The organism is Myxococcus sp. AB036A (assembly GCF_006547355.1).
GTDB lineage: Bacteria > Myxococcota > Myxococcia > Myxococcales > Myxococcaceae > Myxococcus > Myxococcus virescens.
The window spans coordinates 57672-173014 of record NZ_VHLC01000003.1; the positions used below are offsets into that span (position 1 = coordinate 57672).

85 protein-coding genes and 1 pseudogene (2 of these 86 cut by a window edge) are annotated in these 115343 nt (G+C 67.6%); 48 read left to right on the plus strand and 38 right to left on the minus strand.

What is annotated here, in order from left to right; all coding sequences use genetic code 11:
• Nucleotides 1–1906, plus strand: partial view of a xanthine dehydrogenase family protein molybdopterin-binding subunit gene (locus FL344_RS02020; RefSeq protein WP_141617300.1) — the 3' portion only. It extends 251 nt beyond the left edge of the window; the window shows 1906 of its 2157 coding nt (coding positions 252–2157); its start codon lies off the left edge, out of view; it ends in the stop codon at nt 1904–1906.
• Between the two features lie 2 nt (nt 1907–1908).
• Complete coding sequence (locus FL344_RS02025) at nt 1909–2388, plus strand: (2Fe-2S)-binding protein (protein WP_141617301.1); 480 nt, start codon at nt 1909–1911, stop codon at nt 2386–2388.
• Between the two features lie 140 nt (nt 2389–2528).
• Here FL344_RS02025 and FL344_RS02030 read toward each other — a convergent pair whose 3' ends face one another.
• Nucleotides 2529–4598: a lipoxygenase family protein gene (locus FL344_RS02030; RefSeq protein WP_228564691.1), complete on the minus strand. Its 2070-nt coding sequence runs from the start codon at nt 4596–4598 to the stop codon at nt 2529–2531.
• Between the two features lie 203 nt (nt 4599–4801).
• Between FL344_RS02030 and FL344_RS02035 the strand changes: the two genes are divergently transcribed.
• From FL344_RS02035 to FL344_RS02075, 8 genes are all read left to right on the plus strand, one after another.
• The gene (locus FL344_RS02035; RefSeq protein ID WP_141617303.1) at nt 4802–6829 is read left to right on the plus strand and encodes a lipoxygenase family protein; all 2028 of its coding nucleotides are present in this window, start codon (nt 4802–4804) and stop codon (nt 6827–6829) included.
• Nucleotides 6830–6849: 20 nt separating this feature from the next.
• Entirely contained in the window at nt 6850–8286 is a 1437-nt protein-coding gene (locus FL344_RS02040) for a cytochrome P450 (protein ID WP_141617304.1), read from the plus strand.
• Complete coding sequence (locus tag FL344_RS02045; RefSeq protein WP_141617305.1) at nt 8283–9128, plus strand: fatty acid desaturase; 846 nt, start codon at nt 8283–8285, stop codon at nt 9126–9128. The genes FL344_RS02040 and FL344_RS02045 overlap by 4 nt, the downstream gene beginning before the upstream one ends.
• A gap of 189 nt (nt 9129–9317) precedes the next feature.
• On the plus strand, nt 9318–10013 hold the full coding sequence (locus FL344_RS02050; protein ID WP_194858227.1) for a hypothetical protein: 696 nt from the start codon (nt 9318–9320) through the stop codon (nt 10011–10013).
• A gap of 632 nt (nt 10014–10645) precedes the next feature.
• A complete protein-coding gene (locus FL344_RS02055; protein ID WP_141588656.1) occupies nt 10646–12004 on the plus strand; it encodes a M23 family metallopeptidase in 1359 nt (452 codons plus the stop codon).
• A 309-nt stretch (nt 12005–12313) separates the two neighbouring features.
• Nucleotides 12314–12952, plus strand: coding sequence for a hypothetical protein (locus FL344_RS02060; RefSeq protein WP_228564692.1), 639 nt, complete (start codon nt 12314–12316; stop codon nt 12950–12952).
• Between the two features lie 250 nt (nt 12953–13202).
• Nucleotides 13203–13967: a hypothetical protein gene (locus FL344_RS02070; RefSeq protein WP_141617306.1), complete on the plus strand. Its 765-nt coding sequence runs from the start codon at nt 13203–13205 to the stop codon at nt 13965–13967.
• 407 nt (nt 13968–14374) lie between these two features.
• Nucleotides 14375–15802: a hypothetical protein gene (locus tag FL344_RS02075; RefSeq protein ID WP_141617307.1), complete on the plus strand. Its 1428-nt coding sequence runs from the start codon at nt 14375–14377 to the stop codon at nt 15800–15802.
• 81 nt (nt 15803–15883) lie between these two features.
• Here FL344_RS02075 and FL344_RS02080 read toward each other — a convergent pair whose 3' ends face one another.
• Complete coding sequence (locus FL344_RS02080) at nt 15884–16942, minus strand: acyltransferase (protein WP_255508162.1); 1059 nt, start codon at nt 16940–16942, stop codon at nt 15884–15886.
• Between the two features lie 1354 nt (nt 16943–18296).
• Here FL344_RS02080 and FL344_RS02090 point away from each other — a divergent pair.
• On the plus strand, nt 18297–20717 hold the full coding sequence (locus FL344_RS02090; protein ID WP_141617308.1) for an Ig-like domain-containing protein: 2421 nt from the start codon (nt 18297–18299) through the stop codon (nt 20715–20717).
• Nucleotides 20718–20821: 104 nt separating this feature from the next.
• Here FL344_RS02090 and FL344_RS02095 read toward each other — a convergent pair whose 3' ends face one another.
• From FL344_RS02095 to FL344_RS39990, 10 genes and pseudogenes are all read right to left on the minus strand, one after another.
• Nucleotides 20822–23179, minus strand: coding sequence for a hypothetical protein (locus FL344_RS02095; protein ID WP_141617309.1), 2358 nt, complete (start codon nt 23177–23179; stop codon nt 20822–20824).
• Nucleotides 23180–23455: 276 nt separating this feature from the next.
• Nucleotides 23456–25276: a kelch repeat-containing protein gene (locus FL344_RS02100; protein ID WP_194862958.1), complete on the minus strand. Its 1821-nt coding sequence runs from the start codon at nt 25274–25276 to the stop codon at nt 23456–23458.
• 191 nt (nt 25277–25467) lie between these two features.
• Nucleotides 25468–26082: a response regulator transcription factor gene (locus tag FL344_RS02105; protein WP_141617311.1), complete on the minus strand. Its 615-nt coding sequence runs from the start codon at nt 26080–26082 to the stop codon at nt 25468–25470.
• A complete protein-coding gene (locus FL344_RS02110) occupies nt 26079–27989 on the minus strand; it encodes an ATP-binding protein (protein ID WP_141617312.1) in 1911 nt (636 codons plus the stop codon). Before FL344_RS02110 ends, FL344_RS02105 begins: the two co-directional genes overlap by 4 nt.
• Nucleotides 27990–28698: 709 nt before the next feature.
• Nucleotides 28699–28956 carry a YjhX family toxin gene (locus FL344_RS02115; RefSeq protein ID WP_141588665.1) on the minus strand — a complete coding sequence of 86 codons (258 nt, stop codon included), beginning with the start codon at nt 28954–28956 and terminating at the stop codon, nt 28699–28701.
• A gap of 489 nt (nt 28957–29445) precedes the next feature.
• A complete protein-coding gene (locus tag FL344_RS02120) occupies nt 29446–30615 on the minus strand; it encodes a DUF418 domain-containing protein (protein ID WP_141588666.1) in 1170 nt (389 codons plus the stop codon).
• Nucleotides 30612–31193 carry a TetR/AcrR family transcriptional regulator gene (locus FL344_RS02125; RefSeq protein WP_194862959.1) on the minus strand — a complete coding sequence of 194 codons (582 nt, stop codon included), beginning with the start codon at nt 31191–31193 and terminating at the stop codon, nt 30612–30614. The genes FL344_RS02120 and FL344_RS02125 overlap by 4 nt, the downstream gene beginning before the upstream one ends.
• Before the next feature lie 373 nt (nt 31194–31566).
• Entirely contained in the window at nt 31567–32028 is a 462-nt protein-coding gene (locus FL344_RS02130; RefSeq protein WP_141617314.1) for a nucleoside deaminase, read from the minus strand.
• Complete coding sequence (locus tag FL344_RS02135) at nt 32028–32441, minus strand: ankyrin repeat domain-containing protein (protein WP_228564693.1); 414 nt, start codon at nt 32439–32441, stop codon at nt 32028–32030. Before FL344_RS02135 ends, FL344_RS02130 begins: the two co-directional genes overlap by 1 nt.
• Before the next feature lie 27 nt (nt 32442–32468).
• Nucleotides 32469–32582 (minus strand): annotated as a pseudogene (locus tag FL344_RS39990) (hypothetical protein); the annotation flags it as partial.
• A gap of 246 nt (nt 32583–32828) precedes the next feature.
• On the opposite strand from FL344_RS39990, the gene FL344_RS02140 reads away from it, so the two are divergent.
• Complete coding sequence (locus FL344_RS02140) at nt 32829–33725, plus strand: LysR family transcriptional regulator (protein ID WP_141617315.1); 897 nt, start codon at nt 32829–32831, stop codon at nt 33723–33725.
• An 86-nt stretch (nt 33726–33811) separates the two neighbouring features.
• On the opposite strand, the gene FL344_RS02145 is transcribed toward FL344_RS02140, so the two are convergent.
• Complete coding sequence (locus FL344_RS02145) at nt 33812–34150, minus strand: hypothetical protein (RefSeq protein ID WP_228564694.1); 339 nt, start codon at nt 34148–34150, stop codon at nt 33812–33814.
• Nucleotides 34151–34706: 556 nt separating this feature from the next.
• On the opposite strand from FL344_RS02145, the gene FL344_RS02150 reads away from it, so the two are divergent.
• Nucleotides 34707–36218: a S28 family serine protease gene (locus FL344_RS02150; RefSeq protein ID WP_228564695.1), complete on the plus strand. Its 1512-nt coding sequence runs from the start codon at nt 34707–34709 to the stop codon at nt 36216–36218.
• Between the two features lie 133 nt (nt 36219–36351).
• Here the strand turns inward: FL344_RS02150 and FL344_RS02155 are convergent, their stop codons facing one another.
• On the minus strand, nt 36352–36951 hold the full coding sequence (locus FL344_RS02155) for a hypothetical protein (RefSeq protein ID WP_141588671.1): 600 nt from the start codon (nt 36949–36951) through the stop codon (nt 36352–36354).
• Between the two features lie 310 nt (nt 36952–37261).
• On the opposite strand from FL344_RS02155, the gene FL344_RS02160 reads away from it, so the two are divergent.
• The 10 genes from FL344_RS02160 to FL344_RS02210 all read left to right on the plus strand — a co-directional run bounded on the left by FL344_RS02160 (nt 37262) and on the right by FL344_RS02210 (nt 50530).
• Entirely contained in the window at nt 37262–38086 is an 825-nt protein-coding gene (locus FL344_RS02160; protein WP_228564696.1) for an AraC family transcriptional regulator, read from the plus strand.
• A 169-nt stretch (nt 38087–38255) separates the two neighbouring features.
• On the plus strand, nt 38256–38609 hold the full coding sequence (locus FL344_RS02165; protein WP_141588673.1) for a VOC family protein: 354 nt from the start codon (nt 38256–38258) through the stop codon (nt 38607–38609).
• A 659-nt stretch (nt 38610–39268) separates the two neighbouring features.
• The gene (locus FL344_RS02175) at nt 39269–40117 is read left to right on the plus strand and encodes a cell wall anchor protein (RefSeq protein WP_228564697.1); all 849 of its coding nucleotides are present in this window, start codon (nt 39269–39271) and stop codon (nt 40115–40117) included.
• A 9-nt stretch (nt 40118–40126) separates the two neighbouring features.
• A complete protein-coding gene (locus FL344_RS02180) occupies nt 40127–41221 on the plus strand; it encodes a peptidylprolyl isomerase (protein WP_141617317.1) in 1095 nt (364 codons plus the stop codon).
• A 522-nt stretch (nt 41222–41743) separates the two neighbouring features.
• Nucleotides 41744–44890 (plus strand): tetratricopeptide repeat protein, encoded by a 3147-nt coding sequence (locus tag FL344_RS02185; protein WP_141617318.1) that lies wholly within the window; start codon nt 41744–41746, stop codon nt 44888–44890.
• Nucleotides 44887–45780: an RNA polymerase subunit sigma-70 gene (locus tag FL344_RS02190; RefSeq protein WP_141588676.1), complete on the plus strand. Its 894-nt coding sequence runs from the start codon at nt 44887–44889 to the stop codon at nt 45778–45780. Before FL344_RS02185 ends, FL344_RS02190 begins: the two co-directional genes overlap by 4 nt.
• Nucleotides 45781–46042: 262 nt before the next feature.
• Nucleotides 46043–46543 (plus strand): hypothetical protein, encoded by a 501-nt coding sequence (locus FL344_RS02195; protein WP_228564698.1) that lies wholly within the window; start codon nt 46043–46045, stop codon nt 46541–46543.
• Nucleotides 46544–46797: 254 nt separating this feature from the next.
• Nucleotides 46798–47475 carry a hypothetical protein gene (locus FL344_RS02200; protein ID WP_228564699.1) on the plus strand — a complete coding sequence of 226 codons (678 nt, stop codon included), beginning with the start codon at nt 46798–46800 and terminating at the stop codon, nt 47473–47475.
• A gap of 302 nt (nt 47476–47777) precedes the next feature.
• Nucleotides 47778–48788 (plus strand): kelch repeat-containing protein, encoded by a 1011-nt coding sequence (locus FL344_RS02205; protein ID WP_228564718.1) that lies wholly within the window; start codon nt 47778–47780, stop codon nt 48786–48788.
• Between the two features lie 71 nt (nt 48789–48859).
• Nucleotides 48860–50530, plus strand: coding sequence for a transposase (locus FL344_RS02210; RefSeq protein ID WP_228564700.1), 1671 nt, complete (start codon nt 48860–48862; stop codon nt 50528–50530).
• Nucleotides 50531–50657: 127 nt separating this feature from the next.
• Here the strand turns inward: FL344_RS02210 and FL344_RS02215 are convergent, their stop codons facing one another.
• The 3 genes from FL344_RS02215 to FL344_RS02225 all read right to left on the minus strand — a co-directional run bounded on the left by FL344_RS02215 (nt 50658) and on the right by FL344_RS02225 (nt 55632).
• Entirely contained in the window at nt 50658–51314 is a 657-nt protein-coding gene (locus FL344_RS02215; RefSeq protein ID WP_141617322.1) for a metallophosphatase domain-containing protein, read from the minus strand.
• Between the two features lie 60 nt (nt 51315–51374).
• Nucleotides 51375–53534, minus strand: a complete 2160-nt coding sequence (locus FL344_RS02220; RefSeq protein WP_194862960.1) for an Ig-like domain-containing protein — start codon at nt 53532–53534, stop codon at nt 51375–51377.
• A gap of 673 nt (nt 53535–54207) precedes the next feature.
• Nucleotides 54208–55632 (minus strand): hypothetical protein, encoded by a 1425-nt coding sequence (locus FL344_RS02225; RefSeq protein ID WP_228564701.1) that lies wholly within the window; start codon nt 55630–55632, stop codon nt 54208–54210.
• Between the two features lie 198 nt (nt 55633–55830).
• Here FL344_RS02225 and FL344_RS02230 point away from each other — a divergent pair, with 198 nt between their 5' ends.
• The 5 genes from FL344_RS02230 (at nt 55831) to FL344_RS02250 (ending at nt 64031) form a co-directional block, all read left to right on the plus strand.
• Entirely contained in the window at nt 55831–56364 is a 534-nt protein-coding gene (locus FL344_RS02230; protein ID WP_228564702.1) for an alpha/beta hydrolase, read from the plus strand.
• Between the two features lie 194 nt (nt 56365–56558).
• Nucleotides 56559–57377 carry an AadA family aminoglycoside 3''-O-nucleotidyltransferase gene (locus FL344_RS02235; RefSeq protein ID WP_141617325.1) on the plus strand — a complete coding sequence of 273 codons (819 nt, stop codon included), beginning with the start codon at nt 56559–56561 and terminating at the stop codon, nt 57375–57377.
• A 232-nt stretch (nt 57378–57609) separates the two neighbouring features.
• Nucleotides 57610–58617, plus strand: a complete 1008-nt coding sequence (locus FL344_RS02240) for a ferritin-like domain-containing protein (RefSeq protein WP_141617326.1) — start codon at nt 57610–57612, stop codon at nt 58615–58617.
• Nucleotides 58618–58830: 213 nt separating this feature from the next.
• Nucleotides 58831–61278 carry an Ig-like domain-containing protein gene (locus tag FL344_RS02245; RefSeq protein ID WP_228564703.1) on the plus strand — a complete coding sequence of 816 codons (2448 nt, stop codon included), beginning with the start codon at nt 58831–58833 and terminating at the stop codon, nt 61276–61278.
• Nucleotides 61279–61571: 293 nt separating this feature from the next.
• Nucleotides 61572–64031: an ADOP family duplicated permease gene (locus tag FL344_RS02250; RefSeq protein ID WP_141617327.1), complete on the plus strand. Its 2460-nt coding sequence runs from the start codon at nt 61572–61574 to the stop codon at nt 64029–64031.
• Nucleotides 64032–64163: 132 nt separating this feature from the next.
• On the opposite strand, the gene FL344_RS38385 is transcribed toward FL344_RS02250, so the two are convergent.
• Nucleotides 64164–64511 carry a hypothetical protein gene (locus tag FL344_RS38385; protein WP_228564704.1) on the minus strand — a complete coding sequence of 116 codons (348 nt, stop codon included), beginning with the start codon at nt 64509–64511 and terminating at the stop codon, nt 64164–64166.
• Between the two features lie 313 nt (nt 64512–64824).
• Between FL344_RS38385 and FL344_RS02260 the strand changes: the two genes are divergently transcribed.
• Both FL344_RS02260 and FL344_RS02265 read left to right on the plus strand, forming a co-directional pair.
• A complete protein-coding gene (locus tag FL344_RS02260) occupies nt 64825–65877 on the plus strand; it encodes a hypothetical protein (RefSeq protein ID WP_141617328.1) in 1053 nt (350 codons plus the stop codon).
• A 100-nt stretch (nt 65878–65977) separates the two neighbouring features.
• The gene (locus FL344_RS02265) at nt 65978–66412 is read left to right on the plus strand and encodes a RidA family protein (protein WP_141617329.1); all 435 of its coding nucleotides are present in this window, start codon (nt 65978–65980) and stop codon (nt 66410–66412) included.
• Between the two features lie 122 nt (nt 66413–66534).
• Here the strand turns inward: FL344_RS02265 and FL344_RS02270 are convergent, their stop codons facing one another.
• The 4 genes from FL344_RS02270 to FL344_RS02285 all read right to left on the minus strand — a co-directional run bounded on the left by FL344_RS02270 (nt 66535) and on the right by FL344_RS02285 (nt 73323).
• Nucleotides 66535–67560: an alpha/beta hydrolase gene (locus FL344_RS02270; RefSeq protein WP_228564705.1), complete on the minus strand. Its 1026-nt coding sequence runs from the start codon at nt 67558–67560 to the stop codon at nt 66535–66537.
• A gap of 78 nt (nt 67561–67638) precedes the next feature.
• Complete coding sequence (locus tag FL344_RS02275) at nt 67639–68907, minus strand: hypothetical protein (RefSeq protein ID WP_141617331.1); 1269 nt, start codon at nt 68905–68907, stop codon at nt 67639–67641.
• 58 nt (nt 68908–68965) lie between these two features.
• A complete protein-coding gene (mxcH, locus tag FL344_RS02280) occupies nt 68966–71575 on the minus strand; it encodes a TonB-dependent siderophore myxochelin receptor MxcH (RefSeq protein ID WP_141617332.1) in 2610 nt (869 codons plus the stop codon).
• Between the two features lie 1151 nt (nt 71576–72726).
• Complete coding sequence (locus FL344_RS02285) at nt 72727–73323, minus strand: PQQ-binding-like beta-propeller repeat protein (RefSeq protein WP_194862961.1); 597 nt, start codon at nt 73321–73323, stop codon at nt 72727–72729.
• 838 nt (nt 73324–74161) lie between these two features.
• Here FL344_RS02285 and FL344_RS02290 point away from each other — a divergent pair.
• From FL344_RS02290 to FL344_RS02300, 3 genes are all read left to right on the plus strand, one after another.
• The gene (locus tag FL344_RS02290; RefSeq protein ID WP_228564706.1) at nt 74162–75013 is read left to right on the plus strand and encodes a GNAT family N-acetyltransferase; all 852 of its coding nucleotides are present in this window, start codon (nt 74162–74164) and stop codon (nt 75011–75013) included.
• Nucleotides 75014–75564: 551 nt separating this feature from the next.
• Nucleotides 75565–75981: a DUF1801 domain-containing protein gene (locus FL344_RS02295; RefSeq protein WP_141617335.1), complete on the plus strand. Its 417-nt coding sequence runs from the start codon at nt 75565–75567 to the stop codon at nt 75979–75981.
• 102 nt (nt 75982–76083) lie between these two features.
• The gene (locus FL344_RS02300; RefSeq protein WP_141617336.1) at nt 76084–76671 is read left to right on the plus strand and encodes a DUF1801 domain-containing protein; all 588 of its coding nucleotides are present in this window, start codon (nt 76084–76086) and stop codon (nt 76669–76671) included.
• A gap of 56 nt (nt 76672–76727) precedes the next feature.
• Here the strand turns inward: FL344_RS02300 and FL344_RS02305 are convergent, their stop codons facing one another.
• Nucleotides 76728–77633, minus strand: coding sequence for a LysR family transcriptional regulator (locus FL344_RS02305; RefSeq protein WP_141617337.1), 906 nt, complete (start codon nt 77631–77633; stop codon nt 76728–76730).
• A gap of 76 nt (nt 77634–77709) precedes the next feature.
• Between FL344_RS02305 and FL344_RS02310 the strand changes: the two genes are divergently transcribed.
• Nucleotides 77710–79953, plus strand: coding sequence for a DPP IV N-terminal domain-containing protein (locus FL344_RS02310; RefSeq protein WP_141617338.1), 2244 nt, complete (start codon nt 77710–77712; stop codon nt 79951–79953).
• Between the two features lie 7 nt (nt 79954–79960).
• Here FL344_RS02310 and FL344_RS02315 read toward each other — a convergent pair whose 3' ends face one another.
• A complete protein-coding gene (locus FL344_RS02315; RefSeq protein ID WP_141617339.1) occupies nt 79961–80758 on the minus strand; it encodes an alpha/beta hydrolase in 798 nt (265 codons plus the stop codon).
• A 112-nt stretch (nt 80759–80870) separates the two neighbouring features.
• Here FL344_RS02315 and FL344_RS02320 point away from each other — a divergent pair, with 112 nt between their 5' ends.
• Both FL344_RS02320 and FL344_RS02325 read left to right on the plus strand, forming a co-directional pair.
• The gene (locus tag FL344_RS02320; RefSeq protein ID WP_141617340.1) at nt 80871–81545 is read left to right on the plus strand and encodes a response regulator transcription factor; all 675 of its coding nucleotides are present in this window, start codon (nt 80871–80873) and stop codon (nt 81543–81545) included.
• Nucleotides 81529–82740, plus strand: coding sequence for a HAMP domain-containing sensor histidine kinase (locus tag FL344_RS02325; protein WP_228564707.1), 1212 nt, complete (start codon nt 81529–81531; stop codon nt 82738–82740). The genes FL344_RS02320 and FL344_RS02325 overlap by 17 nt, the downstream gene beginning before the upstream one ends.
• Before the next feature lie 96 nt (nt 82741–82836).
• Here FL344_RS02325 and FL344_RS02330 read toward each other — a convergent pair whose 3' ends face one another.
• Together FL344_RS02330 and FL344_RS02335 are read right to left on the minus strand one after the other, a co-directional pair.
• Nucleotides 82837–83859, minus strand: coding sequence for a deoxyhypusine synthase family protein (locus FL344_RS02330; protein WP_141617341.1), 1023 nt, complete (start codon nt 83857–83859; stop codon nt 82837–82839).
• 200 nt (nt 83860–84059) lie between these two features.
• Nucleotides 84060–84554: a TetR/AcrR family transcriptional regulator gene (locus FL344_RS02335; RefSeq protein ID WP_228557646.1), complete on the minus strand. Its 495-nt coding sequence runs from the start codon at nt 84552–84554 to the stop codon at nt 84060–84062.
• A gap of 172 nt (nt 84555–84726) precedes the next feature.
• Between FL344_RS02335 and FL344_RS02340 the strand changes: the two genes are divergently transcribed.
• The 5 genes from FL344_RS02340 to FL344_RS02360 all read left to right on the plus strand — a co-directional run bounded on the left by FL344_RS02340 (nt 84727) and on the right by FL344_RS02360 (nt 92891).
• The gene (locus FL344_RS02340) at nt 84727–86622 is read left to right on the plus strand and encodes an FAD-binding oxidoreductase (protein WP_141617342.1); all 1896 of its coding nucleotides are present in this window, start codon (nt 84727–84729) and stop codon (nt 86620–86622) included.
• Nucleotides 86622–89228 (plus strand): SDR family oxidoreductase, encoded by a 2607-nt coding sequence (locus FL344_RS02345; RefSeq protein ID WP_141617343.1) that lies wholly within the window; start codon nt 86622–86624, stop codon nt 89226–89228. The genes FL344_RS02340 and FL344_RS02345 overlap by 1 nt, the downstream gene beginning before the upstream one ends.
• Complete coding sequence (locus tag FL344_RS02350; protein WP_228564708.1) at nt 89225–90190, plus strand: NAD-dependent epimerase/dehydratase family protein; 966 nt, start codon at nt 89225–89227, stop codon at nt 90188–90190. The genes FL344_RS02345 and FL344_RS02350 overlap by 4 nt, the downstream gene beginning before the upstream one ends.
• Before the next feature lie 112 nt (nt 90191–90302).
• Entirely contained in the window at nt 90303–91844 is a 1542-nt protein-coding gene (locus FL344_RS02355; protein ID WP_141617345.1) for a gliding motility protein, read from the plus strand.
• Nucleotides 91845–92129: 285 nt separating this feature from the next.
• Entirely contained in the window at nt 92130–92891 is a 762-nt protein-coding gene (locus FL344_RS02360) for a hypothetical protein (protein WP_228564709.1), read from the plus strand.
• Between the two features lie 202 nt (nt 92892–93093).
• Here the strand turns inward: FL344_RS02360 and FL344_RS02365 are convergent, their stop codons facing one another.
• A complete protein-coding gene (locus FL344_RS02365) occupies nt 93094–94467 on the minus strand; it encodes a carotenoid oxygenase family protein (protein WP_141617347.1) in 1374 nt (457 codons plus the stop codon).
• A 99-nt stretch (nt 94468–94566) separates the two neighbouring features.
• Between FL344_RS02365 and FL344_RS02370 the strand changes: the two genes are divergently transcribed.
• From FL344_RS02370 to FL344_RS02380, 3 genes are all read left to right on the plus strand, one after another.
• Nucleotides 94567–95238, plus strand: coding sequence for a TetR/AcrR family transcriptional regulator (locus tag FL344_RS02370; protein ID WP_141617348.1), 672 nt, complete (start codon nt 94567–94569; stop codon nt 95236–95238).
• A 536-nt stretch (nt 95239–95774) separates the two neighbouring features.
• Complete coding sequence (locus FL344_RS02375; RefSeq protein WP_141588707.1) at nt 95775–97853, plus strand: sodium-translocating pyrophosphatase; 2079 nt, start codon at nt 95775–95777, stop codon at nt 97851–97853.
• Between the two features lie 373 nt (nt 97854–98226).
• Complete coding sequence (locus FL344_RS02380; RefSeq protein WP_141588708.1) at nt 98227–98430, plus strand: hypothetical protein; 204 nt, start codon at nt 98227–98229, stop codon at nt 98428–98430.
• A 152-nt stretch (nt 98431–98582) separates the two neighbouring features.
• Here the strand turns inward: FL344_RS02380 and FL344_RS02385 are convergent, their stop codons facing one another.
• Both FL344_RS02385 and FL344_RS02390 read right to left on the minus strand, forming a co-directional pair.
• Nucleotides 98583–101975: an Ig-like domain-containing protein gene (locus FL344_RS02385; protein WP_228564710.1), complete on the minus strand. Its 3393-nt coding sequence runs from the start codon at nt 101973–101975 to the stop codon at nt 98583–98585.
• A gap of 236 nt (nt 101976–102211) precedes the next feature.
• A complete protein-coding gene (locus tag FL344_RS02390; RefSeq protein WP_228564711.1) occupies nt 102212–103243 on the minus strand; it encodes a GlxA family transcriptional regulator in 1032 nt (343 codons plus the stop codon).
• A 155-nt stretch (nt 103244–103398) separates the two neighbouring features.
• Here FL344_RS02390 and FL344_RS02395 point away from each other — a divergent pair, with 155 nt between their 5' ends.
• Entirely contained in the window at nt 103399–104163 is a 765-nt protein-coding gene (locus FL344_RS02395) for a dienelactone hydrolase family protein (protein ID WP_228564712.1), read from the plus strand.
• On the opposite strand, the gene FL344_RS02400 is transcribed toward FL344_RS02395, so the two are convergent.
• The 7 genes from FL344_RS02400 to FL344_RS02430 all read right to left on the minus strand — a co-directional run bounded on the left by FL344_RS02400 (nt 104124) and on the right by FL344_RS02430 (nt 109968).
• Nucleotides 104124–105101: a hypothetical protein gene (locus FL344_RS02400; protein WP_228564713.1), complete on the minus strand. Its 978-nt coding sequence runs from the start codon at nt 105099–105101 to the stop codon at nt 104124–104126. The genes FL344_RS02395 and FL344_RS02400 overlap by 40 nt on opposite strands.
• A gap of 114 nt (nt 105102–105215) precedes the next feature.
• The gene (locus FL344_RS02405; RefSeq protein ID WP_141617351.1) at nt 105216–106712 is read right to left on the minus strand and encodes a DHA2 family efflux MFS transporter permease subunit; all 1497 of its coding nucleotides are present in this window, start codon (nt 106710–106712) and stop codon (nt 105216–105218) included.
• Between the two features lie 128 nt (nt 106713–106840).
• Nucleotides 106841–107047: a carboxypeptidase regulatory-like domain-containing protein gene (locus tag FL344_RS38905; protein ID WP_228564714.1), complete on the minus strand. Its 207-nt coding sequence runs from the start codon at nt 107045–107047 to the stop codon at nt 106841–106843.
• Between the two features lie 215 nt (nt 107048–107262).
• Nucleotides 107263–108174, minus strand: coding sequence for a CPBP family intramembrane glutamic endopeptidase (locus tag FL344_RS02415; protein ID WP_141617353.1), 912 nt, complete (start codon nt 108172–108174; stop codon nt 107263–107265).
• Nucleotides 108175–108240: 66 nt separating this feature from the next.
• Nucleotides 108241–108804, minus strand: coding sequence for an RNA polymerase sigma factor (locus FL344_RS02420; RefSeq protein ID WP_141617354.1), 564 nt, complete (start codon nt 108802–108804; stop codon nt 108241–108243).
• On the minus strand, nt 108801–109475 hold the full coding sequence (locus FL344_RS02425) for a hypothetical protein (protein ID WP_141588716.1): 675 nt from the start codon (nt 109473–109475) through the stop codon (nt 108801–108803). Before FL344_RS02425 ends, FL344_RS02420 begins: the two co-directional genes overlap by 4 nt.
• Before the next feature lie 124 nt (nt 109476–109599).
• Entirely contained in the window at nt 109600–109968 is a 369-nt protein-coding gene (locus FL344_RS02430; protein ID WP_141617355.1) for a type II toxin-antitoxin system PemK/MazF family toxin, read from the minus strand.
• A gap of 234 nt (nt 109969–110202) precedes the next feature.
• Here FL344_RS02430 and FL344_RS02435 point away from each other — a divergent pair, with 234 nt between their 5' ends.
• Entirely contained in the window at nt 110203–112668 is a 2466-nt protein-coding gene (locus FL344_RS02435) for a WD40 repeat domain-containing protein (RefSeq protein WP_141617356.1), read from the plus strand.
• 69 nt (nt 112669–112737) lie between these two features.
• On the opposite strand, the gene FL344_RS02440 is transcribed toward FL344_RS02435, so the two are convergent.
• Both FL344_RS02440 and FL344_RS02445 read right to left on the minus strand, forming a co-directional pair.
• A complete protein-coding gene (locus FL344_RS02440; RefSeq protein WP_228564715.1) occupies nt 112738–113046 on the minus strand; it encodes a hypothetical protein in 309 nt (102 codons plus the stop codon).
• Nucleotides 113047–113096: 50 nt separating this feature from the next.
• Complete coding sequence (locus tag FL344_RS02445; protein WP_141617358.1) at nt 113097–113411, minus strand: hypothetical protein; 315 nt, start codon at nt 113409–113411, stop codon at nt 113097–113099.
• Nucleotides 113412–114009: 598 nt separating this feature from the next.
• On the opposite strand from FL344_RS02445, the gene FL344_RS02450 reads away from it, so the two are divergent.
• Both FL344_RS02450 and FL344_RS02455 read left to right on the plus strand, forming a co-directional pair.
• On the plus strand, nt 114010–114759 hold the full coding sequence (locus FL344_RS02450; protein WP_141617359.1) for a TetR/AcrR family transcriptional regulator: 750 nt from the start codon (nt 114010–114012) through the stop codon (nt 114757–114759).
• Nucleotides 114756–115343, plus strand: the 5' portion of a protein-coding gene (locus FL344_RS02455; RefSeq protein ID WP_141617360.1) for an acyl-CoA desaturase. The gene runs 324 nt beyond the window's last position; the window shows 588 of its 912 coding nt (coding positions 1–588); it begins with the start codon at nt 114756–114758; the stop codon falls past the right edge of the window. Before FL344_RS02450 ends, FL344_RS02455 begins: the two co-directional genes overlap by 4 nt.

Consider the following 115343-nt stretch of genomic DNA (forward strand, 5'->3'; position numbering starts at 1 on the left):
CGTGGCCATGCTCGTCGCCGAGGAACTCGACATGGCGCTCGACCGGGTCGACGTGCGCAGCGCCGACGCGGCCCCCCGCTGGGTCATCCAGCTCACCGGCCTGTCGTCGACGATGCGCTTCCTCACGGGCCCCCTTCGCGCCGCAGCGGCGGAGGCCCGGGCACGGCTGGTCACTGCCGCGGCGCTGCGCTGGCGCGTCCTGGCCCACACCCTCGCCACCTCGCACGGCGTGGTGAGCGCACCCGACGGGCGGCGGGCCGGCTATGGTGAGCTGGCGGAGGACGCCGCTCGCGTGCTGCTCCCCGCGGTCTCCAGCCAGCCCAGGCCCGTGAGCCGGTTCAAGCTGGTGGGCCAGCCCACCGGACGCATCGACGCGAGGGACATCGTCACGGGCGCCACGCGCTATGCCCTGGACCTGGACATCCCCGAGGCGCTGCCGACGGTGGTGGCCCGGCCCCCAACGCTGCGCGGCACCGTCCAGTCCGTCGACGATGCCTCGGCGCGGACGATGCCCGGCGTGGTGGCGGTGGTGCCCCTGGGCACCGGCGTGGCGGTGGTGGCCCGGACCTTCGGACAGGCGCTCGCGGCGCGCGCGGCGCTGCGCATCACCTGGACGCCCGGCCCCGCCAGCGCGCTGTCGGACGCGGACATCCGGACCCGCCTGCGCGACAGCATCGGCCCAAGACCCCTGCCGCCGCTGTTCACCGCACGGACGATTGAGGGACGCTTCGACTTCCCCTACCTGGCGCACGCGACCATGGAGACGCAGAGCTGCCTGGCCCGCGTGCAAGGTGAGCAGGCGGAGGTCTGGCTGGGGGCGCAGGACCCCAAATACGCGCAGCGCGAGGTGGCCCGGGCGCTCGGCTGGGAGCTCACGCCGTGGCGAGTGACGGTGCACATCGTTCGGGCCGGTGGCGGCTTCGGCCGCAGGTTCTTCACCGAGGCCGCGGTGGAGGCCGCGCTCGTCTCACGGGCCATCGGCAGACCGGTGAAGTTGATGTGGAGCCGCGACGATGACATGCGCCACGGCCACTTCCGCCCCGCCAGCCACCACCGCATCCTCGCCTACCTGGGCCCGGGCGGGCGCGTCCTGGGCTGGCATCACCGCGCCGCCATTCCCACCGTGGAGTTCCCCCACGGCTTCGGTGACGCCCTCACCGCGCTGGCCGGCGAGGTCCTGCCCGAGGTGACCAGCGCGGTCTTCTTCGCGCTCTCCCAGAAGCTCCCATACGGATTCGGATGGGTGACTCAGGAGCTGCGCGACGTGGCGATTCCGATTCCCACCGCGTCGTTCCGCTCGGTGTTCACCAGCCAGGTGGGCGTGTCCAACGAGGTCTTCGTCGACGAACTGGCCCGCGAGCTCCAGGTGGACCCCGTCACGCTGCGACGCGAGCGGCTCACTTCGACTCGCCTCAAGGCGGTGCTGGACAAGGTCGCCACGGAGGGACAGTGGGGCCGAAGCCTGCCACCCGGTGTCGCCCAGGGTGTCGCCGTCCTCGAGGAGTGGGACAGCGCCATCGCCCACCTCATCGAAGTCGACGTCACCGGAGGGACGCCTCGAGTCCTGCGCATCGTCATCGCCGCGGATGTCGGCCTGCCCATCAACCCCAAGGGCATCGAGGCCCAACTCCAGGGCGCGGCGGTGGACGCGATGTCCACCACGCTGAGCGCGGGAATCCACATCGACGCGGGCACCGTGCGCGAGGGCAGCTTCGCGGACTATCGCTGGATGCGCATGAAGCACGTCCCGTCCGACATCCAGGTGCACCTGGTCCGCTCGGATGACCGGGTGGGCGGCGTGGGCGAGCTCGGCTATCCCAGCGCAGCGGCGGCCCTGACCAACGCCATTGCCCGGGCGCGAGGCTCGATGCCCACCCGCTTTCCCATCCTCGATGAGGGAGTCTGAGCATGGCGGCACATCAGTTCATCCTCAATGGCCAGACGGTGTCAGTGGAGGCGCCCGAGGACCTGTCGCTGCTGTGGGTGCTGCGCGACGTGCTGGGCGTGACGGGCCCGAAGTACGGCTGCGGCGTGGGCGTGTGCGGCGCGTGCACCAGCCACCTGGACGGCGAGGCCTTCCGCCCCTGCATCCACCCGGTGGGTGGGCTGTCTGGCCGCGAGGTGGTCACCATCGAGGGGCTGGGCGCCCAGGGACTGCATCCCGTGCAACAGGCGTGGATGGACGAGGACGTGGCCCAGTGCGGCTTCTGCCAGCCGGGGCAGATCATGGCCGCCGTGGCGCTGCTCAAGAAGAACGCCCAGCCCTCTGACGCGGACATCGACGCGGCGATGAGCGACAACGTCTGCCGCTGTGGAACCTATGTCCGCATCCGGGCCGCCATCAAGCGCGCCGCCCTGCTGCTGCGAAGCGGCGCGGGCGGCAGGTGATACCGAGAAGGCCCGGGCGCCCACACGGATGTGCCCCTCCGAAAAGCCATGCGAGAGGCGCTCTCGACCCTGCGGCCGCAGGGCGCAGCGGCTGGGTTCGCGCGCTGCGGCGCCCCGCCTCAATCGCGATGCACGCCGTGTCAGATATTGATGCGGGAGCTGACGGTTCGGATGTCCATCCCCAACGCGGAGAACTCGGCGGCGTGGGCGCGCAGGCATTCCACGAAGCGGGGATGCACGTCCGCCTCCTCGTTTGCCAGCAGGAAGCCGTAGCTCGTCTTCGAGAGCATCCACGAAATCCAGAGCATCTCCGTGGCCTCCTCCGGAGGTGGCGCGACGTCATGATCCGCCTCCGTCGACAGCGCGCCCGCCTTGCCCCAGCGCAGGCCCAGGCACGCATAGAGCACCTCGCCCGCGTCGTCCCATTGGAGGTTGTTGGCCCAGGCATGGCGGAACGTCGCGAAGTAGATGACGTACCGGCACAACTGCTTGAGCGCCTCCATCTCTCCGGGCTGGGGCGTGTCCGTCCGGGTCACCGCGCTGACGGCCTTGGCGTGGGTCGCGGCGACCTTCGCGTCCAGGTCCATGCGCTCGGAGCGCACGAACCACGGCGCCGCCTTTCCCGGCACCGTCGCGCGCAGGTAGCGGCATACGAAGGCGGGCGCCGAGTGCGCCACCAGGTCGTCCGAGAAGCGCCGCACCTCGCTCCACTGCGCCTCCAACGCCGCGCCGTGCTCCGCGAAGAAGGCATCCACGTGCTCCCCGACCAGCCGCCAGAACAGGCCCGCCGCGCGGGCGTAGCGGTGCGACTCACAGATGGGCGGCGCGGGCGCGAAGCCCTTCCAGTCGTAGCTGCCCATCAGGTGCAACAGCCGCGTCTCCACGCTGCGCTCGGTGAGCGCGCTGGCGCGGGTGATGTAGCCAGTCGGTCCCACCAGGAAGCCGTTGGCGGAGTGGTTGATGAGGACGACCTCCCGCAGGTGCGGCATGAGCAGCCAGCGCAGCGGACTGCGGCGCAGATTGCGGTGCGCGGCGATGGCGTACTGCTCCACGTTGAAGTGGCACTGCCCCAGGTGGTTGCCCAGCTCCGTCTCCAGCGTCGCGCTCACCCGCGCCATCCGCTTGGCGGCCTCCCAGGCCTCGCCGTCCGCGGGCGTGTAGCTCCGCCGCGTCACGGGAGAGCCCGGCGCCGTCGCGCCCGGCTCGCGCATGCCCAGGATGATGCGCACCGGCAACAGCCGCCCCTCCACCAGCCGCAGCCGCACGTCCACGTCCGGCAGGCAGTGGACGCCGTCCTGCTCGTAGGCGTTCCACGGGAAGTAGAGCCGGAACGCCTCCGGGTCGCCGGGGGCCTCCGGGTCTCCATCCATGAGGGTGGAGAACATGCCGTTGAGCAGCCGCTCTCCAAAGAAGGCGTCGGTGCGCGTGGAGCCCGGCGACTCGCGCTCCATCCGCACCGTCATCGCCTCCGGATAGTCCGCCTGAATCCTGTCCAGGCTCGGCGCCTGCCCCAGCCGTCCCTGGAGCAGGTGGCGGCGCTTGACGAGCTCGATGGGCGCCACCGACTTCAGCATCGCCAGCGCGCGTCCCGGCGCGTAGGCCGTGGGCGGAGTCCCCTCCTCCGTGACAAGCAACCGGGCCAGCGGCGTCGTGGGGTCGTACTCCCAGTAAGGCAGCCGCAGCGTGCCGAAGTCGTAGTGGAGCCCACCATGGTCATCCGGCCCCTTCTCAGAGCCAATGCGGCGCCATGCCTCCACCACCCGCCCATCCGGGCGGAAGCTGTGCTGGGGCTCGAAGAAGCGCACCTCCAGGTCGGGCAGGTCATTCACGCCCGCGTCGGCCGGGTCATAGCGAATGGAAAAACATCCATCCGCGTCCGTGAACCCCTCCCCCAGGAAGTCATCCGGCGTGCCGAAGTCCCGGTCCCACAGCTCCACCTTGATGTGATGCAGGGGAATGGGGCCCTGGGGCCCGTCCTGCTCGAAGACCAGCCGCCCGACCGCGACGGCTGGCAGCGTGCTGGGCTCCCTCGCGGGACGGACAGCCCGGACACGCGGTGCGAGCTCGCGGCTGATGGCCAGACGCTCCTCGAGCGCGAGCCCCGAGTACCACCGGGACAGCTCCTCCGCGTCGAGCACCTCGTTGCTTCCGCTCTCGCGTCCTTTGCCCCCGAGAGCGCCCATCCATCGGCGCAGCCCTGCGAACATCATCCCCGTCCCCATGCCGCGGGCGCGCCCGTCCCAACGTCTGTCATCAGCTCCACCTCTCCGGGTCACACTCGCGCTCACGTCAGACGCTAGTTCAATGCGTTCCTGCGCTGAGCGACGCCGGCGTCATTCCCTGGGGAGGATACCATGGCTTGAGGTCCTACTTTTCTCGTTCTACGGTCTGCGCCCGCTACACAGAGGGTTCCATGACTGTCGAGTACAAACTCACGATTCGAACGGGCACGAAGCTCGGCGCGGGGACGGATGCGAACATCTCCATCGTCCTCGTGGGCACGCGAGGACAGAGCGCCCCCTGCGTGCTGGACAAGCACTTCCACAACGACTTCGAGGCGGGCGCGGAGGACGAATACGCCCTCTCCTCCGAGGACCTCGGTGACCTGGTCCTGTTGCGCTTCAGCAACGCGGGCGGCGTGGCTTCCGACTGGCTGCTCGACTGGGCAACCGTCACGGCCGGAGAGAAGCAGTGGCGCTTCCCTCTCTACCGGTGGGTGCTGGGTGGCGCCACGGTCGACGTGCTGGAGGGGAGCGCGAAGCTCGCTTGCCAGGCAGGCAGCGAGCGCGAGTCCACTGCGCGGCGCGAGCTGCTCGAAGCCCGCCAGCGGATGTACCCGTGGCGCGCGCCTGAGATGACCGAGGGGCTTCCCGGCGCGCTCGACCTCAGCGAGGGGAGGCCCCTGCCAAAGGACGAGCTCTACCGGGGCCTGACGGAGGGCAGCTACGAAGTGGTCATCGCCAAGACGCTGGCGGCCATCAAGCTGAACCTGCCCATGCTGACCCGCGCCTGGAACGGGCTGGTGGACATCTTCGACTTCTTCAAACACCTGGAGGTGCCCCAGCTCGCCCAGCGCTGGAAGGACGACCTCGAGTTCGCGCGACAGGCCATCCAGGGCATCGCCCCCCTCCACATCACGCTCATCCCCAGTCTGCCGGAGGGCATGCCGCTCACCGACGACGACGTCCGGGGCCTCTTGTCGCCCGGCACCACGCTGGCCAGGGCGCTCGACGCCAAGCGCATCTTCCTGCTCGACTTCGAAATCCTCGACGACATCAGGATGTACCGGAAGGTCGGCGAGGACGGCGTCGAGGAGCGGCGCTGGGCCCCTGCGGCGCGCTGCCTGCTGTACCTGGATGACCAGCGTCAGCTGCGGCCCCTGGCCATCCAGCTCGGACGCGACGCCCAGAAGGACCCCGTCTTCACGCCGAACGACGACGCGTACGACTGGCTCGCCGCGAAAATCTACCTCCGGTGCAGCGAGGGCAACGCGCACCAGATGGTGACGCACGCGCTGCGCACACACTTCGTGGCGGAGCCGTTCGTCGTGGCGACGATGCGCAACCTGCCGGACCCGCACCCCGTCTACAAGCTGCTGCGGCGGCACTTCCGCTACACGCTCGCCATCAACGAGGGCGCACGCAAGGGCCTGCTCGACGCGGGCGGGGTGTTCGACGACTTCATCGCAACGGGCGGCCCCGACAAGGGCCACCTCCAACTGGGCAAGAAGGGCTTCCAGCGCTGGACGCTGGCGGACAACAAGCCCCGTCAGGACCTCGAGCGCCGAGGGGTGCTGGACCCGGCCGTGCTCCCCAACTACCCGTACCGCGACGACGCCCTGCCCTTGTGGGACGCGCTCGAGGAGTACGTCGGCGGCGTCCTCAGGCACTTCTACCGGACCGATGCCGACCTCGAGGCCGACACCGAGATGCAGCAATGGTGGAAGGACCTCACCGAGCGCGGGCTGCCCGTGGACAAGCTGCCCTGCCGGGAGCTGCGCCGCGTCGACGACCTGGTCGACATCCTCACCACCGTCGTCTTCACGGTCAGCGTGCAGCACGCGGCGGTGAACTACCTGCAATACGAGCACTACGCCTTCGTACCGAATGCGCCCCTGAGCATGCGCCGGGAGCCCCCCCGGCAGAAGGGGACGCTGCGTGCCGAGGACATCCCCGAGATGATTCCCACCAAGTCCCAGATGCTCTGGCAGGTCGCCATCGGCCGGGCGCTCTCCAGCTTCGGAGACGACGAGGAGTACCTGCTGCACGAGGGCGGCTGGCGCGAGGAGTACTTCCACGAGCCGGAGCTGGTGGCCATCCGCCAGCGGTTCCAGGAGCGCCTGCGTGCCCAGCGCGAGGCGGTGGAGGCGCGCAACGCGGGCGCCGAGGTGCCCTACACCGTCCTGCGTCCCGACCGGATTCCCTGCGGCATCACCGTCTGAGCCCCTGGAGACACACGCTCATGCCCAACCTGCTCTCTCGAGGTCTCTTCAGCCTGTTCTTCGGTGGCCGGCGCAAGCCCCTGGCCAGCCTGCCGGGCCCCCCGCCGGGGATTCTGGGCAACATCGGAGACTTCCTCGGCGCCCAGCCGTGGGACGTCTGCGCCCGCTACGCGCGCACCTACGGCCCCGTCGCCGTCACCTGGCTGGGGCCCAGCCCGGCGCTGGTGCTCAATGACCCCAACCTCATCCACGAGGTGCTGGAGATGCGCCGACTGGAGTTCGAGAAGGGCAACATCGGCGACCAGATTCGCCACTCCGTCACGGACGACACGCCCTTCATCGCCCAGCAGGGCGAGGACTGGGCTCGCAAGCACGCCATGGATCCGCTGGCCCAGCCGTGGACTCCCGCCTGGCAAGCGGCCCAGGTGGAGCCCCTGCGCGCGGCCATCCTCGAGTCGGTGGAGGCGCTGCTCCAGCAGCCCTCCATCGACCTGACGCCCACGCTGCGCCAGCTGACGTTCGACGCGTTCTGCGTGGCCACGGTGGGCGAGAAGCTGCCCACGTCCGTGTACGACGACTTCATGCTCCTGGCGGCGGCGGCCGACGCGCGCATCCAGGCGAAGCTGCCGTTGAAGTTCGTCTCACCGCCCAAGGGTTTCGCAGATGCGAAGGAGCGCTTCTACGGCCTGTTCCTGGAGAAGGTTCGCGCGGCGCGGAAGGACCCGGCGCCGCACCGCGTGGACCTGATGTCGTGGACGCTGCGCGAGATGCCCCAGCTCGATGACGTGGTGCACGCGAACCTGCTCGGCGGGTTCTTCTTCGGCGGCGTGTTCTCCTCGAGCACCACCCTGGTGGGCGCCTTCCATCAGCTGAACAAGTACCCCGCCACCGAGGAGCGGCTGGCGCTGGAGTCCGCCGCGCTGGCGCAGGGGCCGCTCACCCTGGAGCGCCTGAAGGACGCGCCCTGGGGTGAGGCCGTGGCCTACGAGGCGCTGAGAATCCTGCCCGCAGTGCGCATCTTCCTGCGCCGCACGCCGCCCACGCCGACGCGGCTGGCGGAAGTCACGCTGCCGCCGGGCACGACGCTCATGATTTCCAACCAGCACCTGCACCGGGACCCGAGCCACTGGACGGACCCGGAGACGTTCGCCCCGGAGCGCTGGCTCGACGGGGGCGCGGCCCGGAATCCGCACGGCAGCGGCCACTTCTTCCCCTTCGGCCGGGGTCCTCGCGCCTGCGTGGCCGGGGACTTCGCCCTGGTGTACCTGCGCACGGCCCTGGCCACCGTCTCCGCCCGCGCGCGCATCCACGTCGACTCGACGGAGCCCTTCGAGGAGGGCTTCTTCTTCGGCGTGGTGCGGCCCCAGGGTGTCACGGGCAAGCTCGTCCCGCGCCAGGGGCAGACCCTTCACCCTCCCACGGGAGCCCCTCCTCCCCCCGCAGTGGAATCCGCATGACCTTGTTCCGACATCCCCGAGACCGCATCCCTGTCCTGCTGTTCACCCTGGTGTTCGCCCTGGACCTGACGGTCTTCTTCACGGCGCGAAGCTGGTGGTTCCCCATCCTCTGGCTCGCCCTGGGAGTGATTCCCAAGGGGTGGATCAGCGCGTGGAACCACCACCACCAGCATGTGCCCATGTTCCGTCATGCGCTGCCCAACCGACTCCTGGAGGTCATCTTCGGCTTCCAGACGGGCGTGACGTCCCATGCGTGGTTCCTGCACCACGTGCTGGGCCACCACCGCAACTACCTGGACCAGACCCAGGACGAATCGGCATGGAAGCGCCGCGACGGGTCCACCATGGGCGAGGTGGAGTACTCCGTCTTCAACGCGCTCGTCGCCTATCCCCGCGCCTTCCGCGTGGGCCGCTCATATCCCAAGGTGATGCGCGTCTTCCTGGCCATGGGCGCGCTCCAGGTGGCACTGCTCGGCGTGCTGTTCTGGCACGACTGGTACAACGCCCTCTGGGTGTTCCTGCTGCCCATGGTGACGTCACTCTACGTCACCGTCTGGGCCACCTACTTCCACCACGTGGGGCTGGAGGCGACGGAGCACACCCACGCCTCGTACAACATCCTGCACAAGGGCTACAACCTGATGACCGGCAACCTGGGCTACCACACCGCGCACCACGCGAAGCACGGGCTGCACTGGTCTCAACTGCCCGAGCTTCACGCGCAGCTCGCCCAGGACATTCCGGCCACGCACTACCGGCAGCCGGGCATCCCCTTCGTGTGGACCAACCCGGAGGCGAAAATCGAACCGGCCGAGGCGGAGTTCGGCGCCATCACCCCGTAATAGGCGGACGCAGGACGTCGTGTACGGGGTGCGAGCGAGCGACAAACTGTCGCAGCTCCCACTGGAAAGGCACCGCGCCAGCAAAGAAATCCAAGGGCTTCTCCACGGCACGACACTTGCCATGGGCTTTCACACCAAAGGAGCCCTGCCATGTCCATGAGGCAATCTGGGATTCGTGCCGCCACTCTGTTGACTGTCTTTCTTTCCGGGGGGACTGCCTGGAGCGAGGAAGTCCGACTCACGATCAACGACTCGCCCCAGCCGCTCGCCACCGCCGCGAAGCGGCTGGAGACGCGAGAGGGTTGGGGCATCACCTACGAAGAACCGCTGGAGGCGCTTCCGGCAGCGAGCCCCCTCGACCTGACCTACACCGTGACGGAGGCGACCCGAGCGGACTTGAAGCTTCAGGAGGAGGTGCTGACGCGACTCCTTGCCCAACAGGCGGGAAAGAATGCCCCACGCTTCCGCCTGGTGCGTGCCGGGGGGCTCTGGCACATCACGCCCGTGCAGGGCTCTCCCCTGGACACTCCCATCACAATGTCTCGTCAGGAGCGTTCCCTGGGAGAGGTCCTCCGGGCCCTCTGCGCCGAGGTCACCCGACAGAGCGGGACACGCGTCGAACTGGGGAGCACGCCCGGACTCCAGTTGGAGACCCCCATTGCCGTGGATGCTGTCACCCAGGAGCCCGCGCGCACCGTCCTGGCACGGGTGCTCAACAGCACCAACCGGCGCACCGTGTGGACCCTGAGTGGGCAGGGGGCGAAAGCCGGATACCTGCTCTCACTCCACCGGGTCTTTCGCATCGCTGGCGGCACGCTACCGCCCCCTACACCTGCGCCCAGCGAGAATGTCCCCGCTCCGAAACGAAGCGCTTCGGGCGGGTGACCGCGTCCGTCTCTCAGCACGCATCGTCAGGCTGAGGGGGCACAGACCTGGTCCACCCCCACAACTCCAGGCCAACCGCTGTGCCTATTCCACGTTCGGTCGCTGCGTCAGCTCAGGGTTGAGATTTCGCAGTGCGGAACTCGCGAAGTGACGTCATCGTGAGCCCTCGGTGCGGATGGAGGCGCCTTGGCGGTGCCCGGACCGAAGCGAGCCTCGAGCGTCTCGGCCATTGGAGCCGGGTGATACCCAACTCCCGGTAATGGGGGCTGATTCGGACACTCGTCCCAGTCCGCCTGAATTATTCAACCAGCCCGGTCAGTCGCCCCCTCGACGCGTGCTTGCACGTCAGCAGTAAAACGCCAACAAGCATGCTGGGCGGAAACAAAACGATATCGGCTCAGATAATTCCTTCCGGATGCGCGCGGGCCCCTTGCCGGTCACCGGGTGCTTGAGCGACGCCAGCACAGACACTCGCTTTTTCTCGTATATCTGAACCACCTCGATTCGACAAAGCGATTGTCGCGCCCTGAGGCCAATCGCTCGCGGCGGTTCCACTGCCTGGGCGGGCCACAGACCGTGACAAAGCGAGCCGCAGTCTCAACGACCTCTCCCCATCCCCACTGGAGGTTTTGATGTCTCCCGAGTCCCGCAACCCTCGCCAACTCTCCCGGCGCTCCCTTCTGCGTGCCGGCAGTGCCGCGGCCGGCTTCGCCGCCTTTGGCGGGTCTGGCCTGCTGATTGGCACCGCCCACGCCGCAGAGACAATCATCAACCCATTCGCTGGCTACTCCATCTCGGATGGGTGGTGGGACCACGTCAACCGCGGCTCCCTGGGCGGCATCGACTACGTGATGGGCGTTGGTACGCCGCTCCCGGCCTGCGCGTCGGGTCAGCTCCTGATCGACTGGAACAACGGCACGGGCGGATACACCGCGACCGTCGTGATGGCCAACGGCATGAGGAGCCAGTACCTCCACCTGTCCGGCTTCAACGGCGGCGAGCGCTACGTCCAACAGGGAGAAATCGTCGGGTACTCCGGTGGCGCTGCGGGTGCACCCGGCTCCGGGTCCTCGACGGGTCCGCATCTGCACTGGCATCTGGTGACCGCCGGCGGCACCCGGGTGAACCCGCTCGACTACGTCGGCGCCGGCAGCGGCGGCACCGGGGGCGGTCTGCCGCTGGAGGACCGGCGCCTCGGGCATCTCGGCACCGCGGGGGGCTGGGCCCACATGCTCAGCAACCTCGTGCTGCCGGGCAACACGACCTACGGGGCGTTCTCGCCGGGCCCTGGACAGTCGCCGCGTGCCATGGCGAACATCGACGGCGTGATGAGGCTGGTCTACGCCGGCAGCAACGGCTGGACCACGATGAGCAGTGGCCTGGCGATGGACCCGGGGGCGCCGCTCAACGTGCTGCGGACCCCGGCCAATGCCTCGGCCCAGATCTTTACGCTCGAGGACGGACGGCTCTGGCACACCTTCGACGGCAATGGCTGGAAGAAGTTCCCGTCGTCCGTGACGGTGTCTGGCAACTGCACCTTCTCGATGACGGCCAATGGAACGGACCTTCATGGCCTGTTCAACGACAACGGCCGGCTGTTCCATGTCTGGGCTGACGGTTCCGGCTGGCACAAGGGTGACACCCAGGTGGACCTGCAGCCCGGCGCCGACCTGGTCGCCGTGATTCAGCCGGATGGAAGCCTGCAAGGCCTGTCACTGGAGTTCAGCCGGGTGCACCACCTCTTCGGGGCAAACGGGAGGTGGCACCGGATACCGACCACGGCGTCACTGCCAACTGGGACGCCCATCGCCGGCCGCGCCGCCTATGGCTGGCCGCAATTGGTCGCCAACCACAACGGGGCCATCACCCACGTCTGGGGCACCTCGTCGGGCTGGATGTGCGTGCCGACTGGACAGACGACGAACCCGGGACGGCGGCTCAGCCTCGTCCCGGATGTCGCCTCAGCCCCGTTGGTCGGCCTGACGCTCTGAGACGCAACGCGCGTCACAGGTGGTGTCTCTTCGGCCGGTGCGTCCACCGCGAGCAGCGCGGCGGAGGCAGCCCGTCGCGCCGCCGAGGAGGCCCGCCACAGGGCCCAGGAGGCGGCGCAGCGGGCGCTCGCGCAGGCCCAGCTCTCCAAGGGCCTCCAGGACGCCAAGGAGAGCCTCGAGGCGGCAACGTCGCTCGGGGAGTCCTCGCAGGCCAAGGGCGCACTCGAGTGGGCTGCCAAGGCGTTGGACCCGAATGACCCGGCGGGAACCGCCTTCGAGAGCCTCAAGTAGCAGATTGACGACGACGTCGTGGCGACGGCGCTCAACACCACTTCCGGCCAGCTCCTGGCCGAGAACAACGGCGATGTCGAGGCGGCGCTGCAGCAGCTCACGGCAATCACCGAGCCGCTCGCCCAGCTCTCCGAGGGAGGCTCGTCCGTCAAGTCTGGCATTGAGACAATCAAGGCGGCGCTCGCGTCGGGCACTCCGGAACCACTGCTGGAGCTCTCGAAGTCAGACGGAAAGCTGGGCGCGGCGCTGGCGGGCGTGGGCGCCGCCTACGGCCTAGCGAGCGCGACGAACGACGCGATACGGGGCGAGTGGGGCGACTTCATCAAGGCCCTGGCCAGTTCGGGCCGCAGCGGCGCGGAGGCCGCGGCCTTCGCGATGCGCACCCTCGGTGAGTCGGGCCGCATCGCCGCGCAGACGGGCGAGGCGGCGGCGGCGTTCCTCTCGCGCCTGGCGCCCGCGTTCGGAGTGGTGGCCAACTCGGTGGTGGTCGCGGACCACTTCATCGAGGCGCTCCGTGCACGACTTCCTTGCGGAGAAGGCCTTCACCAGCAGGGCTTCGACGAAGGTGCAGCAGTTGTTCAGCCGGGAGGCGTCAACGGGACACGGCCCCCCGGTAGCGCGCATGGGAAGGATGCCCGGCTCACGTCGCACCTGTAGTCGAGGAACGCTCCAAGAGAAGTGGTGAGCCCCTCCTCCAAGACGGCCAGCGGCTCGCTGTCGAATGACGTACGGGCCAAGGCAGGCGCGCGCTCCCCTGGGAGACGAACGTCGCGTAGCCGGATGGCTCCGTGGGGCCCCCCCCACGCACGGAGCCGTCGAGCAGGCCATGGGAGGGGCGAGTGGCTTGTGCGACGGAACGATGGATTCGCCACGGGTGTCTCGTGTAAGCACCCGCTGGAGGTCTGCTGTGCTGACTGTCGTGTTGCTGAGCCTGTTGGCCGTGCCTCCGGTGGAGGTCGAGGTCTTCGTCCCGCTGTGTGACAACGCGTTGATCGAGTGCGGCCGTCCTCCCGCGGGGGCTCCGCGCGCACTGGAGACAAACCTCTACTGGGGGGCGATGTACGGTGCGGAGCGGTTCCTCTCACGGGCTCCTGGATTCAAGTTGGTGAGCCGGGAGCCGGGCCCCGAAGGGGTCGCGGTACTACGCGAGCTCGTCCTGGAGCGGACCGCGGCGAAGGGAGAGCGGCCCGTGCGGCTGCGGCTTCGCGCCTACGCGGGCGACGCCATAGACACGGCGCTGGAGGACTTCCTGCGTGCGGCGGCGGGCGCGAGTCGCGCCGACCTGTTGGTGTGGGCCGGACATGACCGGCTCATGGACCGCAAGCCTCCCCAAGTGGTTGCACCGCCGGGAGCCACGCCCAGGCCCGTGGTCGTCCTGGCATGCATGAGCGAGCAGTACTTCGGTCCGGTGCTGAAGACGCTGGGCGCGAGCCCCATCGCGCTCACGCGAACGCTGATGGCGCCCGAGGCCTATCTGCTGGAAGCGCTGGCCAGCACCGTGGCGCGCCATGGGCCCACGGAGCCCAAGGCCATGCGCACGGCACTCGTGGAGGCCTATGCGCGCTATCAGCGCATCTCCCTCCGCTCCGCGGGCTCCGTCTTCTCGAAGCTGCCCCCGTCGGAGGTCGCGCTGCCTGGCGCGGTAGCTCCCGCGTCGAGGTCGAAACCGTGAGGCGAGCGACAGCGCAGAGAGCAGGCAGGCCTCTGCCGTGACCGCGCCCGAAAGGTGCATCAGACCGATGCATCGAACCCCGGTCTAGGAGGCGCAACGACAGACGCTTCGTGCGCCAGCAGGGGCCCCACCTGGGCGGGATGACCTGTCGCAGGCCTGATTCCCAACTGCAGCAACTCCTCGTGGCCTACGCGGACTTCCGCGCCAATTCCTAACGCTACCGGATTCATCTGACCGGAGAGTGGCAAGCCTCCGTCAACAACGAAGCGTCCACGGCGACCTGCATGCGGGCGGTCGAGTCCCACTCTGAAGAGGCTCGCGCTCCGCCAATGAATCAACGTGGGCAACTCCACTGGGTCGCGGACTTCACGCGAAGGCCGCGCCAGGCGTACATTCACAGACCGCTCATGCTCCCACTCCTCCTGCCACTCCTGGTCGCCGTCGCGCCCGCGCCCTCCCTGGAGATTTCGTCGGCGAACCTCAAGAAGACCCCCGCCTTCCAGGACTGGCGCGGCGGACGATTCCTCTTCGAGGAGCGCTGGGTCGACCTCCCGGAGGTCGGACTTCACGTGGGCTACTTCCTCGTCCCCAGCCGATGGACCCGCCAGTACGCGGACAAGCTCCCTTTCCATGATGCCTTCTTCGTGGTGGACCCACGCACGGGGCAGCTCGTTGCCCCGGCCCTGGCACGAACGAGACTGCCGCTCAATGGCTGTCCGCCGATGGGCCAGGTGGCGCGGCTCATCCCCGAGCCCCAGAGCGAGACCTCCGCCGCGATCCGCTTCGGCAATGCTCCTCAGCGGTGTCTGGTCCAGCTCCAGCGCATGAAGGATGCATGGGCCGTTTCCCTCTTTCCGGATGAGGCACACTCCCCCGCGGAGGCCTTTCCAGAGGCAGCTGCCGCCCTGGAGAAGGCACTCGGTCCCAGGGACGGAGGGGCTCGCGAGCTCAATTGGTCCTACCAGCCCAACTCCCGCTGGCTCCTCGCTGCGTCCCAGGATGAGTGCGCCCTGTGGGTCATCGACAGCATCAACCCTGAAGTGAACGCCACGGCCAGCAAGGCCATGACACGGGAGATCTGCGAATGTCTCGAGGGGACCGTCTCCGCCGACGACCCGCATATCCGGCTGCCCCAGACGGCGTACACCATGAGCAGGATGGGTGGGGGCACCGCGCTTCCTTCTTGTGATTGCACGTTCGCGCAGACGGGTGAGGCAGGCGTCACGTGCGAGGCTTACATGGGTCGCCCATACTCCCTTCCGGAGTTCGAGGAGATGCAAAAGGACGGACGGCTGACGGAGAAGAACAGGGTCGAAAACCTGAAGGAGTTGGAGGAGCTCCGCCGCACCCATCAAGGCCTGCTCGCCGCGAACGAGGATGCGCTCACTCAGTGGAGAACGGAGAACCAGAAGGCGGCGCTCAGCGCATGGACCACGCTGTACCGGACATGGCTTGAGAACGGCCGGCCGATGGCTGGGGGAACCCTGGACGAGTTCGCTGTGGAGGACGCAACCCTGCGGGAACAACTGAACCAGCAATTGGAGGCAACCATCGACCTCCGGGCGGAGCTCCTCAACAATCTCGGCTTCGCGCTGTGGTCCCACAAGGAGTGGTCCCAGGCCGAGGCCGTGTTCGACGAATGCCTGGCGATGCTCACCGCTACGGGCCACGAGCGCAACGTGCTCAACCTGAATCGAGGAGACCTGTTTCGGGACATGGGGAAGGGGCCTGAGGCCATCAAGGCCTATCGGTCCTTCCTGCAGCACAAGGTCACCGCGGCTCAACGCAAGTACGCGGAGCGAGAATTACGGAAGCTCGAGCAGCGCTCGAAATGACTGTCTGAATGACCTGCCGGGACGCACGCGCTCGGCCTTCGAATGACGCGAGGAGGAGGCGCCGTCTGTACTGCCGAGCCGTTAGCGTCCGGGTGCCACCACCCCGCCACGCGCCTCCGCCCGCGAGTCCTGCCACGCAAGCAGCCTATCCCGCAGCCGCAGGGCAGGTCTCTCCACCGCGACGTAGGTCACCCATGCGACCCCATGCGTCACCGTGATGAAGGCGAGCAGATCCAATCCCCACACGCCCAAGGTCAGGCTTCGCCGCTCGAACACGCGCGCCACGACCCAGAACCAGAGATAGGTGCCATAGGAGAGGACCGCGGCCTGGTACACGAGACCTCTCAGCGGTGCGGGCAGCGCAACCGCTTCCGTGGCCACGAGCAGCCCGCCAAATCCCACCGCGAGCCCTGCGAAGATCCACACGCCTCCCCAGTCCGGCAGTTGAGGCACGCACACCGCCAAGGTCACCCCGAGCAACAGGACGCCCATCGCGCCGCAGGCCCCTCGCCAAGCCTGGGGCCACCGTTGCCAGCGCGGCGCGGTCTTCGCGAGAAAGACACCCACCGCGAGTCCATCCAGGTGGAGGTGGGTGGGCCACTGCAATCGCACCCACTGCTCCGCGTGCAACAGGCCCGGCGTGGCGGTGTGTACCTCCCAGGCCCGGGCCCCCAAGCTCAGGAGCAAGGGCATCAGCCATGCCCAGGCGGGGGCGGAGCGGGCGCGCAGGCCGAAGGCGAGCAGCGGCAGGGCCACGTAGAAGTGTTCTTCGACACAGAGCGACCAACTCTGCACGAAGTCGCGCACGCCGACGTAGTTCTGGAAGAAGACGAGGTAGTGCCAACCTCCTCCCACGAAGGGTGTCCCGAACAACCATGGTTTCAGTGAATAGAAGGCGAGGACGACCAAGTAGAGCGGAAGTGTTCGCATCCACCGCTTGAGCCAGAACGTGCGGAGCCGAAGTCCCAGAGGCGCTGAGTCCTCCATCGCGAACACCTGCCGACCAATGAGGTAGCCGGAGAGGACGAAGAACAGGTCCACGCCCACCCAGCCCACTTCGAAGCTGGCACGGAGTACCTCCGGCAGGGCCCGCCGCACGGACTCCGGGGCGTGGAAACAGAGCACCGAAACGATGGCCAAAGCCCGGAGCGCGTCCAGGCCGTCCTTGCGTGAGGGCCCTGAGTCCAGGACTCCCGCGTCCGAGGTCTGCGAGTGAGAGGGGGATGAATGGCGCCTCGCATTGTCTTTCACGCGGGGTCGACTATGAGTGATTCGCGGATGAAGGCGTGGCTACGCATTCCCAGACAGTGAGGTCCTGCTTCACTGCCATCGAGTAAGGCGCCATGTCATCTTGGCGAAGCAAGCCTGGACAGTCCTCGGCGCCACAGCCGCACAAGGAAGCGACGAGCGCCTGCGCCATGCCAATTGACCGCATCATTCCGTGTCGATTCATCACGGTTCCCCCGGAACCAGGCAGCACATGGTGGACGGAGTCCATCACGGCACGAGCATGAGCGACGCGCCGCAAGGCATCCAGGTGCGGAGAGAAACCACCATCGTGTATGTGACAGAACAAGCGCGGTGCCGGTCCGAGCCCACCACGTCAGTACGTTGGCCTCGTGCGTCACCGCTCACCGGGCACACCTCTAACGACTGCGCTGGACGCGCCTTCGTTACCGCAGAGGAATTCCGGCGACCCCTGATGGAGTGGCCCCCGGTACAACGAGCACTGGCTGCTAGAGAATCACGAGTTCCGCTCACCGAGGTAAGCCCGGCGAGCGTTGATGCAGAGGCAGGCGGCCGAACGGCCACCTACCCAGTGTCTCAACAATCCGGTGCGGTACACCAGCGGTGTGCTCGCCGGACTGTGGTCGCGCGCAGGGCTGAAGTCCGGGCGCTACGACTTGCGCATCCACGCCCAGGCGCGAAGCCTCTCCCTGCCGCCGTCTTCCTGCCGGATTCACCCGGCAGGAGAAGACAGAGGCGCTGGCACGTTGGCGACAATCGCACCTCAAGGAGAGCGAGTCCGCTCCGGGAGAGCAGCGCTCCGCCTGACGCGCAGCGCTTCGTTGCCTCGCGCCAGGCTTTGCGCCTCGGGCAACGCACGAGGCCGATGTCGAGCCTCATCATCTGTCGAGCCCCCAGCGGCGCCACGCCGCCGAACTCGGAGGCCAGCAGCCGGATGCCCCGGCGCGGCACCTGGCCCTGTCTCATCGAGGCCCAGAATCATGAACCGGGCGCGCTCCACTCACCTGGAGAGGTGAGTGATACCGCTGCCCTTCCCCCTCACGGCCCCGTCGATTCGCGGAGGCGGGCGGATGCATGCCAGGAACTGTGTCCATGGCACTCAAGTGCCTGACGGTGGATGTCGGGACGACGTTGGCCATCCGCGTCTTGCGCGCCGAGCGGTGGAGAGCGTGGAGTGGCGTCGTGCATTCCATGAGGAGGGCGGCCCATTCCGGGCTTCATCGTGCTCCTCGGGGGGAGACACTCGATGCGAAGCCGTTCTGGTGTGCTGCGGTCTTGGGGGCTGGGCGTGACGCTGGCCTTGTCGCTGGGAGCATGTGGTGTGGAGTCCCTGGAGGAGACGGTACGTCCTCTGGAGAATGAGGTGTCGCAAGAGGACAGCGGGGCGTTGACGCGTGAGCGTCCGGAAGCCTCGTTGACGTGGGACCCGTATGCGGACGCGGTGGCATCAGGCACCACGGCGACGGTGCTCAACGCGAGCGCAGCGCTGGGCGCTCCGGACGGGCAGGCCGCGACACTGCTGGGCTTGCTCAACACGGCGCTGGTGCTGGACCTGGGCCAGGGAGAGGAAGGCACCGGCGACCTGCGCGTGTATTACCAAGGTCTGTCGTTGGCGCTGGTGGCGCAGGTGGACTTCCTGAAGGCGGACGGGACCTTCATCGGCTCCAGCTCGTTGCACCTGGTGGAGTTGGGCCTGGGGACGCATGTGGCGGTGGCGACGTACCCGGGGAACGTGCCCTATCGATACGTGCGACTGAGGGGCGCAGTGCTCGCGCTCTACCTGGTGGACGCGGTGGAGACGTCGCTACGGGCCTTCTGCGGTGATGGGGTGCTGGGCGGGTTCGAAAAGTGTGACGACGGCAATCTGCTCTCGGGAGATGGCTGTAACAGTGTCTGTGAGGTGGAGCCGGGCTACACCTGCACGGGGCAGCCAAGCGTTTGCGACAACAACTCAGCGCCCACGGTCGAGGACGTCCACGCGACCACCTCCGAGGACATCCCGGTGGACATCACCATCCCCGCGGTGGACCCGGATGGCGACGTGCTCGACTTCTCCTTCACCCTGCCCGGCCATGGAATGCTCACCGGCACGGGGGCGTCGGTGACGTACACCCCGAACGCGAACTTCGCCGGAGAGGACACCTTCCAGGTCACGGTCTCCGACGGCAAGAAGCAGGCAACGGCCACCGTCTCGGTCACGGTGACTCCGGTCAACGACGCGCCCGTGGCTGCGTCTGCCGCTGTGACGGTGGGCCACAACACGCCGACGCCCATCACGCTGGCAGCCACGGACGTGGATGGGGATGCGCTCGCGTTCACCGTGACGGCTCCCGCTCACGGCACCCTGTCCGGGACGGGCGCCCAATTGCTCTACACGCCGGCCGCGGACTTCCAGGGGGAGGACTTGTTCACCTTCACGGCCAACGATGGCGCGCTGACCTCCCATACCGCGACCGTCACCATCACCGTCAGGGGGCCGCCTGTCTGCGGCGACGGCTACATCGATTTGGATGAGGTGTGTGACGACGGCAACCGCGTCGCGGGAGATGGCTGCCGAGCGGACTGCCATGGCGTGGAGGTATGCGGCGACGGACTGGTCGACAGCGTGACGGGTGAGCAGTGCGATGATGGCGGTACGACTCCCGGGGATGGCTGCGACGCCGCGTGCCAACTGGATGCCTTTTCGAATGTGCCCCCCACGCTCATCAGCGGGGCAATGAACTGCACCACGGCCAACTCGAACCCAGGCCGCAAGGCGGCGGTGGATGCACTGGGGCGCTTCTACGTCGTCATGAGCTGCGGTGGCGCGGTCCATGTCAGCGTGAGCGTGGACCGTGGCCACACCTGGGTGGGCCCCACGCCCCTGGGCATCACCAACGCAGCGGAAGTCGCGATTGAAGGCGGCCCCACCGGAATTGCCTACGTCGCGGCCACCAGCGCGGGCACGCTGATGTTCACCCGGACCGTCGACGCGGGAGCAAGCTGGGAGGCGCCGCGAGTCCTCAGCCCGGCGGCCAACCCTACCGTCAGTCTGGATTCCAAGGGCGACGCCCTCTACATCTCCGTCTCGCGAGGCTCCACCGGGGTGAGCGTCCTCCAGAACTTCGCGCGAGGCGCGAATGACTTCAGCGTGACGGAGGTAGACCAGAACAATGCCTACTTCGACGTCGTCGTGGACAAGATCAGCGGAGATGTCTTCTCGGTGAGCGACGACCCCTCGTTCCGCATCCGCCGCAGCAGCGACCAGGGGACCACCTTCGGTCCGCAGAGCTCCCCACCGGGGCAGGCGTTCTTCTCGGACTGGACGGGCTCCAACGGTTTCATCTACGTCACCGGCTCCTTCGGGGACGACAACGTGGACGTCATCCCGATGTCCGCGCCGGGGACAAGCACCCAGGTGCCGGGCCTCCCCACGGACATCGGTCCCGCTCCCCTCCGAGCGATTGACGCGGACGCGCTCGGCAACGGCTACATCGTGTCCCAGCGGGGGACGGGCGACGTCCAGTTGGACCGGATGCTCGTGGGAGCCACCATGATTCTGGCCACGGATGCCAGGACAGTAGGGCCGGGCGCCGCGCCAGCAGTCGCGGCGCTCCCTTCGAACGGCGGCGCCCTGGTGGCCTACACGAACGGCACCAGTGTCTACGCCTCAGTGGTGGTGTACTGAATCCACGGGGTCCCTGATGCGCGCCTTCCAGGTCGTAGGGAAGGCGCGCATCCAGGTGGCCCATGCGGCCTTCAACGCTGAACAAAGGCCCGTGGAGCGGTGGCTCAAGGGGAAGGCTGCAGCGCCTTGCGCTCCTTCGCGCAGACCTGGACCAGCTCCAGCATGCTCATGCTGGCGCCGCCGATGTCGAACTTCTGCGCCTTGAAGTCGGGGTATCGGTTCTCGAGGATGCGCCCCTCCGCGATGCAATCGTTGAGCTGCGAGAGCGCCTCCTTCTTGCGCCCCTTGGAGAGGTGGGCCTTCGCCGCGTCGTAGGCCTTCCGCTGGCCCTCCTGGAACCGGAGCTCCACGTCGACGCGCTTCAGGGGCGCCTGCAGGGCCTCTGCCTTCTGGGCACACTGGGCCATCACGTCCTGGGGCTGGGTGGGGACCCCGTCCACGAGCACGTCGACCGCCGCGAGGCCGGCGTTCTCCTTCACCATCCGGGCGCCCTCGTCCTGGCAGGCCTTGAGCTTCTCCGCCGCGCTCGTGTACAGGGCCCTGCGCTTGCGCAGGTCCGCGGAGGACGCGGCGGATGCCGCTGCCTTGCCGGCGACGTCCAACGCCTCACCGGTCAGCCGGCGCAGCGCCCTCGCCTGCTTCGCGAACTCGAGCGCCTCGACCATCTTCAGCCAGTCGGCGCGCGACCGCTCGGCGGACGCCGCGTAGCTCGCGTCCTGCCGCTCCAGCGCCGCGTGCGTCTCGAACATCTGCATGATCTCGTCGACGCTCTTCGAGGCCGCCTCGACCTCGGCGTCGGTCGCCGAGATGGCCTTGGCGACCTCGAGCTTCTCCTTCGTGGCGGCCAGCCGGGACGCGAGCTGAACCCGGGCATCCGCCGCGGCCAGGACAATCTTCCGCCGGGTGATGCGGTCGTTCAGCTCCGCCATCCGCTCCTTCGACTCCTTGGCGTACAGGGCGTAGTCACGGTCCTTCTTGACGAGGGCGGCACCCGCCTCCAGCACCACGCCAATCTGCTTGACCGCGTTCTCCGCCGCCTGGAGCTGCGCCTCCGAGGGCGTCTCCTTCTGGACCTGGGTGACCAGCGCCACCGCGTTCTTCCGGGCCTCGTCCACCTTCGCGCGCTGCTGCTGCAGGTCGACCTCGTACCGGCGCCGCTCCATCGTCGCCCGCCCGTCCCTGAGGAGCTGACGCGCGTCGGCGGCGACCGGGCTGATGGCGGGGTTCTTCACGTGGACCGTCTCGAGCGTCTTCTCCAGGACGACCATCGCCGTCTTCGCCTCCTCGAACTGCTCGGCCGTCACGGACCGCTTCTCGACGTTCCGCAGCGCCTGGACGACCTCGGCGCGCGCCGCGTCGAGGGTGCGGACCTGGAGCGCCACCTCCACCTCGACGAGCGTGTTCTTCACCTCGGCGAGGTACTGGCCAATGGCCTGGCTCCTCGCCGCCTGCGGCTCGTACTTGTCCACCAGCTTCCGGACGACGAACGCCGCGGTCTTGGCCTCGGAGAGCTGCTCGGGCGCGGGCCGCTTCACTCGGAGCGCCTTGGCGGACGCACGGAGCTCCTCATGGGCAGGCTCCAGCTCCACCTTGACCCGCGAGACACCCGCCTGCGCCACGAGCTCATCCATCCGACGCCTGGCCTGGGTGACCTCGGCGCGGGCCTTCTCCGCCTCCGCGCGATAGGCCTTGTCCTGCGCCTCGAGCGGCCTGCCCTCCTCGAGCTGCTTCTGCAGCGCGGCCACCGCCTTGTCGGTGGCGGCGAACTTCTCATCCGACCAGGCCTTGCCCACCTCGGTGAGCGAGCTCGCCAGGGTCTTGCGGCTCTCATCCAGAAGGCCCCGCTGCTTCTGCGCCGACAGCTGCAGCCACCGCTCGTCGAGCGTCTTCCGGTGACGGGCGAGGGTCGCCTCGACCTCGGTGAGGTACGTGGAGAACTTCGGGTCCTGGCTCTTGAGAGGCCGGCCCTCCTCCGCCAGCTTCACGAGCGCGTCCACCGCGGCGCGGGCGTCATCCATCGCCTTGGAGCCCGGGTCACCCTGGCCGAGCTTCGCCATGCGCTCGTTCAGGGGCGCGAGCGCGCCGTCGATGCGTCGGCGGTACTCGTGGATGTGGACCTTGGCCCGGCGCTCGTCGACGTACTCCCGCTGCGTCCGGAGCTGCTTGCGCGCAGCCAGGACCAGCTTCGCGTACTCGAGGTCCTCCGTCTCGAAGCTCGCTCCGGCGTCGAGCGCGACCTTCAGCGCCTCCACCGCCGCGAGGGCGGCGTCGAGGTCGGCGTTGCGCGGCGGCTCCACTTCGATCCGCTGCACTGCCGTCGCGAGGTCGGCGCGCGCACGCTCCACTCGCTTCGATGCCTCCCCGATGGACCTCGCGGCGCCAGCCTGGGCGGACGCGGCGGAGGCCCCGGCGGAGGCGAGGATGAAGAATCCGAGCAACACCAGCCTTGAAGTGCGTACCATTCACGCAAACCTACTACAGCGAGGCGGAAGAACCCGGCATTGTGTCCGCTCCGCGCCACACATCGGACAGGAGGGTCCCCGAGGTGGGAGCGCGCGACAGAGCCTTGGTGTGGTGGCGCCACACAGCCGCGACATCACCGGCCACGCCGGCGGCATTCACCTCCAGCGGATGATGACCGATACACAGGACGCCCCCATGCGCCTCGTTCCAGGCGCCACGGCTTGCCGTAAGCGGCCAGCCGTGGGTTCAACGCAACCTTCAGAGCGGCTGTGCGCTCAGGGCAGGTACACCTCCGCCGTACCAAGTTGGTGGAGGCCATCTTCGCCACCGACGACGAGCACCCTGCCCGAGGTCAGCAGCGTCGCGGTGTGAGCGCCACGGGGCTCGGCCATGGAGGCGGTTGCGGACCAGGAAGAGGTGGCTGGGTCGTACAACTCCGCGGTGCTGAAATAGCTGCTTCCGTCGCCCCCCGTGACGAGCACCTGGCCCGAATCGAGCAGCGTGGCGGTGTGGCGGGAGCGGCCTTCGACCATGGAGCCAGTCGCGGACCAGGTGTTGGTGCCTGGGTCATACAGCTCGGAGGAAGTGGGCTCGGTGAGCGAATGCCCCCCGGAGATGAGCACCTCGCCAGAGGGGAGCAGCGTGGCCGTGTGAAGGCGATGGCTCGTCACCATGGTGGCGGCTGGGGCCCACGAATCGGTGTCCGGGTCGTATACCTCGGCGCTGCTCAAGTTCCCGGAGCCACTGGCCCCCCCTGAGACGAGGACCTTGCCCGACGGGAGCAAAGTGGCCGTGTGGTCGAAGCGGGCAGTGCTCATGGGGCTGGCATTGACCCAGAAGTTGACGAGCGGATCGTACACTTCCGCGGTGGCGAGAGCGTTGGTGCCATCGGTGCCGCCAGTCACGAGCACCTTGCCCGAGGGAAGCAGCGTCATGGTGTGGCCGTAGCGGCCACCTCTCAGGCGACCGGCAAAAAACCAGGAGTTGCTCGCCGGCTCATACACCTCCGCAAGGTCAAGGGCGCCGACACCTCCCGTGACGAGCACGTAACCATAGTCGAGCAACAGGGCGGTGTGAGCGAAGCGGCCATTGGCCATGGCTCTGACTGGAGACCAGGTGTTGGTCGCTGGGTCGTACAACTCCGCACTGCTCCGGGAATTCGTCCCATCGCGCCCCCCCGCGATAAGCACCTGGCCTGAGTCGAGCACCGTGGCGGTGTGATGGTCGCGGCTCGTGGACATGGCCCCCGCGGACGTCCACCCAGTAACGCGGAGTTGAGCCGTGCCGCTCACGCCATCCAGAGTGGCGGTGATGGTGATGGGCCCGCCCCCAGCCACGCCGCTGACCAGGCCCGTGCCGCTCACGGTGGCAATGGCCGTGTCACTCGTCGTCCACGTCGCGCTGCTCGTCACGTCGCCCGTGGTGCCGTCGCTGTAGCTGCCCTGGGCGGTGAACTGCTGTGACGCTCCCGCAATCACCGAAGCCGTCGCGGGCGTGAGATGGATGGACGTGAGTACGGTCGGAGGAGGAAGGATGGTGAATTGAGCCGTGCCGCTCACGCCCCCCAGGGTGGCGGTGATGGCGACGGGCCCACCCGCGGCCACACCGGTGCCCAGGCCCGTGCTGCTCACGGTGGCAATGGCGGCGTCGCTCGTCGTCCACGTCGCGTTGTTCGTCACATCGACCGTGGTGCCGTCGCTGTAGCTGCCCTGGGCGGTGAACTGCTGCGTGACGCCAACGGGCACAGAGGCATTGGCGGGTGAGACTTGCAGCGAGAGAAGGCGGGCGTCGGTGACATTGAGGGTTGCCTCGCCCGAGGCTTCGTCCGCGTTGACCGTGATGATGGCGCTACCGGGCTTGAGCGCCGTCACTTTGACGGTGCCATCCTGTCGCGGTTCGACGGAGGCCACTTGAGGAGCGGACGATGTCCATTGCGATGAAGTGGAGGCGTCGAGGTCGACGACGCGGCCATCGTCATAGACCCGCTGGGCCTTCGCGATGGTCGTCATTCCCGCGGAGAGGGTGGCCTCCGCGAGGACGACACGGATGGAGAAGTCGTCTGAGGGGGATGGAGACGGACGCTCATCGCACCCCATGACTGCCAACATCCAACAGAAGGCAAGAAGCAAGAACGGTCGGTTTTTCATGCGAAGTGGCTCTGGGTTCATGGTCGGGAAAAGCCCAGACGGCCAGCAGCCAGAGGAGGTGCCGGAGCACGTCAGCTCGGCCACCTCTACTCACAGTGCTATCGCATGGATATTGGACCAAGTGCTTATACTGCGCCGGCTCAGCCCTGGCCCAACCGGTCCACGAACCGCACCAACTCCGCCACCGAGTCCACGTCCAGCTTCTGGATGACGCGGGAGCGGTGCACCTTGATGGTCTTTTCGGTGGTGCCCAGCCGCTGGGCGACCTCCTTGTTGGTCATCCCCTGGGCCACCAGCGCGCAGACCTCGCGCTCGCGGGGAGTGAGGACGGCATGACGCGCATGCAGCGCGGCCGTCTCGGCCCGGCCGGCGCGGGCCGCCGCGTCCTTCGCCAAGGCCTGGGAGATGGCGCCCAGCAGTTGTTGCTCGTCAAAGGGCTTGAGGAGGAAGTCCACGGCGCCGGCCTTCATGGCCCTGACGCTGGCCGGCACATCCCCGTGGCCGGAGATGAAGATGACAGGGAGGTGGCAGCCCTTGGACTCCATGGCCTGCTGCAACTCCAGCCCGTTCAGCCCCGGCATCCGCAGGTCCAGTACGGCGCAGCCCGGCGTGTCTCCGGACAGCTGTGCGAGAAACTCGGAGGGCGAGGCGAAGGGCTTCGTGGCATGGCCGGCAGCCCGCAGCAGCCGCCCCACCCCCCGCAGCACGGACGCATCGTCGTCCACGAGGAAGATGGTGGCGGGGGCTAGTGTCATGAGGAGGACTCCGTGTGAGCCGCTGGAAGCACACACCGTAACAGAGCCCCCTGCCCGGGAGGGCTCTCGGCTTGCAGGCATCCGCCGTGCGCCTCGACGATGGAGCGGCTGATGGACAGCCCCATGCCCAGCCCGTGTTCCTTGGTGGAGTAGAAGGGTTCAAAGATGAGGGCCAGCCGCGACGGCTCGATGCCTCCTCCCGAGTCCTGCACGCTCAGCTCCACCTGCCCCGGGACTGGCGAGGCGGTGCGAACCTGCACCTGGCGCTGGCCCGCGGGGACATCGGCCATGGCATCCATGGCGTTGATGAGCAGGTTGAGCACCACCTGTTGGAGCTGGATTCCGTCCCCCTGAACGGCGGGTAGCGACGGGGCCAGCGCCAGGTGCAGATCCGCGCCGCGCAGGTGCATGTCGTTGACCAGCAGGCGTGCCACCTCGCACACCAGGTCATTGAGTGAGTGGAGCTCCTGCCTTGGCTCCCCCCGCTTGAGCAGCATGCGCATGCGGTGAATGACTTCGCCCGCGCGCTTGCCGTCGGAGATGATGTCCCCGAGGGCCTCGCGCATCTCATCCCGCTCCGCGGGGCTGGCGTTCAGCAGGCGGCGCGCGGCCTGGGCGTTGCTGAGAATCGCGGCCAGGGGCTGGTTGAGCTCATGCGCCAGTGAGGCGGCCAGCTCGCCCAGGGCGGCCACCCGGCTCACGTGGGCCAACTGGTCCAAGGTTCGACGTGCCTCCATCTCCGCGAGCTTCTCCAGGCGTTGACGCTCGAGGAGTTCGGCCTGGGCCCGCATGCGGCGGCGGCGCTCCACCACGAGCCCCCCGGCCACCAGCGCCTGCAGGCCGCTGAACATCAGTGCCCCCAGGACCCACCAGCGGTAGCGCTCCCAGAGCGTGGGCTCGTCGAAGGCGAGCCGCACCCCGTGAGGCACCCGAGCACGGGGGATGGCCCAGCGCCGCAGCGCGCGGGCATCGACCGTCAGCGTGTCCACGGATGCCGGCTTCAGGGGCGCGAGGAATTCCTCCTGCGCTCCCCGCAACACGCGGGAGGTGAGCATGCCCAGCTGTTGGCCCACGGCCTCGTAGCTGACGAGCGCTCCGCCGACAAACCCCAGCCCCAGGACGCTCTCGTGGAGGGCGAAGCAGGGCCGGTTGCTGGCGGAGAGAAACATGCGTGCGATCTCGCGCCCCACGAAGGGTCTCCCGCTGGTATCGGTCATGAAGCTGAAGGTGAGGACCGTGGTGTCGTCCGGCAGGGTCCTCGCGCGCTGGAGCAACTCGGACAGCGGCAGGTTGCTCAGGTCGATGAACTCCAGCCCCCGCTGCGCCAGCAACGGTTTCAGCTCCCGCACCATCTGCTCCTGCTGCGCGCGTTCCCAGGGACTGGAGCCGTTGACGAGCGCCAGCCTCCGTGTGCCGGGCAGCAGTTGCAGGGCGAGCTCCGCGGTGGCCCGCATGTCATAACGCAGCCAGAGGCCCGCCACCCGCTCCGGGCGAGGCTGCTGCTCCCAGAGCCGCTCGTCCTCGGAGAGGACAATCATCGGGATATCCGGCCACAGCTCCCGGCGCAGCTGCAGGGCCAACTGGATAGTGTCTGAGCGGAAGGCAATGAGGGCATCCGGCCGACGCTCCTGGTATTTGGCCAGATACCAGGTGTGCAGGGCGTGTGTGTAGGCAGCCCCCCGAGCCCAACCCATATCCAGGCTCTCGACGTCCAGCGTGATTGGGCCGCCCTGGGCCTGCCACAAGGAGGAGCGGAGACTGGCGACGAGCGTCGCCATGGCCGGCAGCGCCGTATCCTCGGGAATGAACAGGAGCACGGACTTTTCAGCCGGACGCGCCTCCTGGGCCACCGCCAGGGGGGACAGCAACGATAGGAGGCAGAAGACAAAGACGATGCGCCAGGACATGGTGGACACTTTGACCGTAAGAACCCGCCGTTGTGCCTACCCAAAATTCGGTCGCTGCATCATGAGTGCGCCACGACGCGCGTCATGACGGGCGGGCGATGCGCACGACGAGTCGCTGGGTCCTCACGCCGTAACAATCTCCTTGCCTGCGTGTGGGCACACCCAGCCCTTCCTGCGAACGCAGCCAGGATGACGCAGCACGCGCGGGTCTACGAGGGCGCTGTTGAAAGGAATGTCAGGGGCCGGGTCAACGGACCGCATCCGGGTCGGCAGAACGGATCGCGACTCCTGAGCGCTCAGGACTGGCCGCTTGCGGCCGATTGCTCTTTGCCGGCGTGCGGAGGGAGGGGCCAGGGCGCAGAACCGTTCAGGTTTCGGCGCAGCCGACCCTTGACGCTCCCGAGCACGCAGGCTGGTCGGACTGCTCGGAACTGGGATCCGAGGAGATTGCCGCCGGACTCCCCTCCTTCGCCGCTGCCTCGCCATGTCTGGCGAGGCAGTCAGCGATGAGAAGGCGCACTCCACCGCCGCCTTCACCCAGAACTGCTGCGCCAGCAGATGTTCGCGAACCCGTCTTTCAATCTTCGCATCCAGCGTCGCGGGGTTTTCGTGCGCATCCGTCACGGGTTGCACACCGCAACGAGGGCCTTCCCCTTGAACGGTTACTCGGGTGCATCCTCATCCTCTTGAGGCAATTCTGAGTTCATCGCTAGCGTGTCTTTGAACTTCCGCAGAGCGCTTGAAGCCCCAGTCTGGTGATGAGGTACGGGCCGCCCTTCACCGAGGAGACGAGCTTTCGCCGCTTCAACTGCTGGAAGACCTCCAGCGTGCAGAGCGACAACTGCCAGCCCTCTGGCGTGACACACGCCACATGGGTCAACTTCCCGTTCTCATCCTTGTGCTTCAGAATACGCCCGCCCTGAGCCAGCACGTTCAGGACGCGCAGCTCCTTGCGTGAGACGTTCACGGAGGAATCCTACCAATTTGATGCGGGAGAGGGGCACACGACGCCCCCTTCGGCTGTTTCAGCAGCCGATGTCCGCCCAGTGTGTGGGCGGGGCCTCAGGGTGATCTAGGCCTCCTGCGCATCAACCTCGAACGTCAGCGGTTTGCCTCGTGGTAACGAGGGGACCGTGGGTTGTCAAGTGACAGGGCCCGCATCCCTGGCGAATACTTCGGAGGTAAGCGTTCAGGGGGGCGGTTACAGAAGGAACATGCCAGTAGCCGGCGGGAGGCTTGTCGCTCGCTGATGCGGCGTGGCGCCCCCCTCCTTCGTATGCGGTGCAGGCTCTATGGGCCCACCCACCGCAACATCACTGCGATGTCGCGGCATCCATCCAAGACCGAAGGAGTACAACGTGAGCAGGCCGATTACTCCAGACATGAGAGTGACTGGCCAATTCTGTGGCCAGGTCCGCTCCCCAGCCCATTGGCCACACCACGAACAGCGCGTCAGCTAATCATGGTTTGCAATCTCGCCGTCTCTCCGCCGATCAGCAGCAGGAGTGACGCCTTCGGGCAGCACGACTGCCGCCTTGTCAGGACCGGGGCCTGGGCTCGGTGTGGAGAAGCGCCGGAGCATTCGCTCCAGCAACATGGGTGCTCCGCCTCGCAAGTACGACACCGCGATGACACCCGCGAACCCAGCGAACGCCACCCCCATGGCGGCTAGCGCGGAGAGGCGGTTGCCGTAGCCCGCGACGGAGAGCCCCACCAACAACAGCACATGGCCCAGATACCAGGTCAACGCCAGACGTCCCGTGGACACCAGCGCCTCCCGAATGCATCGCGGGACGTGGTTCCCCAGGACGAAACTGCCACCCAGGACCAAGCTGGCGATACCCAGCGCGGAGAGCATGAACAGCGGCATGGAAGGAAGGGAGTGCGTGCCGAGGAGCGCCGCTACGACGGTTGCTCCCAGGCGCTCGCCCATCGCGCTTTGAATCGCGACCTTCACCAGCCCCGCAGAGACGAACTCCGACAGAACGAACAGACAGATGCCCGCCCACAGCATTCGCCACTGCGTGGCCCTGTCGCGCCAGTCGAGACGGGCCAGCCGCAGGCCCAGCACGAAGAACGCCAACCAGGGGAGCAAGGGACGAAAGCCATCAACCACCAGGTTGAGGGCAAAGCCGGATGGAGTCCAAAGGCCCCGGTACGTGAGCGTTGCCCAATCCCAACGGGCATCCCAGTCCACGAAGACGGCCGCGAGCGGAGAGATGAGGATGAGAGCGGCCACAAGCCCCGAGAGAGCCTTGGATGACCAGCGGTGCAACCACGGCGAGGCCAGGAGCGCGACGCCGTAGAGCCGCAAGATGTCGCCGGGCCACACGATGAGGTTGAGAACTCCCAGCACCCACAGGAAGAGGGCTCGACGCCACAGCACGCGGCGTGAGTCGGTGGTTTCCCTCCGCGAGAGAAGCTGCCCCACTCCCAGGCCCGCCAGGAGGACGAAGGTGGCGGCGGCGCGCCCTTCGGTCAGGTTGAACACGATGCGCTCCCAGCCCGAAAGACCCGAACTGGGAGGCCCCAGGACGAGGAACGCGTGCACCACGAACATCCCGCAGATGGCGCAGGTTCGAGCGATATCAATGCCCTGAAGCCGCTCCGAGGGATTCGGGGTCATCGTGGGCGCGCCTTCCTGGCGCCAGCGAGGTGCCCCGTGCCATGGCCGTGAAGCAGCGTCTCGTGAAGCGTTCGAGCGGCATCGTTCGCGGCGAGGTCACCTTGGGCGACCGCCGTCCAGGCCGCGTACAGAAGCGCCTCGAAGGTGGCGAACAGCCACGCGCTCGGGAGGTCCTGGCGCAGCACGCCTGCGTCCCTGGCGCGCAGCAAGATGCGCATGATCTGTTCGTCCACCCGGGCTTCGGCGGCCTTGAGCGAGGGCTCCTGGCTCAGCTCGGAGACGACCAGGAGGAACCGGAGCCTGTCGCCCCATGGGGCCAGTGCGCCCACCAAGGACTCCAGAGCCACATCGGGAGCCTGCCGCTCGAACCGGTGCGCCTTCAATGCCTGTTCGAGCTGCACCAGCGAGTCCAACCCCGCCTCGCGGAGGAGTTCCTCGCGAGAGCCGAAGTACCGGTGAAGTGTCGCCCGTCCGACCCCCGCGGACCGGGCCACATCGACGAGTGGCGCGGAGGGGTCCACCGCGAACGCACGAGCCGCCGCGCTCAAGATGCTCGCTCGAGTATCCGAGCCAGACACGACAGGCGGAGTTGCACTGATTCTTTTTCGTCCCACATGAGACACTTTAGTCTCACCCAAGATGTAAAGCAAACCTCGGGCCCGCGCACGCTCCTGTGCCTACCCAAAATTCGGTCGCTGCTTCATGGGGCATCAAGTCTGCATCCCGCGTTGCGACCAGGCGGGCGAAGCCACCGGCGCGGAGCGTTGAGCGCCGCCCCCACCACGCTGGAACCAGGGGTCTCCGCCTCCGCAGAGTGCGGACCATCTGCTCCTCGGTAAGCCTGTGCTTCCCCTCGACCGACCTGCCTCCTGGCCGCGAGGACGCTCTTACTCTTCGACGGGTCCGAAAATTGGGGAGCAGCTCAGTGCGCTTGGTGGGGTTCCCTATCAGTCATTCCTGATGGCGCTTCCACTCGTCGTACAGTCCGTGCTCGTCCGCCGGGCGCAGAGGCCGCAAGGCGAGGGACTGGGCTTGGGGCTCGCGGGTCAACTGCGCGTAGATCGGCGCTGTGGAGAGGCCGAAGGCTTCGCCCTCCTCGTTGGAGTAAGCGAAATAAGCGCCCTGGATTCCGCACAGGTACATGGCGGCCAGACACATCGGGCAGGGATGACCACTGGCATAGACGACGCAGCCGCTCAGGCTGGCGCTACCGAGGCTCTGGCTCGCTCTGCGAATGGCCAGAAGCTCGGCGTGGGCGGTGGGATCCTTCGTCTGATTGACCTCGTTGACCGCACGCGCGATCACCCGACCGTCGCGCACGAGCAAGGCCCCGAACGGACGGCCACCGGACTTGACGTTGGTGCGAGCCAGGGCGATGGCCTCGCGCATGAATTCTTCGGCGGACGGCTCCATCAGCGACCTCCAGCGGCTACGAGCATCTTGGCAATCGCGTCTTGTTTGCGCTCGCGGGCGTGTTGGAGCGGCGTGACGCCGTTTCCGTCCGCCAGGTTGACGTCGGAACCGCCGTCAATCAGGAGGCGTACGATCGCCTGGTGACGTGGCCCGCCGTCGCTGAGGAGGATTGCCTCGAGCAGTCCAGTCCAGCCCAGGCGATTGACGTGGTTCGGATCGACGCCGGCTTGCAGCAACGTCTTCACGACCTCCACGTGGCCGCGTTCACAGGCCGGAATGAGCGCGGTGCCGCCGTAGCGGTTGGTGCTCTTCAAGTCGGCGCCGTTCTTCAAGGTCAGGTGCAGGAGCTCCAAGTACCCCCGTGCTCCGGCCAGGAGGTAGGCGCTGTCGAGCTGGTGGTTCTGGAGGTTCACGTTCGCTCCTGCCTCGATGAGGGTGCGGGCGGCAGCCACGTGGTTCCCGGCGGTCGCCAGCAAGAGCGACGTGTTGCCCGCGGAGTCCCGGGCGTCAACGGCCGCGCCCTGGGCGCAGCAGCTCGGAGACCGCCGCCGCATCGCCCTTTTCCGCGGCCTGAAAGAGCGCCTCGGGAGAGCCGCCGTCCCCCCGCTCCCGCAGAAGCTGCGCAGGCCATCGTGAACAGCGTCATGAGCATCACCCTCCAAATGTTCGCCAGGGGCACGACTTCACCTCCTGGCGAGGTGCTCTAATCCCCGGCCATTTCATATGAAAACGAAATACTAGAATGCCCCATAGTGGAGTTCTGAATAGTTCAACCGAGAGCTCTTCGTGGAGACCCCCGCATGCTCGATCTCTTCTTGCTGCGAAGCTTCGTCGCGGTCGCCGAAACGGGAAATTTCACCCGGGCCGGCGAGCGCCTGCACCTGACCCAATCGACCGTCAGCCAGCAGCTCATCCGCCTTGAGCAGAGCCTGGGTTGCCGGCTGCTGAACCGCAGCCAGCGTCACGTAGTGCCCACGGAAGAGGGGGAGCGCCTGCTTGGCTATGCGCAGCGGATCCTTCGCCTGGCCGAGGAAGCGGCCGTCGAGTTGAACCCCAGCGGCAGCGGCGGTGTGTTGCGATTAGGCCTGCCCGAGGATCTCGGGGGCGAAGCGCTGATGCCGCTGCTGACGCGCTTCGCAGCCGAGCGACCGCGCTTGCGTCTGGAGGTCGAGTGTGGGTTGAGCCACCACCTCTTGCGCCTCTACCGCAACGGCGAGCTCGATCTGCTGCTGGTCAAGCAATGGGGCGCCGACAGCGACTCCCAGGGGCGCTGGGCGGAGTCCCTGTGCTGGATCGACAGCGCGACGCAGCCGGTGACGGCAAGGCACCAGGGTGGAACGGATGCTCTGCCGCTGGTGGCGTTCCCCGTGGGGGCACTCTATCGGCAGGACATGATCCACGCGTTGGAGAGCCGCGGGCGTGCGTGGCGGATTGGCTACTCGAGTGCCAGCCTCGCGAGCCTCTGCGCGGCGGTGAGCGCTGGGCTCGGCGTCAGTCTGTTACCTGCGAGTAGCGTGCAGTCCGGCCATCGCGTGCTGGGCGAGAAGGATGGCTTTCCTGCCGTAGACGGGCTCGAGCTTGCCCTCTACGCCCGTTCGAATCTCGGCGCCGTCGGCCGTACCCTGCGCGACGAGCTGTCCGACCTTTGCACCCAGCGTGCAGAAGCTGCGGCTCGTGTTTGCCTAGGGACAGAGTGAAGGCCGCCGTCGTGCACGTGGATTCTGATAGGGACCGAGGCCCGCGCAAGGCAAAGCGCCACACGCGGGCCTCGGGACGACCGGTCTCAGCAGAACCAGCCGTTCTGCACCTGGCCGTCCACGCCACAGTTGCCCCAGGCGTGGCCGGAAACCCACTCACTGCCACCGCTATACACGGTGAAGGTCTGCCCGCGAGTCAGCGTACAGGTCGAGCCATTGGAGCGGTGCACCGTCAGGTCGTTGGCACAGACCGTGAGCCGCTTCCCGTTGTCCCACGTCTGCGCGTAGTAGTACGGGCCCGCCATCGCGGTCACCGAGCCCTCGCCATCCTTCTGCGGCGCGGTCGCCACTGGCACCTCCTGCAGGGTCTCCGGAGCGTGCTCCTCGCCTCCACAGCCAACGAGAAGGGCAGTCGCAGCGAGCATGGATGCAATCAAACGCATGGGTGTACTCCAATGAGGGGGCGCACATACCAAGCCGGCTAATCCGGCTATGCCAGTTTACGACAGGATTTGATTCCTGCCAATGCATCCGCAGTCTTGGTGGTTCCTGGAGCGACCTTTTTCTGACAATTCAATAGGCGCTAACTCCTAACGCCTTGCGTTGGAGATTTTCGGACACTGCGTCATATCCCAGCTTTCTCGGCGAAGGCGTCTCCACGCATGCGCTTCCACTGAGGCGTGGGCTCATCTCCAGTCGGGAGTGTTGCCAATAACGTGCTGTCTTCCGACGAAGTTCACCGTTGAGGCGTCTCCATACGAGCGCGTTCGTCAGGAACATGCGCACGCTGGCTGAGTTCGTCACGCGCACGACGACCGACTGCACCGCGTGGAACTACTGATGCTTCATTGACGCCACCTTCCCGGGTTGGGGGCGCGGCGGGCTTCGTGCTCGGGACTCCGCCGCTGGTGTCCGGCATGTCCGATATGGCGGTGCTCGGCATGCGTTTGACCGGCACCTCGAAGGCCCCAGGTGTATCCCATGACAAAGACACACAGGCCCACCTTGCTGCTGGCCATGGTGCTGCTGGCGTGTGGGGACCCATCCCTCACAGAGCCTGCCTCCTCGGAGCAGTCTGTGGTCGCCCTCGAGACCGCGGCGGAGCCAGAGGACATCCTCGCCCGGCTCCAATCCATTCCCGGGCTCAGCGTTGTCCTCGAGCAGCCCTCGCCCTTTCCGGGCACGCGCTTCTTCCTGCTACAGCTCGAGCAGCCCGCAGACCACGAGCGTCCTCACGGGGAGCGCTTCCAGCTCCGGATGACGCTCCTTCACCGCTCGGTGGACGCGCCCATGGTGCTCTCCACCGAGGGCTACATGCTGGCGCCCAGGCCCTGGCAGGCCGAGCCCACCGCATTGCTCGGTGCCAACCAGCTCTCCGTGGAGCACCGCTTCATGGGGACATCCGTGCCGGCATCCCGGGATACGCGGCTGCTCACCATCTACCAGGCCGCGAGCGACAGCCACCGCGCCGTCCAGGCCTTCAAACCCCTGTACCCCGCGCGCTGGCTCTCCACCGGAGGCAGCAAGGGCGGCGTGACGGCCGTGTATCACCGCTATTTCTACCCGGATGACGTGGACGCCACCCTGCCGTATGTCGCGCCCAGCAACCATGGGCTGCGCGACGTGCGCTACGTCCACTTCCTCGCGAAACTGGGGGATGCGGACTGCCGCGCGAAGCTGGAGGCCTTCCAGCAGGACGTGCTGCTACGCCGCGGGGAGCTGCTGCCCTTCGTGGACGCGCTAGGTACGAACTGGAACACCGGCTTCACCGTCGTGGGCGGTCCGGACCGCGCGCTGGAGTTCTCCGCCGTCGAGGCATCCTTCTACTTCTGGCAGTACGGCACCGCGTCCGCTTGCGCGAGCATTCCCGCACCCGGCGCGCCGGCGGCGGAGACATTCGCCTTCCTGGACGATGTCGTCGGCGTTGCCTTCACTTACTCGGACCGATTCATCGCCCCCTTCGAGTACGCCTACTACCAAGCCGCGACACAGTTGGGCTGGTCGCGCTACCCCGCGAATCATCTGCGAGGGCTTCTGCGCTACCCAGGGGAGAACACGCCCGACGTGTACGTGAGCTTCCCTGTGACGGAGCCGTTCGACATGAGAGCCATGCTGCGGGTGGAGCACTGGGTCCGCAACCACGGCAAGCGGATGCTCTTCATCTACGGGGAGAATGACCCGTATTCCGCCACGGCATTTTCCGTGCGCGAGGGCAACGACTCGTTCCGCTTCTTCGCTCCGGAGGGCAACCACGGTGCGAGCATCGGAGGCCTTGCCGAGCCCGAGCGGGCCCTCGTCCTGGAGCGCCTCTTCACGTGGATGGGGATGAGCGTTCCCTCCGCGGAGGTTCGCGCGCAGGCACTCGAGCACGCGACCGAGGCGGCGACTCTTCGAAGCCCGCTGCGACATGGGTACCACGAGGCCACCTTCAGCAACGCGTCCAACCGCAGGACGATGGCGGAGTCACTCCAAGCCCCAAGGGCCCGCCGGTGATGCCCACCCCCTCACGGCGGGCGCCAGGGAACTGAACCTCACGACAGCGGACCCCGTGCTTCAGGAGGCCCCATGGCGGAGCCCCTCCGTGATGAGGGGCTCTCCCCTCACTCCAGGCCCGTGATGTCCGCGCTCAGAAGCAACTCTTCTGCCCCAGGAGGGACGTGTTCGTCTTGAACTCACAGGCGCAGTTGCTCACCATGCACTTGAACGAGGCGGACTCCTCACACAGCGACTCGACCTTGCGCCAGGCGACGACGGGCCTCTCCCAGGTCAAATCCTTCGTATAGAGAACGCCGTTCTTGACCGCGAAGGCGTGCTCCCAGGTCCAGGATTCGTTCGCGGTTTCATTCTCGGTGTTTGAGCAGCGGCTCGTGATGGTCATGACCAGACGGTCGTTCTCCACCTTCCAAGTCCCCAGATCGTTCCTCAAGTCCGCCTCAATCAGGAGGACGGACTTCCCCTTGATGAGCATGGCAAACGGATAGCTGGAACCGCTCTCCCTGCGATAGAGGCCGTCGCTCAGCTTCCCCCCGTTCAGCGGGGGAGCATCCGTCACCTCCGCGCCGTCCGCATCCCACGTGCTGCACCAACTCACGGTGTCACACTTGAGCGCGGAGTCCGAGCCGCCTCCGCCTCCGCCTCCACCTCCGTCCCCCTCCCCTTCGCTTGAGTCGCCACACCCCACCACCAGCATGGACAGAAGCACCAGGTACCGTGTCGCCGCCTTCATGTCGTCCTCCCAGGAGTCCTCAGGGAGCCCCCATGCCCCCCCTACTGACTGGAAGAGACAGGCCGTGCGACACCGTTGCGTGAAATCGACCAACATTGTTGCAGCCCCCCCGGGACGGCGGCGCCGTTGATGGGCCGCGGAGAAGCTGCGGAAGCTCTCCGACACAGAGGTGCCCGGCGACAGCGTGTCGGGGCTGGCTCAGCACCAGGTGGACTCCGCATCCGTCGCAGTAGGTGCATCCCGGCTCTGTTACCGTCGCGCTGCCATGATTCTCGCGCGCCAGCCTCGGAGCCCCACTCTGGCTCCTCTCGTGGAATCCCTCTGGACATACGACGGGCAGCTCGCCCACGGCTTTGAGCGCATGCTGCCGTCGGGCCGGATGCAGCTCCTCGTCAATCTTCATGAGGACGCGTTCCGGGACTACAGGCTCGACGGCCGCCTTGCACACAAGACTCGTGGTGTAGCGATTCAGGGCGCCCACAGCGCACCGAGAGTCGTCGACACGGCCTCCCAGCGCTCCATCTGCGGGGTGAGCTTCGCCCCCGCGAGTGCGTCGCCATTTCTGGGCGTGCCGGCCTCCGAGCTTACCGGGAAGCTCATCGACCTCTACGAAATCTGGGGGCGTGACAGCCCCCTCCTTCGTGAGCGCCTGCTGCAAGCCCCCACTCCCGCGGCCCGGCTCGACGTGATCGAGGCGGCGCTGCTCGCACGGGCACGCTCGTCGACGCCTCGCGACGAAGCAGTGGCGGTCGCGTGCTCGCTGTTGATGGGCGGCGCGAGCGTCCGGGCTGTAGGAGTTCGACTCGGCCTTTCGCCGCGCCGGCTCATTGAGCGGTTTCAAGTACATGTCGGCATCAAGCCCAAGCTCTTCGCGCGCATCGCCAGGTTCCAGCGCGTGCTCGAATCGACCGGAGGGGAGCTGACCTGGGCTACCTTGGCCGGTGAGCACGGGTTTTCGGACCAGGCCCATCTGGTCCGCGAGTTCAGGGCATTCTCGGGAGCCACTCCCGTCGCGTATCGCCCTCGGTCGGATGAGGCCCGGAACCACGTACCTCTCGACGAGCGGCAATTTCCTTCAATACGAGGCGGGCCGCCCCGGGGCACATTGCGCCAATGTCCCCAAACGAAACCCTGACCGAAGTCCAACCGCGTCCCCTTGAGGACCGATCGTACGGCAAGCACGAGGGTCGCGTGCGCGACCTGTTCAGCCACATGTGGCATCTCGGCAGCCAGACGGAAGCGCTCACGGGAGAAGCGCCTCGCAAGCAGAGGGTCCCATCGAAGCACGACAAGGAGGGGCAGTCGTGAAGGTCCTACGTATCGTCACCAATGTGGGCGCGACGACGCCAGCCGCCGCCAAGCGATTCTACCGGGACGTCCTCGGGCTCGACGTCCTGATGGACATGGGGTGGATTGAAACCTACGGCTCAAGCGAAACGATGACTGTGCAGATTAGCTTCATGTCGCAAGGGGGCTCAGGCGCACCAGTGCCAGACATTTCCATCGAGGTCGACGACCTCGATGCGGCCCTCACTCGGGTGAAGAAGGCGGGAATCCCGATAGAGTATGGACCGGCTGACGAGCCCTGGGGCGTGCGCAGATTCTTCGTGCGCGACCCGTTCGGAAGGCTGGTGAACCTGCTCATTCATCAACGTTGAGCCATGCGGGGCTTCGAGCCGCACGCGGTGCTGGCTACGAGCACGGCGGAACCTGCCGCCACGGCTCACGCACAACCGACTCGTGCTGGAGAGCCTCCTGAGCCGAGATTTTTGGGACGCCGGTAGGCACCTCCCCTCTTTCTCCTCGAACACATGGGCAGCCATCCGCCGGCTGGCGGATGGCTCGACGCCGTCCACGCCCATCGCGAAGCGAAGAGAGGAATCTCCACATGCCGCCGCCCCCTGTCCGCCGAGACCCGCCGAAGCCGCCGCCCGTCAAGCCTCCGCCCGCGCCCCTACAGCCGCCCAAGTCGAAGCGCGCGCCGGCCACACAGAAGCCCATCCCGGCGGCGACACAGCCGCCCAAGGACTCCTTCAAGCCCACGAGCCCCGGGACGACGCCCCCTCGGGTGCAAATGGGGCCCTACGTCCCCGGGCATGAGCCCAAGAACGACAAGCCCCAGACGCAGCCAGCTCCCGCGGCCCCAAAGAAAGAGGAGCAGGAGTCGAAGGGGCTCGAGAACTGGGAGACGTATCCCAAACCGCTGGACGCGACGGTAACAGCCCGCCAGCAGCTCCAGGATGGCAAGGACCGAGTCCAAACCTGGAAGGACAACCGAAGCGCGGGGCACGGTCTCGCGAAGACCATGAAGGAGGGCGTGAAGGACAACTTCGCCAAGTCCATCGAGGGCGGCAAGAACCCAAAGGACCTGGACAATGGCCTAGGAAGGCTGGGCAAGGCCAACACGGCCATCAAAGGCGGCGTCGGCGCCTACACCCTCGTCGATGAAAAGGTGAGTGATGCCTACAAGGCCCTCGCCACCGGGGGGCTGTCGAGCAGCAATCCCCAGGAGCGCAGCGAAGCCCTGGATGCGCTCGCCAGTGCGGGCAAGACCTCCACCGAAACTCTGAAGGCGGGGCTCGAGACAGCACGAGACCTCGAGAAGTACGGGAGCGCGACCCGGGCTGCCAACTTGTCCCTCAAGGCCGCCGCCCCGGACCTGAGCATCAAGGGGCGGCTCAAGATTGCTCACAACCTCTCCATGAAGGCGTTCAACCATGCGGACACCGGGGATGTGGGCACCGCTGAGAAGTTCGAAGCGCTCAAGAAGGCCAGTCGGTCCTCCACGACGGACATCGCCGCCGAGGCGCACGGCGAAAGCAACAACAAGGCACAGAAGCGGCTCAACCAGGGAATCAAGACAGGCGCCGAGAAGACCGCGGACAGCGCGTTCGACGCGGCCATCGAGAAAGGCGCCAAGGCCGCAGGCGGAAAGCTGGCCAAGGTAGCGGGACGATTCGTGCCCGGCGCGAACGTCGCCGTCGCCACCTTCGACATCGCCACAGCCATCGCGACGTCCAACTCCAAGGACGCCAGCCCAGGCAAGAAGATAACAGCGTGGACAACCGCCGCAGGCTCCGTGCTCGCGGCCACGAACATCCCGGTGGTGAGTCAGGTCGGCGCGGCCTTCTCTACTGTCTCCGACCTCGTCGGAAGCTTCTTCTAGGAGCCCTCCATGCACTCGCCTCCTGACAAGTCCAACCCAGGCCAGCCGCTCTCGATTGGGGAGTTGCAGGGCATGGGGCTGTTGAACCAAGCGCCGGGAGCGATCGCCTTCCGCAATGCGACGAGCCCTCGACTTCCGCTCCCCCGCGAGACCCCTTCGCTGGAGGAGCTCCGGGTGAAGATGCCGGAGCTCGGGGGAATTTCGCCCGAGGCCATCCTCGATCGCTTCGCCACGCTGTGCCGCGCGGTGGCGCCACGCAGGGAGCGCGAGCCGGGCGAAGCCGTTGACTCCGGAGACGACGTGCTCCTGGACGTCGTCGGCTTCGCCAACGGAAGGCTCATCCCGTTCTCCGCCCGCGCGGGATGGCGGACGGAAGCCACACCCGACCCGCTGCTCCCCGGCTTCTTCGAAGCCCTGGTGCAGGCCCGGGTTGGCGAGTCCGTCGCGGTGGACCTCGTCCTGCCCGATGACTACGCGGTGGAGTCCCTCCGTGGCGTCCCTGCTCGCTTCGACGTGAAGGTGAAGGCGGCCTACCAGGTGACGCTCCTGGGGGAGTCCTCTCCAGAACTCTTCGCCGCGCTGGGACGCGGAGGCACGCTCGACGAGGTCATGGAGTACATCGCCGGGGAACTCATCGCCCAGCGGGACGCGCGGTACCTGTGGGACTTCCAGGACCACGTGATGAGGGAGGTGGCTCGGCGCACGCATGTCGAGGTGCCACGGAGCCTCATCGACGAAGAAATCCGCCAGCGGTGGGCCGAGGCCGAGTATCCAATCCTGGTGGGCCTGGGCCTACCGAACGAGCGGGTCCGGGAAGGACTTGATGGCTGGCTGCTCGACGACTCCACCCGGAGCGAAGTGGAGTACCGGCTGCGGCTGGCGCTTGGGCTTCGGGCCATCGCCGAAAGAGACCACATCCAGTCCGATCGGGAGTCCGCGGAGGAGCTGTTCAGCAGCCTCGCGGAGAGAACCCAACTGAGCCGTGGTGAGCTGGGGCGCCTGCTCCAGTCCGACAAGAACCTCGGCCGGAGGTTCGACACGCTGACGATGCACACGGCGGTCGTCAGCCACATCCTGTCCAAGGCCGACGTTTCGCGGGAGTAACGGCAAGGCCATCGGCCTGGGGGCGGAGGGAGAAGGCGCTCGGCTCGAAGAATGGGGGGAAGAGCACGTCCGGGGAAGACGGCCTCGACGGCGGTGCAAGGCCCCCCACACCTTCGCTCCCAGTGTCACCGCTTGCATTGGAGCATGAGCCATCCATGCTGAGAGACGAACCGTAAAGGCAGACTTGGGCTTGCCCTGATTCCGTGGCGCTCCCGCACGTGATGTGATTCGCGAGCGAGGGTTCAGGCGGTATCGGGCTCCTCCTTCACCACGGCCTTGATTGTCCTTTGCCGAACACAGTGAACCGCACAGCGACAAGGCAGGAATTCGCCCACGCTGGACTCACGGAACGTCGGAAGCCTCTCTCGGGAATCAAGAATTGAGTGAGGTCCATCTCCGCTCCGTCGCGAGTCAACGCAGTCCTGCCCGTGCCATCGAGGGCAAAGAGGGAATGGGGCAACCTGCGTCCCAAAATTCCCTGGTGACCTGCCTGCACGCACATTCAAGGTCCCGAGCTCTGCTATGTTCGGAAAGCCGGAATGCGTTGCGGAGTCCTCACCCATGCAGTCGTGCCCCCAGGAAACGACGCTGACGGACTTGATTGCCGGGCTGCTTTCCGAAGCGCACCGGGCCCAAGTCCTGGCACACGTCGAGACCTGTGCCGACTGCCGGTGGACTCTGGCAGCGGGAGTGGGCACTCAAGCGCCCTCCAGCGCTCCATCTGCCCCTGGGGAGGCGAATTCCCAGCCACTGCTGCTTGGCGCCAGGCTCTCCCGGTATGTGGTGCGAGAGTGCCTTGGCGCCGGCGCCATGGGCATCGTGTACGCGGCGGATGACCTAGAGCTCGGTCGCCGGGTGGCCCTCAAGGTGTTGCGCCCCAAGGGAAGCCAGCGCGAGGAGCTGCAGCAGCGGCTGCTGCGCGAAGCCCAGGCACTGGCCCGGCTCTCACACCCCAATGTCGTCACCCTCTATGACGTGGGCGCCTACGGAGACGGTGTCTTCCTGACCATGGAGCTGGTGGAGGGCACCACCCTGGCGGAGTGGATGAAGGAGCCGCGTCCCTGGAAGGAGGTGCTCCGGGTCTTCCTTGAAGCCGGCAAAGGACTGGCCGCCGCGCACGCCGCGGGACTGGTGCACCGCGACTTCAAGCCCGCCAACGCCCTCATTGGGAAGGACGGGCGGGTCTTCGTGACGGACTTCGGCATCGCCCGGCTCCTCCAGCAGGAAGAGGGCGCGTCGCACCAGGAGCACATTGAGGCCCCTGTCACTCCCACTGGTCGGCTCACCCGGACGGGCCAGGTGCTGGGCACGCCCGCCTACATCGCCCCGGAGCTGGTGCGAGGTCAGCGCGCGGATGCCCGCTCCGACGAGTTCAGCTTCTGCGTGGCACTCCACGAGGCCCTCTTTGGGGCGCGCCCTTTCCAAGGGGAGACGATGCAGGAGCTGGTCCTGGCCGCGCAGCAAGGGAGGATGAGCCCTCCGAAGCGCGAGGTGAAGGTCCCGACCCGGGTTCGACGCGCCATCTTCCGGGGGCTCAGCCCGAAGCCCGAGGATCGCTTCCCCAACATGCAGGCGCTGCTGGCGGCCCTCGCGCCACCGCCGCACCGGAGACTTGTGCCGCTGCTCGTCACGACGACCGTGGCCGGAACGATGGGCATCCTCGCGGCCTACGGGACGACGGCGCAGCGGCGCGATGACAGCTGTGCACGGGAAGCGGAGAAGCTCGCGGTGGCATGGAGCCCCGCGCGGCGCGAACGGATCCGTACAGCCTTCCTCGCCACCGGCATGACCTACGCAGCCCAGGCCTGGAAGCAGTTCTCGACGGTGATGGACGCCCACACCGCTCAATGGCAGGCGCTTCGCACGGAGGCCTGCCTGGCCGCAACGGGCGACACCGCGGACCAAGCCAGGCAGACCGCCGCGTGCCTCGATGCGCGGCTCTGGCAAATCGCCGCCGTCACGGAGGTGCTGGAAAAGGCGGACGCGCAGACGGTGCAGAACGCGCGCCAACTGACGGCCTCCCTCGAGGGTCTCGTCGGATGCCGCGATACGCCCGAACTCACCAGCCGTCCCCAGCCGCCCGACAACCTCCGCTCCCGCGTGCATGCGGCGCGGCACAAGCTGGCGCAGGTCCGGGCCCACATCGTGTCACACCGGTTCACCGAGGGCCTCGCGGTGACGTCAGCCCTGCTCGAAGAGCAGAAGGGGCTCGGCTACAAGCCGCTGGAGGCGGAGGTATTCCTGGCCCACGGCACCGTCCTCGGGGGCCTCAACAAGCCGAAGGAAGCGGAGGCATTCTTCTACCAGGCCCTGTGGGCAGCCGAGGCCGCGCGTGACGACGAGACGGTGGCATGGGCCTGGCTGGAGCTCATCTGGGCGGTGGGCGAGGAGCAGTCCCGCCCCGACGAAGCGGAGAAGCTCATCCAGCACGCTCGGGCCGCCGTCGAGCGGCTGGGGCGGGAGCGCTTCCCGGACATCACGACGGAACTGCACACGCGCCTGTCGTCGCTGCGAGAGGCGTACGGCCAGCTCGCCGAGGCGGAGCAGGAGGCGCTCCAGGGACTGGAGTTCTCGCGGAGGAGGAATCACCCGGACAGCCTCCGCACGCCCAACCTCATCCATCAGTTGGGACGCATCCGCTTCGGCCAAGGCCGCCATGAAGACGCGCTGAAGCTCCACCGCGAGGCCCTGGAACTGCGCGAGCGCATCCTGGGCGCTGACAATCCGGCCCTCGTGACGTCCTACAACCGGGTCGCCACTGCCTCGCTGGAGGTGGGCCGGTACGCCGATGCCGTCAGCGCCTGGCGCAAGGCCCTGGCCCTTCAGGAGGCATCCTCCAACCCGGAGACCACCCCCATGGGGACGGTTCTGCTGAACCTCGCCGTGGTCTCGCGCGTCGCGGGTCGACTGGAGGAGGCACGCTCCATGGCTGAGCGGGCGCGCGCCATCTTCGAGCGGGCCCGGGGCCCCAACCACGTCACCGTCATCTTCGCGCTCTCAGCGCTGGCAGACATCTCCAGTGATGGGGGCCAGGGCGACGAGGCGCTGGGCCTTGCCACCGAGGCCCTGGAGCGCATCCAGCGTTCACTGGGCCCGGACACGCCACGCGCCGCCCTGCCCCTGACAGTCCGAGGACAGGTGTACCTGAAGGCGGGCCGCCATGCCGAGGCACGACGCGACCTGCTGGACGCGCTCCAGCGGCTCGAGAAGGAACATGGCCCGGAGGGCGGGAAGACGGTGAGCGTGCTGCTCCCCCTCGCCGAGCTTGCCCTGGCGACCCGGGCTTCGAAGGAGGCGCTCGCGTACTGCGAGCGGGCGAGGAAGGTCACCGAGAAGGCGGGTGGCGCGGAGTCCCCGGACGGCGCCAGCGCCCTTGCCTGCGCTGGGGAGGCGCATCTGGCGTTGGGCACCTCGGCGGAGGCGGTCCCCCTGCTCGAGCGCGCCCGGCGCATCCAAACCCAATGGGGCGAAGTCAAAGACCCGCGGGTCGCCGGCAAGACCGCCTTCCTCTTGGCCCGGGCGCTCATGGAAACGCGCGCTTCCCCGGAGCGGGCGCGGGCGCTGGCGCTGGCCGAGGAGGCCCGGATGCGGCTGGAGTCCGTGGGGGTCCGGGGCCAGTCGGAGCTCCAGACGGTGCTGGCCTGGCAACGGCGTGAGGCGAAACGATGAGCGACGAACAGCGAACAGGCTCCCTGGCGGCGCTGCTGCGGGCGTCCGTGTCTCGGGAGCAGCGGGCCGAGCTGGAGGCCGAGGAGGGATTCGAGGCGCTGCTGGACACACACGTCGAGGCAGCGCGGACCCAGTGGCCCACGTTCTCACTCCCGGCAGAGACCTTCGTGCGGCACCTGGCCCGGCACCTGCCTGTGGGAAAGGCCGCGGAGGTGATGCGCATCCTCCAAAGTGCCGACCTGTATCTCGCGTGCGCCTGCGCCTCCGGGGACGAGGCGGCCCTCAAGGCCTTCGAACAACACGTCCTCCGGCACGTCCCTGCCCGGCTCGGGAAGGTGTCGCCGCCCCTGGTGGAGGAAGTGCTGCAGATGCTGCGCGAACGGCTGCTGGTGGGCAGCAGCAACACGCCACCGAGGATTGCGAGCTATGGCGGGCGAGGACCCCTGCGGACCTGGGTGAGCATCATCGCCGCGCGCATCGCCTCGGAGTTGATGGGCCACGACGAGCGCCATCAGCTCGTCGCGGAGCCTCCCGAGGAACTCGCGCGGATGCTGGCCCCGAGCGACCCCGAGTACGCGCTGCTGCGCGAAGATGCGCGCCAGCTCCTCGTCGAGTCGCTCCGAAAAGCGGTGGCGGTGCTCTCCGAGCAGGAGCGGACCCTGCTGCGCTTGCATCATTTCCATGGGTTCACGATGGACCGGCTGACGCTCATGTACGGCGGTTCGCGCTCCGGCGTCGCGCGCAAGGTCGCCGATGCCCGCGAGCAACTGCTCGAGCGCGTTCGCATGGAGCTCGCGCCAAGGATGAAGCAGGACCAACTCGCCCTGGAGAGCCTCCTGGGACTGGTCAGCAGCCGACTGGACATCAGCCTCCTGGGCTTGCTGGCCTGAACCCCCTGGCGCTCATCTGCCGTCGGGCGCCCGACTGCCGGCGCTCCTGACGCACCGGCGCCCTGCCGGCTTGCCAGGGCAACGCCGCCGCCAGCGTCGTCTCCGGAGATTTTTGGGACGTCGGTGGGCCACCTCCCTCTTTCTCTTCGATTGCAGGGGCAGACACGCATCGACTCGCGCAGGACGTACGCACGTCGGGCATGCCTCATGCCCGGCCCTCCAATCACGTGCGCGGCGAAGCCCCATCAAGAGGAGATGTCCCATGGGTTCAGTGACAGCGGTCGGTGGTTCGGGTGCTCCGAAAGTCGACCCCGCCGAGGCACAGCGCCGCGCGGAGGAGGCCATGCACAAGGCGAACGCGGCAGCCGTCGAGGAATCCAAGACGCCCCCCTCCAGTCAGAAGGACATCGACAAGGTCAAGCCGACGAAGAACGAACTCGACTCGGCCTTCGAGGGCACGAGCCGAAAGGCGGAGTTGGAGAAGTTGCTGGGATTGACGCCCCCGCCCCCGCAGGAAGTCATCCAGACTGTCGGGAGCGGCGCAGCGCCCGGGGCTCCGTTCGACGCAATGAAAACGCTGGACGCGCAGGACGTCGCCCATGGCCCCTTTGGGCAGACATCCACGGGCTCGTCCACCGAGCCCTGGTTCCACCAGCGACAGGGCTCCAACACTGGGGTGGTGCCTTCCGACGCGGCCCGCGGAAACACCGTCCCCACCATGCCGGATGGCAGCGCCCCGTCCCCGGTGACGTCGAAGCAGTAAACGACGTCGGACGCCATGAGCGAGAGGACATCATGCCCCCTTCCATCTACGACAATGCAAGAGTCGTTGTGTCGAGCGGCCTGTCGCGACATGACACCTGCGTCTGGCTCATGTGCCTCGGGCTCTCCCTACTCCCCCTGAGCGCCCGAGGCGATGTCTCGCCAGACGTACACCGCTGTGCGGTATCCATCCACCAATTGATAGGGAACCTCGAGTACGAGCAAGCACTGGAGCAGGTTCTCCACGGCAAGGCGATGTCGAAGAAGCCTGAGGATCAGGTTGTGATGTCGCTCTACGAGGGCGTCATCATCGTGGAGATGAGTGGGCGGTTGAGCGACGCCGAAGCCACCTTCAAGGCGGCCCTCTTCTTGAACCCCGCTGCGAAGTTGCCGCTGCTGGTCTCACCCAAGCTGAAGCGGCACTTCGAATCGGTGCGCCAGGATGTCCTGAGCGAGCTGGCCGCGCGAGGAGTCGACCGTGAACCCCTGAAGATGGAGGCTCCCACAGAGGCTCAGCGGGTTCAGGCGCCACGAGAGCCGCTTCCCACGGTGGCCTCGGGACTCCCGGAGTCTTCATCGTCTCCAGTGCCAGAGGTATCCGGCTCGCACTCCTCATTGCGAGACCGAGCGCTCATCCCCGCGGTGGCCGGAGGGGCCCTCGTCGTCACAGCGGGCGTCTTCTGGGGATTGGCGGAGGGAAAGAAGTCGAAGCTGTCGCACAAGGCGCAGCACATCGGCTCACAGGCCGAGGCCAGGAACGTGGCCAGCAGCGCGCGCGGGCTGCAGACAGTCTCCGTGGGGCTGCTGGTGGGAGGCCTGGTGGGGCTGGGCGCCGCCACGGGCATGTACCTGCTGGGGTCGCCAGAGAAGCAAGGCTCCCTACAACTCGGGCTGGATGGGACGTCCGCGTTCGTGTCTGGAAGGTGGCCATGAAGCCCCTGCGCCGCTCGACAGTCCTTGGATTGCTGGTGCTCAGCGTCCATCTCGCTGCGTGCCTCGACGTCGACGAGGCGGTGGTCCAATTCTGCAAAAGTAAACCTGGCGCATGCCTGGATGACGCATCGGATGCGGGCCCTGATGGCAATGGCAGTCTGGATGGAGGTAACGATGGAGGTGGCCCGGACGGCGAGGACGGTGGGCCGCACGGCGGAGGGGATGGCGGTTCGGACGCAGGCGCTGACGGGGGACCTCCGGATGGCGGGCGCGAACCGCCGGGGTGGAAGTCGGTGGCACCGATGCAGGCGCGGCGCATAGGGCATACGGCCACGGGACTGGGAAATGGTCGGGTGCTCGTCGTTGGTGGGAGTAGCTCAGGCAACACCCCCACGAACACCACGGAGCTCTACACCGTCTCATCAAACAGTTGGAGTCCTGGGCCAAACCTCGAGACGGCGCGCATGGACCACACCGCCACCCTTTTACCGAATGGAAAAGTATTGGTGGTCGGTGGCCGGGGCCCCGGTGGTGACGCGCTGGACAGTGCCGAAATCTACGATGCGGATGCGAATGAGTGGACTCCTGCCAGTCCCATCCCACTCGGAGCACGCGCCAGCCATGCCGCCGTCCTGCTTCCCTCGGGGAAGGTGCTGGTGGCGGGTGGCGGGAACTCGCATCTCGACGGGCTGAACACCGCCGCGCTCTATCACCCGGACACCGACTCCTGGACAGATGCAGGGAGCATGAATGTCAAACGCAACGTACTGACACTCACCCTCTTGGAAGCGGGCGTGGTGGTGGCCATTGGTGGATTCAATGCTGCTGGAGCGGAGACGACGGCCGAGGTCTACGACTCGTATCAACCAGAGGCGGGATGGCAACTCCTCCTGGCACAGATGGAACATGGGCGCCACGGGCACGCCTCCACGCCGCTGCCTTCTGGAAGAATCCTGGTGACCGGCTCCCTCGAGGGGTCACCCGGGAGGGTCCTCAAGGCAGCGGAACTCTTTCAATTGAGCAGCACTTTGTGGACGCCCCAGGCAGAAATGATGGAAGCCCGCTTCTTTCACACGGCGACCGCATTGCCCTCAGGCGAGGTGCTGATTGCGGGCGGGTACTCCAGCCCCTACGCAATGCCACGTGCCTCCGCGGAGATATTCCGGCGAGATGGCTCCTGGGAGTTCATCGCTTCCATGTCATCGGCGCGCGTCAATCACACGGCCACATGGTTGGAATCAGGGAGTGTGCTCATCATCGGGGGTACCGACGGCGGTGCCGTACTGAACACCGCCGAGCGGTATGTCCCCTGACGCCTGTGCCTGTCTCGTATTCGGTCGCTGCGTAGTGAGCTGCAAAGAACCCGCTTCTCCGGAGTCATCCCATGGCCAAAATCACAGCCCCCAAGCCGCAAACCACCACCAGGCCCACGGAGAGCAAGCCGCGGAGCCCCCAGACCCAGGCGCAGCGGCCTACTCCCTCCGGGCACACCGACACGTCTAGCTTTGGCAAGGCTCCCAAGGACTTCTCGCAGCTGGGGGCGCCCACGCCGAGCCCTCGACCACAGGACCCGCCTTCGACTCCGCCCGCCAAGCCTCCGGAGAAAAAGCCGGCGACACCCCCGAAGGAGGAGACAGACGCCACGGAGCCGAAGAAGGCTCCCACGGGGAAGGAAGCGGCACAGCGTCTTCAGGACAAGGACCGATACATCGGTAGCGTGGGGCGGAACGAGCGGACCCGCGAGTTCGCCGAGATCATCCAGCAGCACCAGAACGATCCGGAGTATCTCAAACAACTCTACGCAACGTTAGGAGACAAGGACAGCAAGGAGTTGATTTCCAGCGCATCCGCGCAGATCGCCCATGACCAGAAGGGGCTCTACAAGACAGATGCGGAGCAGACGTCGGCGTTGAAGGCGCTCGCCAAGAGCACGGGCTCCGCGCCGCCCAACGTGGTGAACGAGCTGGCACGCGAAGCGGCCAAGAGCCAGGTGCCAGACGCCATGGTCTCAGTGCTCAAGCAGCCGGAGACCCCGGAGTCCGTTCGTCGCACGTTCTTGAATGAATCCGGCAAGACCGCGGACAAGAACACCATCCAGGCGCAGAACTTCGCGGACGTACTCAATTCAGACCCCAAGCTCATCCAGAATTACGGAGCAGAGCTGGGGAGAGACAAGTTCGTCGCAATCCTCGAGAAGGGATTGCAGCAGCCACCGCACAACAACAGCTTCTCGGGCCGAGAGCCCACCAGGTCGGACGGCGCGGTCAAGATACTTGGGCAGGTGCCAGACCTGTTCAAGGGGCCGGCGTATTCGGACCTCCGTGCGAACATCTTCCGCGTGGGAGCCAACGCGTTGGGGGACAAGACCGACCCCGCCCGTGCGACCCAACTGGAAGGGCTCAAGAAGATTTTCCGCGCGGACCCCTCGGGCATCATCAATGAATTGACGAACAATTCGGGTGGGCCCAACAGCGCCTACGACGACACGCTCCAGGCGCTTCCGAAGTTCTTGCGCGATTCGATCGTCAACGGCTCGGGCAAGGACCCGGGGTTCGCGAAGTTCGTCAAAGAGGACTTGCCCAAGCAACTCCGCGCAGGGGCGCTCAACCCCGCAACCGCGGGTGGAAAGCCCCCCGTCAATGACCATTACGCGCGCACGCTGGGGAGTCTCACGGGAGCATTGGTGGGAGCGTATGGACTGGAAATCAAACGCACCGAGGACGCGGGGCAGTTCAAGAAAGACCTGGCGGAGACCATCGCGGGTGTTGCGTTGGCGCCCTTGGGTCCTGCGGGCGAGGCCGGGAAAGTCGCGCTGAAGAACTTCATCGCGGACGTGCTCTCCAGCAAGGACACGTCCTGGACGGAGCAGCTCCGCGAGATCTCCGCCGCCGTGAAGGACAAAGCCGCGGCGGGGCTCCAGAACTTCGACAATCGCAAGGATGCCAATGGGAGGGACATCTCGGGCGGCAAGGATTGGAACACCCAGACAGAGCAGCAGTTCGAACTGGGCTATGACGCCATCCTCGAACGGCTCCGCCTGTTGAGTGCCAATTAGCGCGACAGTGAGGTTTGAGCCGCGCGCCACGTGCTCGGTCGTGTGTCGGCCCTCAAGCGCCTCGCTCCCCTCCAACGGGAAGTTCCTCGAAACCACTGCCCCCAGGGGTGGTTGACAAGAACGCGAGTCAGCGCCGGGCGGGAGGGATGCTCACCTCCGTCACGCCTCGGGCGTCGAGCTGGAGGACGGTGGCCTCGCGCTCGCACTCCCACGTGGTGACGTTGGCGAAGCACGTGTCCCCTTCGCGCCACAGCCCGCCGTCGTCGTGGATGTGGCCGAACAGGTGTAGCCGGGGACGCACGGCGAGCACGCGCTCGCGCAGGTCCACGCAGCCACCACGCCCCCCCACCGAGGAGCGGTCCCCGAAGCCCGCCGGAGGCCCGTGGGTGATGAGCACATCCAGTCCCTCGGGGATGGCCGCCCACTTGCTAGCGAGGGCGGCGCCCCGGGGCAGGTTGAAGGCCCAGTCGTTGTAGGCCGGCTGCCAGGGGCTCCCCCAGAAGCGCAGGCCCGCCACCGTGGCCTCGCTGTCCTGCAGGTAGACGACGTCCTCGCCCAGAAGCGCCCGGGCCTCGCCTGGCGAGTCGGCGAAGGCCCAGTCGTGGTTACCCGCGACGATGACCTTGTGACGATAGGGCAGGCCGCGAATCCACGACGAGGCCCGAGCGAGTTCGTCCAGGTCCCCCGCGCGGCACATGTCGCCAGCGTGGACGAAGATGTCGCCCGGGGGCATCACGAGCTCGTCGTGGAAGAGGTGAGTGTCCGAGACGGCGACGATGCGCATCCTCGCATCATGCCTCGCCGCCGCCGCCTACCCCAAACTCGGTCGCTGCGTCCTGAGGGCCTACTCGAAGAAGGCCGAGACCAGGGAATCGATGCCCGTGTCCGCGTCCCGGCGAGACCAGGTGGCGGCGGCGTTCCCGAATGGGCTGGTCACCAGCTCAAGAGTATAGAGCCCCCCATTCACAGTGGCGAAGTCGAGCCGGGTGGCAGCGGACCAGCCCGTACCGGGCACGAAGCGTCGAGCCCAAACGAGAGCGGGCGCTCCCGCTCTCTCCGTGCGGCTGTAGACGACCATGGCCGTGCCCGAGGGTGAAACGTGGAGGGCCTTACTCCCGGCGTAGTCCGTCGCGAGTTGCTGAGCCGGCTGCCAGCCCGAGCCCCTCACGTAACGAGCAGACCACAGTCCCCCCTCAGGGCCGCCGCCAATCTGGTCCCAAATAACAAACACGTTTCCGTTTGCGTCTGCGCCTATCCGCGCCTCGCCACTAACACTTCCCTGCGTGTGGAGAGGCACCTCCTGGCCGCCAAAGCCAGAATCGAGATTGAAGGGCTTCGCGTACACCCGATCGCTGTCCAGATACCGTCGGATCCAAACGGCAATGCCGGTCCCATCCGCGTTCAGGGCGACCTGCGGATAGCGGCCTTCGGTGCTTTCGCCATGCGCCGGCTCGCTCCAGCCTTCGGCTCCCTGGCGCGAGTATAGGAGAGGGCTGTTGCGCTCGGCCCATACCAACACGCCGTTACCGCGCGAATCCAATCCGACATCATAGCCGTGCCACGAGGAGTCCCAGTTCGAGTAGTCGATGGTGCGCACGCGAACCGGCGTTTCCCACCCCGAACTCCCGGCGTACGGCTGAACCTGTAGGAAGGTCTGCGTGGAACTCTTCTCGACCCAGGCAGCGAGGGCCCCATTGTTGGGAGCTGCCACCACGCGGAGGGCCGTCACATTCAGCCCCGTATTCTCGCCGAGAAGCTGTGGCACACCCCAGCTCTGGACGCCGCTGTCGGAGCCCGTGGCGAGGATGCCATAGGCCTTTTTGGCGCTGTAATCCCCCGCCGGCCACGACTCCACCACGGCAAGGGGCGTGCCGTCAGACAGCGTCGTGAGCGCAGCCGGTCTGGGAATAGGGCCGAGGGTCCCCTCCCCCACGTGCTGCTCCGCCTCCCAGGCGGCGCCTGGCTTGTGGCGCCGCGCCCGGAGCCCCTCGTCGACATACAGGACCGTCGCAACGCCAGAGGCGTCCATGGCGAGCCCGTGGGCAGGTGTACTGAGGCGTGAGCCGTACGAGATGAGCAGTGGGGCCCCCCACTGGGCCGCACGGATCGAGTAGTCCCAGGCGTGGGAGGAGGTCATCTCGTTGCCAGCGAGGTCCTTCACCCCGCCGATGGCGACGCGCACCCGCGCACCGAATGTCGGCATCTGCCTCAGCTCGAGCGTACACCTGCCCGCCGAACAGGTTACCGCGTCTCCGGACAACGGCATGCCGTCCGCCGTGGCGTGGAACGAGGCCGGCGTGACGCTGGCGGTGTCGAGGGTCGTCTCGCTGAACGACACCTCGATGGCAGTCCAGGGCGAGGCCGTGACCGAGGACGCGTCAGGCGTGACAGACACCCAGCGCGGCGGCGTGACGTCCACGATGAAGCCATTCGACATCTTCCAGCCCGAGGTGTTTCCAGCGGAATCCACGGCGCGCACGCAACTGTAGTAGCGCTGCTCGGCCAAGGTGAGCACCGTGAGCTCCACGGACGAAGTGGCGCCGACATCCTGGATGCTGCTCGCATTGCCGGGGCACGCCGCAATGGACGTCAAGGCGAGTTCATAGCGCCGGATGTCCACGGAGTCGTTGAAGCCGGACCAGCGAGCCGCTACGCGCGTATTGCTGTTCTGATATTCGAGCTCCGGGCCGGCAAGGCCGTCCATCACCGTGGCGGCCAGCTCGGAGGGCGCCGTGCTGTCCTCGACGAACGTCAGCGCCTCGGAGCAGGCCGAGACATTCCCGGCCGCGTCCGTTGCCTGGGCCACGTAGGTAGAGGTGCTGTTGTCGGCGACGAAGAGCGACAGAGTGACCTGCCCCTGATTGTCGGCGGTACGCGAGGCGAGCGCTCTTCCAAGACACGCCGTGCCAGCGAAGAAGCGCACCGAGGCCCCCGGCTCGGTAGCGACATGGAGGACCGGCATGTTGTCATTGGCAGGAGAGGTGGGCGCGGTCCCGATGAGCATCGGAGCGTCGGGAGGCGTGGTGTCCTCCGAAGGTCCTGCGTCCGCGAGACCCGCATCCACCAAGCCAGCATCCTCCTGCCCTGGTGTGCCGGAGTCCCGCTCGGTGTGCGTCCCAGAGTCCGTCTGCGTCGAGCCGTCGGGCAGTTCGTTGCCATTCCCCCCACAAGCAACCAGCAGCCATCCACTCACGACAGCGCCCACGAGCCTCTTCGACATCGCTCCCCCTCCCATACGCTCTGTCAACATGAGAATCCTCTTCTAGACGGACCCATCTAGCATGAGGAGTGAGGAGGCAAGAAACTGGGTGAGTCTCCGGCTCAGGCAGTGCGTCGGCCTCGGCGGCGACTGCACGGCAGCTTCGTGTTCGTCGTCGAAGACAGCAACGCAGTGTTCGACGACGGGGCCGGCGGCCACGCCTCAGCGACTATCGAGGCAATGATTGCAGCGCTGGAGGCGGCCAGAGATGCCACGCGCCATTCGTTGCCGCATCCTTGCCCGAATGAGGGCACGAGGCCCCCTCCCTTCCTGCGGAGGTAGGCGCGGTGACGCGACAGGCGCAGGTCCGTGAGCCCGTCGCAGGTGGAGCCGGGCGTAGCAGGCGTCGAGCGTGGGCTGCGTTCAGGACGCCCCGGGCAAGCCTCGGGGATGGGCGCTTCTCACGGAAGACCGCGAGTCACTTCGTTGCGGGCGCGGAGTCGACGGTGGTGTCCTGGCGCGGCGCCTGGAGCACGGGAGGCGATGCGCTCAGCGCGCCCAGGTAGAGCCGGCCGTGGAAGCCGTGGGGCTGCGGGGTGGTGAAGAGCTGGAGGCCAACAGCCTGCTTGGAGGACTGCCGCGCCTCGAGCGTCGGGCTGATGCCGAAGACGTTGCACTCCACCTCCTCGTCCCAGACGCTGTAGCGGCAGACGAACTGGGTGCCTCGCTGGAAGCCCACATCCAGGGCACGCACCGAGGGCAGAGCGCGCACCACCCGAGAGCCCATGGGCTCGAAGTCGCCATCCCAGCTCACCTCCGTGGTGCGCGCGTGGACGCTGCCCGTGAGCACCAGCGTCCAGGCCTGGGGGCGCTTCGACTGGGCGTTCAGCAGGTGCTGGGCCATCTGCGCCTCGCGCTCATTGCCGTGGGCCTTGTCGGAGTCGATGGCGGCCACGTCCACGTCCTTTCCAGCGACGCGCATGCGGCGGACCTGCTCGACGAGCCACAGCATGGCGCGGCTGCTGCGCCCGTCCTGGTATGTCCGGCGCCAGAACACGCTCCCCGAGAGGAGTTCCTGAACGGCCGCTGAATCGCCGTCGCTGACGAGGTAGCGATCGAGGAGCCGCTGCTCGGAGGTGGGAATGGACAGCGCCAGCGTCACCGGCAGTTCCTGGGCCGAGGCCTCGCACAACATCCGCAGCGCCGCGGACGGCACCTCCTGCGTACCCAGGGGGTCCGCCACGAGCAGGACGCCTCCCGCGGAGAACAGGGCCGAGGCTCCCGCCAAGGGAGCACCACACGCGGGAGCGGCGGAGGTGGCGGTGGTCTCACCCTTCTCGCCCCAGTTCTCCATCACCACCGAGCGCATGGGGACAGGGGAATTGCCGCCCACCAACTCCAGCGCGGGAGCCATCTCCAGCCGCTCCAGCAGCTTCTGCTCGATACCCAGGTCGCGGTAGCCGTGCGCCGGCCGGTAGCCCTCCAACCCAGGGATATTGGTGAAGGCATCCGGCACGGAGAGATGCCCGCCGGACCGACCGGAGGCCTCCGCAGTGTAGCCTCCCCCTTCCTGCGTGTACCTGATGCGAAAGACTCGAACGAGTGCCTGCCGAGGCCCGAGCCGCGTCCCCTGGATGTAGTAGCGCTCGGGGGGAATGACGTCCGGAATGAAGGAGGAGAACATCTCCAGTCCCCCCTCCTTCTCCATCACGTCATGGCGGCTCTTCTCCAGGATGAACCGGGCCGTCATCATCGCGTCCTCGGCGGGCACCTGATAGACGACCTCGTGCGTGGGCGTCTCGTACTGCCCCGTCTCCGGATTGTACTGGGTGGCGATACCTCGCATGCCGGTGGCGCACCCCACGCTCCCCAAGAGCCCCAGCACCAGTCCAAACCGTCGCATCGCTACCTCCATGAACCACAAGTCCTGGAGGCTGGTTTCGGGCCTCCTTGCTGCGTCAACCGCTGAAACGCTTGGGCGCGTAGGACATATTGGCATCGCCTGATGGACGATGGAATGAAGCACACACGGGGTTCACGGTGGTGACCGGGCATAGCACCTGGAGCGCGGGAGAGCGAGCGGCGCGGCTGGGCCTGGGTGATGGAACAGGCGCGCGCGGCGAAGAATGCAGAGGCGATCCGCGACCTCGAATCGATCGCCCCCTATGCCGTTGGCAAGACGCCGGTGCCGTTGAAGAACATCCTGCTCCAGCGCCGCTGGCTCAATTTCTTCGGGGGTGCCGCCTATCGGCGTCCTGATGCGAGCTTCGAGAGCGCAGCGGTGAATCTGTCGCCCGAATACACCGACGCGGAGGTACGCCAGGTCTGGAAGTCGCAGGATTTCTCGGTCGAGAAGCTCCTTGCCGCGGTACTGACGGTGGACCTGTCGCATGTGAAGCGGCTGAAGACGCCGCTGATCCTGTTCCTCGGACGCCACGACCGCAATGTCTCGGCGATGGTTGCCGCCGAATGGTTCGCGGGCGTCAAGGCGCCGTCGAAGCGGCTCGTCTGGTTCGAGCAGTCGGCGCACGAACTGATGGCCGAGGAGCCGGGCAAGGTGCTGCTCTCGCTCATCCGCGATGCCCGTCCGATCGCCGAGCGCGCCGGCGATGTCGCGCCAGCCAGCACCCAATAGAGCAGGCCACGGCCAAGCCCCTGCCTCCTCCATCTCCGCCGCAAGCTGACCAGGCGCACGTCGCGCGCCTGCGTTCCTGCGTTGAGTGTTGACGACAGGGGAAGCCTCGTCCCCTGTACTTCCAACCAGGGAGCGCATGGGGCATCTTCCGAACGACAACTGTGGAGCCGAGGACCCTACCCGTGGTGGCCAACATGAACGCATCCGTACCGACTGAAATCACGCACCAGGTTTCAAGCGCCTGCGCAGTGATTGGCCGTCACCTCGCCAGTTCGTTGCAGGCCATCCACCTCTTCGGCTCGGCAGTTGATGGAGGGCTGAAATTACACAGCGACATCGATTTGCTGGTAACCGTAAGCGCGCCATTGACCGAAGCCGTTCGACACGCGCTGAGCAAGGAGCTGTTGTCGGTCTCGACATGGCCCATGACGCAGGAGTCGCTCCGCCCTCTCGAAGTGACCGTTGTCGTCCGGGACGCGGTCGTCCCTTGGCGCTACCCGCCGTCGCGCGAACTTCAATTCGGGGAATGGTTGCGCGGAGAACTGGAAGCAGGCCGCGTCCAGCCCGCCGTCGTGGACCCCGACCTGGCAATCTTGCTGGCGAAGGCAAGGAGGCACAGCATCTGCCTGTTGGGCGCGCCAGCAACCGACCTCTTCGACCCCGTGCCCCGAACCGATCTGGCGAGAGCGTTCTACGACACCGTTCTCCAATGGAACGAACCTGCGGACTGGCGAGGGGACGAAAGGACCGTGGTGCTTGCGCTGGCTCGCATCTGGTTCAGCCTGTCAACGGGGGGAATCGCCCCCAAGGACGTTGCGGCCCAGTGGGTCATGGAACGCCTGCCGGATGAACATCAAGGTGTCGTGCGCAGTGCGCGGGCGTCTTACCTTGGAGAGACGCAGGACGACTTGGCACGGAGAGGCCCGGAAGTCGACGCGTTCGTACACTGTGCCAGGACGGCCATCGAACGAATGTATTTGGAATTGCAGTCCGCCAATCCGGCAGCTCGCTGAACCTGTGCCTACCCAAGATCCGGTCGCTGCGTCCCCAGCGCAAAGTTGGCGGACACGTCAGCCTCCGTCACTGACGTGTCAGTGACACGGGATTCCCCTGGCACCCGGAGACTGGCTTCACCGCAAAGAGTTGAAATGACTGGAGCCGTTCCTCCGCAGGCCCTGGCGCGAACATTGCTCTCGTCGCCGGTGCATCCATCCACGGCACGTCATATCAACCTCAGAGCTCCCTGTGCAAAACAAGACCTGGACCGACGCAGCCCTCCTCGATCATCTCCAGAAAGCCGTCTACCTGGAGCTGTGGACCATCCCCCTCTATCTGACGGCCGCCTATTCCTTGCAGGTTCCCGGCACGAACGCTGATCACCCGCCCAAGCAGGTGACCGTTCGCGGAAAGAAGAACCCCAATCGAAGCCGGGAGCAGCTCGCCTTCAACAACATCTACTCGGTCGTCGTGCAGGAGATGCTGCACCTCGAGCTGGCCAGCAACCTCTTCAATGCGCTGTTCGCCCCCAAGGGATACACGCCGAAGTTCACGGGCGAATGGGCGCCGCGGTACGACCGGTTCCCGTCCTGGATCGCGGTCAACAAGCCTGTGAAGCTCGGGCCGGTGAACCCTGAGCAAATGTCCCTCCTGGCCGCCATCGAGACCCCCGAACCAAAGTCCGATGGCGCGCCGAACGGGCCACAAGATGCCTACGATTCCATCGGTCAGTTCTACAAGGCCATCGAGCAGGGCATCCATCAGCGCTGGAACGAACTCTACCAGCCCGACGCGGACCACCGGCAGAAGAGCGAATTCGCCAACCCGCAATACATAAGAGACGACTACACCAGGTTCAGCAGCACCATCGGCGGTGACAGCCGCACCGCGCTGAAACAGGCGAATGAGGTGCTCCAGGCCATCGTCGGGCAGGGCGAGGGCAACTTGGGACCCATCATCGACGCAGAGCTCCGACCCGAGGATGCCAACGACCTGGAGGATCAGTTCAGCCATTTCGCGCGATTCCGGATGGTACAGGCAATGCTGAAGTTCGGCGGCCCGCTGGAGACCTATCCCACCACAGGGGGCAGTGGGCTCGCGGCCGCGCAGCAGCAGCTCACCGCCGGCTTCACGAGCCTCTTGACCGCCTTGGAGAAGGGCTATGCCGGGGACGACGAACTCGACCTCGGTAGCATGTGGGCTCTTCCCAATCAGATCGTGTCCGTGTGGTCCGCGGGCGGAGTGCCGCAGTTCTAATCATCCCTCACAAAGTCAGGGCTGAGCTGAACGTTGGAAAGGGCCAGCTCCCTGTTTCGCCGCGTCGCGTGTCTTGACGCGGCAGGAATAGGCTCGCTCTGCCTGGACCGGAGAGGCGAAGCCGGAAGCACCCAGGTTTTGTATTTCTTTCGACATACCTGAATAGAAATGAACAGTCGTTTCATCAAGAAGAACAGAGGGGGTTGTGTGCTCATGCGGATGAAGGCCGGTCTGGCCCTGGCGGCAGCGGTCAGCAGTTTGATGACGGGGTGTGTGGAGGAGTCCTCTCAAGACCAGGCTCCAGAAGGGCTCGCGAGCAAGGACGATGCGCGCGTACACGAACTGAGCAAGGCGACCAGTCGGGGCCGCGAGTTCTGGCTGGCCTTCCCGGGGAACTACCAGGCCACCGCGGTGCTCACGTTGTTCATCGCCAGTGACACGGCGACGACGGGGCAGGTTCGCGTTCCAGGGCAGGGGCTGGCCTTCGACTTCTCGGTGACGCCGGGGCAGGTGACGGCGGTGGCGCTACCCTCCTCGGTGGCACAGGTGGCCGTGGATGGCGTGGAGTCCAAGGGCATCCACGTCACCGCGGGCGCGGACATCTCCGTGTATGGGCTCAACCGGCTCCTGCAAACGACGGATGCGTTCCTGGGCCTGCCCACCGCGAGCCTGGGCACGGACTACGTGGTGCAGGCCTATCCGAACGTCAACGTCCTCAATGGCTCGCAGTTCTCCGTCGTGGCCACGGAAGACGCGACGGAGGTGACCATCACCCCCTCGAGTGTGGTGGGCAACCACGCCGCGGGAGTGCCCTTCCACGTGGCGCTGAACAAGGGGCAGACGTACCAGCTTCGCAACACGGGGGCCGCGCCCTCGGACGTCTCCGGAACGCTCGTTCATGCCACGCGCCCGGTGGCCGTCTTCGGCGGACATCAGTGCGCCAACATCCCGGATGGCACGACCATCGCCTGTGACTACCTGGTGGAGCAGCTCCCCCCGACCTCGACGTGGGGGCGGCGTTTCGTGACTGTGCCGCTGGCCACACGCCTCGGCGGGGACACCTTCCGCTTCGCGGCCGCCAGGGACGGCACGCAGGTGAGCCTCAACGGCGCAGTGGTGGCGCAGCTCCAGCGCGGCCAGGTGTTCCAGACGAACATCCAGGGCTCGGCGAGCATCACCGCCAACGAGCCCATCCTCGTGACGCAGTACTCCAATGGCTCGAGCTTCGATGGCATCCCGTCCGACCCGTTCATGATGTTGGTGCCGCCCTTCGAGCAGTTCGCCGCCCAGTACACCGTCACCACTCCGAGCTCGGGGTTCCGCAGCAACTTCGCCAACATCGTGGTCCCCAACGACGTCGTGGCCGAGGTGATGCTGGACGGCGCGCTCATCCCGGCGAGCCAGTTCCAGGCCATTGGGGCCAGCGGCTTCTCGGGGGCCCAGCTCCCCGTAGCGCTGGGGGCGCACCGCCTGTCCGCGCCGCAGCCCTTCGGCGTCATGCTCTATGGGTTCGATGCCTTCGACTCCTATGGCTACCCGGGAGGAATGGCCCTGGCGCCCGTGGCGGAGGTGAGCACGCTCACGCTGTCGCCCAGAGAGGGCGTCGCCGTCGTGGGGGACCTCTACTGCGTGACGGCCACGGTCCGGGACGCCGCGGACCGGCCGCTCGCGGGCGTGCGAGTGGATTTCGCTTCGTCCGGAGTGAACTCCGCCTTGGCCTCCGTGAACACCACCGCCGACGGGCAGGCCGAGTTCTGCTTCGAGGGCACCGCACCCGGCGAGGATGCGGTGACCGCGAGCATCGGCTCGGTGAGCGACCAGGTGCAGGTGACCTGGACGAAGCCCAACGCCCCGCCCATCGTGGACGCCGGCCCCGACCTGGAGGGCATGGCCTCCCAGCAGTTGACGCTGCAGGGCTCGGCCTCGGACCCGGATGGTGACCCGCTCACCTATGCCTGGAGCTATGTGGCGCCCCCGGGCGTGCACTGCACCTTCGGGTCGCCTTCAGCCCCGGTCTCGAGCATCCAGTGTGACGGGGCCGGCACCGTCACCGTGTCGCTGACCGTCAATGACGGCACCGCGACCGCCACCGACAGCGCGCAGGTGGTGCTCGGCTGGGCGTCGGAGCTCACGATGTGCGGCCTGCCCCGCTACACGAACGGGACCTCCATCAAGGCGTGCGGCTGGGCCTCCGCGGGCGGCAGCCGCACGGGCATCGTCTCCGCGTACTTCACCGTGGATGGCGGCGCGCCCATCCCCGTCATGCCCGACGCGGGTGGCGGCTTCGTCACCACCCAGCTTCACCTCACGGAGGGGACGCACGTGGTCCGGCTGAGCGTCGTGGACGCACTGGGGCACGTGACGTGGCGCGAGCAGACGGTGTCCGCGGACTTCACGCCGCCGGTGCTCGTCATCCTGTCGCCCACCGAGCAGGAGACCCACCCCGACCCGGTCGTCACGATGGTCATCCAGGAGCAGGACGCCAGCCCCGCCACGGTGGTGACCCAGGGAATCGTGACAGAGGACGTGCCCGCGGGCAGCAACGTGCTGCGGCACACGGTGAACCTGGTGCACCGCGACTGGTCGCTCGTCCACGTCCGGGCCACGGACGCCGCGGGCAACACGACCGAGGTGGTGGCGCGCGTATACGTGGCGCCCTGAGCGCGGCGCGGCCCAGGGCGGGAGAATGACGCTCGCCCGGGCCGGAACGTCCACCCGTGCGGCACGCCGCGCGTCCCGTGCTCGACGGGCGCGCGGCGTTCGCCTGGGCGATGGGGCCGAGCTCGCCCGCGCTCGCCTTCGCAGGCCCGTTCAGGCCGGAGACGCCGACTTGGGTTGGACGCCCCTGTTCGTCACGACCAAGGGCTTGTTGGCTGAGCAGGGGACACGCAATCGTCCGCCGGCCCGAACGTAGCCGCTCCGGAAGCCTCCGACCGGCTTCAGGAGACGTCGCGATGGATTCCGTTCTGGGTGGACTGCGTCAAAGCCTGCGCTCGCTGGGCCGCAGCCCCGGCTTCACGCTGGGGTGTGTCCTGATGCTGGCGGTGGGCATCGGAGCGAGCACCGCGCTCTTCAGCGTGGTGGACGGCGTTCTGCTGCGTCCCCTGCCCTATCCGCGCCCCGAGCGCCTCGTGGAGCTCTCCCAGCGCGCGGCGGACGGCCATCCCATGCGGTTCTCGGACCCCAACTTCGAGGATGTGCGGACGCGCGCCCGCACCGTCTCGGCACTGGCGCAAGTGTCGGGAGCGGCGAGCGTCGCCGTCACGGGCGCCGACGAGCCGGCCTTCGCCACGCTGGCGCTCGCCTCGCGCGACTTCTTCCCCGCCTTCGCGGTGCGGCCAGTCCAGGGGCGCCTCTTCGCGGAGGAGGAGCAACAGGCGGGAGGTGCTCCCGTGGTGATGGTGAGCCACGCCTTCTGGAAGCGGTATCTGGGCGCACGGCCGCTTCCCCTGCCGGACACCCTCACCTTCGAGGGGCGCGCTTACACCGTGGTGGGCGTGATGCCCGAGTCCTTCGACTACCCGGTGGGCACGCAGCTGTGGATTCCGCGAGAGCTGGTGCCTCCCCTGCCCAGCCGCACCGCACACAACTGGCGGGTGGTGGGAAGGCTGGCGGACGGCGTCGACCTCCAGGCCGCGCGAGTGGAGCTCACACACATCGCCCGCGAGCTCCAAGCCCAGTACGGCCAGGAGACGCGGATGCATGACATCGCCGTGGAGCCCTTGCAGGAGAGCCTGGTGGGCCGCGTGCGGTCCACGCTCTACCTGCTTGCGGGCGCCGCGGCCTTCCTGCTGCTGGTGGCGGGCGCCAACGTCACGAACCTGCTGCTCGCCCGCGCGGCCACCCGTGCCCGGGAGCTTGCCATTCACGTGGCCCTGGGCGCGGGGCCCGGCGCATTGACACGGCGGTTCCTCATGGAGTCGCTCCTGCTGTCACTGGCGGGAGGCGCACTGGGGGCGGTGCTTGCCGCCTGGGGCGTGCGCGCGCTGCTCGCGGCCGAGCCGGGCCACCTGCCACGGGTCGACGAGGTGGGGGTGAACGCCACGGTGCTCCTCTTCTCCCTCGGGCTCTCGCTGCTGCTCGCACTGGGGCTGGGGTTGCTGACGGCGCTGCGCGCGGCGCTGCAGCCCCCGGGAGCCGCGCTGGCGGGCGCCGGGCGCACGCACAGCGGAGGCGGGAGCGCCGAGCGCACGCGCCGAGCCCTCGTCGTGGGGCAGCTCGCGCTCGCATTGGTCCTCCTGGTGGGCGCGGCGCTGCTCGGGCGGAGCCTGATGGGGCTGCTCTCGCTGGACCCGGGGTATCGCACCGAGGATGTCGCGGTGCTCAGCCTCGTGCTCCCTCCGGCAAAGGACGAGGCGCAGGGGCGGCACAACGTGCAGTTGCAGGAGCACCTCCTCTCGCGACTGGCGGCGTTGCCCGGCGTGCGCGCGGTGGGCGCCGTGAGCAACTTCCCGCTCGAGGGAAGCCCGGCGGGGGATGGCACCTTCATCGTGCTCAACCGCCCCGACGAGGTGGGGGACTTCGAGGACTTCGGGCGGCTGGCGCGCGAGCCCGAGCGCACCGGCTCCGCCGAGTACCGCGTGGCGAGCGAGGGCTACTTCGCCGCGCTCGGCATCCCGCTCATGCGCGGGCGACTGTTCGATGCGCGCGACACCGTCGACGCGCCGCACGTGGCCGTCATCAGCGAGTCGCTCGCGAAGGCCCGCTGGCCCCACGAAGACCCGCTGGGCAAGCTCATTCAGTTCGGCAACATGGACGGAGACCTGCGTCCCTTCACCATTGTCGGCGTGGTGGGGGACGTGCGGGAGCAAGGGCTGGATGACGCGCCCAGGCCCATGTTCTATGGCGGCTCCCGGCAGCGCATGCGGGCCTCCTCCCGCTTCCACCTCGCCGTGCACGGTCCGATGGGCTCCGCGGCCCTGGTCACCGCGGCGCTGCCGGTGCTGCGAGAGCTTGCCCCCGAGCTGCCCTCGCGCCTGTCCACGGTAGAGGGATTGCTCGCGGGCTCACTCGCCCCCAGACGCTTCAGCCTCCTCCTGCTGGGCGCCTTCGGTGCGATGGCGCTGCTGCTCTCGGTGGCGGGCCTCGCGGCCGTCGTGTCCTACGCGGTGGCGCAGCGCACGCGGGAATTCGGTATCCGCTTCGCGCTGGGCGCGACGACGGAAGACGTGCTGGGGCTGGTGCTCCGGCAGGCGGCGCGGCTCGCGGGGCTGGGAATCGGGCTCGGCGTGCTGGGGGCCCTGGGGCTCAGCCAGGTGCTCGCGGGGCTCGTGTACGGAGTGAGCACCACGGACCCGCTCGTCTTCTTCGTGGTGGCGCTCCTCCTGCTCTGCGTGGCGCTGCTCGCGAGCTGGCTGCCAGCCCGACGTGCTTCGCGCGTGGACCCGATGACCGTGCTTCGCTCGGAGGCCTGAAGCACCTGTGCCTGCCCGAAGTCCTGCTGCTGCGCCCATTCGCGCATCACGGAGGGTTCTCATGTCTCCCATCGCGGTCTCGCGCGGGGCCCCGTGTGGGGAGCTAAGCGAGCCAGCGCCAGTCAGAGTCCTCTAGGAGCGGGGGCTGGCCCCTGCGGCGGCGGGCGGAGACCTCCTAGTGCCAGGTCTCCCGTCCGCTGCCCGGACCTCGGGCGCGGACAGTGGCGGCAGGACTTGGGGAGCGGTGGCCGTTCCCCGAACGAAGACCGCGCGGTCCCAGTAGGAGTCGATGCGGGTCCACAGCAGCGTCTGGCCCCCGCCGCGCAACCGGATCCGGTAGTCCGGAGCGGCTTCCAGATGCACCGAGGGCCGCCGCGCCCAGCGGCCCGTGGAGGGCACGCGCAGCAGCAGCCCAGGGCCAGGGGTCTCCAATCCCCAGCTCCGGGTGTCATCGGCGACGATGGAGACCCCTGGGTTCATGCGACGCGCTCCTCGAGATGCCCGGCCCCCATGGGCCCTTGGAGCGTACCCCGAGGGAAGCCCGTACCGCCGACCGCGCGCCAGGCAGCGGCGATTCGGAATGCCTTGGGCCTACATTCGAGCGGGCTGATTGAGCCCGGCGACATCCATCGCGTGCATGTTCGACATTGAGGCCCCACCCTTCTTCGGGCCCCATCTGCAAGACGCTGCATGGAATGACGCATTTGCTAACACATGCTTCTCGCTGGCCCCGCACATCCGGAGCTACATCTGGGCGATATCCCAATCCCCAGATTTCGGTGTCTAATGAGGCATGCACGAACACACGTGGAAATGGAGCACGGTGGGGATGTTCCTCCTGGGAATGGGAGCGCTCATTCCCACGTCGGCGCACGCTTGTGCCGCCCCCAACTGCATGGTGGGGGTGCGCTTTCCCCTCCCCGAGGACGGCGGTGCGGTGCCCGCGAACATCCCCGGACTGGTGACGGTGCCGCCGCTGCTGGAGAGCGTGGATTCATCCACCGTCCGGCTGCTGTTGCCGGATGGAACGCAGGTGCCCGCGACCGTCACGCCGGGCGCGCATCAGACGCAGGTGCTGGTCCCGGACGCACCGCTGGAGCCAGGCACCACGTACCGCATCGAGGCAAAGGGTGTCTGTCAGTTCCAGCAAACCCAGACCGAGTCCGTGACCTTCACCGCCGGCCCCGCCCTCCCTCTCCCCACGACCACCGGCACCCTGACGGTCGACACGCCGAGCCAGGGTATCTTCAACGTGTACGGAGATTCGAGCTGCGGCAACAGGCAGGTGGAAGGGAACTTCACCACGCTGCGCTTTACTCCGTCACCGGAGCTGGTGCCGTTCCTTCCGTGGGTGCATTGGACGGTGGAGGTGGACGGAGAGCCCTGGTCGTATGCGAAGCACAGCGGGCTGACCTCCACCGGTGAGGAGAACCTCGAGCCGCGTCGCTACGAATACAACCGGCAGCTGCTCTTCCTCTATACATTCTGCGACTACGTGGGTTGCGCTGATTCCTACAACCGGCCGCCCATCGAAAGCCTCCCGCCCGGACGACACCGGGCCACGCTCAAGGCGACGCTGGAGCACGCGAACATCACGCTTCCCCCCGTGAGCGTGGACTTCGAGTTGAGCTGCGCGGCACGGGTCGCGAACGTGGGAATGAGCCAGATGCTCGGATGCTCGGATGGGGGAACCGAGATGGACGGAGGTATCGTAAACGAGGACCCGCTCCCCGAGCCGGTCGACACCAAGAAGGGCTGTACCCAGGCCGGGGGCGGACTGACGGTGCTGGGCCTTCTCTCGACGCTCTCGCTCTTGAGCCGCCGGAACTCGCGCCGCGCGAAATAGCTGGCCACACATACGCCCTGCTCCAAGAACGACGGTTGCTCGCTCGCATATTCGAGTTCGAACCTGGATACGTAGCCTCCAGAATCCATACAGGTGAATCATGGGACAGACCGCAGCCCCCTCGAAGACGTCGCCGCTGGTCCTGACGAATCCCAAGGGATTGTTCGACCCGGCGCCCTACGGCTTCTCGCACGTGGCGCAGGTGGCGCCGGGCACCCGGCTCATCTACCTGGCGGGGCAAGGTGGGGAGAGTGAGACCGGAGCCCTCCAGCCCGACTTCCGTCTCCAGGTGCGACAGGCGTTCCAGAACATCCGCACGGCCCTGGAGTCCGTGGGAGCCGGCGTCGGCGATGTCGCCAAGCTCACGATGCTGGTGGTGGACCACACGGAGGAGAAGCTCCGGATCATCGGCCCCGAGCTGGACGCGGCCTGGAACGGCGCCATGAAGCCGACCTGTACGCTGATTCCTGTCCCTCGGCTGGCGCTGGACGGGATGCTCTTCGAAGTCGAAGCGGTCGCTGTCCTACGTGCCTGACAGCGCGTAGCCGCATGGGATGAACCCGCCCTCCGCATCGCGTTGAGTGAGGGCTTCTGCCGTCGGTCATGCGGCGAGACGCAACTGCGCGTGGGCACGGCGAATGGTGCCCCCGCGCGGGCTCAGTCGGCGCCCGGAAGCAGCGAGGGGGCGGAGAAGAAGAGCAGCCCACGGCTCAGCATGGGGAGCCATGCGCTGTAGTGATCATCGCCGGGAAACTCCAGGTACTGGACCGCGAAATCGCCGCCGCCCATCGCCTCGAGCTCCACGGCGAGCTCACGGGCATTGTCGACCATCCGCCGCTCGGCGGCGAACATGCCCCGCGTCCCCTCACTCTTGCGCGGCTTCTGCTCCAGCCCTCCTACCGTGAGCAGCACGCGCGCCTTCACCGGGGTCCGCGCGAACCGCTCCAGGAAGGCCTTCTTCTCGGTGAGCACGTAGCGGTCGTTCCACCAGATGGACGGGCTCCCCGCGATGAAGGTGTCAAAGGACGTGGGCCTCGTGAAGAACGCATGCAGCACCAGGAGGCCACCATAGGAGTGGCCCATCAGCGCGGTGCGCGAGCCGTCGATCGGCAATCTCGAAGCAAGCGCGGGCTCGAGCTCCTTCTTCAGGAAGTCCAGGAAGCGATCCGCCCCACCCTGCTTCTTCGAGAACCGGTCCCCCGTGTTCGAGAGATTCGGGGCGGACGGCGTGTAGTCCTCACCACGTGCCTGGTCGCTGTGAGCCTGGCCACCCGGGTAGGTCAGCCCAACGATGACCGGCGTTGCCGCCGCGACGCCGAATCCCCGCGCGAGCCTCGGGAGGGCGCGTGTGAGACGCTCCAGGGTGGGAAAGTGTGCACCGCCATCCAGGAGGTAGATGACCGGATGGCCGGCAGCGGGCGCTGGGCCCTCGGGGACCGCCACGTACAACCGATGGGTCCGTCCGGTGTGGGTCGAGTCGAGCTCGAACTGGAAGGTGTCCTGGAGTGTCACCGGAGCCCCGTCCACCCGAGCCACCGGCGCGGCGCGGGACACCGGCCCCGAGGCGCAACTGGCAGTCAGGAGGCCCGCCGCGAGGAGCACGTGGAAGCGTGCGGCGAGCAGCGGGTTCAGCAAGCGCAACCCAAGGGAGCGCGCCAGCGCAAGGGGGACGAAGAGACTCATGTTGGGAGACCCGGTGATGACGGATGAATTGAAGCCCCCGCCCATGCACGGCGAGGGCTCCGAACGGCAGGCGGGTGGCTAGCGAATCCGGAGGAGGCCGCGCACCTGGCCCTCGACGACCGTCTTCGCGTCCCCGAGGCCCGTCTCGGGGCTCATGAGGCGGAAGCGCGTCTGGGCGTTGTCATTGATGAACTCCGGCAGCACCAGGAGTTCACCAGGATTCTGCGGGATGGTGCGGCCGTTGGTGGGCACGAGGTCGTCCCGGACGACGGGCGTCGCGGTCGGCGCGTCGCCGAGGGTGACCTCCCACAGGCTCCACCAGGCGCCCACGGCGGCGCTCTGCCCGTTGAACGTCCGCTCGGCGGCCACCGCTGTGTCCCAGGCGGACTGCGCGGCGGCCTTGTTCATCACCCGCAGGTAGCCCTTGCCGGGAGCTCCAGGCAGGAGCATGGCGGCGATGTCACCCTCCGTCCCCGGGTTGATGAAGGAATCGAGCGTGGTGGACCACGCATCGAACTCACCAGTCGCGGGATCGAAGCGGACCATGCAGGGCGCGCCGGTGGTCCCGGGAGACACGAAGTGCGCTCCGCTGCCCAGGGACTCGGTGGCGTAATAAATCTTCCCATCCGTGTGCTTGACGCCGTCGCGCGCCCAGCCGCAGCGATTGTCGACCTTGACGGTCACCTCGTCGGTCTGCGTGTCCACGATGACCAGCGCCGTCTTCGCCGGAACCGTCTTCACGTCCGCGGCGTGCCAGCCACCTGCGATGATGACGTCGTTGCCCGCGGTGATGGCCAGGCTCTGCGAATAGCGGAACGTGAAGTCGCCGTCCTTGAGCTGGGGCGTCAGGTCCTTCGACGTGATGATGGCGAGGTCCTGGGGATTCCAGATGACCAGCTTGTAGTTCACGTGGTCGAAGTAATAGGCCTTCGTCTCGCTGACGAAATAGTGCTGGGACTGATAGCCACCGGTCGCGGCAACCCCCTGGCTGGTGAACGAAAGCGGATCGCCGGCCTTGAGCGAGCCATCCGCGTTGAGGGTGTAGGGGGTCACCGTCGGCAGCCTCGAGCTGCTGACGATGAACTTGCCGGTGCCCGGAAGGCCGGCGGCGATGTACGCGTCCGCGGGAAGCTCGATTGCGTCGCCAATCCCGACGGTCTGCTCCTTCTCGATGTCGTCCAACGTCACCAGGTAGCTCTGGGTGTTTCCACCAGCGATGGCGACCTGGGTGATGGCGGCGAAGAGGGGCTCGGCGGTTCCAGCGTCGGGGACCACCTGGGGACCGTCCGAATCCGAGCAGGCGGTGGCGGACACGGCGAGGGCGAGGAGTGAGGCTTTCAGCTTCATCGGGCTTCCTTTTAGCGAAGGGTTCCTGCGAGGAGACTCGAAGCGCCTCAGCGGGCGCTCAGAGATCAACCGTGGCGCGCGCGGAGAACGCGCGGCCCGGCTTCTGGACACCGACGATGTCGAAGGCGGGAGCGTCGGTAAGATTCTGGAGGTTGAAGGAGAAGGAGAAGGCGCGCCCCTCGAACCGGGAGCGGTAGGTGAGCGCGGCGAAGTGCAGCGCCTGGGTGGGCACCCGCGCCTTGTCGCCGCCCCGCCCTGCGCTCTCCCAGGAGCGATAGAACGACTCGACGAAACGGGTCGTCCACTCCAAGCCAAGAGCGTCCTGGGCACTCAAGAGCTGACGCTTCTGGAACCGCGCGGTCGCCGAGGCCTGGAGCCAGGGAATGTTGGGCATGCGGTCCCCGTGAAAGCGGGCGAACTGGCCTTCCCGCGCGAGGTTGCGGAAGTCGAGCCAGGTGACGGTGCCGGTGAGCCCCACCCAGTCGCCGGGTGAGTCCCAGTCCACGCCCGCGTGCGCCGAGAAGGAGCGGGCGTGGTCCACGTTCTCGTAGGCCTGCGTGGCGTCGCCGGGGAAGAGCTGGATGAGGTTCTCGACGTCTCGGACGCCCGCGACCGCGTTGGCACCGAAGCGGCCAACGGACGTGACGATGGGGAGGAGCTCCACGCCCAGGTTGGCGTTGTGACTCGACTCGGGGACGAGCGCCGAGTTCTCCACGAGCAGGCCCCCATCACCGAAGAGCTCGTCCACCCGCGGCATCCGCGTGGTCCGTTCATAGGACGCCTTGAGGAGCAGCCCCCGCGTCAGACTGAAGCGCAAGGTGTCACCAAAACCTCCGGCCCACCGGCGCTCCGCGGCCTCCTGCCTCGTCCCCGAGGCGAAGCGGTGCAAGTAGCCCTTCACGAACACGGTGTTCTCCAACCTGCCGTCCCAGAGCAGCTGACGATGGGAGAGCCCTCCGAAGGCGGACGTGAGCGCGAGCGGCACCCGGAGGGGGTCCTCCTGCTGCAGACGGGTGAGGTAGGCGTTCTCGCCGCTTCGGTCGCTGTCGTCGACGCCGAGCGAAACCTCGAGGTCCTCCGGGTCGAGCAGCGTCCCGAGGAGCCGCACGCGCCCGAACGACGTCTGGCGCGTCTGAGTGTTCTCCAGCGGCGTCGAGCCAGTCTCCCCGGCCCTCGCCCGCGTCGCACGGCAGGCGCCGTACCAGTCGTAAAGACAGTCGGAGGCGTCGAGAAGCTCGCCCACACGCTGGTTGTACCCGGCGATGGCGAGCACCTTCAGCCGCTCATGGGGCGACACCTCGTAGCGAAGCCCGAGGCCCCAACTCTCCTGCGCGGAGGTGACCGCGCCATAGGGCTGAATCATGAACTGGTCGTGTGGGACCTCCTTGTCGTAGCGGCCGAGGTAGCCATTGAGCACGAGCCGGTCGATGCCCGGCAGTGACTCGAACCCCACCTCGATATCGCCTCCGGTGCCCCGATAGGCGTCGTGGTTGCGGCGCAGGGCGCGCGGCGAGACACGCCCCGTCGCCGGGTCATCCACGGGCACGGTGACGACGTAGTCGTTCTGCGAGCGGTCGTGGAACCCCGCGGCCCGCACGAAGACGTGCTCGTGGGCCCGCCACGTCAGCCTGCCAGTCCCTCGGTAGCTGCCGAAGGAGCCGCCCTGGAGCGACAGGGACGCGCCGGTTTCGGGCTTCGCGAGGTCGGAGCGCAGGTGGATGGCACCGCCCAGCGCGTCCGTCGCGAGGCGCACCGGGACGACGCCGTTGAAGACCTCGAGTTGCCGGATGAGCGAGACCGGAACACTTCCCAGTCCATAGACATAGGGCGAGTACTCGATGGGGACGCCGTCGAGGAGGACTCGCACCTGGTCGCCGGAGAGGCCCCCGAGCGAGAGCTGGGTCCGGCTCCCCATTCCGCCCGTCCGCTGGACCTGCACGGCAGAGGCCCGCGTCAGCACCTCCGCGAGGTCCTCGGCGCGCTCATGGGCCTTCTCCAATTCGACGACATCCACCGCCTCCGAGCCGCGCACCAGGGCGCGGGCTTCGGTCGACCTGGCGCGGACGACCGAGGTGAAGCCAGGGGGAGCGGGAGTCTCTGGCTCCTCGGAAGGCTGCGCGGTCGCCTCTTCCGCGGGCGTGTCGGACGCGACTTGGGCGACATCCTCGGCGCCTGGCGGCGCGGCCTCGGGAGGACGGGCGAGGACGAAGTGGTGGATGAACTCGAACTGGCAGGGGACGGGGTTGCCGTCCTGCATCGCCGGGGAGAAGCGCGCGTTCCGGAGCGCGCTCACGGCCGCCTCATCGAGTCCGTGCCCAAGTCCCTCGACCACCTCCGCGCGCGTGACCCGGCCCTCCGCATCAAGCGTCAGGAGGAGCTTCACCGCGCCTTCAAGCCCTGCGGCGAGTGCCTCGGGCGGATAGACAGCCTCTGGCTGGGCCAGCAGCACCGGAGGGACGACCCCGCCGGATGGCGCAGGCTCGCCCTCACCCTCCGGCGCCTGCGGGTGCGGCGTCGCGCCAGAGGGGGAAGCGGATGTCGCCGGCGCCGGGGTCTCGCTCGCATCCTGGGCTCGCGCGACGCCCATCGACAGCACGGAGAGGAGTGCGAGCGTGGGGACCAGAGAGGATGGCGCGGGGGCACCCCGCCAGCGACGAAGTGTGGGCATGTTCACGGTGTACAGACAGGGCTCGAAGGCGCGAGGATGATGTCGATATTGATACTCATTCTCAACACCACGACGTACTATCAGTGCCAGCGGTGGGGGTCAATTGGTTGGCGATGTCATTCATCGGCTGCAGAGCGGCCTCGGTGCTGCCCAGCGCGCCCATGGCGCCGTCAAAGAGGAGGGAGGCCGGATTGGCCCGGCCCGTCGTGAGGGCCCCCGATGACGCCCTCCGCGGCGCCCTTCACGGTATTGAAGTAACCAGTCGCGGCGCCCTCGAGGACGCCCTTGAAGCCGCCCTCCGAGTTGCCAATCCTTGTCAGGACGTTGCTGACGCCTGGAAGGAACCACAGGTGCTTGCCCGCCTCGCCCGCGAACCACTGGACGTTGTCCTTGTTGCTCCCGTCCGCCTTGACGTGGGTGTCCTTCGTGGTCGGCAGTTGGTGAGCGCCCAGGAAGGATTCCCCTTCTCGGCGAACGACCTCCGTGCCGTGCCGCGCATCTCCACCCTTGGTGATGCCCTCAATGTTGCCGTCTTCCTGGCCGTTCAGGACTTTGTTCGACCGGTCCCCACCATTGGCGCCTTGGCGCTGTCGATGAACTCCAGCACCTTGGCCAGCCGGAAGACGGCGTCGGGGTTCTGCTTCGCGTCCTTCAGGTCGAGCTTGGGGGCGATGCCCGTCTGCTTGCACGCCTGCTCGGGCCTGATGTCCTTCTGGCGTCCCAGCTTCTTCAGCCGGGGGTGTCGTCGACGAGCTACGCCGCCGAACGGCTGTCCCCTGCCGGCCGCTTGTCATTGGCGCTCGGGACGCCGGAACCGGAGGACTGCGGCGCCGGAGCCAGGCTCAGCAGTTGCCTCGAGTTGACGGGAGAAGCCGGAGCAGTGGTCGGACGCATCATGGAACGAGAGAGGGCCGAAGCCCTGACGCGCTCATGGGTATCACCTGGTTCCTGGCAGCGAAGGAAGACTGCTGCGGCGAGGCGGCCCTGCCCGTGCGCTGCCTCACCGCAGCGCGCATGCCCCCCAGGAGGGCCCCACAACCCATGTATTTCTCAGAGATGGGATGACCCCGGAGACCTCGCGTCAAGCGCCCCTCCGTAGTGACTGCAGTCACTACGGAGGGGCCGTCGCGTGTTTCGCGGACCTGCGCTCATCAGTCTCGCTGGCGGGCGATTTTGCAGTTCCAATACTCTGCGCGCACGGCGCCGGCGGAGCCCATGAGCGAGCTGAAGAAGCCGCCGTCCGTAGGCTGAGTGGACTCGGGCTCGGGCGCCACCGAGGTCCTCCACAATTGCCGTCCGCTCGCCGCATCGAACGCGGTCACCGTCGAAAGGCCCATCAACACCTGGCCTTGTTGGATTCGCAAGCAAGGGTCCATGGCGCTGATGCTTGGCTTCCGCCCCCATCCCTTCACGTCTTCGGAGACCGTCCAAAGCACACGGCCGCTGGCATAGTCACAGCACACGAGGCGCACGCACCACGAGGCAACCGCACCAGTGTGCGTGCTCATTTCCTCCCAGGTCACCGAAAGCATCGCGACGAAGGGCGGCTCAACGGCGAGCGTCACGGTCGTTCGCGCGCCGCGCAGCTTGGAGTCCACTCGCGCATCGTGAAGATCGTGCCGCCACATGACTCGGCCGCTGACGCGGTCGATTGCGGCGACATAGCCCTGCACGGTCGTGATCAGCAAGGGGTCGTTCATCGCGGTGTTGTAACGCGGCAAGCGATTCGACGTCCATGCGTCCGCCACGAAGTGGAGGAATGGATTCGGCGTCATGTGCGCTCGCGATGTGGGCTACCAGACCCGCCAAGAACGTCATCGGCGCGCAGGCTCTAAACACACAGAAAGCAATCCGGTGCTCGGGGGTGGGACTCAACCCATAACGGCTCACGCTTTCGGCGTGCCGCAGTTCCTGGACGTCGGTACGGCCCAGGACGTCGCTGGCCCACCGCACGAGACAGAAACGAACCGGGTCCGCCGCGTCCAGCGCCGCCCTCCGAACCACAAATGTGGTCCCTGGGACGGTTGCCTCGGCTGGAGCAGAACTGCTGTCCATCGCAGTAGGTCTGCCGGATGCACTTGTCCGCGAAGTCCCCACATCGCTCGGGGGTGAGGCCCTCGCACCAGACATCCACGTACGCCCCGGCAGATGCCTTCACGGACGCATCCGAGCCAGAGGATGGCGCGGCGGCAGCGACCGGAGCAGCGCCCTCCGGCGGCGTGGAGTCGGAGCGGCGGGAACACGCCACTTGCATGCCCACGATGGCGAACACGAGCAGCAGGCTCCTGCAGAAGCCACGCTTCCGCGGAGAGCCCGCGATCGTCGCGAGAGGAAACCGGGATTTCCAATGGACGGACCTTCTCGCATTCAACATGGCCCCCCGGGAGGAAACGAGCCCCCTTCCCTGCCGCGGAGCGCGGGCCCGGCTGTGTCTATCCAAGGTCCGGTCGCTGCATCACAGGTGCGCCAAGGGCAATGCGCACCATTGAATCAACCCATCCACGAGTGCGAATCACGCCCTGTCTGGTGTATTGAGTAGAGATGTTCTGCCTCCGCCCCTATCGCGATGTGGCCGACCTCAACACCATGGCTCGCCTCGTGGCACAGGCCTGGGCGGAGCGAGGTCCCCATGTGGAGTGCGCGGTGGGAGACCTGACCTGGCGCCTGCTGCGCAATGCACAGGTACGGCCGGGGGAGGACATCACCTTGTGGGAACACGCGCCCGGACAGCTCGCTGGCTTTGCGTGGGCCTACGGCAACGGCGATGTGGACCTGCTCGTCCACCCGCTCGTGCACGCTGACGCCTTCGCGGAGGATGTGCTTCCCTGGGTTCGCGCACGCCACGAGCGCACCCCGCAGCCGGCCACCGTGTGGGCGCTGGAGAGCAACGGTCCGCTGCTCGCGGCGCTACAGCGGCGCGGCTGGCGGCGCACCACGGGCGGGTGCTACCTGCACCTCGCACTGCCGCTACACGCGGTGCCGTCTCCGCCGCCTTCGCTGCCCGCGGGCTACCGGGTGCGCGCGGTGCGGGGCCCCGAGGAGGTGGCCGCGCGAGCCCTCGTACACCGGCGCGGTTTCGGCTCCGAGCGGGTGACAACGGAGGTGTACGCGCGGCTCATGGAGGCACCGGGTTACCAGCCTGCGTTGGACCTCGTCGCCGAGGCGCCCGACGGAAGCCTCGCGGCCTGCGCGCTGGGCTGGCTCGACGAGGCGAACGCGGTGGGCGAATTCGAACCGGTGGCGTGCGCCCCTGAGCACAGGCGACGCGGGCTGGTGCGCGCGCTCCTACACGAAGGGCTCCGGCGCATGCACATGCTGGGCGCCAGGCGGGCCATCGTGTACGCCTTCGCGGACAACCCGGCCTCCCCCGCCCTCTATCAGTCCGTCGGCTTCACCGTGGTGGACCGCAACCTCGGCCACACCCTGGCGTCCCCATGAACGCCCGTCTCCCCCACACTTGCGGCGAGGGCCGGGCCAGCAATGAGAACGAATGACGCCCGTTCACTACCGGCGAGCCTTCGGGAACATCCGGCCTTCACGAACCCCAGCCTGAGCGACCGCGCGAACGCGCGTGAGACGGAGCCTTGTTCGTCAGCATCTTCGTCGGCGTCCAGAGCACTGACTCCCTCTGGCGGCGAGAGGACGTATCGGGGGCAGAGAGCCGCACTCAGTGGGAGTCCGTCCTACTCCACGAGAACCTCGTGGACCCACCCTCGCCGCTTATTGGCATCGGCGGGCAGCTCCTGTTCAGCGGGCTGTACTCGTTCGTGCTGCCGTCCACCGCCAAGGGCCGCGACGTGCCAACTGAAACTGGCGGTCAGCCGCGACTGCACCAGGAGTGCCGCTCCCCTGCGCGCCCCATGCCGTCAAGGCGAGAGGCACGGATGCGGAGGCCCATACCGGCTGCCCCTTGTTTCCTACACCCCACCAGGGTGCTATCGGACGCAGGAAACGTGGGCAACACGGCCTCTCCACGGGAAGGCAGGTAGATGAAGAGTCAAACCAAGACAGATGGCGAGTCGGCATCGGAACTCATCAACGAAAGGATTGCCGAACTGGGTGATTGGCGAGGCGATGCACTCGCGCGGGTGCGTGCCCTCATCAAGGAGGCCGTCCCGGAGGTCGTGGAGGAGTGGAAGTGGCGGGGAACGCCGGTCTGGTCCCACAACGGGGGCATCTGCACGGGTGAGGCGTACAAGAAGGCCGTGAAGCTGACCTTCTTCAAGGGGGCTTCGTTGGAAGATCCCTCCGGGCTCTTCAACTCGAGCCTCGACGGGAACGTCAGGCGCGCCATCGACATTCACGAAGGTGAGGCGCTGGACGCGAAGGCATTCAAGGCGCTCATCCGCGCGGCCGTCGCGCTCAATACGTCGAGCGGAAAGAAGCCCACGAAGCGCTCGAAGTGAAGGTTGACCTCCGCGGCGCGGGCCGCTCAACTCCTCCTCGAGAAGACGTTGAGACGCCCCGCCCTCGGTGGTCCCAATGACCGCCCATCTGGAGTGAACACCATGGCCGTCAAGTCGTCCAAGGTCGCGAAGAAGGCCACCGCCAAGTCGAGCACGGCGAAGGCGGCCACACCACGCAAGGCAGTCGCCAGGTCAGCGGCCTCCAAGCCCAAGAAGGCCACGGCGAAGAAATCGGCGGCAGCGCCCAAGGCCACCGCGGCCAGACGCAACAGTCCCGCTGCGGCCACCAAGCCGGTCCTCCTCTCTGGCGGTAATCCGCAGATTGCGAAGGGCTACGGCGACGCCCCCATCCGGGCCTACATCGAGGCCATGCCGGGCTGGAAACGCGACGTCGGGCACCGCCTCGACGCGCTCATCGAGCGCACCGTCCCGGGCGTGAGCAAGGCGGTCAAATGGAACTCGCCGATGTACGGCGTCGAGGGCCAGGGATGGTTCCTCGGAATCCACTGCTTCACGAAGTACATCAAGGTGGCCTTCTTCCGCGGCACCTCGCTGCGCCCCATCCCACCCGGTGCGTCCAAGAGCCAGGACACGCGCTACCTCGATATCCGCGAGGACGAGCCGCTCGACGAGGCCCAGTTCGCCGCCTGGGTGAAGCAGGCCAGCCGCTTGCCTGGCGAACGGATGTAGGGCGTGCCCTCCGCGCACGTGCGACTCGTGCCACGGCCTCGTGGCGCGAGTGCCGCTCAGTCAGAAGCACTCCTGCCAGAGCGGGAGACGGCTTCATGCGCGAGGACGCGGAAGTGCTGCGCCGCGGGCGCGGGCCGCGTTCCAGGGAAGGCCACCACCAGCTCCGCGTGTCCGGGAGCGCCGCTCAGGGGGCGGAACACCACCCCTTTGGGACACAGCGCCTGGGAGGACGCGGGAGCGATGGTCAGCCCCAGGCCCGCTTCCACCATGCCAACGACGGACGGCCACGAGCTGGCTTCCTGGAGGATGTTCGGAGAGAAACCCGCGCCCAGGCACATGCTCGTCACCAGGTCGTGCAGGCCCGGCGCGGAGTGACGCGGAAAGAGCACGAACGGCTCGTTCGCCAGTGAGGACAGCGCGACGACCCGCTGACGGGCTCGCGGGTGTCGAGCTGGCAGGGCGAGCACGAAGCGCTCCTGGAGCAGTCGCTCGACGGTGAGCCCTTCGTGACGGAAGGGCGCCCGGATGATGGCGATGTCCAGCTCACCCGAGACGAGCGCGGCGCCGACATCCAGTGTCTCGCTGTCGTCCACCTCCAGCTTCACCTTCGGGAACCGCGTGCGGAAGCGCAGCACGATGTCCGGCAGCACACCAAAGGCAGACGACGCGGCGAAGCCGACACGCAGCGTGCCCGTCTCTCCACTCGCCGCCTGCTGCACCGAATGGATGACATCCGCGCGCCGGGCCAGCAACGCGCGCGCATCCTCCAGCAAGCGGCTCCCGGCGGCGGTAAGCGCCACCCGGCGGCTCGTGCGCGTGAGCAGCTCGACTCCCAGCTCGGACTCCAGCCGGCGAATCTGCTGGCTGAACGGCGGCTGGGCCATGCCGATGCGCGCGGCGGCGCGTCCGAAATGCAACTCCTCCGCCACGGCGACGAAGAGCTGGAGCTGACGGAATTCCATATCGAGACGATATCCATCTCAATGCGCATCAAAAGATATATTGGTCGTGAAGGATGCGGCTTCCTACCATCGGCGCATGCGATTCCCCTTCGTTCCCCTCGGCCTGATGCTCACGGCGCTGACGGGAGCCCCCGTCCTGGCGCTGGATGACGCTCCCCTCCCCCTCGCCCCCTCCGGAGCCACGCCGGATGCGCAGGTCCAGGCGAAGCTGGACCTGGCGGACCGGTTCGTCCGCCGGGCGGAACTCCTGCGGGACAGCCTGGTTCCCCCCAGGTGGCTGCGTGAGGGCGACCGGTTGGTCTTCTGGTCCCGTGAGGGCAAGGACGGCGGGAAGTGGGTGCTGGCGCACGCCAAGACCGGGGAGCTGAAGCCACTCCTTTCCGGTGAGCAACTGAGGCAGCAGCTCTCGACGCTGCTGGGCAAGCCCATCACCGCGCCCCGCTTCTTCGACGTCGCGCTCGCTCCGGATGAGCAGGGCATCGTGTTCCGCCTGGAGGGGAAGACCTTTGGCCTGGGCCTGTCAGGTGGCCACGTCACCTTGCTGTCGCCGGAGGACCGGGCCGCGCTGACGCTGTCGCCCCAGCACTTCCTCGCGCCGAAAGGCGGGGCGCTCGCCGTGCAACGCCAGGGCGGCTTCGCGGTGCTGAACGCGGAAGGCGCCACCGTGGTCGAGCGCACGGGGGAAACGAACCTCGACTGGCGGATTCCGGAGCGTCCCTGGTCACCGGATGGCCGCTTCCTGGTGGTGTGGCGGGATGACCTCCGCGCCGTTCACCAGGTGCCCGTCGTGGACTACTCCTCCGCGCTGGAGAAGGTGACGACGGTGCCCTACGCGAAGTCCGGGACGCCATTGCCGCGCGCGGAGCTCCATGTCGTGGAAGTGGCGACGGGCCGCGTGACGCGCATTCCGCCCGTCGAGGGCGAGACGTATGACTGGTTCGCCGGCTGGAATCCCGAGGGCACCGAGGCGCTGTGTCTCCACCTCTCGCGTGACGCCAAGCGGCTGGACCTGACCGTCGTGGAACCCGCGTCGGGCCAGCGTCGGCACGTGCTGCGCGAGGAGCGCCCGGAGACCTTTGTCACCGGCCTGGACTTCGCGGTGGGCGGCTGGGCGAAGCAGGTGACGGCGCTGCCAGGAGGACGCGGCTACCTCTGGATGTCCGAGCGGGATGGCTGGCGCCACGTGTATGCGTATGACCGCTCGGGGAAGCGCGTGCGGCAGCTCACGCGAGGCGCCTTTCCCGTGCACGAAGTGGTGGGAGTCGCCCCCACGGGAGATGCCCTCTACGTGCTGGCCTCCGCCGACAGCGGCGCGCCATACGAGCACCTCTTCTACCGGGGGAGCCTGAAGGGAGGCGCGTTGAAGCGGCTGTCCTCGGGCTCGGGGATGCACCGCATCACGCTGTCCCCCTCGGGCCAGTACTACGTGGACACATGGTCCTCGCGGACACAGCCCCGGCTGAGGGAGCTGGTGTCCGTGGAGGGTGGCAAGCGCGTGCGGCTCACCACGTCGGACGCGAGTGAGTTCGAGTCGCTCGGCGACACGCGGCCGGAGTCGCTGCTCGTCAAGGCGGCCGACGGCGTCACGCCCCTGCACGGCGTGCTCTACAAGCCACGCGACTTCGACTCCTCGAAGCGCTACCCCGTGCTCGCCTCCATCTACGCGGGTCCGTTCACCACCGTTGTCCCCTGGACCTTCCTGGGGACTTCGGATTCGCTGACCGCCAGCGGCCTGGCGCAGCTGGGCTTCATCGTGGTGTTGCTGGACCCCCGGGGTGGCCCCGGACGGAGCAAGTCCTTCCAGGACGCGAACTACGGCCGCGTGGGCCAGACGGAGATTCCCGACTACGTCGCGGGGCTGAAGCAGGCTGCGTCCACGCGCCCATGGATGGACCTGGAGCGGGTCGGCATCCACGGCGGTTCGTGGGGCGGCTATTTCACGCTGCGCGGCATGCTGACGGCGCCGGACTTCTTCAAGGCGGGCTACGCCGGAGCCCCTGGAGCGCTGGAGGAAGAGGCCATCATCAACGAGCCCTATCTCAACCTCCCCAGCGTCAATCCCCAGGGGTACGCGGCGGGCGACAACCTCGCGATTGCAGACAGGCTGAAGGGCCACCTGAAGCTGATGCACGGCACGAGCGACGTGAATGCCACGCTCTCCGTGACGATGCGGATGGCGGAAGCGCTCATCCGCGCGGGCAAGCGCTTCGAATTGCTCATCATGCCCGGCCAGCCGCACTCGCCTCGGGGGGCCGCCAGCCGCTACTACCGGGACGATGTGGGCCTGTTCTTCCTCCGGACCCTGGGCGGTCCACGGTAAGGGCTCCTCATGGGCCCTTGCGGCCAGGCGCTCGGCGGTCCGCATGGAGCCAGCGGCGCACCTCCTCCAGGTACTCCCGTGGGAGGACATGCCCGCTGTCGAAGGTCTTGTGGGTCTTGCGACGAGCCGGAGCGGCATCGAACAGGGCGCGGCTGTCCGCGACAGGCGCGAAGTCATCCTTGTTCGCCGTCAACAGCAGCCATTCCTGGTGAACGCTCGCCATGTGGCGCGAGGGGGCAACCTCCTCCATCGACGGGTCGATGTGGGGAGGAACCATCGTCACCAGGTGGGTGATGCGAGGCTCACGCGCCGCCAGCAGGATTCCCACCTGGGCGCCCATGCTGTACCCGGCGACGAGCACCCGAGGCGGCTGGCCTTTCGCGAGCACGGTGGTCAGCAGCGCGTGGGCATCGCGGACGGTGTCGGCAATCATCGCCACGTACCCCGAGGGGTCCCCTTGATGCGCCCGCTTGGCGAGCGCTCCCGGCTTCGCCTCGGGCGTCGCCCGCTCTCCGTGCCGGCGTGCATCGAGGAGATAGACGCGGTAGCCGGACCGCAGCAGTTCGTCCTTCAGCACACCGCCGTGGGTTGGCCCTTCGTTCGACAGCCAGTCCTCCTTGCGGCGCGTAAGGCCGTGCAGGAGGACAGCGATGGGTGGATTCGCGGCGGCTCCCTCCGGTTCCAGCACCCGCGTGGGGATGCGTTCTCCATCCGCGCCGCGAACGTCCAACGACGTTTCCAGGGCGGCGGCACGGGCCACAGAAGCGGATAGAAGCAGCAGGCACAGCGACAGCAAGCGGGTCATCTCGGCTCTCCCAGAGGTAAGAAGCCCGGTCACCTTGCCGCCCTCCGCGTCAGCCCCGCGTCAACACCCGGTTGACCTCCGGTTGACGTGGCGGCTGATAACCTGCCCACCCATGCGAGTGCTCGTCGTCGAAGACAACCTGGACCTCCAGGCCAACATCGAGAGGTTTCTGGGGAAGGACTTCCAGCTCGACTTCGCCGCCACCGGGCCCCAGGGCCTCACACTCGCGCTGGGCCAGGAATACGACGTCATCGTCCTGGACCTGATGCTGCCGGGAATGAGTGGCATCGAGCTGTGTCAACGCTACCGGCAGCTCGCGCCCCGGCTGGTGCCCATCCTCATGCTGACCGCGCGGGACACGCTCGATGACAAGGAAGAAGGCTTCCGCGCGGGCGCGGATGACTACCTCGTCAAGCCGTTCTCCTTGAGGGAGCTGCGGCTGCGGCTCGAAGCCCTGGCGCGGCGGCCCGTGCCTCCGAGCGGACGACGGCTGACGGTGGGGCCCCTGACGCTGGAGCCAGACACGGGCCAGGCCCGGCGAGGCGCGCGCACCGTCCACCTCAACAAGACCGAGACACTCCTCCTGAGGCTGCTGATGGAGGCCGCGCCCGAGCCCGTCTCGACAGCCACGCTGGCCCACCACCTCTGGGGGGACGATGCGCCGGAATCCAGTGCCTTGCGCACCCACGTCTATGCCCTGCGCGGAGCACTCGCCGAGCTGGGGATGAGCGATTGCATCACCACCCTCCGCAACAAGGGATACCGCCTGGATGCGCGCGAGGACTAGGTCGGTCCGAGGTCTCCTCCTGGGCGCCATGGGCATGTCCGCGGCGCTCGCGCTCGTCCTGATGGGGACGTTCTTCACGCTCTTCAGCTACGACCTGGAAGACGCCATCTTCGCTCGGTTCGTCGCCACCGCGGCGGACGGACGCAGGGATGACACGGAGGCCATCCCACTTGGAATGACGGCCTATGTCGGCCCCAAAGGCCTTCCGTCCTGGCTCGGAGACGCGCTCCCCCTGGACACACCTCGCGGCGAATACGAGGTCTTTGCCCAGGGCCGTGGGCACTTCCATGTCGCGGTGCGACCGGACGCGTCCGCTGGCACGACGCGCTACGTGGTCTTGGACACGACGGCGCTGACGAGCACCACCCGCCACCTGCGCCAGACGTCCGGACTGCTGCTGGCAAGTGCGCTGCTGGCCCTGCTGGGCGCCGCCGGGCTCTCCCTGGTCGTCGCACGGAGGCTCAGCCGTCCGCTGGAACAGCTCGTGGCACGCGTCCAGTCGGATACTCCGGCGCGGGAAGAGGACATCGGGGTCACCGAGGTGCGGGCCCTGGCCGAAGCCCTGCGTATCCGGGATGCCCGAATCCAGGAGCTGCTGGAGCGGGAGCGCGCCTTCAACCGGGACGCGAGCCATGAGCTGCGTACGCCTCTCGCCGTGGCGCTGGGCGCGGTGGAGATACTGGAGTTGGACCCACCCGCGGACACGGAGACCTTCGCCCGTCTGCGGCAGGCCATTCACCACATGGGCCTGCTGACGGAGGGCATCCTCTGGCTGGCCCGGTCAGGCCGCTCCGACGAATCGTGCGGACTGGTGAGCATCTCCCGCGAAATGGTCGCGCTGTACGGCAAACACCGCCCTCACGGCGACGTGGCGCTCGTCATCGAGGCGAAAGAGGAGGTCCTCGCGCCACTTCCGGGGTCCGTGGCGCGAGTGATGTTGGGCAACCTCATCAAGAACGCGCTCGCCTATACGCCCCAGGGGCGCATCGTCCTCCACATCGCGCCAGAGGGCTGGAGCATCTCCGACACAGGTGTGGGCTTCGGCCAGGTCGAGCCCGGACACACGGGCTTCGGTATCGGCCTGTCGCTCGTGGAGCGGCTGGCGCGCCGGTTCAACTGCGACGTGACCTTCAGCGCCGTGGAGCCACATGGGACGAGGGTGCGGCTCACCTGGCCATCCGTCGAGCCCGGCTGACTGGAGGACCGCGACGCACGGCATCCCGTGCGTCGTGGCAGCGTCACGCCATTCCCACGAGCGGAGCGGCGCGAGCCGCCCCGCCTGCTGCGACGACTAGCCCTGGTGCTTCGCGATGAGCGCGTTCGCCGCTTCCGGGTTGCTCTTGCACTCGAGCAGGGCGCTGAGAATCAGCGGCGCGACAATGGTGGCATCCGACTCGATGACGAACATCGGCGTCGTCTCGGTCAGCTTGTCCCAGGTGATCTTCTCGTTGGGCGTCGCGCCCGAGTACGAACCGTAGGACGTCGTCGAGTCGCTGATCTGGCAGAAGTAGGCCCAGGGCTTCACCGGCTTCTGCAGGTCGTACTTGATCGACGGAACGACGCAGATGGGGAAGTCACCGGCGATACCGCCGCCAATCTGGAAGAAGCCGACACCCCGGCCCTCGGACATCTCCTCGTAGCGGTCGTAGAAGTCGGCCATGTACTCAATGCCAGACTTGACGATGCTCGCGTTGAAGTCGCCCGCCTTCACGTAGGACGCGAAGATGTTGCCGAACGTCGAGTCCTCATAGCCAGGGACGACGATGGGCAGACGGAGCCGCGCCGCCTCGAGCAGCCAGCAGGCCTCCGGGTCACCCTCATACGCGGAGGGGTCGAGCGCCTGGATGAACGCGTAGAAGTACTCGTGCCAGAAGCGGCGCTCGCCCTTCTCGGTCGCGCCCTTCCACATCGGAACGGCAATCTTCTCCACCGCGCGGAACGCCTCGTCCTCGGGGATGCTCGTATCGGTGACCCGGCGCATCCGCTGCTCGAGGATTCGCGTGTCGTCCTGCTTGGTGAAGTAGCGGTACTCGGGGAAGTCCTTGTACCCCGAATGCGCGACGAGCCGGAAGAGCGACTCCTCGATGTTGGCGCCCGTCACCGACAGACCGTGAATCAGCCCCGCCCGGATGGCCGGCGCGAGCGTGATGCCGAGCTGCGCCGACGACATCGCGCCCGCGACGCTCCAGAACATCCGGCCACCGTTCGACACATGCTCCCAGTAGGACAGGAGCGCATCGCGCGTCGCGCGCGCGTTGAAGTTCTTGTAGTTCGTGAGGATGAACTTGAGAACGGGAAGTTCGGACGAAGACATGTGAGCCTCCAGCAACAACGTGGTGAATGCTCGAGAGGCACACGCCTGACAGAGCCACTCGAGGACACCCTACGGTCGCAACGAGATGTCGCGGCCGCCATCGGAGCGTCAAGTGGCTCCGGGCTAGCTAGCACAGGAGGACCGCGACCCGCCACCGCGTTCCACGGCTCCCCGGTTGGCTCCCAACCGAGCCGCCCACCTCAGATGCGCTGAACCACCCGCAGCGCGAAGCGCACGAAGCGTGCGTCCAGTGGCTCATTGAGCATGAGGCGCTGCCATACCAGGCCGGAGAGCACGTTGACCACGAGCTCCCGGTCGGCGGGCCGGCGGTCGGCGAGGCACGCCCGGAGTTCGTCACCCCGCGGGCGCACCAGTTGGGCGATGAGCCGCCGGTGGAGGTCCTCGTCGAATTGCGCCTCCGCCATCAGCGCTCGCAGCACGGGCGCCGCCTCCGCGGCCCCCCGGCAGAACTCCACCAGCGTCGAAGACAGGGAAGGCTTGCGCCGGCTCATGCGAGGCGCCTGACTCACCCACTCGGAGAACGCGTCGAGCACCAGCGCCCCCTTGCCGGGCCACCAACGATAGATGGTCTGCTTCCCAGCCCCCGCGCGCTCCGCCACGTCAGCGGTCGTCACCGCCGCATAGCCCTTCTCCAGCACCAGCTCCTGCGCCGCCGTGAGAATGGCCAGGCGCACTTTCTCGTCCCTGGGTCGTCCCGTCCGCATGACTCGCCTTTACGAGACTTCGGGTCTCGGAAACAACCCACTTACGAGACCGGCGGTTCCGAAATCGCGTAACGCAGTGCGCACCTGCGTAACCCGCGCGCGTTGACGGGGAAGAGGGCCCTGTGTACGACTGCGAGTGACCATGGCTAAACAATCAGGTTTGCTGCGCCGTCTTGGGAATGTGGCGCTGAATGAGGTGAGCGAGCGCTTCGGCAGCACGTCACCCACGCCTTCCTCCGGAGACACGCGCTTCACGCCGCCGACGCCTGCCGCGTCGAAGGACGAAGAATCACTCGAAGGCTGGGGCTTCGCCGACACGCGTTTCGTGGTGAAGCCCGACGGGAGCACCGTCCTCACGGGCACCCGCTACAACATCAGCAATGTCGCGCTGCCAGACTTGATGCCGTGGTTCGCCGGCAAGCTGGCCTCGCCGCTGGGGTACGACAATCGCAACGAGCCGCACTACCCGCCCGAGATTCCCGCGGCGAAGAAGAACGACAAGCTTGTAGCGGCGCTGCGCGAGTTCCTGAAGGAAGAGCAGCTCACCGACGCCCCCAAGCAGCGCCTGCGCCGTGGCCATGGCCACACCGGCGGTGAAATCTGGGCCATCCGCTACGGGAAGCTGGACCGGGTGCCCGACCTCGTCGTCTTCCCGCGCGGCCACGATGAGGTGGTACGGCTGGTGGAGGTCGCCACCCAGCACGGCGCCTGTGTCATCCCCTTCGGCGGCGGCACCAATGTGACGGAGGCGCTGCGCATCCCACTCTCCGAGGAGCGCCTGGTCATCGCCGTCGACATGCGGCAGATGAACCGGATTCTGTGGGTGGACCCCGTCAACCGCATGGCCTGCATCGAGGCGGGCGCCACGGGCCGTCACCTGATGGAGGAGCTCGCGAAGTTCGGCTTCACCATGGGCCATGAGCCGGACAGCCTCGAGTTCTCCACGCTCGGCGGGTGGATTGCCACGAACGCCAGCGGCATGAAGAAGAACCGCTACGGCAACATCGAGGACCTGGTGCTCGACATGCAGGTCGTCACGCCCCAGGGCATCGTGGAGCGCCCGCGCCAGGCGCCCCGAGAGAGCGTGGGCGTCAACCCGCGCCAGTACATGTTCGGCAGCGAGGGCAACTTCGGCATCGTCACCACGGCGGTGGTGAAGCTGTTCCCCCTTCCCGAAGTGCAGCGCTACGGCTCGGTCATCTTCGCTGACCTCGAAACGGGCCTCTCGTTCCTCTACGCGCTCCAGCAGTCGGGAGCGGTGCCGGCCAGCGTGCGGGTGATGGACAACACCCAGTTCCACTTCGGCCAGGCGCTCAAGCCAGCCAAGCACGGGCTGGCCGCGAAGGTGAAGAGCGAGGTCGAGAAGGCCGTGGTGACGAAGATCAAGGGCTTCGACCCGTACAAGCTCGCCGTGGCCACCCTCGTCTTCGAGGGCTCGCGCGAGGAGGTCGCCTTCCAGGAGAAGACGGTGTACCGCATCGCCTCGGAGCACGGCGGCATGAAGGGCGGTGGCGCCAACGGTGAGCGCGGCTACCAGTTGACCTTCGGCATCGCGTACATCCGGGACCTCACCTTCGAGCACTGGGCCATCGCCGAGAGCTTCGAGACGAGCGTGCCGTGGAGCCGTGCCATGGACCTCTACGAGCGCGTGCAGCGCCGCGTCGAGAAGGAGCACGCCGCGCTGGGCCTTCCGGGCAAGGTCTTCTTCACCGGCCGCTTCACGCAAGTCTACCAGACGGGCGTGGTCATCTATTTCTACCTGGGCTTCTACGCGCGCGGCGTCAGCGACCCGGTGGGCGCCTACGCGGCGCTCGAGCACGCGGCGCGTGAGGAGATCCTGGCCGCTGGCGGCTCGCTGTCGCATCACCACGGCGTCGGGAAGATTCGCCGCGACTTCCTGCCCGAGGTGTACTCGGAGGCCGCGTTGGCCCTCAACCGCAAGGTCAAGGCCGCCATCGACCCCGACAACGTCTTCGGCGCGTCGAACTGCGGAATCAACGGCCCGGTGGCCCTGACCCCGGATGAGGAGGCGCACTGATGTCCCGCCACGTATTTCTCACCGGCGTCACGGGTTTCGTTGGCAAGGTGGTGCTGGAGGCGCTGCTCGCGCAAGGCGTCGAGCGCGTCACGGTGCTGGTGCGCGAGTCGAAGGACCGCCAGGGCCGCGTGCATTCGGCGGCGGAGCGCTTCGCGAAGGTGGCGCAGGCCGAGTGCTTCTCGCGCCTCCAGCCCGGCTGGACGGAGCGCGTCGCGGTGGTGAGCGGCGACCTCGAGCAGCCCGCTTGCGGCCTGTCTCCCGCCGACGCCGATGCCGTGCGCCAGCACGTCACGCACGTCGTGCACTGCGCCGCCAGCGTGGAGTTCGACCTGCCGCTGGCGCAGGCGACCTCGGCCAACATCCGGAGCGCGCTGTCGGTGCTGGAGCTCGCGCGCACGTGCCCCAAGGTGGTGGGCATGGTCGACGTGTCGACGGCCTACGTCAGCGTGTGGCGGCCCGGCCCCATCGAAGAGAAGCTGGCGCACCTGCCGAAGCCCGCCGCGGAGCTCTACGAGGCCTTCCAGGTGGCGCAGGGCGACGGCCGCGAGTGGCTGGAGCTCACCGGCCACCCCAACACGTACACGCTCACCAAGAGCGTCGCCGAGCACCTCATCTGTGAGCGCCGCGGCCACGTGCCCGTCGTCATCGTGCGCCCCAGCATCGTCTCGGCGGCCCACCGCACGCCCTTCCCGGCCTGGCTCGACAGCCCGGCGGCGCTCGCGGGCTGCCTGCTGTACAGCGGCCTGGGCGTGGTGCGCGCCTTCAACGCCGACCCGTCGGTGCGCCTGGACGTGGTGCCGGTGGACGTGGTCGCCAGCGAAGTCGTGCGTTCGGTGTTCGGTCCCATGCCGAAGCCCGGCCAGGCCGTTCCCATCGTTCACGCCACCATGGGTGTGCAGCGCGCGCTGCGCATCGACATGGCCGCGGCGTCGACCATCGAGTGGTTCAAGCACCGCCCCGGCGTGGTGAAGGCGCCCGACATGTTCGTCGGCCGCAAGGACCACGGCTTCGACGCGGTCGACTTGATGCGCCGGGAGCTGCCGGTGCAATTGCAGAAGGCGGCGCTCGCGCTCTTCGGCCAGGCCAAGGCCCACCGCCGGCTGGTGCGCGCCGACGAGAAGGTGCAGTACCTCAACGAGGGCTTCGCTTACTTCACGCACCACACCTTCGACTTCGTGCGCAGCGCGCCGCTGGAGGTCCCCGGCTTCGATCCCTTCGAGTACGTGCGCGTGGTGAATGAGGGCATGTACCGCCACCTGCTGTCGCGCGATGAGAGCCAGGTGTCCTTCGCCGGGCCGAAGCACGACGACGCGCGCGGCGACCGGGCGTGGGTCCAGGAGCGCGGCGTGGGCAACACCACGCACAAGGTGTTTGGCTATGCGCTGCGCAAGACGTTCCGCCACTGCACCAGCGACGTGACGTTCGACCGGCCGTCGTTCGAGCGCGCGATGGCGCAGGTGCCTCCCGGAACGCTGGTGGTGCTGGCGCCCACCCACCGCAGCTACTTCGACTTCCTGCTGACCAGCTACCTGTGCTTCCAGCACCCGGAGCTGGGCATCTCGATGCCACACATCGCCGCCGCGGAGGAGTTCGGCCGCATCCCGGTGGTGGGCCCGATTCTCAAGGACTCGCAGGCCTTCTTCATCAAGCGCGGCGTGGGCCGCGAGGTGCCGGAGCTGGGCGAGGAGCTGCGCCGGCTCACCGAGAAGAACGCTTCGCTCATGTTCTTCGTCGAGGGCCAGCGCAGCCGCGCGCGGCTGATGCTGCCGCCCAAGCGCGGGATGTTGCGCGCGCTGCAGAATACGAAGCGCCAGTTCGTCGTGTTGCCCGTCGCCATCTCCTACGACCGGCTTCCGGAGGAGGCGTCCCTGTCGGAGGAGCTGTCCGGCAAGCCGCGCCCGAAGATGACGCTCACCGGCGTGCTGTCGTGGCTCACGAAGCTGACGCGTGGCCAGGTGCAGCTGGGCCGTGTGCATCTGTCGTGTGGCGCGCCGCTGGCGCTCAACCCGGACACCGACGTCCGCGCGCTGAGCCATGCGCTCATGGCGGAGCTGCAACGCCACACCACGGTGAGCAGCTTCCATCTGCGCACGTTCCTCGCAGAGAACCCGATTCCGGGCGTGGATGAAGCGTGGCTGCGCGAGGCCATCGAGCGCCGCGGAGGCCGCGTGCTCGACAGCGACCTGCCCGTCCCCAGCCCCCTGTCTCCCGCGCTGGCACACTCGCTCCGGAACCAGTGGCAGCACTGGTTCGCCGGCGACGTGCTGGCCCGGCAGCCCGGCAACCCCGCGCTGGAGGACCACCTGTCGCGCTACCGTTGGTGCGCCACGCCGCTGGCCGAGCTGAGCGACGCGCGCGTCGACGCCGTGGTGAAGGCGCTCTTCGAGCCTGTCGTGCGCGACTACCAGGAAGCGACGAAGGTGCGCGCGCCCGACGAGCTGAAGGCCGTGGCGGTGACACACCGGCCGCACCTCGACGGCGTGGTGCAGGCGCTGGTCTCGCGCGACATCGTGAAGCCCGCGGGTGACAACTTCGAGTGGGGACCGAACGCGGCGGAGCTGTCCCAGTTCCATGAGGCATGCGCCTGGCGCGGGGTGCAGCCGTGAAGACACTCGTGACGGGAGCCAGCGGGTTCCTCGGACGCAACCTGCTGGAGACGCTGGGCGACGACGCCGTGGCGCTGGTTCGCTCGCCGCTGCCGGGCCCGGTGGCCCAGGTGTCGGGCACTCCGCTCGACCCTGACGCGTGGCTGTCCCAGGCCCAGGGCGTGAAGGTGCTGATTCACTCCGCGGGAATGGTCCACCACAGCCGGCAGCACGCCGACGAGATGGTGCGCTTCAACATCGACAGCTCGCTGGCCATGGTGCGCGCCGCGAAGGCGCTCGACGCCCGGCTGGTGCTGGTGTCGACGTCAGGCACGGTGGGCTGCTTCTCCCATCCGACCATCGAGGCGGACGAGCACTCCCTCTACGCCGAGGCGCTCGTGGGCCGGTGGCCCTACTACCTGTCGAAGATTCTCGCCGAGCAACAGTCGCGGAAGCTGGCGAAGCAGCTCGGCGTGGAGATGACGGTGGTGCGGCCTCCGGTGCTCCTCGGCCCCGGGGACACCCTGGGCCGCTCGACGACCAACGTGGCCCGCGTGCTGAACGGGCGCCTCCCCTTCATCCCCACGGGTGGAATCGCCTTCACCGACGTGCGGGACGTGGCGCATGCGCTCGCGGTGCTGGCGAAGAAGGCCGACTGGCGGGACACGTACCACCTGCCTGGCACCGCCCTGCCCCTGCGCACCTTCTTCGAGCGCGTGGGCGAGGTCGCCGGCATCCGGGTGAACCGTCCCGGCGTGCCGACGCTCGTCGTCGACGGGCTCGCGAAGCTCGGCTCCCACGTGCCGCTCAAGAAGCTGCCGGACCCCGTGGTGCTCGAGATGTCGACGTGCCACTGGGGGTTCAAGACGCTGTGGAGCCACGAGGAGCTCGACTACCGGCCGCGGAGCCACCGGCAGACCCTGAGCGACACGGTGGCGTGGCTGCGCGAGGCGCAGGCGCGGCAGACGCCCCTGGCGGGCTGAAGTCTGGAGGGGCAGCGCTCCGTCGCCGCCCCTCCCCCTCAAACAACGAGGGAGCGATGCGGCACATGGCCTAGACTGGGTCCGAACCAACCCTCTTACGGACCCAGTCACCATGAAGCCCACGCCAGGAGACATCTTCGTCGTCCACACCCCTCGGCTTGACGCCTACACGGCGGTCCAGGTGACCGCCCTGAAGGTCGAGGGGAAGAACGAGCTGGCCTGTGTGCTGGCGTTGGATTGGGTAGGCCCCTCCCTGCCCGACGCCGCCGCGGTGGCGGCCATGGCTCCCGCCCACTTCAACTTCTTCTTCTGGAAGGACCACTGCATCCACGTCTGGGCGTCCGCCGAGGTTCCTCGCGGCTTCACCCGGGTGGGCCACCGGCCGCCCCTCGTCGTCGAGGACGTCAACAGCTACAGCGGTTGGCCCTCCGGCAGCGCCCTCTACAGTCAGCGCCGCTGGGAGGCCATCCCCCAGGCGCAACGCGACGCCTTCAAGCAGATGGTCGCAGCACCCGACGAGCAGGTGCTGTTCACGGTCGGCGACATGGAGGTACGCCGCTCGACGCAGCGGCTGGATACGGCTCGCCTCGCCGCCGCGCCTGACTTGACGGTGTTCGAGGTGCTGCCGATTCTGACGTCTGTCAATGCGGACGCCCCCATCCCTGGCCTGTTCGACTTCATCCGGCGCCGCCCCTTTGTCTATGAATCAGCGGTGCTCAAGCATGGTGAGCGCCGAGTCGACCTGCGGGGAGCCCAACTGTCCCGGCTCACGCTCGACGTGACGGGCGTCCACGAGCTCTATCTGAACGACGGCCTCGAGGACCTGTCCCTGGTCGGCCAGCCTGACCCGGCGCTGAAGATTCACGGCGAGGCGGATGGGCGCTGGCTGACCTTGTCCCTGGGCGCTCCGGACATGCCCTGGTCCGGTCTGGACACACTGGACAGCCTTCATCTGCGGGCCGCGCGCGACGTGGATGCGTCGCGCATCGTGCGGCGCTTTCCGAACCTGACGGAGCTGCGCATCTGGGGAGCCCCGGGCTACCTGAGAAACACCGCAGAGCTGGCGAAGCTCCCGGCCCTGGCCATGCTGACATTGAGCGACATGTTCGGGATGTCACCCGACGAGTTCCCCGGCCCGGAGCAGCTCCCCCACCTGGGCATGCTCTGGTTGACGAGCATTCCCGCGGACGTCGCCGCCCAGGTGAAGAAAGCCTACAAGGCCGCTGCGCGCGAGGGCCTGGACCTGTCGGTGCGACAGCCGCGCAAGGCCGACTGGCTGGCGGAGAACCTGGACAACCCCTTTCGCGTCTGGGACGGGGCCGACAACATCAGTCCAGCCCAGGCGAAGAAGGCCGCGGCGCTGTACCGCCAGGCACGGTCGGCCGCGCTCAAGGCCGTCTCCGAAGGGGACCGCGCCCCCGCCGCCCTCGTGTCCGCGCTCACCCCCATCGTCACGGCCTACACCGAGGGCTTCAACAAGCTGGATGCCCGCAACACCTTCATCTTCACCGAGGAGCGTGAGCAGATTTATCTCGCGCTGATGGGCATCTTCGACGCGGTGGATGAAAAGCTCCGGTCCACGGAAGGGACTCCCGCCGAGCCGCTCAATCGAGAGGCCCTGGTGTCGGTGATGGACTCGATTCGAGACTTCTAGGGTGATTCACCTCGGTGAATTCACGAAGCCCTGCATGCATCGGCGACGACGTTGGCCATCCGATTGATGGTGGCCACGAATGCCCTCATCGAGCCATCCGGTTGTTTTGCGTAACAAATTTGTATCAATCCCCAGGGACAACCGGACGCAGTCATTGAATTTTTTCACATGCCCAGAGGCATGTAGCGTCCGCTCCCGTGCTCCAACAGGACATCTGTCCATTCCGTATCGGAACACTTATTACCGTTTAAAACGGGCAAATCTGGCGTGCTATCTTCCGCCGCCATGCGCACTTCCCTCAGCTTCGCGTCCCTCCTCGTCGCTTCTTCCCTCACCGCTGGCTGTCTCGGTCCCGAGACGGACACTGATACGGATGCGGTTCAGTCCATCGAGCAGCAGGCCACGGACCCCTTGTTCCGCGTCCACAACGTCGTCGAGGCGGTGCTCCCGGCCGCCAACTACGACGGTGTCGCTGGCGACGAGTGCATCGCGCTCGTGAACCCCGAGCACCGCCTCCGCAAGATCATCGTCGTCGAGACGGCCGGTGCCAACGGCGCTTGCGCGCTCAATGCCTACAGCGCTGGCGGCGCCCTCAGCTTCACCTGGGGCGACACCACCGTCTACCAGGGCCCGGCCGGCATCGCCTCCATCCGCGCGGCGCTCTCCGACACGGATGGCGCCGTGCACCGCCTCACCGGCACGCTCACCTCCGAGGCCACCACCCTGGCCCACCTGCAGTCCTTCCTCACGCAGACCTACGCCCAGCAGGCCAGCCAGCTCGCCACGTTCACCGCGGAGCGCGTCCACTCCCGCTACGACTTCGAGGGCCAGGAGCAGGTCTACGCCGAGGCCGCCTACCAGGCCGTCCGGGTCACCCAGCCCTGTGAGAACCCCGGCTACCCGACCCTCGAGGCCCGCATCCACAACGGCTTCGTCTATGGCTACACGGCCAGCAACACGGGCAGCTGCCACAGCGGCTGGTTCACCCGGCGCTACGTCTACAACCGCAACTGGCAGCTCGTCGACAGCTACGAGTACTCCGAGTAGTCCGCCACGCCGCGGATTGATGCGGCAGGCAGTCGCCGTTGCTCATTGATGGCCATGGATGGGCCTCTCGCGCGAAGCTGTCCAGCGGGAGGCCATCCATGAGCGCTTCGTCCAGGGCGCGGCCGGGCACAGCCCTCCCTCGGGCTGAAGCAGGCCCTGACGTCGCGCCACCAGGCAGCGGCGCGCCCTGCGCTGTAGGGCATCACATCGCGGCGAAACAGCCGTGAAACGTCACGGGAATGGCCTGGTCGAAGTGAACGGTCGCCAGCGGACCGTCTTCGACATGCTCGCCGTCGAGCACCGCGACGTAGGAGTGGTCGGTCGTCGAGTCGAACACGAGGTCGAGCACGAAGGTGGCGTCCTGCGACGCCTCGCGCGGCACGAGCACGGGCTCACTCGGCACATGTCCGGCCGGGAGTCCCCACTCGGAGCTCCCGCCCCGGTCGAGGTCGATGCGCGTCACCCCCAGGATGTTCCGGTCCGCGACGTTCCGCTCGGTTTGCGCGAACACCGTACCGTGCCGCGCGCCATGCAGTCGCGGATGCACCTGAGGAAAGTCGCAGGGAACGTCGAAGAGCTTCGTCTCACGCGCCGTGCCGGACTTCAGGTCGAGCTTCACTCGCGTCAGCAACGGGAGGGGCCCGGTCGATTCCATTTCTCCAATCTCCCCGAGCGAGAACTCGGGGTAGCGGCAGAAGTCGACACATGGACCGTCCGCGTCCTCGAAGGCGTTCGAGAAATGCCAGAGCCAGAAGGGGGCGAGCTCGAACGTCCGGGGTGAATGGATGGCATCGAGCGGGACGACGATGAGCCGCGCCCCCAGCTCAGGCCTCCACCGAAAGAGCTGGGTGACATCTCCCAGGCCGACCATGGCGCGCAGGAGATTCAACTGCACGGGCCCCACGAACAGGATGAGGTGCCGCTCCGTCGCCATGAAGTCATGCACCATGCTCTGCCAGGGCGCCTCCACGGTGCCGAGCTTCGACGGCTCCCCGTCGTCCGGCAGCGCGTACAGGTCGATGTTCATCTTCCGGCCATACCGGACCCCGAAGTTGAACGTCGTCCGCAGCGAAGCGACACGATGAGGGTGTGCGGAGAAGGCCCCCGTCACCACGCCCAGTCCCGTGGCGTCGAGCGTCTCCAACGTCGCGGGGTCCATCTCCTGGAGCAGGCCGTTCTCCATCAGCGCGAAGAGCCGGTCCTTCCACAGGAACGTCGAGGTGTTGCCCGTGGTCTTCGCCACGTCCTTTCTCGCCGACCGCATCCGGTCGAGCCACGACGCGGATGACGTGTAGAGAAACCGCCCCGCGCGTTCCTCCGCACGGTAGCCGGCGCTCTCGACGATGCGGCTCGCGCCCTGCGCGCCACCGCCGTCGAAGCGCACCGCCGTCACGGCGCCATCCGCCTCGAACGCATGCGCGATTCGCGTGCCAAATCGCTCGAAGAGGCCCGGTCCGGCGCGGAACAATGTCCCCCGGAGGGACTCGGGGAGCCGGCCTTCGACCCGCAGCGGCTCGAAGCCATGGGGACGGGAGAGGGACCGCAACAATGGGCTCACGGCATTCGCGCTGCGCATCCGCTGCTCCTGGAGCGATGAAATCTGCGTCGAGGCGCAAAGTAAGTGTCTCTTACTTACTTTGCAACAAGGGCCCGTCCATCTACCCTGGCTCCACGCATGGCCACGAAGACGCGAGCACGCCCGTACCACCACGGGGACCTCAAGCACGCCCTGCTGGAAGCCAGCATCGAGCTCATCCGCGAGAAAGGCGTCGACGCGCTCACCGTGGCGGAGGTCGGACGCCGCGTGGGGGTGTCCTCCGCCGCGCCCTACAAGCACTTCGCGGACCGGCTGGCCCTGCTGCGTGCGCTCGCGATGGAGGGAAACCGACGACTCAACGCGGCCCTTATCACAGCGACGGAAGGGACGACGGACCCGCACGAGGCCTTCCGGCGCTCAGGGGTCGCCTACGTCCGGTGGGCCGCGGAGAACCCGGCCCTGTACCGCATCGCGACGGACCCGGCGTACATCGACTACGCGGGCCCGCATCCGGACGAGGAAGTCCCCGAGCCGCTCAAGGGCTCGATGGACACGTTCTGGCCGGAGCTGTCGAAACTCGTCCGGTCTGGGAGCGCGCTCCCCACCTCACATCCATTGATGGAGCAACTACGAGGTCGCGCGCTCGCGCAGGGGTTGGCGAACATGTTCGTCAGCGGCGTGTTCGACTCACTCGGAATCGCCACATCCGACGCGGAGCGGCTTGCCCGCGCCATCACCGGTGAGGACGTCCCGGCCACGACACGCAAGGGCAAGACTTCGCGGACGCTCCGTTCAGGGGCATCCTCATGACGTACGAACAGTGATTCACCACGCACAAGGTTGAAGGGGCCGTCCGGAATCCGCCGCGAACGCGACGAGGTCCTGCCCGTCTTCCACCAGCACCGACGCGGACTGGATGGGTGCGGTGCGTTCATGCCGCGCTCCGTTGCCACGGAAGCCCAGAGCACCCGCCGCCGCCCTGAGCGCACGGCCCCCACGGTGCCCCAGGGAGAAGGCCGCGCCCCCCTTGGAGACGGGGTCTTGGATACGTACTGGCTCGTATCTTCCGTAGAATCGCGAGTGAGTCCGGGCACTTGGGGCCCATGGTGATGCAGCCACCCACCCCGCCTGTCGTCCGGACTGGCGCCCCGCATGAGCGCCGACCCGGCGCTGGAGGCTGTAACGCACCCGCCCAGAACGTTGGTAGGACTCCCAACCTGCTGGGGCGCGCCTAGGAAACTCCCAGATTGCGCTGAAATCAACTATACGCGCTCCGTACAAATTTCGCGGCACACGAGCGACCCGGTCGGCGAGGTCAGGCTCCCGGGACGTCTCTGGAGGATTGGATGGAGTTGTCGAGTCTCGAGTCGAGTTTCTGGGCAATCGCACCGGGCGTGGTCGGCGCCGTGGGGCTGCTCTTCGCTGCGGTCTTCTACTTCCGCGTCAAGGCGCTCCCGGAGGGTGACGCGACGATGAACCGCATCGCGGGCTACATCCGCGACGGCGCGATGGCGTTCCTCGTCCGCGAGTACAAGGTGCTCGCCGCGTACTGCGCGGTCATCGCGGTGCTCATCGGCCTGGCGCTGGGGCCGCTCGCCAGCGGGAGCTTCGTGCTCGGCGCGTTCCTCTCGCTGCTGGCCGGCTACATCGGCATGAAGGCCGCGACGTTCGCGAACGTGCGCACCGCGCAGGCCGCGCGCACCGGCTCCAAGCCGAACGCGCTGCTGGTCGCGCTCGACGGTGGCGCGGTCATGGGGCTCGCCGTCGCCGGCCTGGGCCTCCTCGGCATGGGCGGCGTCTACTACGCCTTCCAGGGGCATCCGCAACTGTCCCCCGTCCTCCACTCCTTCGCCGTGGGCGCCAGCTCCATCGCGCTCTTCGCCCGCGTGGGCGGCGGCATCTACACCAAGGCCGCTGACGTCGGCTCCGACATCGCCGGCAAGGTCATTGAGAACATCCCCGAGGACGACCCGCGCAACCCGGGCGTCATCGCCGACAACGTGGGCGACAACGTGGGTGACGTGGCCGGCATGGGCGCTGACATCTACGAGTCCATGGTGGCCGCGATTGTCGCCGCCATGGCCATCGCGCTGACCGCCAGCGCCGCGGACCTCTCCCGCCTCGTGGTGGACCCCTCCGCGATTGGGAGCGCGAAGGTGGCGGGCGTGGTGATCCCGCTGGTGCTGTCCGCCGTGGGCCTGGTGGTCAGCCTGCTGAGCATCTTCATCGCGCGCGCGCTCAAGCACATGAACCCCGCGCAGGTGCTGCGCAGCGCCCTCATCCTGCCCCCGGTCATCCTGGTGGGTCTGTCCTTCGTGATGATGCAGGTGTTCGGCCTGTCCCAGGCCATCACGGTGGCGCTGGCTGCGGGCGCCTTCGGCGGCGCCATCATCGGCCTCGTCACGGACTACTACACGTCGTCCACGCCGGTGCAGCGCATCGCGGAGGCCTCCGTCACGGGCGCCGGCACCAACCTCATCCGCGGCCTCGCCGTCGGCATGGAGAGCGTGGGCATCCCGATGGCCACCATCGCCGTGGTGGCCTACATCGCCGACCAGGCGCTTGGCCTGTACGGCATCGCGCTGGCGGCCGTGGGCATGCTGGGCGGCACCGCCGTGGTGATGACCGTGGATGCCTACGGCCCCATCTCCGACAACGCCGGTGGCATCTCCGAGATGTCCGGCCTGGGCCCCGAGGTCCGCGCCATCACCGATGAGCTGGACGCGGTGGGCAACACCACGGCGGCCATCGGCAAGGGCTTCGCCATCGGCTCGGCGACGCTCACCGTCATCGCGCTCTTCTCCGCCTTCAACCTCGAGGTCAACCACACGCGCATCGCCGCCGGCCTGCCGGAGATGAGCCTGCAGCTGACCAACCCGAACGTCATCGTCGGCCTGCTGCTGGGCTCCATCCTCCCGTTCCTGGTGGGCGCCTCCACGATGCTCGCCGTGGGCCGCGCGGCCGGTGCCATCGTCGAGGAGATTGGCCGTCAGTTCCGCGAGATTCCGGGGCTGATGGAGCTCAAGGCGGACCCGGACCCCAAGAAGATCGTCGACATCGCCACCAAGAGCGCCCTGCGCGAGATGATCTTCCCGGGCATCATCGCCGTCGCCGCCCCGCCCCTGGTGGGCTACCTGCTGGGCCCTGGTGCGCTAGCGGGTCTGCTGGCCGGCTCGCTCGTCGTCGGCGCCACGATGGCCCTCTACATGGCCAACGCGGGCGGCGCGTGGGACAACGCCAAGAAGTTCATCGAGAAGGGCAAGCTGCCGGGCCACGCGAAGGGCTCTGCGGTCCACAAGGCCGCCGTCGTCGGTGACATGGTCGGTGACCCGTTCAAGGACACCTCCGGTCCTGGCGTGGCCATCCTCATCAAGGTCATGAGCGTCGTGTCCCTGCTCGTGGCCTCGCTCATCGCGCTGCGGTAGTCACACCGGTGCAGCGCCTCGGATGCCGAGGCGCCGCGCCCCCCGGCAGCTCGCACCGCGCGGCCCCATCAGCCGCGCGGTGCTCCGGAGCGCTGGACGGAAGCCAGGGCAAGCCTGGTCACCTGGTGTCCCCACCCCGCCGGCACCGCGCCTCCTCGCTGCGGCCCGGACCTCGGGGGGAGCGAACCGGACACCCCCACCCTTGCCTGCCCGGGAGCGCTCTGGCCAGCGGGCGGGCGCGCACTACACTCATGGTGTACCGCGACCGCGGCCCCAGGTGCGGCGGCAGCGGCCTGACGTGCGCGCGTTCGCACCCGTGCCCCCGGGGAGAGAGAGGCGTGTCTCCGTTGTTCCGCTGTCAGAGAGGTGACCCATGGTCCTGGAGCTCTCCCACCAGCAGATCCACGTCCTCCACGCGTGCCTGTCTGAAAGCATCGCGGAGTTGCATGACGAGGTCCTTCACACCGACGAGCGCGACCTGCGCGAAGCACTGAAGCTCAGGCTCGACCACCTGCAGGGCATCCAGCGGCAGGTGGAAGCCTTGATGCAAGCCCAGGAAGCGGCATCTCCTGACTGAATGCCGCTTCCCTGCTGCTCGAGAATGCAGCCGGGCCCCGAGCGAGAGACAGCGGTGCTCCAGGTCGATGTCGCCGGCAACGGACCGGTCGCCACGCTGACCTCGAGCACCGCGAAGGCGGACGTCGTCGCTTGCGGGCCAGGCTCAGCCGGTCACGGTCCCCACACCGGCCCGCTTGGGGTGACCGTCATCGCCTGCACCCCCGCGCGCAGCGGCGCCGGAGTCACCGTGCCGCTGGCGGCGTAGCCGAAGCTGCCGCCCGTGCTCTCAATCCCCTTCTCGAAGCGGACCACCGCGCTTCCGCGGGTTGGGTGACTCAACGTCACGCTGTACGCGGTCGCCGTCTCGTCGAGCGTGAGCTGCAGCGCCGAGCTGTCAGCCACATCCTTGGCCTGCACGACGTTCAGGAAGTGACTCACCACCTGCCCGTGGGTCTCAATCTCTCCACGGAACTGGCCCACCGGGTACGGGTAGGTGCCATCGCCGCGCACCGGGCCGCGCTCGTCGACGATTCGCCGGACCGGATTGGCTGGCACCAGGGTGCTGACCCGCAACTGCTGCCCGCCACTGTTCGCGGTCCAGGTATTGCCCGTGAGCACCGGGGCCTCCGGGAAATGAATCAAGAAGGTCTTGGCAACCGAGGCGTCATCCTGTGCGCTTTCGAGCCGGTCGAACACAATCAGGGTGTCGAGCGGGCGCACGAACAAGGTCTCACGCACCACCCGGCCCGCGTGTGGGTTGCCGACCTCGGCCTCTCGGTGAGCCCACTCGGCGTTCAAGTCATACACGCCGGTGAGGTCGACCGCGGCGTAGCTCGCCACGGACGACGACTCCAGGCGCAGCATTTGCGGCGCGTGGTGGTAGTAGCCGACCGTGCCCAGCCCCTCGAACAAGAGCGTGTTGTGCCCCACGGGTGACGCGCAGTCGACCGCCGCGCCACCGGCGTAGCCGACGATGGAGTTGGCGTAGCCCACCGTCTCGCGGGTCAGGAACTCGCCCGCGCGCCACACCTGGAAGTTGCCGGAGTCGCGGTGCTCATGGCCCGCGTTGGCCGTCACACCGAACTGCAGGTTGACCAGGGTCGCATCGGGCGCCCACGCCGTCTTGGCGTACACCATGCCCAGTCCAGGTGCGTGGTAATCGAGCGGCAGCTCCGCGAGGTCACGAGACGGCACCGCCGCCAGCGTGTCGCTGTAGACGTACCGGATGAGCCGGTCGTCAATCGGATGGCCGGTGAGCTCCAGGAAGCGCTTGGCATAACCCGCGATGGGCTGGTCCGACCACTCCCCGATGAGCGGGGCGAAGTAGCTGCCCAGCGACGTCTGCGCGGTGTTGCTGGGATTCCACCGGTTCAGCCAGCGCTCGTCGTCATTGAACGGGAAGGTCTCGAACAGTTGGAACTGGCCCCTCCGGGTGGGTCCCGGCGTGGTCGAGTAGATGGACCAGAACACCGACGCCATGAAGTAGTCGGTCTGGTTCCACATGTCGTGGCCATACAGGCCCAGCGTGGTGAACGGCACCGTCATGTAGCCGAACGTCCGGCGGCCGTAGGTCGAGCCCTCGTGCGGTGCGCCGCCCGCCGCCGGCCCATCCAGATAAGGCCGCAGCGAGAAGGCCCAGCGTGATTTCATCGCGTACTGCAGGAGCTCGTTGGCGAACGGCTGGTTTTCATGCCAGCTGGCAATGGCCCACAGGAGCGAGTTGCGGAAGTACCCCGTGTAGTAGTTGTTGCCCTCCATGCCAATGCCGCCCCACGGATTGTCGTTGAGCAACTCGATGGCGACGTTCCACCGGTTGATCAGGAGCGTGCGCTCCGTCGGAAGCAGGTGGGCGAAACACCAGTCGTAGGTGAGGATGGCCGCCTCGCCGTACCAGCGGGCCGGATCGCTCGACACCGTGTTCTCGGAGATGGGAATCTCGGTGCGCACCGCCCAGTCAATCGCGGCGCGGCACGACGCCGGGGTGCCGGTGAGCAGCGAGTGCATTGCCGCATCGATGGCCTGCTCGGGCGTTTGTACGTTCGCGACGGGCGTGTACGGGTTCTGCGCGAAGTACGCCTGGGCCCGGGCCAGCCGGTCCGCCGTGAACCACACCCGAGGATGCGCCACCGGGATATCGAGCACCACGGGCGGCCCGTTGGCGATGGTCAACATGACTGGCGCCGAGGTGGTCTGGTTGCCGGCGCGGTCTCGCGCCACCGCCGTCATCGGGAAGGTGCCGTCCCCCAGGAGGGTGGTGGAGACGTTGATCCAATAGGGATAGCTGAGGTCTTCGCGCCCGAAGTCCTGTCCGTTCACCTGCAACTGCACCCCCGCAATCCTCACATTGTCATGGGCGTTGACCCTGACTTGGAGGGTACCGCCCACCGTCACGCCGCTCTCGGGCACGACGATTTGGACCTGCGGCGGCGTGACGTCGGGAGGTGGCGCGCTCACGTTGATGGAGACCGGCGCGGAGACGGTGACATTGCCAGCGGCATCGCGAGCCACCGCGGTCAGCTGCCGGAGCCCATAGGGCTGGAGCGCCTCGGTGTCGAGCGTCACCGACCAGGGTGCGGCCACGTCCGGCGCGCCGACCTGAACGCCGTCGAGTTCGACGTGGACCCGGGTGACGCCCACGTTGTCGCTCGCGCTCATCCGCACCGTGAAGGGACCACTGACCGCCTCTCCCGCGACGGGCGCGGTCACCTGCACCTCGGGAGGCGTGGTGTCGACAACCACGTTGGCGATGGTGACGAGAACCGACGCCGAGGTGGTGAGGTTGCCAGCGGCGTCGCGCGCGTGCGCGGTCAACACATGGTTTCCATTGCGGAACAGGCGGGTGTCGAGCTGCGCCGAGTCGAGGTTGCGGCCGTCGATGCGCAGCTGCACTCCGGCCACGCCAACGTCGTCGCTCGCGTCCACGGTGATGCCGACCACGCCCTGCACCGTCGCGCCCGCCGCGGGCGACATGATTGCAACGGATGGAGGCGTGGTATCGCTGCGCGGCGCAGGCGCGGTGTACTCAATGGTGAGGAGCGGCTGGCGCTCCGGCTGGGTGGCCAGGCTGGTGAAGACCTTGGCCACCTTCCCAATCTTCGAGTTCGCCAACAGCACGCCCTGGTTGGTCGACGGGTCGTCGACCCACGACTGCACCACCGCCACGTCGAGTGGCACCTGGTGCACGCTCACCGTGCCCGGAAACGTGGAGACCTCGAACGACGAACCGGCGACCAGGTCCGTCCCCTGCCCGACCGCCCCCAGCCGGTCCCACTCCAGCCCATCGTCGCGGAACTGCCATCCCAGCCCGTTGGCCGTCAGGCTCCAGGGCGCCTGCACGTACGCGCCTCGAATCGAGAAGTCGCTGGTGTAGGTCTCCACCGCGAAACGCAGCGTCGCGCTCTGAACCACCGCCCCAGCCGGTACGCCCGTCTGAGGGAAGCGCAACAAGGCCTCGACCTCATAGTCCTCGGTCTGGAACACCCCGAGCAGCACTTGATTGCGATGCGCCGAGCCGTTCTGCGTCATGCCTTGGCTGGTGATGGCCACCGCCTCTGACACAGTCACCGGCGAGGTCACAGCCCGCAGCGCGGTCCCCGTGCCGGCTTCCGGCGCACCATCCTTCGTGCATCCCGTGAGCAAGAGCGCGCCAAGCACCGCTGCCCACACCCCAGTCATACTGCTTATTCTTGAGTTCATTGACTAACTGCTATTACCGCACCAGCGACGGGAAGTCCAAAGGGGCGTCTGCGTTTGCGCTGCCAGGCCCGCCGCACGGGGGCAGGACATCACTGCGAAAGCCCTCATGGCGCCTGTGAATCGCGCGCCTTCAGCGGTGAGCGCCGGGAGCGTGAGTTGCCGTGCCTTCCTCGTGGCGTCTCTCCGACGTACCGCCGGAACACGCGGCGGAACGCAGCGGTGTCGGCATATCCCACCCGGGCAGCGACATCTTCGACCGACGCATGGGTTGTCTCGAGCAGGTGGGAGGCGTGAGCCACGCGCACCCGTTGCACGAACTCGAGCGGCGTCATGCCCAGCCCGGCCTGCACCCGCCGCGCGAGCGTGCGCGAGGAGGTGGCAGCGGCACGGGCGAGTTCATCGAGCGTCAGCTGCCGGCCCAGATTCGCGGCGACGAATTGCTCCACGGCACGAAGCGCTGGGTCCGAGACGCGGAGATGCTCCATCACCATGTACCTGGCCTGTGAGACACGCTCGTCGAGCACGAGGTAGCGGGCCACCAGGTGCGCGAGTGATGGGCTCGCGACCCGCGCGACGATGGCCAGCACCAGGTCCGCATGCGCGAAGGCCGAGCCCGCGGTGAGGACGCCGTCGCTCTCGACAACCATCCGGTCCGGCTGGAGGGCGACCTCGGGGAAGCGACGCACGAACGAGGGGACGAGCCACCAGGTCGTCGTCGCGCTCCGCCCCGCGAGGAGACCTGACGCCGCGAGGACGAAGGTCGCGGAGCACGAGGCCGCGACCGTCGCGCCTTTCGCCGCCGCGCGCGCGAGCAACGTGATGCCGCGCGCCGCATCGGCCCGCGAGAGCAACTGCTCGATGGCTCGCTCGCTCGCCGCGGAGAGCCCTGGTACCAGCAACACGTCTCCAGCCTTCACACCTCGGAGGCTCAGCGCGCCGTCCACGGAGACGGTGCGTCCCGTGCCCGAGCGCACCGGCTGACCGTCGAGCGACACCACCCGCTGACGCAAGACCTGGGCACCCCGGGGAACCGAGGCGAGCCCTGCCTCGACGAGCCGGGCGGCCGTGTCGACCACATCGAGCCCCACGCCCAGCGAGCCCTCTGCCACGCCATCGAACACCACATGCGTAATCACGGTGGCAAGAATAGCCCGTTCATTGTCAATCTCGCCACTGGTGGCGGAGGATGAATTTCCCGCATCGTCCAGGCATGCGCCCATCCACACCTGACTCCACGGCCGACGACCCACTCGATGACTTCACCCGGCGGCCCCTCACCCTCAACGACGCCATGCGAACGGTCTACGTCGCCGGCCACGGCCCCGCCGTCATCGTCATGGCCGAGATGCCAGGCATCAGCCCGCACGTCGCCCGCTTCGCACGTTGGGTCCGCGACGCGGGCTTCACTGTCTACATGCCTTCCCTCTTCGGCAGGGACGGTGCCTACCCTCGCGCGGAGGAGGGGCGTGCCATCATGCAGCGCGCCTGCGTGAGCGCGGAGTTCCGAGCGTTCGCGGCGAATGCGTCGAGCCCCGTGACGCAGTGGCTGCGTGCCCTGGCACGCCTCGCACATGAGGAGTGTGGCGGTCCAGGAGTCGGCGCGATTGGGATGTGCTTCACGGGGAACTTCGCGCTCTCGATGATGCTCGAACCCGCGATGCTCGCTCCCGTCATGTGTCAGCCGTCGCTGCCCCTGAGCGACCCCGGCGCGATTCAACTGGCGCCTGACGAGCTTACGGCCGTGAAGGAGCGCCTCGAACGTGACGACCTGACGGTGCTCGCCTATCGGTTCGAGGGAGACCGATTCTGCACGGCGCAGCGATTCCAGGCATATACAGCCGCGCTCGGAAAGCGCTTCGTTCCCCGAGTGCTGCCTACGTCCGCCGCGAACCCGACACCGCCCCCCTTCTTCGCGGAAGTCGTCGGGTGCGCCCACAGCGTCGTGACCGCCCATCTCATCGACGCGGAGGGAGAGCCCACTCGCGAGGCACGAGACGAAATCCTCGCCTTCTTCGCTCAGCGGCTGGGACACGCGGGAGCACAAAGCACGGCGTGATTCGCCACTCGCCCCCGCGAACAGCCAGAGTGAATGGCCGCGAGTTCGGCCCGGGTGACTTCACTCGGCTCCGCGTCCACAACGCGCCTGAGTGCCTGCACCTGGCACTCGGGCGCGGGCTTGGAGCAGAAAGGCGTGCGAATGCAGTGGACCAGGTGGCTCAGGAGCGAGTCCTGGGAGCGGCACCATTCCTCACGAAGACCGCGACAAGAGGCATCTGCATCACGCCAGCTCAGGGGGAGAGCAGCGCCGGCGCCCGGCCGCACCGCAAGAAGCGCCGTGGCCAGTTCCGCAAGGGCCCGCGATTGCGTCGCAGAGAGTCGCACCGCGGGCCGCGCGCGCTGCACCATCGAGAGCGCGGTTGACGCATCCAACGCATCACCTCGGGCAATGAGGAGCGCGGCCGCAATCATCCCGGTGCGTCCGTGCCCTTGCGCACAGTGGATGTAGAGCGCCCCAGATCCGACAGCCAGCTCGCGCAGGACAGGGGTCACTCTCGCTACAGGCAGAATCGAAGCATCAAGGATGGGCAGGGAGACATACCGGCCCGCGCGACGAATTCCTTCCGGTTCGACGAACTCAGACGTCAGATCGAGCACGGTCACGATGCCGTCGGGAAGCTCTCCCGCCAGCAAGCGTCTTCCAATGAAAACGCCTGGCACCACTTCGTCGAACGCCCGCTCTCGCGACAGCCATCGCACCAGATGCCAGGCGCCCCATGTCAGCAAGAGATAAGGCAGGAGCAGGATGACGGCCCAGGGCTGCATCCGCCCGTCCACGCGCTTGCCGAAAGCGTGTTCGCCCAGTCCAGCGTAGGCGAGTGCCACCAAGATGAAGCTCACCCCAGGCCACAACAGAAGCCACGTGACGCCGCCCAGTCGCAGGGCCAGGAAGACAATCAACACGGCAGCCATGGCGAAAACGAAGGCGTACTTCATGCCCGGCACAGCGTAGCCGGAACCGTGGGCGGCGACACGCCCATCCTGGAAGGGCGAATCACGCGCGCCATCTCGGGACTGGTGGCCCCAGGTGCGTGAAGGCCGCCGCGCCCGCTAGCGAGCGCCCCGGGAGGCTTCCAGCCCGCTCACATGCTTGCGAACCATCAGGCTCAAGGGCACGGCCACCAGGGCGATGACCGTCGCCACCAGGTACACGTGGTTGATGCCCGTCACGAATGAGAGCAGCTCGATGTCACGACGCTCCGTCATCCCCTCCCGCACGAGCACCTGCGCCTCCCGGGCCGCAAAAGAGGAGAGGAGCGACGTGAAGATGGCAATCGAGAAGGCCCCGAATACGTTTCGCAGCCAGTTGCTGATGGACGAAGCGTGGCCACTCAGCTCCCGGGAGAGCTGCTCCATGCCCGCGTTGCTGGCCGGCATGATGGAGAGCGAGATGCCCACGTTCCGGACCAGCATCCACATCAGCACGTAGGTGTGGGAGACATCCGGCGTCAGGTGGCTCAAGGCGTACGTGCCGCCTGCAATCAACAGGACGCCCGCCGTCATGAGCGTGCTCGGCCCGAGCGTGCCGTACATGCGTCCGACCAGGGGCATCAGGAGCGCCATGGCCAGGGAAGCCGGGAGAAGAATCAACCCCGTCTTCAGCGGCGTCACGCCCTGGATTTCCTGAAGGAACAACGGGATGAGGAACGCGCCCGAATAGAGGCTGATGGTGATGATGCTCGAGATGAGCAACGTCACCACGTAGCGGCCGTTGGCCAGCACCCGCAGGTCCAGCAGCGGCGCATGCGTCCTCAGTTGGCGGACGACGAAGTAGACGAGTGACACCGTCCCCAGCACGGCCAGCGACACGGTCTTCGCATCCGTCCATCCCCAGGCCCGTCCCTGACTCAAGGCAATCAGCAGCGCCAGCGTTCCGGTGATGACCGTGAGCAGCCCGGGGAAGTCGAACGCCTTCGGGACCTCCAGGCGGTAGTAGGGAACGGCCCGCACCGCCATCGCCACGGCGACGAGGCCCAACGGCACGTTCAAGAAGAACAACCACCGCCAGTTGCCCAGCGTCATCAGCCAGCCTGCCAGCGTGGGCCCGAAAGCGGGAGCGAGCATCGAGGACAGGGTCCAGAGGCTCGCGGCCAGCGCCTGCCGTTCACGCGGCAGCAACTGGTAGATGAGCGTCATCGTCACCGGCATGATGGCGCCACAGAAAGCGCCCTGGACGAACCGGAAGGCCACCAACGCGCGCGTGTCCCAGGACACCCCACACAGCACGGAGGCCACGAGGAAGCCCACCAGGCTGGCCACGTACACCCACTTGAAGCTGAAGCGTCCGCCCAGATAGCCGGTGAGCGGGGCGCTCGTTCCCATGGCGAGCATGAAGCCCGTCAGGGTCCACTGCACGGAGGACAGCTCCGCCCCGAAGTGCCGCTGGAGCTCGGGAATGGCGATGGTGATCGTGCTGGAGCTCAGCACCGACATGAACGACCCGACAAACAGGGTGAACATGAACGGCCAGAAGCGGGGGACTGTCGGCTCGGCGGCGGAGTGCATGGGCGACGGCAGGCGCTGGAGCGCGAGACCGAAGCCACGCATGAATCACGGCTGACGCCGAGGGTCCAGCCGGAAGGGACCCGCCGCCGCCGGCCCTCGGCTGCGCTCTGCCCAGGGTGTCATCGTGGGCCAGCCAGCCAGCGCCCCATTCCGCGGGGCGCGGCGGGCTGCTACCTCGACCACCCCGGCCCCACCGACATCTCGTAGTCGAGGCGAACCAATTCATCGATGCCCACCGAGAAGTCCGTGCAACGCCCGAACGTCGTGCAGATTCGATAGTCCCCCGGGACCAGCGCGGCTTCGTAGAAGCCATCCTTGTTCGATGTCACGGAAGCCACGTCCATGTCCTGGGGCAGGGACTTGACCAGCAAAGTCATCGACCGCGGCTCGCGCTCGCACTCAGAAGAACACACGTCATTGACATAGGAGGTCATCCCATAGACCCCCTGCGATATCGTCACGGCCTCGTCAGGGTCGACATCACCGCAGGCCACGCTGATCAAGGTCATGACGGCGAGCGACGCCAGGTATCCTCGGGAGTTCATTTTCATCAGAACAGCCTACGCCTCAGCCCCATGGAAAACCAGACAGGCTATTGCGCAGACACCCGCTCCGTGAATGGCCTGTCATCGCCACGGCGGAGCATCAGGACTGCCCCCACCGCCAGCAAGGCAATGAAAGCAACGTCACGCATGGAATTCGGCTGGACGTCGATGAAGAGGCTGGCGGGCCGGAACATGACCGTCGCTGGAGCCGTGACGAGAAAGGCACACAGGTTCATGCCCGCGTGGAGTCCCATGGCCGCCTCCAGCCGTCCTGTCCGGAGCGTCACCCAGGCCAGGAGGATGCCCACCGTGAGGTAGTAGACCGCCGACCACCCCGGCGTTCCCGAAGCCTCGGGGTTGGGCAGATGCGCGGCCCAGAACAGCAGGCTGCTCACCGCCACGGCCACCCACGGCCGAGGCAGGAGCCGGTAGACGCCCTGCATGAGCCACCCACGGTAGAGCAGCTCTTCCGCCGCGGCTTGGATGGGCGTGAGGACCAGCACGAGCGCCAGGGCCACGAAGAAGCGCGACGCGTCGAAGTTCAGGGTGAAGGACTCGCGGTCCATCAGGACATTCACACCCGCTGCCACGCTGAGCACGCCGAACGCACCGGCAGCCGCATTCAGGAAGGGACGTACGCGGAAGCCCCCCTCCTGCCCCAGAAGACTCGAGAAGGGCCTCTTGTGCACAACGCGGACACCGAGCGCCAGCGCAGCGAGGACCACCGCGAACGACAGCATGCCCACCGCGAACACCGGAAACGGCATTCCCTCCACGACGCCCGCCACCGGGTCGAACCGGAAGTTCGCGTCCCCCGAGCGCTTCGCCACCAGGAACAGGAACGCCGAATACGGCACGTTGAAGAGCACGATGGCCAGCCCGAGCAGGACTGCTGTCAGCACATACCGCCATGGCTGATTCCGCCCGCGCGACGCCTGCTCCAGATAGACATTGGACATGACCGTCTCCTTTCCGCGGCCATGAGACCGCGGGGTTGAACGACAACGTGGATGGAGCGCCCCAGGCTATGGGGCGGTGGATTCGAGCGCCGCCGCCAGCCGCTTGCGAGCCAGGTGCAAGCGCGACCAGGCGGTGCCCTCGGGAATCCCGAGGACGCTGGCAATCTGGGCGTGTGACAGGCCTTCCACGGCGAAGAGCGACAGCACGGTGCGGTGCTCCAGCGAGAGCGCCCTCATCGCCACCTCGAGTCTGCGCCTCCGCTCCCGCGTCTCGAAGGTCTCCTCGATACCCGCCCGAGGGTCCGCCATCTCGATGTCGACCGCGTCGCCACGGTGACGCTCGCGCCGCGTCTTGGCGGCCACGGCGGCCCGCACCGCGATGCGATACGCCCACGTCGACAGCTGCGCATCCCCCCGAAACTGCGGCAGGGCCCGTTGAATCGAGAGGAACGTCTCCTGGACGGCGTCCTGGGCGTCACTCGGGTCCCGGGTGATTCCATGGCAGAGCACGTACAGCTTCCCGCTGAGCGCCTCGTACAGGTGGCGCATGGCATCCTCTCGCGCGGCGGCGTCGCCCGACACCACGGCGGCCCGGAGGGCCTCTTCATCGAATGGCACGCGCGGCGTCACGGCGCGACCTCGAGCTCTGCGCGCTCGCGCAGCAGTCGCGGCCTGCGCGTCCGCGCGAGGTAGACCGTCATGCCCAGGTTCACTCCCGCGGCAAACAGCAGGGTGACGACTCCCGGGAGCCCCTTGTCTCGCATCAGAAACGCGGTCCCCGCCATCGCGACCGTCATCGCCGGGAAGAGCCACAGGAGGGTGGTCAGGTCCTTGAGCTCCGTGTCGATGCGTGCCCGCCGCTGCGCCATCCACGCGTCCACGCCGACACTGGCCGCTTCGATGGCACGCCGTTGAAGGCCGCGCAGGGTCAACGCGAGCCCGCCAGCGAAGAGCACTCCGACCGCCGAGACAATGGCCCACAACCGCAGGGGCGCCTCCGGTGCGAACAGAGGGCCCAGGAACACGCCCTGCCCCACGAAGGACCCGAGCGCGGCCCACGGGCCGTATTTCAGCCAGAAGCGGTCCTTCGCGAGCGCCCGCGAGACTTCCGCGTAGCGCGGCGCCGGAATGCTCACGCCGCCAAGCACCTGGTCCAGCTCCGCCGAAAGTGCCAGGGCCCGCTGGCACTCCGGACACGTCGCGGCATGCTGCTCCGCTTCCTCTTTCTCCCGCACGTCGAGAGCACCGTGGCGGCTCATCTCGAGCGCGAGCTGATATCCATCGCAACTCTTCGAGGTCATCCCTCCTCCTTCCGCCAGCTAGGAGGCGCGAGGAAGAAATCCCTTCACGGCAGGCGCTTCTTTTTTGAGAAACGGCAGAACCCCTCGAAATCACGAGGGGTTTCCAGGCCCACTCACCGGGGCTTCACGGCCTCGTGAAGAACGACACCTGCTGGAAGCGCAGGCCGGCAAGAATCTGTTCCACCCGCGCGTCCGACAGTGCCCCGATTCGCTCTCCCAGACGCGCCTTGTCGACCGAGGACACCTGCGACACGACGACGACGCTCTGCTTGGGGAGGTTTCCCTCTCCCACTTCGAGCAGCACGTTCCCCGGCTCGCTGGCCCGGTGCAGGTTCGACGTCAGCGCACACACGACTACCGTCGTGATGCGTGAGTGATTGAAGACGTCGTCCTGGACCACCACGTGGGGGTGCGAATAGCTGGGGACCGGGCCTCGTGAGTCGTCGGGCGCCACCCAGAACACATCACCGCGGTTGATTCGCTCGGGGGACATGCCCTTGGGGTCTCCTGTACCTGCCTCCGGCCTGGCGGCCCGGCCTTCTTAGCGAGCGCGGAGGCTTCCTCCAAGGCATCCTCCATCAGCGCCTCAAGGACCACGCCGACCGGGCCAGGCACGAGAAGCTGGGCTTCTGCGACGGGTGGGGCGCCGTCACGGAACAACTCGCGAGGCTTGCCAAACGCGGCGCCTGACACGGTGTAGGGTCGCCCCAAACGACCCGAGACGCGAATGCCCCACACCTCTCCGTCCCTCGAATCGCTGACCGAACTCTCCACCCTCGAGGGGCTCCTGGCGGAGCGTGGCCTGGATGCGCTCCTGGCCACCTTCGACGAGGTGCTCGCCGGGACGCCCCCGGACACACGCATCCTCAAGAGCGAAGGCCTGTCGGTCAGCCCCAGGACCTTGCAGGTGCTCCGGCGCGCGCTCGCGCTCGACGCGGCGTTTCTCCGGGCGCACCCCGGAACGCTCTTCCAATGCCTCTACAACCGCCTGCGCTGGTTCGACGCCCCAGACACGGCTGCGCACTTCGCGCCCACGGATGCGGGGCCCTGGAGCCACGCGGAAGCGCACCTGTGGAAGCTCGCGGAGCACTGGCGGGGGCAGTGGACCGCGCGGGAGGGCGCGTCCTGGGTCGAATCCCTGCGGCCCCTGCCCGAGGCGCTGGAAGGCAATGACCAGGTCCTGCGGCACGGCGCCCAGGTGTTGTGCGCGGCCTTCAGTCCTTCGGGCGCCTGGCTCGCCACGGGTTCCTGGGAGGACGAGCGGAACGTCCGCATCTGGGACGTGGCCACCGGGACGCTCCTCCGCCAACTGGAGGGGCACGCGGGAGAGGTGCGCAGTGTCGCGTGGAGCCCGGACGGGACGCGGCTGGCGTCCGGCTCACGCGACCACGACGCGCGCATCTGGGACGTCGAGACGGGCGAACTCCTCCACGCCATGACGCGCCAGGAGGGACAGGTGACGTCGGTGGCCTTCAGCCCGGACGGCCGCTGGCTCGCCGTGGCGAACCTCGGGTGGCGGGTACGGCTGTTCGACGTGGCCTCGGGCCGGGAGGTGCGCACACTCGAAGGGCACGAACAGTCCGTGTTGACGGTCGCCTTCCATCCCTCCGGTCGGTGGCTGGCTTCAGGCGCGTCGGACGACACGGTGCGCATCTGGGACCTGGAGACGGGCACGCAGACCGCTCGCATCCACAGCACCACCTCCGTCTCGTCCGTGGCCTTCAGCCCGGATGGCGATTGGCTCGTGCTGACCTCCATGGACGGCCTCATCCGGGTGGAGACGGCAGGCTGGACGCGCGTGCCCGGAGCGCTGGGCCAGGGTCCCTATTCCCAGGTCGCCTGGCTCGAAGGCGCACGGCTGGGCGCCCTCGCCTTCAACCGGGTGGAGCTGCTCGACGCGAGGAACGGAGAGGTGCTCCGGGCGCATCCCTACCCTTCCGACGGCCGTGAGCGCGGCGCCGCCTTCCTTCCGTCCGGCAAGCGCTTCGCGCTGACCGCGGCGAATGGGCGCACGCACGTCCGCGACCTGGATGCGGCCCCCAGCCCCACCCTGCTGGCCGAACAGGACCGCGTCATGAACCTGTGGGGACATGCCGAAGGGGCATGGGGCGTTACACGCCTGCACTCGGAGACGCGCGTCATCGACTCACGCGGGCAGGCCACGGCACTGCCTCCCGGCTCTCCGGCGTCCTACGCGCAGACCTGGCAGGTCAGTCCCGACGGCGCATGGCTGGCCCAACCCGAGCTGTCCTCACACGAGCGGCGCTACCGGCTGGGCATCCTGCTGCTCGACGCGCGGAGCCTCGCCCCCGTGCGCACCCTGCTGGCGCCCCCTGGCGAACAGGCCGCGAAGGCCCAGACGCTCCTCGTCAACAAGCTTCCGATTGCCTTCTCTCCCGACGGGAAGCTGCTGGCGGCCGCCATCGAAGAGGGCGCGGTCCACCTCTGGCGCGTGGCTGACGGCACCCTGTTGCACAGGCTGCGCGGACCCGGAGGTCCCATCACCTGGGTGGATTTCACGCCGGATGGCACCTGTGTCGTGTCGGGACATCCGGCCAGCGAACGCGTGTACGTCCACGAGGTCCGGGGCGGCAAGGTCATCGTCAACACCGAAGCGGAGGTCGAGCCCACCCCCGCCTATGCGGCGGCGGCCAGCGCGCCCGTCATCGCCGTGGGCCGAGCGTCGGGGGAGCTCGCGCTCATCACGATACCCACCGGCGCCCAGCAGGTCCTGACGGTGAGCCAGGAGCCCGTCATCGGCCTGGGACTCTCCGCGGACGGCACGCGCGTGGCGGCCTGCAGCCTGGATGAGTGCGTGCGAATCTTCGATGTGCGGACAGGCGCGCGCCTGCATGAGCTTCCCCACCCGTCCCTGCCCTTCTCCGTTGCGATGAGCGGCGAGGTGCTCGTCACGCTGGCCGAGGACATGCACACGCGCGTCTTCGACCTCGCCACGGGCGAACTGCGCACGGAGCTCGATGGAAGCGTCACCACGGAGGACGTCGTGTCCCGGCGCTACTGGGAGACGCTGAGCGACGGCCCCGTCACCTTCCACTTGCAACAGGACACCACACCCCGGGCTCGATTCCAGGATGCGATGGAAGAGATTCTCATCCTGAAGGACGGGCTCGTCCTGGGACGGGGCCGCACCGAGCGGGACTTCTTGTACGTCCTGAAGCTCCACATGCCCTGAGCATCCGGAACTCGCGGAAGCCTCTCTCCCCTCTCTGCCGGACTGGAGAGAGGCCCCGCGACCTACGCGCTAGCAGTCCTTCCAATCCGCCCCCGCGTAGCCCAGCCCCCGCTTCGCGCACTGGTACTTTCCGAGATTGCGGCAGTTGCCATACACGACATTGGGATAGGGACCTCTCCAGACTTTGTCGGAGCACCGGATGAAGCAGCAGGCCCTGAGGGCGCTGACCGTTCCCTCCTCGGCGCTGGGGTCCTCCTGCTCCAGGTACTGCTCTGGAATGGCGATGGACTCCTGCGGCTCCTGCGACTCTTCGGGCAGCGGACCACCACAGCCCATGGCCAACAGCGCCCCCATCCACAGCGGCAACATGCTCTTCATTTGATTTCTCATGGCTTCAGCCCTCACGTGTCCTTGCACCCTGCCAATGACTAGCAGCTCCGCCAGGCGTGCCCTTGATAGGTGAGCTTCTTCTGCGGGCAGTAGTACCTGCCGTACTTCGCGCACAGGTCGTACTTGATGGAGGGAAAGGGGCCGTACCAGGTTCCGCTGCATTTGACGTTGCAACAGATGGCGGCACTCTCGACTTCGCCCTCACCGAGATACTCAGCGGGAATCCCTGGCGGGGTGGACTCCTCCTCGTTCGGTTCGCTCGGCGGCGTTGCCTCTCCGTCGGCGGGTCCGCATCCCACCAGCAGCACCACGCCGGCAATCCACGCAAACCAACGTCCATGGCCATTCTTCATGGAATCCTCCCAGGCTCAATCCAGACAAGAAGGCCGCGAGCCACCGGCCTCCTATTCATTGGACCGAATCGAGGTTCCAGACGTTCCTGCGCCACCCCTGCGTCATTCCAAACCAGACAAGACAGACAGCCTCCGTGCAGAAGCATCCAGTCCGCTGCGACTTCCCGACCGGAGCTTGAAATGACATCAGCCCCTCTCAGAGCCTCAATCTCTGACGCGGCGGCATTTCGGATTCCCTCCACCCAAGAATCCGGGATGAAGCGAACGTGGGCCGAGGGGCGCACCTTCACCCGCCCACAAGCCCCCTCCGAAGACGCGCGTCCCCAGGGGCGTGAGTGCTGCTCGACGAATTGCGCCCCAGCCAGGGGGTGTCCCACTGGCCGGCCTTTGCCTACAGCGCGTCGAAGACGGCACTGAATGCGCTGGCGGTCGGGTTCGCCGATGAGCTGCGCGACGGCGGACGAGGGGGCGGAGCGCGTGATGCGAGCGACGCCGCTGCCATTGCCGGCGACAGGCAGCTTCACGATTCGCTTGCGCCCGCCCTTCGCCCCAGGCATCATTTCGGTGAACAGGTTCACCGAAAAGAAGGGGGGAGGCCATGGCGACGCGGAACAAGGCCGGAGCGACGGGTGGGCCCAAGCGGGGACGCCCCCGGGGCCGGACGGAGCAGGGCCACGAGACGCGCCAGCGGCTGTATGCGACCGCGCTGGGGTTCATCTCCGCGCGGGGCTACGAGGCCACCCATCTGCGGGACATCGCCAAGGAGGCGGGGGTGAGCGTTGGCCTGCTGTACCGGTACTTTCCCAGCAAGCGCGCCATCGTCCTGGCGCTGTACGACGAGTTGTCCTCGGCGTATGCGGCGCGCGCCGAGGCGTTGCCCGCCGGCTCCTGGCGGGAGCGCTTCCTGTTCGCGCTCCGGGCCAGCCTTGGCGTGCTCGGGCCACACCACGTGGTGCTCAAGGCGCTGATTCCCGTGCTCGTGGGCGGAGAAGAGGACGGCCTGTTCGCGCCGCAGACGGCGTTCTCCCGGCAGCGGGTCCAGGCGGTCTTTGAAGACGCGGTGGCGGGCGCCACGGACGTCCCGAGCAACACCACGGTGGCCCATGCACTGGGCCGGCTGCTCTACGTCGCGCACCTGGCCGTGGTGCTGTGGTGGCTGCTCGACAAGAGCCCACGTCAGCGCGCCACCGAGGGCCTGGTGTCGATGCTGGCGGGCCTGCTGCCCCCTGCATCGCTCCTGCTCCGGCTGCCCGGTGCCGGAAGCATGGTCCTGGGCGCGGACGCCCTCTGCCGGCAGGCGCTCTTCGGCGAACCGGCGCGTGCCCAGGCGGAAGAGGTGACGCGATGAATACCGCGACGCTGGGACATCCCGAGGTCTCCCTGAACGGGAAAGGCGCAGGCGAGCCGCGCGCGAGCACCGCATCCCTGGTGCCGCCCGAGGTGGGCCGCTTGCGCTTCGATGCGGCGCGGACGCTGTGGCTCTGGGGCATGCTCATCCCCGGCGTCACCGTGGGGCTCGCGGCGGCGACGCCCACCACGGTGGCGGTGTCGCTCCTGCTCACCTTCGCGACGCTCTGCCTGGGACACTCGGTGGGCCTGCATCGCGGCGTCATCCACCGCACCTACGAGGCGGGCCCTCTCACACGCGGCGTGCTCGCGTACCTGTTCGTGCTGAGCGGGCTCGGCGGCCCCCTGTCGTGGGCACGCCTGCACGCGGTGCGCGACTACTGGCAGAACCGCCCCGACTGTCCGCCCTACTTCGCCTATGAGCACTCGATGGCCCGCGATTTCGGCTGGAACCTGCACCTGCGCTTCGAGGCCGCGGATGACCGGGCCCTGGCGCGTCTTCCTCCAGACGTATTGACGGACCCGTGGCTGCGCTTCCTGGAGCGCACGTGGCCGCTCCACGTGCTCGGGCTGGCGGGGGTGGTG

Coding starts and splice junctions, on each gene's coding strand:
- FL344_RS02290 (WP_228564706.1), top strand. CDS start 74,162: ATGGCTCGCCTCGTGGCACAGGCCTGGGCGGAGCGAGGTCCCCATGTG.
- FL344_RS02205 (WP_228564718.1), top strand. CDS start 47,778: ATGCAGGCGCGGCGCATAGGGCATACGGCCACGGGACTGGGAAATGGT.
- FL344_RS02345 (WP_141617343.1), top strand. CDS start 86,622: ATGTCCCGCCACGTATTTCTCACCGGCGTCACGGGTTTCGTTGGCAAG.
- FL344_RS02225 (WP_228564701.1), bottom strand. CDS start 55,632: ATGCGACGGTTTGGACTGGTGCTGGGGCTCTTGGGGAGCGTGGGGTGC.
- FL344_RS02145 (WP_228564694.1), bottom strand. CDS start 34,150: ATGCTCGCTGCGACTGCCCTTCTCGTTGGCTGTGGAGGCGAGGAGCAC.
- FL344_RS02235 (WP_141617325.1), top strand. CDS start 56,559: ATGAACGCATCCGTACCGACTGAAATCACGCACCAGGTTTCAAGCGCC.
- FL344_RS02450 (WP_141617359.1), top strand. CDS start 114,010: ATGGCGACGCGGAACAAGGCCGGAGCGACGGGTGGGCCCAAGCGGGGA.
- FL344_RS02415 (WP_141617353.1), bottom strand. CDS start 108,174: ATGTCCAATGTCTATCTGGAGCAGGCGTCGCGCGGGCGGAATCAGCCA.
- FL344_RS02025 (WP_141617301.1), top strand. CDS start 1,909: ATGGCGGCACATCAGTTCATCCTCAATGGCCAGACGGTGTCAGTGGAG.
- FL344_RS02045 (WP_141617305.1), top strand. CDS start 8,283: ATGACCTTGTTCCGACATCCCCGAGACCGCATCCCTGTCCTGCTGTTC.
- FL344_RS02440 (WP_228564715.1), bottom strand. CDS start 113,046: ATGAAGAGCATGTTGCCGCTGTGGATGGGGGCGCTGTTGGCCATGGGC.
- FL344_RS02295 (WP_141617335.1), top strand. CDS start 75,565: ATGAAGAGTCAAACCAAGACAGATGGCGAGTCGGCATCGGAACTCATC.
- FL344_RS02215 (WP_141617322.1), bottom strand. CDS start 51,314: ATGCGCATCGTCGCCGTCTCGGACACTCACCTCTTCCACGACGAGCTC.
- FL344_RS02430 (WP_141617355.1), bottom strand. CDS start 109,968: ATGTCCCCCGAGCGAATCAACCGCGGTGATGTGTTCTGGGTGGCGCCC.
- FL344_RS02310 (WP_141617338.1), top strand. CDS start 77,710: ATGCGATTCCCCTTCGTTCCCCTCGGCCTGATGCTCACGGCGCTGACG.
- FL344_RS02150 (WP_228564695.1), top strand. CDS start 34,707: ATGACAAAGACACACAGGCCCACCTTGCTGCTGGCCATGGTGCTGCTG.
- FL344_RS02445 (WP_141617358.1), bottom strand. CDS start 113,411: ATGAAGAATGGCCATGGACGTTGGTTTGCGTGGATTGCCGGCGTGGTG.
- FL344_RS02090 (WP_141617308.1), top strand. CDS start 18,297: ATGCGAAGCCGTTCTGGTGTGCTGCGGTCTTGGGGGCTGGGCGTGACG.
- FL344_RS02120 (WP_141588666.1), bottom strand. CDS start 30,615: ATGACCCCGAATCCCTCGGAGCGGCTTCAGGGCATTGATATCGCTCGA.
- FL344_RS02305 (WP_141617337.1), bottom strand. CDS start 77,633: ATGGAATTCCGTCAGCTCCAGCTCTTCGTCGCCGTGGCGGAGGAGTTG.
- FL344_RS02355 (WP_141617345.1), top strand. CDS start 90,303: ATGAAGCCCACGCCAGGAGACATCTTCGTCGTCCACACCCCTCGGCTT.
- FL344_RS02365 (WP_141617347.1), bottom strand. CDS start 94,467: ATGCGCAGCGCGAATGCCGTGAGCCCATTGTTGCGGTCCCTCTCCCGT.
- FL344_RS02245 (WP_228564703.1), top strand. CDS start 58,831: ATGCGGATGAAGGCCGGTCTGGCCCTGGCGGCAGCGGTCAGCAGTTTG.
- FL344_RS02395 (WP_228564712.1), top strand. CDS start 103,399: ATGCGAACGGTCTACGTCGCCGGCCACGGCCCCGCCGTCATCGTCATG.
- FL344_RS02425 (WP_141588716.1), bottom strand. CDS start 109,475: ATGACCTCGAAGAGTTGCGATGGATATCAGCTCGCGCTCGAGATGAGC.
- FL344_RS02210 (WP_228564700.1), top strand. CDS start 48,860: ATGGCCAAAATCACAGCCCCCAAGCCGCAAACCACCACCAGGCCCACG.
- FL344_RS02340 (WP_141617342.1), top strand. CDS start 84,727: ATGGCTAAACAATCAGGTTTGCTGCGCCGTCTTGGGAATGTGGCGCTG.
- FL344_RS02250 (WP_141617327.1), top strand. CDS start 61,572: ATGGATTCCGTTCTGGGTGGACTGCGTCAAAGCCTGCGCTCGCTGGGC.
- FL344_RS02140 (WP_141617315.1), top strand. CDS start 32,829: ATGCTCGATCTCTTCTTGCTGCGAAGCTTCGTCGCGGTCGCCGAAACG.
- FL344_RS02200 (WP_228564699.1), top strand. CDS start 46,798: ATGTCGAAGAAGCCTGAGGATCAGGTTGTGATGTCGCTCTACGAGGGC.
- FL344_RS02055 (WP_141588656.1), top strand. CDS start 10,646: ATGTCTCCCGAGTCCCGCAACCCTCGCCAACTCTCCCGGCGCTCCCTT.
- FL344_RS02040 (WP_141617304.1), top strand. CDS start 6,850: ATGCCCAACCTGCTCTCTCGAGGTCTCTTCAGCCTGTTCTTCGGTGGC.
- FL344_RS38385 (WP_228564704.1), bottom strand. CDS start 64,511: ATGAACCCAGGGGTCTCCATCGTCGCCGATGACACCCGGAGCTGGGGA.
- FL344_RS02260 (WP_141617328.1), top strand. CDS start 64,825: ATGCACGAACACACGTGGAAATGGAGCACGGTGGGGATGTTCCTCCTG.
- mxcH (WP_141617332.1), bottom strand. CDS start 71,575: ATGCCCACACTTCGTCGCTGGCGGGGTGCCCCCGCGCCATCCTCTCTG.
- FL344_RS02185 (WP_141617318.1), top strand. CDS start 41,744: ATGTTCGGAAAGCCGGAATGCGTTGCGGAGTCCTCACCCATGCAGTCG.
- FL344_RS02405 (WP_141617351.1), bottom strand. CDS start 106,712: ATGCGTGGCTTCGGTCTCGCGCTCCAGCGCCTGCCGTCGCCCATGCAC.
- FL344_RS02155 (WP_141588671.1), bottom strand. CDS start 36,951: ATGAAGGCGGCGACACGGTACCTGGTGCTTCTGTCCATGCTGGTGGTG.
- FL344_RS02300 (WP_141617336.1), top strand. CDS start 76,084: ATGGCCGTCAAGTCGTCCAAGGTCGCGAAGAAGGCCACCGCCAAGTCG.
- FL344_RS38905 (WP_228564714.1), bottom strand. CDS start 107,047: ATGACTTTGCTGGTCAAGTCCCTGCCCCAGGACATGGACGTGGCTTCC.
- FL344_RS02220 (WP_194862960.1), bottom strand. CDS start 53,534: ATGCTCATCGGGACCGCGCCCACCTCTCCTGCCAATGACAACATGCCG.
- FL344_RS02330 (WP_141617341.1), bottom strand. CDS start 83,859: ATGTCTTCGTCCGAACTTCCCGTTCTCAAGTTCATCCTCACGAACTAC.
- FL344_RS02275 (WP_141617331.1), bottom strand. CDS start 68,907: ATGAAGCTGAAAGCCTCACTCCTCGCCCTCGCCGTGTCCGCCACCGCC.
- FL344_RS02105 (WP_141617311.1), bottom strand. CDS start 26,082: ATGACACTAGCCCCCGCCACCATCTTCCTCGTGGACGACGATGCGTCC.
- FL344_RS02380 (WP_141588708.1), top strand. CDS start 98,227: ATGGTCCTGGAGCTCTCCCACCAGCAGATCCACGTCCTCCACGCGTGC.
- FL344_RS02325 (WP_228564707.1), top strand. CDS start 81,529: ATGCGCGCGAGGACTAGGTCGGTCCGAGGTCTCCTCCTGGGCGCCATG.
- FL344_RS02435 (WP_141617356.1), top strand. CDS start 110,203: ATGCCCCACACCTCTCCGTCCCTCGAATCGCTGACCGAACTCTCCACC.
- FL344_RS02360 (WP_228564709.1), top strand. CDS start 92,130: ATGCGCACTTCCCTCAGCTTCGCGTCCCTCCTCGTCGCTTCTTCCCTC.
- FL344_RS02265 (WP_141617329.1), top strand. CDS start 65,978: ATGGGACAGACCGCAGCCCCCTCGAAGACGTCGCCGCTGGTCCTGACG.
- FL344_RS02180 (WP_141617317.1), top strand. CDS start 40,127: ATGCACTCGCCTCCTGACAAGTCCAACCCAGGCCAGCCGCTCTCGATT.
- FL344_RS02100 (WP_194862958.1), bottom strand. CDS start 25,276: ATGGGGTGCGATGAGCGTCCGTCTCCATCCCCCTCAGACGACTTCTCC.
- FL344_RS02095 (WP_141617309.1), bottom strand. CDS start 23,179: ATGGTACGCACTTCAAGGCTGGTGTTGCTCGGATTCTTCATCCTCGCC.
- FL344_RS02075 (WP_141617307.1), top strand. CDS start 14,375: ATGCTCCCACTCCTCCTGCCACTCCTGGTCGCCGTCGCGCCCGCGCCC.
- FL344_RS02130 (WP_141617314.1), bottom strand. CDS start 32,028: ATGGAGCCGTCCGCCGAAGAATTCATGCGCGAGGCCATCGCCCTGGCT.
- FL344_RS02370 (WP_141617348.1), top strand. CDS start 94,567: ATGGCCACGAAGACGCGAGCACGCCCGTACCACCACGGGGACCTCAAG.
- FL344_RS02375 (WP_141588707.1), top strand. CDS start 95,775: ATGGAGTTGTCGAGTCTCGAGTCGAGTTTCTGGGCAATCGCACCGGGC.
- FL344_RS02195 (WP_228564698.1), top strand. CDS start 46,043: ATGGGTTCAGTGACAGCGGTCGGTGGTTCGGGTGCTCCGAAAGTCGAC.
- FL344_RS02110 (WP_141617312.1), bottom strand. CDS start 27,989: ATGTCCTGGCGCATCGTCTTTGTCTTCTGCCTCCTATCGTTGCTGTCC.
- FL344_RS02230 (WP_228564702.1), top strand. CDS start 55,831: ATGGAACAGGCGCGCGCGGCGAAGAATGCAGAGGCGATCCGCGACCTC.
- FL344_RS02035 (WP_141617303.1), top strand. CDS start 4,802: ATGACTGTCGAGTACAAACTCACGATTCGAACGGGCACGAAGCTCGGC.
- FL344_RS02270 (WP_228564705.1), bottom strand. CDS start 67,560: ATGAGTCTCTTCGTCCCCCTTGCGCTGGCGCGCTCCCTTGGGTTGCGC.
- FL344_RS02400 (WP_228564713.1), bottom strand. CDS start 105,101: ATGAAGTACGCCTTCGTTTTCGCCATGGCTGCCGTGTTGATTGTCTTC.
- FL344_RS02315 (WP_141617339.1), bottom strand. CDS start 80,758: ATGACCCGCTTGCTGTCGCTGTGCCTGCTGCTTCTATCCGCTTCTGTG.
- FL344_RS02030 (WP_228564691.1), bottom strand. CDS start 4,598: ATGATGTTCGCAGGGCTGCGCCGATGGATGGGCGCTCTCGGGGGCAAA.
- FL344_RS02190 (WP_141588676.1), top strand. CDS start 44,887: ATGAGCGACGAACAGCGAACAGGCTCCCTGGCGGCGCTGCTGCGGGCG.
- FL344_RS02320 (WP_141617340.1), top strand. CDS start 80,871: ATGCGAGTGCTCGTCGTCGAAGACAACCTGGACCTCCAGGCCAACATC.